The 108,930-nt window shown below is 70.1% G+C and carries 114 protein-coding genes and 1 tRNA gene (1 of these 115 only partly in view); 76 read left to right on the top strand and 39 right to left on the bottom strand.

What is annotated here, in order from left to right; translation table 11 throughout:
- The 5 genes from ACFFJC_RS18220 to ACFFJC_RS18200 all read right to left on the bottom strand — a co-directional run.
- Positions 1–582: the beginning of an ATP-binding protein gene (locus tag ACFFJC_RS18220; protein ID WP_379488814.1), read on the bottom strand. The gene continues 840 nt to the left of window position 1, outside the view; 582 of the gene's 1,422 nt are visible here — the first part of the coding sequence; it begins with the start codon at positions 580–582; its stop codon lies beyond the left edge, outside the window.
- Positions 582–1,328: a response regulator gene (locus ACFFJC_RS18215; protein WP_379488813.1), complete on the bottom strand. Its 747-nt coding sequence runs from the start codon at positions 1,326–1,328 to the stop codon at positions 582–584. The genes ACFFJC_RS18220 and ACFFJC_RS18215 overlap by 1 nt, the downstream gene beginning before the upstream one ends.
- A 30-nt stretch (positions 1,329–1,358) precedes the next feature.
- Complete coding sequence (locus ACFFJC_RS18210; RefSeq protein ID WP_379488812.1) at positions 1,359–1,979, bottom strand: EF-hand domain-containing protein; 621 nt, start codon at positions 1,977–1,979, stop codon at positions 1,359–1,361.
- Between the two features lie 204 nt (positions 1,980–2,183).
- Positions 2,184–2,585: a cupin domain-containing protein gene (locus ACFFJC_RS18205; RefSeq protein ID WP_379488811.1), complete on the bottom strand. Its 402-nt coding sequence runs from the start codon at positions 2,583–2,585 to the stop codon at positions 2,184–2,186.
- A 45-nt stretch (positions 2,586–2,630) separates the two neighbouring features.
- On the bottom strand, positions 2,631–4,451 hold the full coding sequence (locus tag ACFFJC_RS18200; RefSeq protein ID WP_379488810.1) for an aminopeptidase P family protein: 1,821 nt from the start codon (positions 4,449–4,451) through the stop codon (positions 2,631–2,633).
- A 164-nt stretch (positions 4,452–4,615) separates the two neighbouring features.
- Between ACFFJC_RS18200 and ACFFJC_RS18195 the strand changes: the two genes are divergently transcribed.
- Both ACFFJC_RS18195 and ACFFJC_RS18190 read left to right on the top strand, forming a co-directional pair.
- Complete coding sequence (locus tag ACFFJC_RS18195; protein WP_379488809.1) at positions 4,616–6,712, top strand: S9 family peptidase; 2,097 nt, start codon at positions 4,616–4,618, stop codon at positions 6,710–6,712.
- A gap of 75 nt (positions 6,713–6,787) precedes the next feature.
- Positions 6,788–7,180, top strand: a complete 393-nt coding sequence (locus tag ACFFJC_RS18190; protein WP_379488808.1) for an acyl-CoA thioesterase — start codon at positions 6,788–6,790, stop codon at positions 7,178–7,180.
- A gap of 81 nt (positions 7,181–7,261) precedes the next feature.
- On the opposite strand, the gene ACFFJC_RS18185 is transcribed toward ACFFJC_RS18190, so the two are convergent.
- From ACFFJC_RS18185 to ACFFJC_RS18165, 5 genes are all read right to left on the bottom strand, one after another.
- On the bottom strand, positions 7,262–7,549 hold the full coding sequence (locus ACFFJC_RS18185; protein ID WP_379488807.1) for a hypothetical protein: 288 nt from the start codon (positions 7,547–7,549) through the stop codon (positions 7,262–7,264).
- Between the two features lie 164 nt (positions 7,550–7,713).
- Positions 7,714–8,829: an alanine dehydrogenase gene (ald, locus tag ACFFJC_RS18180; RefSeq protein ID WP_379488806.1), complete on the bottom strand. Its 1,116-nt coding sequence runs from the start codon at positions 8,827–8,829 to the stop codon at positions 7,714–7,716.
- 115 nt (positions 8,830–8,944) lie between these two features.
- Positions 8,945–10,705, bottom strand: coding sequence for a cation:proton antiporter domain-containing protein (locus ACFFJC_RS18175; protein ID WP_379488805.1), 1,761 nt, complete (start codon positions 10,703–10,705; stop codon positions 8,945–8,947).
- Between the two features lie 285 nt (positions 10,706–10,990).
- Positions 10,991–13,399: a DNA translocase FtsK gene (locus ACFFJC_RS18170; protein ID WP_379488804.1), complete on the bottom strand. Its 2,409-nt coding sequence runs from the start codon at positions 13,397–13,399 to the stop codon at positions 10,991–10,993.
- A gap of 29 nt (positions 13,400–13,428) precedes the next feature.
- On the bottom strand, positions 13,429–14,049 hold the full coding sequence (locus ACFFJC_RS18165) for a thiamine phosphate synthase (protein WP_379488803.1): 621 nt from the start codon (positions 14,047–14,049) through the stop codon (positions 13,429–13,431).
- Here ACFFJC_RS18165 and ACFFJC_RS18160 point away from each other — a divergent pair.
- Positions 14,048–14,710 carry a YggS family pyridoxal phosphate-dependent enzyme gene (locus ACFFJC_RS18160; protein ID WP_379488802.1) on the top strand — a complete coding sequence of 221 codons (663 nt, stop codon included), beginning with the start codon at positions 14,048–14,050 and terminating at the stop codon, positions 14,708–14,710. The two genes, ACFFJC_RS18165 and ACFFJC_RS18160, sit on opposite strands and share 2 nt — an antisense overlap.
- A gap of 13 nt (positions 14,711–14,723) precedes the next feature.
- Complete coding sequence (locus ACFFJC_RS18155; protein ID WP_379488801.1) at positions 14,724–15,269, top strand: sugar O-acetyltransferase; 546 nt, start codon at positions 14,724–14,726, stop codon at positions 15,267–15,269.
- Positions 15,270–15,384: 115 nt separating this feature from the next.
- On the opposite strand, the gene pyk is transcribed toward ACFFJC_RS18155, so the two are convergent.
- Positions 15,385–16,872 (bottom strand): pyruvate kinase, encoded by a 1,488-nt coding sequence (pyk, locus tag ACFFJC_RS18150; RefSeq protein WP_379488818.1) that lies wholly within the window; start codon positions 16,870–16,872, stop codon positions 15,385–15,387.
- A gap of 97 nt (positions 16,873–16,969) precedes the next feature.
- On the opposite strand from pyk, the gene ACFFJC_RS18145 reads away from it, so the two are divergent.
- Positions 16,970–17,272, top strand: a complete 303-nt coding sequence (locus ACFFJC_RS18145) for a DUF1244 domain-containing protein (RefSeq protein WP_379488800.1) — start codon at positions 16,970–16,972, stop codon at positions 17,270–17,272.
- A 179-nt stretch (positions 17,273–17,451) separates the two neighbouring features.
- Positions 17,452–17,688: a DUF2312 domain-containing protein gene (locus ACFFJC_RS18140; RefSeq protein WP_086492369.1), complete on the top strand. Its 237-nt coding sequence runs from the start codon at positions 17,452–17,454 to the stop codon at positions 17,686–17,688.
- A gap of 50 nt (positions 17,689–17,738) precedes the next feature.
- Here ACFFJC_RS18140 and ACFFJC_RS18135 read toward each other — a convergent pair whose 3' ends face one another.
- On the bottom strand, positions 17,739–18,458 hold the full coding sequence (locus ACFFJC_RS18135) for a CPBP family glutamic-type intramembrane protease (RefSeq protein ID WP_379488799.1): 720 nt from the start codon (positions 18,456–18,458) through the stop codon (positions 17,739–17,741).
- A 202-nt stretch (positions 18,459–18,660) separates the two neighbouring features.
- On the opposite strand from ACFFJC_RS18135, the gene ACFFJC_RS18130 reads away from it, so the two are divergent.
- The gene (locus tag ACFFJC_RS18130; protein WP_379488798.1) at positions 18,661–19,404 is read left to right on the top strand and encodes a YebC/PmpR family DNA-binding transcriptional regulator; all 744 of its coding nucleotides are present in this window, start codon (positions 18,661–18,663) and stop codon (positions 19,402–19,404) included.
- A gap of 52 nt (positions 19,405–19,456) precedes the next feature.
- A complete protein-coding gene (gene ruvC, locus ACFFJC_RS18125) occupies positions 19,457–19,933 on the top strand; it encodes a crossover junction endodeoxyribonuclease RuvC (protein WP_379488797.1) in 477 nt (158 codons plus the stop codon).
- A gap of 51 nt (positions 19,934–19,984) precedes the next feature.
- On the opposite strand, the gene ACFFJC_RS18120 is transcribed toward ruvC, so the two are convergent.
- Positions 19,985–20,371, bottom strand: coding sequence for a VOC family protein (locus tag ACFFJC_RS18120; RefSeq protein WP_379488796.1), 387 nt, complete (start codon positions 20,369–20,371; stop codon positions 19,985–19,987).
- A gap of 177 nt (positions 20,372–20,548) precedes the next feature.
- Here ACFFJC_RS18120 and ACFFJC_RS18115 point away from each other — a divergent pair, with 177 nt between their 5' ends.
- From ACFFJC_RS18115 to dut, 10 genes are all read left to right on the top strand, one after another.
- Positions 20,549–21,220, top strand: a complete 672-nt coding sequence (locus ACFFJC_RS18115; protein WP_379488795.1) for a glutathione S-transferase family protein — start codon at positions 20,549–20,551, stop codon at positions 21,218–21,220.
- A gap of 187 nt (positions 21,221–21,407) precedes the next feature.
- Positions 21,408–22,457: a ribonucleotide-diphosphate reductase subunit beta gene (locus ACFFJC_RS18110; protein WP_379488794.1), complete on the top strand. Its 1,050-nt coding sequence runs from the start codon at positions 21,408–21,410 to the stop codon at positions 22,455–22,457.
- A gap of 548 nt (positions 22,458–23,005) precedes the next feature.
- A complete protein-coding gene (locus ACFFJC_RS18105; RefSeq protein WP_379488793.1) occupies positions 23,006–23,401 on the top strand; it encodes a hypothetical protein in 396 nt (131 codons plus the stop codon).
- A gap of 67 nt (positions 23,402–23,468) precedes the next feature.
- Positions 23,469–23,897 (top strand): MAPEG family protein, encoded by a 429-nt coding sequence (locus ACFFJC_RS18100; RefSeq protein ID WP_379488792.1) that lies wholly within the window; start codon positions 23,469–23,471, stop codon positions 23,895–23,897.
- A complete protein-coding gene (locus tag ACFFJC_RS18095; RefSeq protein WP_379488791.1) occupies positions 23,894–24,133 on the top strand; it encodes a DUF1294 domain-containing protein in 240 nt (79 codons plus the stop codon). The genes ACFFJC_RS18100 and ACFFJC_RS18095 overlap by 4 nt, the downstream gene beginning before the upstream one ends.
- 108 nt (positions 24,134–24,241) lie before the next feature.
- On the top strand, positions 24,242–24,973 hold the full coding sequence (locus tag ACFFJC_RS18090; protein WP_379488790.1) for a class I SAM-dependent methyltransferase: 732 nt from the start codon (positions 24,242–24,244) through the stop codon (positions 24,971–24,973).
- Positions 24,974–24,980: 7 nt separating this feature from the next.
- Complete coding sequence (ubiB, locus tag ACFFJC_RS18085; protein WP_379488789.1) at positions 24,981–26,558, top strand: 2-polyprenylphenol 6-hydroxylase; 1,578 nt, start codon at positions 24,981–24,983, stop codon at positions 26,556–26,558.
- Positions 26,525–27,739, top strand: a complete 1,215-nt coding sequence (locus ACFFJC_RS18080; protein WP_379488788.1) for a hypothetical protein — start codon at positions 26,525–26,527, stop codon at positions 27,737–27,739. Before ubiB ends, ACFFJC_RS18080 begins: the two co-directional genes overlap by 34 nt.
- Before the next feature lie 36 nt (positions 27,740–27,775).
- On the top strand, positions 27,776–29,014 hold the full coding sequence (gene coaBC / locus ACFFJC_RS18075; RefSeq protein WP_379488787.1) for a bifunctional phosphopantothenoylcysteine decarboxylase/phosphopantothenate--cysteine ligase CoaBC: 1,239 nt from the start codon (positions 27,776–27,778) through the stop codon (positions 29,012–29,014).
- The gene (gene dut, locus ACFFJC_RS18070; protein WP_379488786.1) at positions 28,998–29,468 is read left to right on the top strand and encodes a dUTP diphosphatase; all 471 of its coding nucleotides are present in this window, start codon (positions 28,998–29,000) and stop codon (positions 29,466–29,468) included. Before coaBC ends, dut begins: the two co-directional genes overlap by 17 nt.
- Positions 29,469–29,497: 29 nt before the next feature.
- On the opposite strand, the gene ACFFJC_RS18065 is transcribed toward dut, so the two are convergent.
- Positions 29,498–29,695, bottom strand: a complete 198-nt coding sequence (locus ACFFJC_RS18065; RefSeq protein WP_379488785.1) for a hypothetical protein — start codon at positions 29,693–29,695, stop codon at positions 29,498–29,500.
- Between the two features lie 152 nt (positions 29,696–29,847).
- The gene (locus ACFFJC_RS18060) at positions 29,848–30,489 is read right to left on the bottom strand and encodes a DUF4136 domain-containing protein (protein ID WP_379488784.1); all 642 of its coding nucleotides are present in this window, start codon (positions 30,487–30,489) and stop codon (positions 29,848–29,850) included.
- A gap of 248 nt (positions 30,490–30,737) precedes the next feature.
- On the opposite strand from ACFFJC_RS18060, the gene ACFFJC_RS18055 reads away from it, so the two are divergent.
- Entirely contained in the window at positions 30,738–31,394 is a 657-nt protein-coding gene (locus ACFFJC_RS18055) for an MOSC domain-containing protein (protein WP_379488783.1), read from the top strand.
- A gap of 54 nt (positions 31,395–31,448) precedes the next feature.
- Here the strand turns inward: ACFFJC_RS18055 and trpS are convergent, their stop codons facing one another.
- The 3 genes from trpS to secB form a co-directional block, all read right to left on the bottom strand.
- A complete protein-coding gene (trpS, locus tag ACFFJC_RS18050) occupies positions 31,449–32,468 on the bottom strand; it encodes a tryptophan--tRNA ligase (RefSeq protein ID WP_379488782.1) in 1,020 nt (339 codons plus the stop codon).
- Positions 32,469–32,677: 209 nt separating this feature from the next.
- Positions 32,678–34,246: a murein biosynthesis integral membrane protein MurJ gene (murJ, locus tag ACFFJC_RS18045; protein ID WP_379488781.1), complete on the bottom strand. Its 1,569-nt coding sequence runs from the start codon at positions 34,244–34,246 to the stop codon at positions 32,678–32,680.
- A gap of 142 nt (positions 34,247–34,388) precedes the next feature.
- Positions 34,389–34,898: a protein-export chaperone SecB gene (gene secB / locus ACFFJC_RS18040; protein WP_379488780.1), complete on the bottom strand. Its 510-nt coding sequence runs from the start codon at positions 34,896–34,898 to the stop codon at positions 34,389–34,391.
- A 359-nt stretch (positions 34,899–35,257) separates the two neighbouring features.
- Between secB and ACFFJC_RS18035 the strand changes: the two genes are divergently transcribed.
- From ACFFJC_RS18035 to ACFFJC_RS18020, 4 genes are all read left to right on the top strand, one after another.
- Complete coding sequence (locus ACFFJC_RS18035; RefSeq protein WP_379488779.1) at positions 35,258–35,944, top strand: Tim44/TimA family putative adaptor protein; 687 nt, start codon at positions 35,258–35,260, stop codon at positions 35,942–35,944.
- 170 nt (positions 35,945–36,114) lie between these two features.
- Positions 36,115–37,320, top strand: coding sequence for a murein transglycosylase A (gene mltA / locus ACFFJC_RS18030; RefSeq protein ID WP_379488817.1), 1,206 nt, complete (start codon positions 36,115–36,117; stop codon positions 37,318–37,320).
- Positions 37,317–37,919, top strand: a complete 603-nt coding sequence (locus ACFFJC_RS18025) for a Smr/MutS family protein (RefSeq protein WP_379488778.1) — start codon at positions 37,317–37,319, stop codon at positions 37,917–37,919. Before mltA ends, ACFFJC_RS18025 begins: the two co-directional genes overlap by 4 nt.
- 109 nt (positions 37,920–38,028) lie before the next feature.
- Positions 38,029–38,631: a hypothetical protein gene (locus ACFFJC_RS18020; RefSeq protein ID WP_379488777.1), complete on the top strand. Its 603-nt coding sequence runs from the start codon at positions 38,029–38,031 to the stop codon at positions 38,629–38,631.
- A gap of 46 nt (positions 38,632–38,677) precedes the next feature.
- Here ACFFJC_RS18020 and ACFFJC_RS18015 read toward each other — a convergent pair whose 3' ends face one another.
- The 4 genes from ACFFJC_RS18015 to otsB form a co-directional block, all read right to left on the bottom strand.
- Entirely contained in the window at positions 38,678–38,920 is a 243-nt protein-coding gene (locus tag ACFFJC_RS18015) for a hypothetical protein (protein ID WP_379488776.1), read from the bottom strand.
- Positions 38,921–39,114: 194 nt separating this feature from the next.
- Positions 39,115–40,530, bottom strand: a complete 1,416-nt coding sequence (gene otsA, locus ACFFJC_RS18010; RefSeq protein ID WP_379488775.1) for an alpha,alpha-trehalose-phosphate synthase (UDP-forming) — start codon at positions 40,528–40,530, stop codon at positions 39,115–39,117.
- Positions 40,531–40,615: 85 nt separating this feature from the next.
- Positions 40,616–42,433, bottom strand: a complete 1,818-nt coding sequence (locus tag ACFFJC_RS18005) for a glycoside hydrolase family 15 protein (protein ID WP_379488774.1) — start codon at positions 42,431–42,433, stop codon at positions 40,616–40,618.
- Complete coding sequence (gene otsB / locus ACFFJC_RS18000) at positions 42,430–43,269, bottom strand: trehalose-phosphatase (RefSeq protein WP_379488773.1); 840 nt, start codon at positions 43,267–43,269, stop codon at positions 42,430–42,432. The genes ACFFJC_RS18005 and otsB overlap by 4 nt, the downstream gene beginning before the upstream one ends.
- Positions 43,270–43,597: 328 nt before the next feature.
- Between otsB and ACFFJC_RS17995 the strand changes: the two genes are divergently transcribed.
- From ACFFJC_RS17995 to ACFFJC_RS17975, 5 genes are all read left to right on the top strand, one after another.
- Positions 43,598–44,350 (top strand): HAD-IIB family hydrolase, encoded by a 753-nt coding sequence (locus ACFFJC_RS17995; protein ID WP_379488772.1) that lies wholly within the window; start codon positions 43,598–43,600, stop codon positions 44,348–44,350.
- Between the two features lie 25 nt (positions 44,351–44,375).
- Entirely contained in the window at positions 44,376–44,933 is a 558-nt protein-coding gene (locus ACFFJC_RS17990) for a hypothetical protein (RefSeq protein WP_379488771.1), read from the top strand.
- Between the two features lie 85 nt (positions 44,934–45,018).
- Positions 45,019–45,477 (top strand): Dps family protein, encoded by a 459-nt coding sequence (locus ACFFJC_RS17985; protein WP_379488770.1) that lies wholly within the window; start codon positions 45,019–45,021, stop codon positions 45,475–45,477.
- Between the two features lie 40 nt (positions 45,478–45,517).
- Positions 45,518–46,147 carry a 6-phosphogluconolactonase gene (locus tag ACFFJC_RS17980; protein ID WP_379488769.1) on the top strand — a complete coding sequence of 210 codons (630 nt, stop codon included), beginning with the start codon at positions 45,518–45,520 and terminating at the stop codon, positions 46,145–46,147.
- Between the two features lie 38 nt (positions 46,148–46,185).
- The gene (locus ACFFJC_RS17975) at positions 46,186–46,608 is read left to right on the top strand and encodes an NUDIX domain-containing protein (protein WP_379488768.1); all 423 of its coding nucleotides are present in this window, start codon (positions 46,186–46,188) and stop codon (positions 46,606–46,608) included.
- A gap of 33 nt (positions 46,609–46,641) precedes the next feature.
- Here the strand turns inward: ACFFJC_RS17975 and ACFFJC_RS17970 are convergent, their stop codons facing one another.
- The 5 genes from ACFFJC_RS17970 to ACFFJC_RS17950 all read right to left on the bottom strand — a co-directional run bounded on the left by ACFFJC_RS17970 (position 46,642) and on the right by ACFFJC_RS17950 (position 51,339).
- Positions 46,642–46,854, bottom strand: coding sequence for a hypervirulence associated TUDOR domain-containing protein (locus ACFFJC_RS17970; RefSeq protein WP_379488767.1), 213 nt, complete (start codon positions 46,852–46,854; stop codon positions 46,642–46,644).
- A 138-nt stretch (positions 46,855–46,992) separates the two neighbouring features.
- Complete coding sequence (locus ACFFJC_RS17965) at positions 46,993–48,228, bottom strand: DUF1214 domain-containing protein (RefSeq protein ID WP_379488766.1); 1,236 nt, start codon at positions 48,226–48,228, stop codon at positions 46,993–46,995.
- 2 nt (positions 48,229–48,230) lie between these two features.
- On the bottom strand, positions 48,231–49,043 hold the full coding sequence (locus ACFFJC_RS17960) for a sugar phosphate isomerase/epimerase family protein (RefSeq protein ID WP_379488765.1): 813 nt from the start codon (positions 49,041–49,043) through the stop codon (positions 48,231–48,233).
- Positions 49,044–49,047: 4 nt separating this feature from the next.
- Positions 49,048–50,217, bottom strand: coding sequence for a sulfotransferase family protein (locus tag ACFFJC_RS17955; protein ID WP_379488764.1), 1,170 nt, complete (start codon positions 50,215–50,217; stop codon positions 49,048–49,050).
- 3 nt (positions 50,218–50,220) lie between these two features.
- Entirely contained in the window at positions 50,221–51,339 is a 1,119-nt protein-coding gene (locus tag ACFFJC_RS17950) for an LLM class flavin-dependent oxidoreductase (RefSeq protein WP_379488763.1), read from the bottom strand.
- Positions 51,340–51,455: 116 nt separating this feature from the next.
- Between ACFFJC_RS17950 and ACFFJC_RS17945 the strand changes: the two genes are divergently transcribed.
- The 3 genes from ACFFJC_RS17945 (at position 51,456) to ACFFJC_RS17935 (ending at position 54,310) form a co-directional block, all read left to right on the top strand.
- Complete coding sequence (locus ACFFJC_RS17945) at positions 51,456–52,565, top strand: helix-turn-helix transcriptional regulator (protein ID WP_379488762.1); 1,110 nt, start codon at positions 51,456–51,458, stop codon at positions 52,563–52,565.
- A 154-nt stretch (positions 52,566–52,719) separates the two neighbouring features.
- The gene (locus ACFFJC_RS17940; protein WP_379488761.1) at positions 52,720–53,472 is read left to right on the top strand and encodes an SDR family oxidoreductase; all 753 of its coding nucleotides are present in this window, start codon (positions 52,720–52,722) and stop codon (positions 53,470–53,472) included.
- 28 nt (positions 53,473–53,500) lie between these two features.
- A complete protein-coding gene (locus tag ACFFJC_RS17935) occupies positions 53,501–54,310 on the top strand; it encodes an SDR family NAD(P)-dependent oxidoreductase (RefSeq protein WP_379488760.1) in 810 nt (269 codons plus the stop codon).
- A 24-nt stretch (positions 54,311–54,334) separates the two neighbouring features.
- Here ACFFJC_RS17935 and ACFFJC_RS17930 read toward each other — a convergent pair whose 3' ends face one another.
- Entirely contained in the window at positions 54,335–54,871 is a 537-nt protein-coding gene (locus ACFFJC_RS17930) for a hypothetical protein (protein ID WP_379488759.1), read from the bottom strand.
- 196 nt (positions 54,872–55,067) lie between these two features.
- Between ACFFJC_RS17930 and ACFFJC_RS17925 the strand changes: the two genes are divergently transcribed.
- Both ACFFJC_RS17925 and ACFFJC_RS17920 read left to right on the top strand, forming a co-directional pair.
- Positions 55,068–55,862, top strand: a complete 795-nt coding sequence (locus tag ACFFJC_RS17925; RefSeq protein WP_379488758.1) for an SDR family NAD(P)-dependent oxidoreductase — start codon at positions 55,068–55,070, stop codon at positions 55,860–55,862.
- Positions 55,859–56,290: a nuclear transport factor 2 family protein gene (locus tag ACFFJC_RS17920; RefSeq protein ID WP_379488757.1), complete on the top strand. Its 432-nt coding sequence runs from the start codon at positions 55,859–55,861 to the stop codon at positions 56,288–56,290. Before ACFFJC_RS17925 ends, ACFFJC_RS17920 begins: the two co-directional genes overlap by 4 nt.
- Before the next feature lie 542 nt (positions 56,291–56,832).
- Here the strand turns inward: ACFFJC_RS17920 and ACFFJC_RS17915 are convergent.
- Together ACFFJC_RS17915 and ACFFJC_RS17910 are read right to left on the bottom strand one after the other, a co-directional pair.
- Positions 56,833–57,723 (bottom strand): fumarylacetoacetate hydrolase family protein, encoded by an 891-nt coding sequence (locus ACFFJC_RS17915; RefSeq protein ID WP_379488756.1) that lies wholly within the window; start codon positions 57,721–57,723, stop codon positions 56,833–56,835.
- A 116-nt stretch (positions 57,724–57,839) separates the two neighbouring features.
- Positions 57,840–59,291, bottom strand: a complete 1,452-nt coding sequence (locus ACFFJC_RS17910; RefSeq protein WP_379488755.1) for an NAD-dependent succinate-semialdehyde dehydrogenase — start codon at positions 59,289–59,291, stop codon at positions 57,840–57,842.
- A gap of 227 nt (positions 59,292–59,518) precedes the next feature.
- On the opposite strand from ACFFJC_RS17910, the gene ACFFJC_RS17905 reads away from it, so the two are divergent.
- The 6 genes from ACFFJC_RS17905 to ACFFJC_RS17880 all read left to right on the top strand — a co-directional run bounded on the left by ACFFJC_RS17905 (position 59,519) and on the right by ACFFJC_RS17880 (position 68,864).
- Positions 59,519–60,976 (top strand): aldehyde dehydrogenase family protein, encoded by a 1,458-nt coding sequence (locus ACFFJC_RS17905; RefSeq protein WP_379488754.1) that lies wholly within the window; start codon positions 59,519–59,521, stop codon positions 60,974–60,976.
- 64 nt (positions 60,977–61,040) lie between these two features.
- The gene (locus ACFFJC_RS17900; RefSeq protein WP_379488753.1) at positions 61,041–61,856 is read left to right on the top strand and encodes an SDR family NAD(P)-dependent oxidoreductase; all 816 of its coding nucleotides are present in this window, start codon (positions 61,041–61,043) and stop codon (positions 61,854–61,856) included.
- Positions 61,857–61,858: 2 nt separating this feature from the next.
- A complete protein-coding gene (locus tag ACFFJC_RS17895; protein ID WP_379488752.1) occupies positions 61,859–63,178 on the top strand; it encodes a cytochrome P450 in 1,320 nt (439 codons plus the stop codon).
- Positions 63,179–63,186: 8 nt separating this feature from the next.
- Positions 63,187–64,212 (top strand): NADP-dependent oxidoreductase, encoded by a 1,026-nt coding sequence (locus tag ACFFJC_RS17890; RefSeq protein WP_379488751.1) that lies wholly within the window; start codon positions 63,187–63,189, stop codon positions 64,210–64,212.
- Between the two features lie 32 nt (positions 64,213–64,244).
- Positions 64,245–65,264, top strand: coding sequence for a DUF2889 domain-containing protein (locus ACFFJC_RS17885; RefSeq protein WP_379488750.1), 1,020 nt, complete (start codon positions 64,245–64,247; stop codon positions 65,262–65,264).
- Positions 65,265–65,393: 129 nt separating this feature from the next.
- Positions 65,394–68,864, top strand: a complete 3,471-nt coding sequence (locus ACFFJC_RS17880; RefSeq protein ID WP_379488749.1) for an indolepyruvate ferredoxin oxidoreductase family protein — start codon at positions 65,394–65,396, stop codon at positions 68,862–68,864.
- Here ACFFJC_RS17880 and ACFFJC_RS17875 read toward each other — a convergent pair.
- Positions 68,777–69,301 (bottom strand): GbsR/MarR family transcriptional regulator, encoded by a 525-nt coding sequence (locus ACFFJC_RS17875; protein ID WP_379488748.1) that lies wholly within the window; start codon positions 69,299–69,301, stop codon positions 68,777–68,779. The genes ACFFJC_RS17880 and ACFFJC_RS17875 overlap by 88 nt on opposite strands.
- Positions 69,302–69,372: 71 nt before the next feature.
- Between ACFFJC_RS17875 and ACFFJC_RS17870 the strand changes: the two genes are divergently transcribed.
- The 4 genes from ACFFJC_RS17870 to ACFFJC_RS17855 are packed head-to-tail and all read left to right on the top strand — an operon-like array spanning position 69,373 to position 72,731.
- Positions 69,373–70,182 carry an SDR family NAD(P)-dependent oxidoreductase gene (locus ACFFJC_RS17870; RefSeq protein ID WP_379488747.1) on the top strand — a complete coding sequence of 270 codons (810 nt, stop codon included), beginning with the start codon at positions 69,373–69,375 and terminating at the stop codon, positions 70,180–70,182.
- A 4-nt stretch (positions 70,183–70,186) separates the two neighbouring features.
- Positions 70,187–70,696 carry a nuclear transport factor 2 family protein gene (locus ACFFJC_RS17865; protein WP_379488746.1) on the top strand — a complete coding sequence of 170 codons (510 nt, stop codon included), beginning with the start codon at positions 70,187–70,189 and terminating at the stop codon, positions 70,694–70,696.
- 2 nt (positions 70,697–70,698) lie between these two features.
- Entirely contained in the window at positions 70,699–71,700 is a 1,002-nt protein-coding gene (locus tag ACFFJC_RS17860; RefSeq protein WP_379488745.1) for an LLM class flavin-dependent oxidoreductase, read from the top strand.
- Positions 71,637–72,731: a zinc-binding dehydrogenase gene (locus tag ACFFJC_RS17855; RefSeq protein ID WP_379488744.1), complete on the top strand. Its 1,095-nt coding sequence runs from the start codon at positions 71,637–71,639 to the stop codon at positions 72,729–72,731. The genes ACFFJC_RS17860 and ACFFJC_RS17855 overlap by 64 nt, the downstream gene beginning before the upstream one ends.
- A 29-nt stretch (positions 72,732–72,760) precedes the next feature.
- On the opposite strand, the gene ACFFJC_RS17850 is transcribed toward ACFFJC_RS17855, so the two are convergent.
- Entirely contained in the window at positions 72,761–73,633 is an 873-nt protein-coding gene (locus tag ACFFJC_RS17850) for a LysR family transcriptional regulator (RefSeq protein ID WP_379488743.1), read from the bottom strand.
- Between the two features lie 120 nt (positions 73,634–73,753).
- Here ACFFJC_RS17850 and ACFFJC_RS17845 point away from each other — a divergent pair, with 120 nt between their 5' ends.
- The 4 genes from ACFFJC_RS17845 to ACFFJC_RS17830 are packed head-to-tail and all read left to right on the top strand — an operon-like array spanning position 73,754 to position 78,127.
- Positions 73,754–75,355 (top strand): carboxyl transferase domain-containing protein, encoded by a 1,602-nt coding sequence (locus tag ACFFJC_RS17845; protein WP_379488742.1) that lies wholly within the window; start codon positions 73,754–73,756, stop codon positions 75,353–75,355.
- Positions 75,355–75,840, top strand: coding sequence for an endonuclease domain-containing protein (locus tag ACFFJC_RS17840; RefSeq protein ID WP_379488741.1), 486 nt, complete (start codon positions 75,355–75,357; stop codon positions 75,838–75,840). The genes ACFFJC_RS17845 and ACFFJC_RS17840 overlap by 1 nt, the downstream gene beginning before the upstream one ends.
- Positions 75,837–77,678: an acetyl/propionyl/methylcrotonyl-CoA carboxylase subunit alpha gene (locus ACFFJC_RS17835; RefSeq protein ID WP_379488740.1), complete on the top strand. Its 1,842-nt coding sequence runs from the start codon at positions 75,837–75,839 to the stop codon at positions 77,676–77,678. The genes ACFFJC_RS17840 and ACFFJC_RS17835 overlap by 4 nt, the downstream gene beginning before the upstream one ends.
- Positions 77,678–78,127, top strand: coding sequence for a MaoC family dehydratase (locus ACFFJC_RS17830; protein ID WP_379488739.1), 450 nt, complete (start codon positions 77,678–77,680; stop codon positions 78,125–78,127). Before ACFFJC_RS17835 ends, ACFFJC_RS17830 begins: the two co-directional genes overlap by 1 nt.
- Positions 78,128–78,139: 12 nt before the next feature.
- On the opposite strand, the gene ACFFJC_RS17825 is transcribed toward ACFFJC_RS17830, so the two are convergent.
- The gene (locus tag ACFFJC_RS17825; RefSeq protein ID WP_379488738.1) at positions 78,140–78,925 is read right to left on the bottom strand and encodes an IclR family transcriptional regulator; all 786 of its coding nucleotides are present in this window, start codon (positions 78,923–78,925) and stop codon (positions 78,140–78,142) included.
- Between the two features lie 113 nt (positions 78,926–79,038).
- Here ACFFJC_RS17825 and ACFFJC_RS17820 point away from each other — a divergent pair, with 113 nt between their 5' ends.
- Genes ACFFJC_RS17820 through ACFFJC_RS17805 form a run of 4 tightly spaced genes read left to right on the top strand, consistent with a single transcriptional unit; the run spans position 79,039 to position 84,034 of the window.
- Positions 79,039–80,625, top strand: coding sequence for an acetate--CoA ligase (locus ACFFJC_RS17820; RefSeq protein WP_379488737.1), 1,587 nt, complete (start codon positions 79,039–79,041; stop codon positions 80,623–80,625).
- 29 nt (positions 80,626–80,654) lie between these two features.
- Positions 80,655–81,797 carry an FAS1-like dehydratase domain-containing protein gene (locus ACFFJC_RS17815; protein ID WP_379488736.1) on the top strand — a complete coding sequence of 381 codons (1,143 nt, stop codon included), beginning with the start codon at positions 80,655–80,657 and terminating at the stop codon, positions 81,795–81,797.
- Between the two features lie 55 nt (positions 81,798–81,852).
- Positions 81,853–83,055, top strand: coding sequence for a CaiB/BaiF CoA transferase family protein (locus ACFFJC_RS17810; RefSeq protein WP_379488735.1), 1,203 nt, complete (start codon positions 81,853–81,855; stop codon positions 83,053–83,055).
- A gap of 58 nt (positions 83,056–83,113) precedes the next feature.
- Positions 83,114–84,034 carry an SDR family NAD(P)-dependent oxidoreductase gene (locus ACFFJC_RS17805; RefSeq protein WP_379488734.1) on the top strand — a complete coding sequence of 307 codons (921 nt, stop codon included), beginning with the start codon at positions 83,114–83,116 and terminating at the stop codon, positions 84,032–84,034.
- A gap of 345 nt (positions 84,035–84,379) precedes the next feature.
- Here ACFFJC_RS17805 and ACFFJC_RS17800 read toward each other — a convergent pair.
- Positions 84,380–84,453, bottom strand: a tRNA-Gly gene (locus ACFFJC_RS17800).
- A gap of 64 nt (positions 84,454–84,517) precedes the next feature.
- Positions 84,518–85,330 (bottom strand): enoyl-CoA hydratase-related protein, encoded by an 813-nt coding sequence (locus ACFFJC_RS17795; protein WP_379488733.1) that lies wholly within the window; start codon positions 85,328–85,330, stop codon positions 84,518–84,520.
- A 74-nt stretch (positions 85,331–85,404) separates the two neighbouring features.
- Here ACFFJC_RS17795 and ACFFJC_RS17790 point away from each other — a divergent pair, with 74 nt between their 5' ends.
- The 5 genes from ACFFJC_RS17790 (at position 85,405) to ACFFJC_RS17770 (ending at position 88,805) form a co-directional block, all read left to right on the top strand.
- Positions 85,405–85,821, top strand: a complete 417-nt coding sequence (locus ACFFJC_RS17790) for a secondary thiamine-phosphate synthase enzyme YjbQ (RefSeq protein WP_379488732.1) — start codon at positions 85,405–85,407, stop codon at positions 85,819–85,821.
- Positions 85,822–85,837: 16 nt separating this feature from the next.
- The gene (locus ACFFJC_RS17785) at positions 85,838–86,446 is read left to right on the top strand and encodes a carboxymuconolactone decarboxylase family protein (protein ID WP_379488731.1); all 609 of its coding nucleotides are present in this window, start codon (positions 85,838–85,840) and stop codon (positions 86,444–86,446) included.
- Positions 86,443–87,291, top strand: coding sequence for a cytochrome b/b6 domain-containing protein (locus ACFFJC_RS17780; protein ID WP_379488730.1), 849 nt, complete (start codon positions 86,443–86,445; stop codon positions 87,289–87,291). Before ACFFJC_RS17785 ends, ACFFJC_RS17780 begins: the two co-directional genes overlap by 4 nt.
- Complete coding sequence (locus tag ACFFJC_RS17775) at positions 87,288–88,049, top strand: molybdopterin-dependent oxidoreductase (RefSeq protein WP_379488729.1); 762 nt, start codon at positions 87,288–87,290, stop codon at positions 88,047–88,049. The genes ACFFJC_RS17780 and ACFFJC_RS17775 overlap by 4 nt, the downstream gene beginning before the upstream one ends.
- Before the next feature lie 81 nt (positions 88,050–88,130).
- Positions 88,131–88,805: a CDP-alcohol phosphatidyltransferase family protein gene (locus ACFFJC_RS17770; RefSeq protein WP_379488728.1), complete on the top strand. Its 675-nt coding sequence runs from the start codon at positions 88,131–88,133 to the stop codon at positions 88,803–88,805.
- Between the two features lie 242 nt (positions 88,806–89,047).
- Here the strand turns inward: ACFFJC_RS17770 and ACFFJC_RS17765 are convergent, their stop codons facing one another.
- Positions 89,048–90,556 (bottom strand): YifB family Mg chelatase-like AAA ATPase, encoded by a 1,509-nt coding sequence (locus ACFFJC_RS17765; protein WP_379488727.1) that lies wholly within the window; start codon positions 90,554–90,556, stop codon positions 89,048–89,050.
- Between the two features lie 174 nt (positions 90,557–90,730).
- On the opposite strand from ACFFJC_RS17765, the gene ACFFJC_RS17760 reads away from it, so the two are divergent.
- The 8 genes from ACFFJC_RS17760 (at position 90,731) to ACFFJC_RS17725 (ending at position 97,435) form a co-directional block, all read left to right on the top strand.
- On the top strand, positions 90,731–91,546 hold the full coding sequence (locus ACFFJC_RS17760) for an alpha/beta hydrolase (RefSeq protein WP_379488726.1): 816 nt from the start codon (positions 90,731–90,733) through the stop codon (positions 91,544–91,546).
- Positions 91,547–91,632: 86 nt separating this feature from the next.
- Positions 91,633–91,767: a 50S ribosomal protein L34 gene (gene rpmH, locus ACFFJC_RS17755; protein ID WP_007012267.1), complete on the top strand. Its 135-nt coding sequence runs from the start codon at positions 91,633–91,635 to the stop codon at positions 91,765–91,767.
- Positions 91,768–91,942: 175 nt separating this feature from the next.
- The gene (gene rnpA / locus ACFFJC_RS17750; RefSeq protein WP_379488816.1) at positions 91,943–92,326 is read left to right on the top strand and encodes a ribonuclease P protein component; all 384 of its coding nucleotides are present in this window, start codon (positions 91,943–91,945) and stop codon (positions 92,324–92,326) included.
- Positions 92,323–92,568, top strand: coding sequence for a membrane protein insertion efficiency factor YidD (gene yidD / locus ACFFJC_RS17745; RefSeq protein ID WP_379488725.1), 246 nt, complete (start codon positions 92,323–92,325; stop codon positions 92,566–92,568). Before rnpA ends, yidD begins: the two co-directional genes overlap by 4 nt.
- Before the next feature lie 71 nt (positions 92,569–92,639).
- Complete coding sequence (gene yidC, locus ACFFJC_RS17740) at positions 92,640–94,451, top strand: membrane protein insertase YidC (RefSeq protein ID WP_379488724.1); 1,812 nt, start codon at positions 92,640–92,642, stop codon at positions 94,449–94,451.
- A 1-nt stretch (position 94,452) separates the two neighbouring features.
- Positions 94,453–95,109, top strand: a complete 657-nt coding sequence (gene yihA / locus ACFFJC_RS17735; protein ID WP_379488723.1) for a ribosome biogenesis GTP-binding protein YihA/YsxC — start codon at positions 94,453–94,455, stop codon at positions 95,107–95,109.
- Between the two features lie 168 nt (positions 95,110–95,277).
- On the top strand, positions 95,278–96,411 hold the full coding sequence (locus ACFFJC_RS17730) for a DUF47 family protein (protein ID WP_379488722.1): 1,134 nt from the start codon (positions 95,278–95,280) through the stop codon (positions 96,409–96,411).
- A gap of 22 nt (positions 96,412–96,433) precedes the next feature.
- Positions 96,434–97,435: an inorganic phosphate transporter gene (locus ACFFJC_RS17725; protein ID WP_379488721.1), complete on the top strand. Its 1,002-nt coding sequence runs from the start codon at positions 96,434–96,436 to the stop codon at positions 97,433–97,435.
- Between the two features lie 243 nt (positions 97,436–97,678).
- Here the strand turns inward: ACFFJC_RS17725 and ACFFJC_RS17720 are convergent, their stop codons facing one another.
- On the bottom strand, positions 97,679–98,074 hold the full coding sequence (locus ACFFJC_RS17720; protein ID WP_379488720.1) for a hypothetical protein: 396 nt from the start codon (positions 98,072–98,074) through the stop codon (positions 97,679–97,681).
- A gap of 226 nt (positions 98,075–98,300) precedes the next feature.
- On the bottom strand, positions 98,301–98,726 hold the full coding sequence (locus ACFFJC_RS17715) for a DUF2141 domain-containing protein (protein ID WP_379488719.1): 426 nt from the start codon (positions 98,724–98,726) through the stop codon (positions 98,301–98,303).
- Between the two features lie 118 nt (positions 98,727–98,844).
- On the opposite strand from ACFFJC_RS17715, the gene ACFFJC_RS17710 reads away from it, so the two are divergent.
- The 3 genes from ACFFJC_RS17710 to ACFFJC_RS17700 are packed head-to-tail and all read left to right on the top strand — an operon-like array spanning position 98,845 to position 101,280.
- Entirely contained in the window at positions 98,845–99,510 is a 666-nt protein-coding gene (locus tag ACFFJC_RS17710; protein ID WP_379488718.1) for a glutathione S-transferase family protein, read from the top strand.
- A complete protein-coding gene (locus ACFFJC_RS17705) occupies positions 99,510–100,355 on the top strand; it encodes a S1/P1 nuclease (RefSeq protein WP_379488717.1) in 846 nt (281 codons plus the stop codon). The genes ACFFJC_RS17710 and ACFFJC_RS17705 overlap by 1 nt, the downstream gene beginning before the upstream one ends.
- A gap of 4 nt (positions 100,356–100,359) precedes the next feature.
- Positions 100,360–101,280: a DMT family transporter gene (locus ACFFJC_RS17700; RefSeq protein WP_379488716.1), complete on the top strand. Its 921-nt coding sequence runs from the start codon at positions 100,360–100,362 to the stop codon at positions 101,278–101,280.
- On the opposite strand, the gene ACFFJC_RS17695 is transcribed toward ACFFJC_RS17700, so the two are convergent.
- Positions 101,273–102,610, bottom strand: coding sequence for a NupC/NupG family nucleoside CNT transporter (locus ACFFJC_RS17695; protein ID WP_379488715.1), 1,338 nt, complete (start codon positions 102,608–102,610; stop codon positions 101,273–101,275). The two genes, ACFFJC_RS17700 and ACFFJC_RS17695, sit on opposite strands and share 8 nt — an antisense overlap.
- A 346-nt stretch (positions 102,611–102,956) precedes the next feature.
- Here ACFFJC_RS17695 and ACFFJC_RS17690 point away from each other — a divergent pair, with 346 nt between their 5' ends.
- The 9 genes from ACFFJC_RS17690 to ACFFJC_RS17650 all read left to right on the top strand — a co-directional run bounded on the left by ACFFJC_RS17690 (position 102,957) and on the right by ACFFJC_RS17650 (position 108,844).
- Positions 102,957–103,613 carry a queuosine precursor transporter gene (locus ACFFJC_RS17690; RefSeq protein ID WP_379488714.1) on the top strand — a complete coding sequence of 219 codons (657 nt, stop codon included), beginning with the start codon at positions 102,957–102,959 and terminating at the stop codon, positions 103,611–103,613.
- A gap of 82 nt (positions 103,614–103,695) precedes the next feature.
- Entirely contained in the window at positions 103,696–104,595 is a 900-nt protein-coding gene (gene argB / locus ACFFJC_RS17685; protein WP_379488713.1) for an acetylglutamate kinase, read from the top strand.
- 47 nt (positions 104,596–104,642) lie between these two features.
- The gene (locus ACFFJC_RS17680) at positions 104,643–105,215 is read left to right on the top strand and encodes a hypothetical protein (RefSeq protein WP_379488712.1); all 573 of its coding nucleotides are present in this window, start codon (positions 104,643–104,645) and stop codon (positions 105,213–105,215) included.
- Positions 105,216–105,476: 261 nt separating this feature from the next.
- Positions 105,477–105,785: a GIY-YIG nuclease family protein gene (locus tag ACFFJC_RS17675; RefSeq protein ID WP_379488711.1), complete on the top strand. Its 309-nt coding sequence runs from the start codon at positions 105,477–105,479 to the stop codon at positions 105,783–105,785.
- Between the two features lie 180 nt (positions 105,786–105,965).
- Complete coding sequence (locus tag ACFFJC_RS17670; RefSeq protein WP_379488710.1) at positions 105,966–106,259, top strand: YggT family protein; 294 nt, start codon at positions 105,966–105,968, stop codon at positions 106,257–106,259.
- Complete coding sequence (folD, locus tag ACFFJC_RS17665) at positions 106,256–107,155, top strand: bifunctional methylenetetrahydrofolate dehydrogenase/methenyltetrahydrofolate cyclohydrolase FolD (RefSeq protein ID WP_379488709.1); 900 nt, start codon at positions 106,256–106,258, stop codon at positions 107,153–107,155. Before ACFFJC_RS17670 ends, folD begins: the two co-directional genes overlap by 4 nt.
- Complete coding sequence (locus ACFFJC_RS17660) at positions 107,152–107,880, top strand: hypothetical protein (protein WP_379488708.1); 729 nt, start codon at positions 107,152–107,154, stop codon at positions 107,878–107,880. The genes folD and ACFFJC_RS17660 overlap by 4 nt, the downstream gene beginning before the upstream one ends.
- 2 nt (positions 107,881–107,882) lie before the next feature.
- Positions 107,883–108,518 (top strand): MarC family protein, encoded by a 636-nt coding sequence (locus ACFFJC_RS17655; RefSeq protein ID WP_379488707.1) that lies wholly within the window; start codon positions 107,883–107,885, stop codon positions 108,516–108,518.
- Positions 108,518–108,844 carry a YnfA family protein gene (locus ACFFJC_RS17650; RefSeq protein WP_379488815.1) on the top strand — a complete coding sequence of 109 codons (327 nt, stop codon included), beginning with the start codon at positions 108,518–108,520 and terminating at the stop codon, positions 108,842–108,844. Before ACFFJC_RS17655 ends, ACFFJC_RS17650 begins: the two co-directional genes overlap by 1 nt.
- Positions 108,845–108,930 lie beyond the last annotated feature (86 nt).

The raw sequence follows: 108,930 nt of genomic DNA, 5'->3' as shown, positions 1-108,930 counted from the left end.
CACCGTCTGCACCAGCAGCGGCTGGAGCAACTTGTTGGCGGCGCGAGGCGAGCGCACGCGTGCGACCATCCAGTTGCCGTCGCCGTCTCGCCGCACTCCGACGACGAGCAGGTGGTCGTTGAGCGCGTCGGCCAGTTCCTGCCGGTCCATGCGGCGGTGTGCCGCGCGCTGGCGCACGTGCGCGCGAGCGAAGGCGTCGGCATGGACGGTGCGGTGGACGACCACCACGTCGGAGGCCTGGAAATCTTGCTCCTCGAGCACCCGGCGCAGCCGCGCCTCCGCCCGCGTGTCGCGCGCCTCGTCGACGGCCGCGGGGGTGCCGGTGCTGAACTCGAGCGGGAAGCCGCGCGGCGGCGGGCCGCTGAACGGCGTCCGGTCGTTGCGGAGCATGCGCCCGAGCGCGTCGCGGCCACGCGTCTCGACGAGGAGCCGGAACGCGACGGCATTGACCATGCCGGCCTCGTACCCCTCGCGCTGGGCGCGATAGACGAGGAGCGCGCCGATCCCCTGCACGAGAAGCAGCGCCGCCGCCACCGCCAGCAGCATCTGGCCCATCAGGCTGCGGGGCTGGGGCAGCCGCATCAGGCGTCGAGCGGCACGCGGCGCACGTCGGCCGCCAGCATGTAGCCGCCGCCCCACACCGTCTGGATGAGTTGCGGATTGCGGCTGTCGACCTCGATCTTGCGGCGCAGGCGGCTGACCTGGTTGTCCACCGCGCGGTCGAAGAGGTGCGCCTCGCGGCCCTGGACCATGTCGAGTAGGCGATCGCGGTTGAGCACCTGGCGCGGGTGCTCGAGGAAGGCCATCAGCAGCCGGAACTCGACCGAGGAGATCGCCACCACCGCACCTTCGGCATCCATCAGCCGGCGCTTGAGCGGGTCGAGCGTCCAGCCCTCGAACACGAAGGCTTCGTTCTCGGTCGAAGCGGGAAGGGCGACCCGCGCGGCGCGGCGCAGCACACTGCGGATGCGGGCCACCAGCTCGCGCGGCTCGAACGGCTTCACCACGTAGTCGTCCGCGCCGATTTCGAGGCCGACGATGCGATCGGTCGCTTCGCCGCGCGCGGTCAGGAAGATGACGGGCACGTCCTGCGCCTCCACCAGGTGGCGGCACAGCGACAGGCCGTCCTCGCCCGGCATCATGATGTCGAGCAGCACCAGGTCGAAGCGCCCGTCACCCTGGCTGTCGCGCAGGCGGGTGCGGGCCTCTGCCGCGCTCGACGCCTGCACCACGGCGAACCCCTGCCGCGAGAGGTACTCGCCCAGGGGTTCGCGCAAGGAGGCCTCGTCGTCGACGAGCAGCAGCTTGGGAGGCGCGGTGTCGTTCATCAATCGGTCCTGTGGCACCGCGCCTTCCTGTCAGTTCGCCGGCTTCTTGTCAGCCTTCGCCTTCCACTCGGCCTTCATGGCCTCGCGCGCGGCCTGGCGCTCTTCCTTGGTGACCTGGCCGTCATGGTTGGCGTCCTGCGCATCGAAGCGCTTCATGGCGCCGGCGACGAACTCGGCCTGGCTGATCGCGCCGTCCTTGTCGGCGTCGGCCTGGTGCATCATGCCGCCGCCGCGCGGGCCGCCGAAGCCGTGGTGACGACCGCCGAAGCCCTTGCCCGGGCCGCGATGGCCATCCTTGCCCATGCGGTCGCCCGGTCGGCCTTCGCCGGGTTCACGGCCCGGCCCCTTTTCGGCCGCGAACTCGGCCTTCGAGATCGAGCCGTCGGCATTGGCGTCGAGCTTGGCGAACATCTTGTCGCGCATCTGCTGGCGGCCGAGCTCGTGGTCGGCCTTGTCCAGCTTGCCGTCCTTGTTGACGTCCAGCCGGGCGAACATCTGCGTCGCGGAGGCCTGGGCCTCGGCGCGGGTGATGACGCCGTTGCCGTCGGCATCCTTCTTGGCGTGGGGAGCGGGCGCCTGGGCGCAGGCGACACCGCCGATGGCGAGCGCGGCGGCCGAGAGGCCGAGCGTCAAAGTCTTCATCTTGGTCATCATAGCGTTTCTCTTTGTCCCGAACAGAATTGGCTGAGAGCCGCGATGCCGGAAGGGAGGGGGAAGATTCGGGCCCCGCGGCTCTCTGCTGCCAGTTATAGAAACGCATTGTCGCTCATGTGTGCCGCATCGCGTGTTTGTTGTCGTCAATTGTCACAGGTGCGCCACCCCGTTCATGGGTGCGCAAACTGGATGAACCGCCATTCAGCGCGGACGGTCCTGCGTACCTTCCCCGGCGGTGATGAACAGCGCGGTCGCGGCCTGCGGCACGTTGGCGGTATGCCACACGCCCGCAGGGTTGATCAGGTACTGACCCGGGCCAATCGTCTCGGAGTGGAGGCTGCCGTCACGGCCCTCCTGGATCAGCGTGATCTCGCCCGCCAGGCACACGACGACTTCGTCTCCCTGCGGGTGCATTTCCCAGGTGTCCCAGTCCGAGGTGAAGTCGTAGAGGCTGACGAGCCGCCCCTCCGCGCCGTCGGCGGCATTGCGGCGGGCGTAATCCGCGTACCACTCCATGCCGGTGAACGCGGGCTGTGCCGACGCCCGTGCCCCGAGCCCGAGATGGACGGGGAACATCCGCATGTCGCGCGCCTGCGTCGTCATGCCGGGCTCACCAGGGGGCTCACCAGGGGGCTCACCAGGGGACGCTTAAAAGGGCGCACACTGCGCCGTGAGCCAGGCCTGCGCCTCGCCTTCCAGCTGCGGGCCGACGATCTCCAGCACGCGGGCATGGTAGGCGTTCCACCATTGCACCTCCGCCCGCGTGAGCAGCGCGGTGTCGACCAGCTGCCGCTCGATCGGGACGTGGGTCAGCGTCTCGAACCCGTAGTATTCGCCTTCCCCGCCGGCGATCTCGCGCGTCTCGACCAGCACCAGGTTCTCGATGCGGATGCCGTAAGCGCCGGTCTTGTAGTACCCGGGCTCGTTCGACAGGAACATGCCGGGCAGCAGGACCTGGTCGGTGCCCGCCTGCCCCCCGGCCGACTTGGCGATGCGCTGCGGGCCTTCGTGGACCGACAGGAAGCTGCCGACGCCGTGGCCGGTGCCATGCGCGTAGTCGAGCCCTGCCTGCCACAGCGCCGCGCGTGCCAGGGTGTCGAGCTGGCTCCCGACGGTCCCCTTGGGGAAGACCGCGGTGGCGAGCGCGATGTGCCCCTTGAGCACGCGGGTGAAGCGGTCCTTCACTTCCGCCGGGGGCGCACCGGGGCCGACCCAGACGGTGCGGGTGATGTCGGTGGTGCCGTCCGGGTACTGCCCGCCCGAATCGACGAGGTAGACCGAGTTGGGCTCCAGCGTCCGGTTGGTCTCTTCCGACACGCGGTAGTGGACCACCGCGCCGTTCGGCCCTGCGCCCGAGATCGTGTCGAACGACAGGTCCCGCAGGTCGCCACCCGCCTTGCGGCAGGCGTGGAGCCGGTCGGCCGCGGAGATCTCGGTGACGCCGCCTTGGGGCGCCTCGATGGACAGCCAGTGCAGGAAGCGCGACACTGCGGCGCCGTCGCGCGCCTGCGCGGCGCGGTGGCCGGCCTGCTCGACGGGGTTCTTGATCGCCTTGGGCAGCACCGTCGGGTCCCGCGCCTCCACCAAGGTAGCGCCGGCGCCGCGCAGTTCCGCGAAGATGGCGCTGACCGCGCGCTCGGGATCGACCGCGACGCGCTTGCCGGCCAGCTGGCGCAGCCCTTCGACGAAGGCGTCGCGCTCGCGGATGGCGACGGCATTGCCCAGGTGACGGCGCAAGTCGTCGGTCACCTTCTCGGCAGCGATGAACAGGTCGGCCGTGCCATCGGCGCGGGCAATCACGTAGGAGAGCGCGACCGGGGTGCGCTCCACATCGGAGCCGCGGATGTTGAGCAGCCACGCGATCGAATCCAGGGCAGTGACGACGGTCGCGTCGAGGCCCCGGGCGGTCAGCCATTCCGAGACCGCGGCGCGCTTGGCCTCGCTGGACTGGCCGGCCAGCGCGTCGGGATGGACGAGGGCGGGAGCGGGCGAGGGGGCCGGCCGGTCGTCCCATACCGCGTCGACGGGGTTGCTCTCCACCGCGACCAGAGTGCCGCCCTTGCGCGCCAGCACCGCCTCCACCGCTTGCGCCCATCCCGATCCGTGCAGCCACGCGTCGTAGCCGATCCGTGCGCCCTGCGGCGCATGGTCGGCGAGCCAGACCGCGACGCTGGTGGAGGGCACGTTCTCGTAGGCGTAGAACCGGCCGTCCACCTGATCGCGCACCTGCAGCGTGTAGCGGCCGTCGACCAGCATGGCGGCCGCGGGGCTGCGCCGCGCATCGGTCAGCACGACGGCGGTCCCGGCCGATCCGCCGAAGCCGGTCAGCCAGGCGAGGCGCTGGGCATAGGCGCCCACGTATTCGCTCATGTGCTCGTCCGAGATCGGGATCACGAAGCCGTCCAGGCCGCGCGCCTTCAGTTCCCGGCGCAAGGCTTCGAGGCGGGCTTCATGGGTATTCAGCAACATGGCAGGCATCCGGATCGCAGGGGCAGTTCGCGCCGAACATAGGCTCTCCGGCGCCCGAGGGGAAGCCGCAGCCACCCCGGCGCGAGGCAGGGGCGCCGGCGTCCCGGGCAGGGATTTTTCCCGAACGGCTTCAACTCGGCCAGGACAAACTCTAGATGGTGGCCATGGCAGAACCCACCCAGACCCTCATCGGGCCACCGCAGGCGGCGAAGACGTCGCATTCCACCACCCACCATGGCGTCACTGTCACCGACGACTATGCCTGGCTGCGCGATCCCGGCTACCCGGAGGTCAAGGACAAGGCGGTGCTGGACCATCTGGAAGCGGAGAACCGCTGGTTCGAGGCGCGCATGGCGCCGCACCAGGGCCGCATCGACGCGCTGTTCAAGGAAATGCGTGCGCGCATCAAGGAAGCCGACCGCTCGGTGCCGCAGAAGGACGGCGACTGGCTCTACTGGATCGAGTTCGAGGAAGGCGCCGAGTACAAGAAGTGGTGGCGTCGTCCGGTGGGCGTCAGCGACGACGGTTCGGCCGACGAGCTGATCCTCGACGAAGTGGCGCTGGCCGCGGGCAAGGACTACTTCCGCCTGGGCGCGATCTCCACCAGCGCCAACGGCAAGCTCCTGGCCTACGCCTACGACGACAACGGCTCCGAGCGCTTCACGGCGCGCATCAAGGACCTCGAGACGGGCGAGCTGCTGCCCGACGAGATTCCCGGCACCCTCTCGGCGCTGGTCTGGGTGGCGCAGGACAAGGGCCTCGTCTATTCGCTCGCGAACGAGCAGTGGCGCACCGACAACGCCCGGCTGCACTGGCTGGGCGAGCCGACCGAGAAGGACGTCGAGCTCTACCACGAGGACGACGAGGGCTTCCGCGTCGGCTCCTCGCTGTCCGCGAACGAGAAGTGGCTGCTGATCGGCTCGAGCGACCACGAGACCAGCGAATGCCGCATGGTGTCCGCCGACGATCCGCTGGGCGCGCAGATCCTGGTGAAGCCCCGCAGCAAGGGCGTGGAATACGACGTGGATGAGCGCGAGGGCGTGCTCTACATCCACACCAACGACACGCACGAGAACTTCCGCCTGGCCACCGCGCCGCTGGAGAACCCGGGCGAATGGACCACGCTGATCGAGGGCAGCGACGCGTTCTATCTCACCGGGGTGGACCTATTCCGCGACTTCTACGTGATCGAGGGGCGCCGCGCCGGCCTCGATCAGATCGAAGTGCGCTACTACGGGGATCGTGCGCGCGTGGAGCCGATCGTGTTCCCCGAGGCGAGCTATTCGGCGGGGCTGTCCAACAATCCCGAGTGGCACATGACGACGTTGCGGCTCAGCTACGAATCGATGGTCGCGCCGTCCTCGGTGCTCGACTACGACGTGGCGAGCCGCACGCTGGAGACGCTCAAGGTCCAGGAAATCCCCTCGGGCTACGACGCCTCGCTCTACGCCACCGAGCGGCTGGAGATCACCGCGCGCGACGGCACGGCAATTCCCGTCTCGATCGTCTATCGCAAGGACCGCACCGGGGCAGGCCCGCTCCACCTCTACGGCTATGGCGCCTACGGCATCTCGATCGATCCCGGCTTCTCGACCGCGCGCCTCAGCCTCGTCGACCGCGGCTTCGCTTATGCCATCGCGCATATCCGCGGCGGCGACGACATGGGCCGCGCGTGGTACAAGGCCGGTAAGCTGGAGCGGCGCACCAATACCTTCAACGACTTCGTCGACGTGGCGAAGGGCCTGATCGAGCGCGGCTTCACCGCAGCGGGCAAGATCAGCATCTCGGGCGGCTCGGCCGGCGGCGAGCTGATGGGCGCGGTCATCAATTCCGACCCCGAGCTGTTCGGCGCGGTGGTGGCCCACGTGCCCTTCGTCGACGTGCTCAACACGATGCTCGATGCCAGCCTGCCGCTCACCCCCGGCGAGTGGCCGGAATGGGGCAACCCGATCGAGGACAAGGCCGCCTTCGACTTGATCCGGAGCTACAGCCCCTACGACCAGGTGAAGCGCCAGGCCTATCCCCCGCTGATGGTCACCGCCGGCCTCAACGACCCGCGCGTGACCTACTGGGAACCCGCCAAGTGGGTGGCCCGGCTGCGCGAGCTGAAGACCGACGGCAACGAGCTGATCCTCAAGACCAACATGGGCGCAGGGCACGGTGGCAAGTCCGGCCGTTTCGAGAGCCTGAAGGAAACCGCGGAGGAGTTCGCGTTCATCCTGTGGCAGCTGGGCGTCGACCCGGCGCCAAGCGCAAGGTGAGCGGGGGGACGCGGTGACCGACCCGAACCCGCTCGCGCTCGGCCCGTCGAAGCCCCGTCGCGAGCAGACCCCGTCATGACCTTCACCCGCACCTTCACCGCCTTGCCCGAGCACATCGACGTGATGGGCCATGTCAACAACGCGGTGTGGGTGCAGTGGATGGAGGCGATAGCCACGGCGCACTGGGAAGCCGTCGCCCCGGCCGAGCACCAGGCGAAGTACGCCTGGCTCGTCACGCGCCACGAGATCGACTACCGCGGCAACATTCGCGAGGGTGAGAGCGTGACGGGCGAGACCTTCATCCCCGAAGGCCCTTCCGGAGCCCGCTTCGACCGGCGCGTGGACTTCCGCAATGCCGCGGGCAAGGTCATCGTCTCGGCCCGGACGACCTGGGCGATGATCGACCTCGCCACGGGCCGCCTGGTGCGCGTCTCCCCCGAGGTCGCCGCGCCTTTCGTGGGCGACTAGGCGGCCGGCAACCGCGCGCCGCGCCTCTGGGCCTTCGACAGGCTCAGGCTGAGCGGGTTCGGAAGGTCTGACTTTTGGTGGTCAGCAGTCGTCTACGCCTTTCGAAAGCTGTAACAAGACGCGCTCGTACTCGCGCAACGCCGCCAATTTCCGAATGCGATGATAGCGAAATAGTACGCCGAGTAGGACCAATGGCGACTCTGCAAGCAGGAAAAGCAGCCAGACTGATGGCACTTCCGTCGTTTCAACCAAACCACGGAAATCGGCCCAGATCAGATACGCTAGCGACCCAACCGCGACAAAACCACCCATTGCAAAACAAAGCAGTTCGGACGCACAGGGCGGCACTAACGGGCGCACAAAGTTCATGCCCGAACTATAATCTGGACACCCGCGCTGACAATGCTGAAGCGCAGCACGAAATTACCATTACGACCGCAATAGGGCGATAGCGCTCAAGCCAGCCGCACGGGATCGCAACCACACCCGTTGCTGGTGTGGCGCGCTGCTGGAGCCTTGCGTCCTCGGATTGCTCAGCCCAGCACGTCTGCCACGGGCACGTAGTCGTAACCCAGTTCGCGGGCGACGGCTTCGTAGGTGATCCGGCCGGCGTGGACGTTCAGCCCGTTGGCAAGGTGAGGGTCGGCCTTCAGCGCCGCCTGCCAGCCGTTGTTGGCGATCTCCAGCGCGTGCGGCAGCGTCACGTTGTTGAGTGCGTAAGTGCTGGTGCGGGCGACGGCGCCCGGCATGTTCGCCACGCAGTAGTGGACGATGCCGTCGACGGTGAAGGTGGGTTCCTCGTGTGTGGTCGGGCGGCTCGTCTCGAAGCAGCCGCCCTGGTCGATCGCGACGTCGACCAGCACCGCGCCAGGCTTCATGCACGAGAGCATCTCGCGGGTGACGAGCTTGGGTGCGGCGGCGCCGGGGACCAGCACCGCGCCAATCACCAGTTCGGCCTCGCACAGCATCTGGCGGATGTTGCTGGAGTTGGCGAAGCGCGTCTTGGCGCGGCTCTCGAAGTGGATGCCGAGGCGTTCGAGCACTTCGGGGCTGCGGTCGAGGATGGTGACGTCGGCGCCGAGGCCCACCGCCATCTGCGCCGCGTTGAAGCCGACGACGCCGCCGCCGAGCACCATCACGCGGCCGGGCAGCACGCCGGGAACGCCGCCCAGCAGCACGCCGCGCCCGCCGTGCGCCTTCTCCAGCGCGGTCGCGCCCGCCTGGATCGACATCCGCCCCGCCACCTGGCTCATCGGCTTGAGCAGCGGCAACGAGCCGCCCGGCCCGGTGACGGTCTCGTAGGCGATGGCAGTGACGCCGGATTTCACGAGGTCGGCGGTCTGCTCGGGATCGGGCGCCAGGTGGAGGTAGGTGTAGAGGATCTGGCCTTCGCGCAGCATCGCGCGCTCGGCGGCCTGCGGCTCCTTGACCTTCACAACCATCTCGCAGCCCGCGAAGACCTCGGCGGCGGTCTCGACCAGCCTTGCGCCGGCGCGCGCATAGTCCTCGTCCGAAGCGCCGATGCCGAGCCCGGCGCCCGCCTCGACCCACACGTTGTGGCCGTGGGCGACGAGCTCGCGGGCACTCTCGGGCGTCAGGCCGACGCGGTATTCGTGGTTCTTGATTTCCTTGACGGTGCCGACGCGCATCTTGCCTCTCCCTTGGCCTGACGGGCCCAAGATGGAGATACGGCCGAGCCTCCGCAATGTTTCAGGGCGGGTCTGCCGTCAGCAGCCTCCGCGATGTTTCAGGGCGGCTCCGCCGTCAGGTTTCGCGCCGGCCCCGGGGGCGCTGCGTGATGATGCGGTCGCGCGCGGTCTTGAGGTCGCCGGATTCGTACTGGAGTGAAAGGCGCTCCTTGTCGCGGCCGCGGTAGTGGCTCTCCGCCCGGTCGATGTCGGACAGCGAAACGCCAAGGCCCTTGAGTGCCCGGCGGGCCAGCACCACGGCCGATTCCATCACCTCGCGCGCCATCGAGCTGACCGGCGCGTCCTTGAGCCGCAGCAGCGCGCGGCGGTCGAACACCCGCGCGTGGACGGTCGCGTCCGGGAAGGCGGTATGCACCGCTTCCAGGAAGGGGACGGTGAGCTGGTCCCCGTCGATGCAGAAGACGATCAGCTCCGCCTCTGCCGCCCCCGCCTGCCGCAGCAGGTCGATGCGGGTGCCGTCGCCGAAGTAGACCTTGGCGCCGAAGTCCCCGGCGATATCGATCATCTCGATGTCGGTGTCGATCAGCGTCACCTCGATGTCGGCCGCGATCAGCATCTGCGCGACCGTCTGGCCGAAGCGGCCGTAGCCCACGATGATCGCGTTGGCACCGTCGTCCTGCGGCGCGTCGCGCTCCTCCTGCCGGGCGGGGCGCTCGCGGATGCCGCGCGTCGCCATCATCAGGAACGGCGTCGTCACCATCGAGAGCGTGACGATGGCGCTGAACAGGCTGGCCGCCTCGGTGCTGACGAGCATCGCATTGCTCGCCTGCGCGAAGAGCACGAAGGCGAACTCGCCGCCCTGGCTCAGCAGCAGCCCCAGCGCCAGCGCGCTGCGCCATTCCATGCGGAAGGCAAGGCCGAGGAGGAAGATGATGCCGGACTTCACCGCGATCAGGGCCAGCGCCATCGCGATCACGAACAGCGGGCGCTCGGCAATGGCGGAGAGGTCGAGCAGCATGCCCACCGACATGAAGAACAGGCCGAGCAGCACGGCACGGAACGGCTCGACATCGGCTTCCAGTTCGTGGCGGTAGGGGCTGTCCGCCAGCATGACGCCGGCGATGAAGGCGCCGAGCGCGGTGGAGAGGCCGAGCGCCTGCATCAGCGCACCGGAAGCCATCACCGTGAACAGCGCGGCGAAGACGAACATCTCGCGCTCGCCCAGGTTGCCGATCAGGCGGAACAGCGGACGAATGGCGAAGCGCCCCGCCAGGATGAGCCCGACGATGGCGGCGACCGTCTCCAGGCCGAGGATCCAGCCCGGCGGTCCGGAGGGCACCGCAGGATTGCGGTTCATGGCGGCGATGATGGTGATCAGCGGGATGATCGAGAGATCCTGGAACAGCAGGACGGCGAACGACCGCTCGCCGAAGGGCGTGTGCAGGCGCCCGGCGCTCTGGAGCATCGGCAGCACCTGCGCGGTCGAGGAGAGGCCCAGCGGCAGCCCCAGCGCGAGCGAGGCCTCCAGGCTGAAGCCGGTGAACAGGTAGATCACCGCGGTGACCGCAAGGCCGCACAGCGTCACCTGCAACAGGCCCAGCCCGAAGATCTCGTGACGCATCCGCCACAGCCGCGTGGGCGCAAGCTCCAGCCCGACGATGAACAGCAGCAGCGTGATCCCCAGCTCGGCGATGCCCATCTTGCTCTCGGGATCGCCGACGAGGTCGAGCGCGAACGGACCGAGGACCGCTCCGGTCAGGATGAACCCAAGGGTGGCGCCCAGGCCCAGGCGCCGGAACAGCAGCACGAAGCCCAGGGCCGTGCCCAGCAACAGGAATCCGTCGCGCAGCAGGAAGGCTTGGGCATGTTCTTCCATCGGTACCTTCCGGAAAAGAGGCAATCGGTAGCGGCTCAAGGCGCTTCTTAGAGGCGCTGACCGCGTTGACCAACCTTCATTGGCTCTCGCGCGGGCGGTGAAGCCTCAGTCGCAGCGCGGCAGGACCCCGCGGCAGACATAGGGCAGGATCTTGCCGTCCTTGGTCTCCGAGGCGACGCGCGAAATCGCGCCGGCGGCCGCGGGTGGTCGCCAGCGTGTCCGGTCCCGCCGCGGCGGGAGCGACCAAGTAGACAGCCAGCGCACCGAGGCACGCCGCGCGCCGCGTCACAGCGGGTTGCCGTTCTCGTCGCGGTAGATGTCGCGGCGGCCGACGTGGTTGGCGGGGCCGACGAAGCCGTCCTGCTCCATGCGCTCCACCCACTTGGCCGCCGTGTTGTAGCCCACGCCCATCTGGCGCTGCAGCCACGAGACCGAGACCTTCTGGTTCTCGAACACCAGCTGGCACACCTGCCGGTACTTGCGCTCGTCCGGGGCGTCGGACGCGGTGGCGTCGAGGTCGTCGAAGCCGAAGCTGCCTTCCTCGGGCTCGTTGGTGACGGCATCGACGTAGTCGGGCTTGCCCTGCGAGCGCCAGTAGGTGGCGACGTGCTCCACCTCCTCGTCCGAGACGAAGGGGCCGTGGACGCGCTTGATCGGGTCGGAACTGGGCTTGTAGAGCATGTCGCCCTTGCCCAGCAGCTGCTCGGCGCCCTGTTCGCCCAGGATCGTGCGGCTGTCGATGCGGCTGGTCACGGCAAAGGACACGCGCGTCGGCAGGTTGGCCTTGATGACGCCGGTGATGACGTCGACCGAAGGGCGCTGCGTCGCCATGATGAGGTGGATGCCCGCCGCGCGGCTCTTCTGCGAGAGGCGCTGGATGAGCACCTCGATCTCCTTGCCGACGGTGACCATGAGGTCGGCCAGCTCGTCGACGATGAGGACGATCTGGGGCAGCACCTCGTAGTCGAGCTGACGGTCCTCGTAGAGTTCCTCGCCGGTGTCGGGATCGAAGCCGATCTGGATGCGGCGGCCCAGCGGCTTGCCCTTGGCGGCGGCGGTGCGCACCTTCTCGTTGAAGCTGGCGAGGTTGCGGACGGAGATCTCGCTCATCTGGCGATAGCGACGCTCCATCTCCTCGACCGCCCACTTGAGGGCGCGAATCGCCTTGGGGGGTTCGGTGACCACCGGCGAGAGCAGGTGCGGGATGTCGTCGTAGCTCTTGAGTTCCAGCACCTTGGGATCGACGAGGATCAGGCGGCACTGCGCCGGCGTCAGGCGATAGAGCAGCGACAGCAGGATCGCGTTGAGGCCCACCGACTTGCCCGAGCCCGTCGTACCCGCGACCAGCAGGTGCGGCATGGTCGCGAGGTCGGCGACCACGGGTTCGCCCGCGATGTCCTTGCCCAGGATGATCGGCAGCATGCCCTTGTGGTGCGCGAAGGCCTCGGACGCGACCATCTCCTTGAAGGAGACCATCTGCCGGTCGGCGTTGGGCAGTTCGATGCCCATCACCGTGCGGCCGGGGATCGAGGACACGCGCGCCGAGATCGCGCTCATGTTGCGGGCGATGTCGTCGGCGAGGCCGATCACGCGGCTGGCCTTGATGCCGGGCGCGGGTTCCAATTCGTACATGGTGACCACCGGCCCGGTCCGCACCGCGGTAATCTCGCCCTTGACGTTGAAATCGTCGAGCACGGTTTCCAGCAGGCGCGCGTTGCGCTCCAGGCTGAGCTTGTCGATCTTGGGCTGCGAGTTGGGCGGCGGATCGGCGAGAAGGTCGAGCGAAGGCAGTTCGTACTTGTCGAACATGTCCTTCTGCCGGCTGCCGGTGCCGAACTGGGCGGGCGTGGGGGCCGCCTTCGGGTCCACGATCTCGGGCGCCTTGCGCGGCTGCGCGGCGGTGGGGGCGGCCGGGGCTTCGGCGATGCGCGGCGGCGCCTTCGCCTCCGGCGCGTCGCCGTTCCGTTCGGGAGCCCTGTCGGCGCCCTTGCCCTTGCCGAGCGTGAAGGGAAGGTCCGCCGGCGCCGGCAGGGCGGCGGGCAGCCGGCCGATGCGTCCCGGCAGCGTGAGCAGGCGCGCCCAGTCCAGCGCGAAGACGCGGCCGGCGAGCACCACCCCTGCGCCAAGGCAGACGAGGGCGAGGGCCAGCGTGATCCAGTTCCGGACCGGCTCGGGCGAGAGGCCCGCCAGCCCCGTCACCGCCTTCGCCCCGAGGAGACCGGAGATCCCGCCCATCGAGGCCGGCAGGGTCCCGCCCGGCTTGGTGAACCACAGCGAGAGCACGGTCGCGATCAGCAGCATCGCCAGCGCCAGCACCCCGAACGGCGTCCACCAGCGCTGCCGCGAATGCTCCACCTCGCTGTCCTCCTCTTCGGCGAGGAGCCACATCTTGCGGCCGAGGACATAGAGCAGCGGCACGAACAGCGCGGAGACCGGTCCGAACATCACGAGAGCGCTGTCCGCCACCCAGGCGCCGAGCGGGCCCATCCAGTTCCGCACGTCGCCACCCGCCGCGGTAGAGGCGGAGGGGTCGGTCTGGTGATAGCTCACCAGCGCGAGGGCGAGGAACACCATGGCCCCGAACAGCACGACGGCGCCGGACAGTTCGCCGGCGCGGCGCAGCGAGCGCTTGAGGACGGCGCGCCAGTCCGGCTTGGCGATTCGCCTGCCGGGCGCGAGGGGGCGGGTGGCCATTGCGAGAATTCCCTTGGGTGTGGCCCCGATTATGCGGCGGGGCGGGAGTCCGCGTCAAGAATGGACCGGGAACATGGCTGTGGAGGTCGCGACTTCGGGGACAGCCCGTCAATCGCCGCCCACCGGGGGAAGCCGCGCGCACGCCGCGCCGTCATTCCGCCCAGGGCAATGGCCGGCACCTGCGCGCGCTGCGCCAGCAGCCGCCAGCGGACGGGCCCGAGACCCTCCGCCCCGGGGTGCGAGGCGGTGGCGAAGACCGGCGAGACCAGCACGGCGTCCGCCCGAGACCGATGGGCCCGGCCCAGCTCGCGCAGCGAGTGGACGGTCGCCAGTCGCAGCATGCGGGGCCCTCGCGCCAGCGTCTCGGCGGCGCCGTAGCACCCCTGCGCCTGCCAGCGCCGCGCCTGCCGGGCATCGCCGGACAGCACGACCCGGTGCCCGTATCGCCGGGCCACAGGCAGCAGCGCCCGCAGGCGCGCGCGGCGGGCCCCGGGCGCAAGGTGATAGTGCCGGTAGATCAGACCCGAGCCGCGCGGCAGCCGTGCCAGCACGGTCTCCAGCACCGCGTCGTTGCGGGCATCGCTGACGAGCCACAGGCGGGGCAGGCACGGCTGGCGGTTCTTCACCGGGACGCTATAGCAGCGCCCCATGGATCAGCCAGCCTCTCCCCTCGACACCATCCGCGGCCGCATCGCGCAGGCCGCCCGCATCGCGGGCCGCGCGCCCGAGGCGGTCGAACTCGTCGCCATTTCCAAGACGCACCCCGCCGAAGCGATCGCGCCGCTGCTGGCGGCCGGGCACCGCGTCTTCGGCGAGAACCGCGTGCAGGAAGCCCAGTCCAAGTGGCCCGCGTTGCGCGAGGCCTATCCCGAGGTGCAGCTCCACCTGGTGGGTCAGTTGCAGTCGAACAAGGCGCAGGAGGCCGTCGCCACGTTCGACTGCATCCATTCGCTCGACCGCCCCTCGCTGGTGACGGCGCTGGGCGCGGCGATGGAGAAGGCGGGGCGCCGGGTTCCCTGCTTCGTCCAGGTCAACATCGGCGAGGAGGAGCAGAAGGGTGGCTGCAGCCTGGCCGAGCTTCCCGCCCTGCTGGCGGCGGCCGCCGATGCGGGCATCCCGGTCATCGGGCTGATGTGCGTGCCGCCCGCGGGCATCGAGGCCGCACCGTTCTTCGCCCTTCTTGCCAAGCTGGCCGCCGATCACGGCCTCCATCGGTTGAGCATGGGCATGAGCGAGGATTTCGAGACGGCCGTGATGCTGGGGGCGACGCACGTGCGGGTCGGCAGCGCGCTGTTCGGCGCCCGGGGCTGAGGGCGAGACCGCGATGAGCGGCGGCGGCCAGAAGGCGCGGATGCTGGCGGGCGAGTCCTACTTCGCCTCCGATCCCGAGATCGTCGCCGACCAGCGCGCCGCGGCCGAATGGATGGCGCGCTACAACCGCACGCTCGACCCCGCCGAGCGCGAGCCTCTGCTGCGCGAGCGCTTCGCGGCGGTGGGTGACGGAGCCACGATCCGGCCGCCGTTCCACTGCGACTACGGCTTCAACATCCGCCTCGGCCGCGGCGTCTTCCTGAACTTCAACTGCGTCGTGCTCGACGTGGTGGAAGTGGTGATCGGGGATGGCACGCAGATCGGCTCGGGCGTGCAGATCCTGACCGCCGACCACCCGCGAGACCCTCTCGAGCGGGCCAGCGGCCTGGAATGGGGACGTCCGATCCGCATCGGCCGCAATGCCTGGATCGGGGCCGGCGCGCTGGTCATGCCCGGCATCAGCATCGGCGACGACGCCATCGTCGGGGCCGGCAGCGTGGTGACGCGCGACGTGCCGGCCGGGGCGACCGTGATGGGCAATCCGGCGCGGGTGCGCTGAGGCCGGCAGTGGCCGATCGCAGGGTCGGCCGCAGCGGCGGACGGCGGCGGGGATGGCGGAAGGGACGGCGCCCTGCCCGCGCCAGGCAGGTCGGGGCGCTCTCCAGGCCGGCCGGTTACTTCGGCGTGTCGAGTTCGTTGCCGGTCAGGGTGACGATGTGCAGCAGGTTGGTCGAGCCCGGCACCCCGAACGGCACGCCGGCCAGCGTCACCAGGCGCGATCCTGCGGCGCCGAACCCGTGGCGCAGGGCCATGCGCTTGCCCTTGCCGATCATCTCCTCGAAGCTGCCGATGTCCTTGGTGGTGACGCAATGGGTGCCCCACAGCAACGCCAGGCGGCGCGCGGTCATCTGCGAGGGGGTGAGCACCAGCATCGGCGCCGCCGGTCGCTCGCGCGCGACGCGCCGCGCCGAGATGCCCGATCCGGTGAAGACGATGATGCCCTCGATCGTCAGCGTGTCGGCGATCGTGGCGCAGGACGCGGAGAGCGCGTCGGCGCTGGTGGCATCCGGCGGAGTGTGGGCGATGTGGATGCGCTCGCGATAGGTCGAATCGGTTTCGACCCGGACGGCGATGCGGTCCATGATCGTCACCGCCTCGACCGGCCACTGCCCCGCCGCCGTCTCGGCCGAGAGCATCACCGCGTCGGCGCCGTCGTAGACCGCGTTGGCGACGTCGGACACTTCCGCGCGCGTGGGCGAGGGGCTGGTAATCATCGATTCCAGCATCTGCGTCGCCACCACCACCGGCTTGCCCAGGCGACGCGTCTTTTCGACGATGTGCTTCTGGATCGGCGGCACTTCCTCGGGCAGCAGTTCCACCCCCAGGTCGCCGCGGGCGACCATGATGCCGTCGGAAAGCTCGATGATCTCGTCCAGGCTCTCCACGGCCGCCGGCTTCTCGATCTTGGCCATGATCGCGCCGTGGCCGCCGGTCAGCCGCCGCGCCTCGGCGACATCCTCGGGACGCTGCACGAAGGACAGGCCGATCCAGTCTGCCTTCTGCTCCACCGCGAAGGCCAGGTCGCGGCGGTCCTTGTCGGTCAGCGCGGGCACGGGGACGATGGCATCGGGGATGTTCACGCCCTTGCGGTCCGAGATCGGGCCGCCGACTTCGGCGCTGCACAGGATGGAATCGAGGTCGGCGCGGATCACCACCAGGCGCAGCTTGCCGTCGTCGATCAGCAGGCGCTGGCCCTTCTGGAGGATGCCGAAGAGCTCGGGATGAGGCAGGCAGACGCGCTCGTCGCTGCCGGGCGCGGGATCGCGGTCCAGCGTGAAATGGGCGCCGTGACGGATGAAGGCCTTGCCCCCCTCGAAGGTGCCGACGCGCAGCTTGGGGCCCTGCAGGTCGCACAGGATCGCCACCGGCCGCTCCAGGTCCTTCTCCACCGCGCGGATGTTGGCGATGGTTTCGCGGTGGGTGTCGTGGTCGCCATGGCTCATGTTGACGCGGAAGGCATCGGCGCCGGCCTTGAGCAGCTTGGCGATCGTGTCCCGGTCACGGCTGGCCGGCCCGAGCGTCGCCAGGATCTTGACCTTGCGCTGTCGCTTGATCCCGCGATGATGGGGCGAGCGGCGGTAGGGCGTCGTGCCCGTGGGAATGGTGCTGACCAAGATTGTGGAGCCTCTTTCGGAAACGGGGCCCCATATGGCAAAGGCCGTCTGACAAACCAAGGACGATTGGCAGATTATGAGCGAGATGGACCCTCTCGATGCGCTGGACGACACGGTGGCGGCGGCGGCTTTCCGCCGGCTGGTGCGTCACCTGCAGCACCGTTCCGATGCCGAGAACATCGAATTGATGGGGCTTGCGGGCTTCTGCCGCAACTGCCTGGCCGACTGGATCCGAGATGCCGGCTTCGCGGGCGACAAGGCGCAGGCGCGCGCGGTGATACACGGGATGCCGTTCGAGGAGTGGAAGGCCAAGTACCAGGCGGAGGCCACGCCCGAGCAGCTCGCGCGCATGGAAGCGAGCCTGAAGAAGAACGCTCCCGGGCACTGATCGCGCGTGCCCGGGGCGGCGGCACCGGAGCGGCAGGGGAGCGGCAGGAATGAGGGAGGGCAGTGGCCTGCGGCAACCCTCGACGATTTCCACAGGCTTGCGCTTTGCCCGAATCCGTGGCGCCCGCTATCAGCCGCCGCCAACCTGATTCACAGCATTTGACCGGAGCACCTGACCCCATGGCCGAAACCACCGACGATCGCCTGCGCCTGCTGATCGAGCGCGTCGAGCGCCTCGAGGAGGAGAAGAAGGGCATCTCGGACGACATCCGCGATGTCTACAACGAGGCCAAGGCCGTGGGCTACGACGTCAAGATCATGCGCCAGATCGTCCGCATCCGGAAGATGAAGCCTGATGACCGGCGCGAGATGGACATGCTGCTCGACACCTACAAGACAGCGCTCGGCATCGACTGACCGACGCCCCGGGGCGGCCCCGTTGCTTCCGCTGCGGAGCGGATGGGGCGTCAGCCGCCCGCCATCGCCAGGGCCATGCTCACGCAGTTGGCCACGGCGTGCTGCAGCATCGCGGCGGGCAGCCCCAGGCGCTGGCGGGTGAAGCCGAGCAGCAGCCCCGCCCACAGCTGCGGCAGCACCATCGGCAGCGACAGCAGCGAAGTGCTCGGATAGTTCAGCAGATGCACCGCGGCGAAGAGCAGCGCCGCCGCCCAGAACAGCGCCGGATAGGTGCGGGCAAAGACGGGCGAGGGCGCGCGGCGCTTTCGCAGCCACAGCCAGCCTGCCAGCGCTGCGATCGCCAGCCCCAGCAGCAATCCCAGGAGCGCCACCGGCGCCACGGCCTTCGCCTGCCACGCCAGGACCAGGAACGCGGCGAAGCAGGCGAGCAGCCACAAGGCGCGCGGCCGCCCGCTCTGCCAGCCGCGGAAGATCACCTCCTCCAGCACCGGCGCGGCGACCAGCGTGACCGGCAGGAGCCAGCCCGCGGGCAGCTTGCCGAATGCGTCGGGCAGCGGCAGCGCGAACAGCGTCTGCCAGAAGGCGATGAGCGGCAGGATCACCAGCAGCATCGCGCCGACATGGAGCGCGGTGATGACAGCCAGCGCGCTCCAGCCTCCCGGTCGGCGCAGGCCCGCGGGACGGAGCACGGCCGGCCGCCGCAGAAACGAGGACAGGTCCCGAAGTATGGTCCTGGAGGCGGGCGGGGGCAGGTATTCCTGGGTCGGCATGCGTGCCTGCTAGACTGCACCGCTTGCCAATTCGTTGTCCAGCGGCCGCGGTGAGGAGACGCGGCCTTGCCCGCCATGAGCCGGAGCCGGGCCGCAGAGGTTGCCCTCGGGCGGGGGGCTGTTGTAAGGGCCCGCCACCTCATTCATCGGACCCGCCCCGTTCCCCAGCCGGAACCGGCGACGGGCAGGCAGCGAGCGCATCATGGCAGGCCATTCCAAATTCAAGAACATCATGCATCGCAAGGGCGCGCAGGATAAGAAGCGCTCGGCGATGTTCTCCAAGCTCAGCCGCGAAATCACCGTCGCAGCCAAGATGGGCATGCCCGATCCGGACATGAACCCGCGCCTGCGCGCCGCCGTCAACGCGGCCAAGGCGCAGTCGATGCCCAAGGACAACATCCAGCGCGCCATCGACAAGGCCAGCAAGGGCGACGCCGAGAACTACGAGGAAGTGCGGTACGAGGGCTACGGCCCGGGGGGCGTCGCGATCATCGTCGAGGCGCTGACCGACAACCGCAACCGCACCGCCACCAACGTGCGCACCGCCTTCGCCAAGAACGGCGGCAACCTGGGCGCCTCGGGCGCGGTCTCCCACGGGTTCGAGCGGCTGGGCCTCATCGAGTACCCGGGCAAGGTCGGTGACGAGGACAAGGTCCTCGAAGCCGCCATCGAGGCCGGCGCCGACGACGTCGAGAGCGACGAGGACAGCCACTCGGTGTGGACCTCGGTAGAGAACCTCCACGAAGTCGCGCGCGAGCTGGAGAAGGTCCTGGGCGAGGCCGAGGGCGTGAAGCTGGCCTGGAAGCCCAGCCTCAAGGTCGATGTCGATGCCGACACCGCCAGCACGCTGCTCAAGCTGGTCGACACGCTCGACGACGACGACGACGTGCAGACCGTCTGGGGAAACTACGAGATCTCGGACGAGGTCATGGAGAAGCTCTCCTGATCCTCTCCGTCCCGGGGGCGGGGTCCGATACCCGCCCGGCGGGGTGGACGGCGTGATCATCATCGGCCTCGACCCCGGCCTGACCTGCACCGGCTGGGGCGTGGTCGCCAAGAGCGGCAGCCGGCTCAGCCACGTCGCCAACGGGCAGATCCGCACCGACGCCAAGGCCGGCATGGCCGAGCGGCTGGTGGAGCTCGATGCCGCGCTGACCGACGTGATCCTCCACCACCGGCCGGACAGCGGCGCGGTGGAAGAGGTCTTCGTCAACGTGAACCCGCAGTCCACGCTCAAGCTGGGTCAGGCGCGCGGTGTCGCCATGCTCAGCCTGGCACGGGCGGGGATGCCGGTGGCCGAGTATTCGACCAAGGTGGTGAAGAAGGCGGTGGTCGGAACCGGCGGGGCGGCGAAGGCGCAGGTCCAGGCCATGCTCCAGGTGCTGCTGCCGGGCGTGCGGCTCGCCGGCGAGGATGCGGCCGACGCGCTGGCGGTGGCGATCACCCATGCCAACATGCTCGGAAGCCACCGCTAGCACGCCCTTAGCGCGGCGTTAGCGCGCCCCTAACGCGACGGTAGCGCCGCGTCAGCCCATGGCAAGGCCGTGGTAGACGGCAATCTTGTTGCCGTCGGGATCGCGCAAGTAGGCCCCATAGGCACCCCGGGCCTGGGGCTTGGGCTCCGGATCGCCCTCGCTCGAGCCCCCGTTGGCCAGCCCCGCTGCATGCCAGGCGTCGACCGCATCCTGGCTGGACGCCTCGAAGATGATGGTCCCCCCGTTCGCGTGCGTCGTCGGCTGCCCGTCGCGTGCGGGGCCGAGCAGGAACTTCACCCCGCCCAGGTCCCACATCACGATCGGATAGCCCTCCGGCGTCGTGCTGCCCGCGACACCCAGCGTACCGAAGGTGGCGTCGTAGAAGGCGCGGGTCCGTGCAAGGTCGTTCGACCCCAGGCGGATGGACTTGAGCAGCATGGTTTCCTCTCCCTCTTCCCTTTGCGGCGGCAGACTGTCGAGGCGGGCGGGGAGGGTCAATCACCAGAGGCGCGCAGCCGCGATATGTGCGCGGACGGACAGGGTGCCGACTTATCCACGCGAATCCCGCGGCGGCGAAATGGACGCTGCCCCGCGGCTTTGGCATGCGGATTGCCCATGTGGCACATCTACCAGTTCCCGCTCTGCCCCTTCAGCCGCAAGGTCCGGCTGCTCATGGCCGAGAAGGGCATCGCCTATGAACTGCAGACCGCCCGCCCGTGGGAAGGGGAGGATCGCCTCTTCGCGATGAACCCGGCGGGGCGCACCCCGGTCATCCGCGAAACCGAAAAGGGCGTCGTGCTGTCCGACAGCCGTGCCATTTGCGAGTTCCTCGAAGAGACGGTGGACCGCAATCCGCTGATCAGCGGCACCGCCCAGCAGCGCGCCGAGATCCGCCGCCTGATCGCGATGTTCGACGAGAACTTCTTCCACGACGTCTCCGGCCCGCTGCTGCTGGAGCGCATGAAGAAGCGGCTGGTGCTGCGCCAGTCGCCCGACGCCAAGGCGCTGCGCGAATCGATGAAGCTGGCGCACGACTATCTCGACTACATCGACTACCTGATCGACAACCGGCCGTGGTTGGCCGGTGCGACGATGACGCTGGCCGACCTTGCCGCCGCCGCGCAGCTTTCGGTGGCGGACTACCTCGGCGGGCTCGACTGGTCGACGCACGAGCAGGCGCGCGCCTGGTACCTGGTGATGAAGTCGCGCCCTTCGTTCCGGCCGCTGCTGAGCGAGCGGATGGAGGTGATCCAGCCGCCCAGCCACTACGCCGAGGTGGACGCCTGAGTCGCCGGCGCGACACCACCGCTTGGGGCTGCGCATTTCGCTTGCCCCTATATGTACCTGTGCAAAGTTTGATTCTCGCCCTCGATTCAGACGCCGTCTTCACTATCTCTGGTGTCTCCGCCTGAGCGCGCGCCAGTGATGGAGGCGCCGGCGACACCCGATTCAGCTGTGCACCGGAGCCGCCCCCATGCCCCTTCTCGAAGCCCGCAAGACCTACAAGCCCTTCGAATATCCCTGGGCCTACGACTTCTGGAAGACGCAGCAGCAGATCCACTGGCTGCCCGAGGAAGTGCCGCTGGGCGAGGACTGCCGCGACTGGGCGCAGAACATCTCGGAGCATGAGCGCAACCTGCTCACCCAGATCTTCCGCTTCTTCACCCAGGCCGACGTGGAAGTGCAGGACTGCTACCACGAGAAGTACGCGCGCGTCTTCAAGCCGACCGAGATCAAGATGATGCTCACCGCCTTCTCCAACATGGAGACGGTGCACATCGCGGCCTACTCGCACCTGCTCGACACCATCGGCATGCCGGAAAGCGAATACGGCATGTTCCTCGAGTACGAGGAACTGAAGGCCAAGCACGACTACCTGCAGAAGTTCGGCGTCGACAACGACGAGGACATCGCGCGCACGCTCGCCATGTTCGGCGGCTTCACCGAGGGTGTGCAGCTCTTCGCCAGCTTCGCGATGCTGATGAATTTCCCGCGCTTCAACAAGATGAAGGGCATGGGCCAGATCGTCAGCTGGTCGGTGCGCGACGAATCGCTTCACTGCGAAGGCATCACCCGCCTGTTCCACGCCTTCGTGCACGAGCGCGGCTGCCTCACGAAGGCGGTGAAGGACGACATCGCCGACCAGTGCCAGACCACGGTCCGCCTGGAAGACGCCTTCATCGACCTCGCCTTCGAGATGGGGCCGGTCCCCGGCATGACGGCCAAGGACATCAAGCGCTACATCCGCTACATCGCCGACTGGCGCCTGGGCCAGCTCGGCCTCAAGCCGATCTACCTCATCGAGGACCACCCGCTGCCGTGGCTCCAGCCGCTGCTCAACGGCGTGGAGCATGCCAACTTCTTCGAGACCCGCGCCACCGAGTACTCCAAGGGCGCGACCCGCGGCGACTGGAACACCGTCTGGGCCAACTTCGACGCGCGCCGCAAGGTCAAGGCCAACGACGAGGGCGTCACCGACGACGGCAGCGAGCCGGGGCTGTTCGGGGATGTCGCCGCGGAGTAAGCATTTCGGTGCTGAGTTGATCTTTTCGGATCTGCCGTCTGAAGAGGGCATTCTCCTGTCGAACATCAAGCCGAGTATCATAGCTAAGATCGAGGACGGCGTTCTATGCGACCCAAGGGATATGCTGGCTCCTGGTTTGCCGATTGGAACGGTGAGCGCCTTCCGTGCATCCACCGTCACGCTCTCGATGGCCGACACTATTTAGACCCTAAGGTGGACGATCGTGGCAAATGGCCTAAGTTCATCGCAGCAATTCAGGATGGCAAGAAGGTCATTGAGACGACTAGCCATCCAAAGTTGCCAGGCAGTGATTTTCGACGGAGGAGCGGATATTGCGCAGTGTGGCGAGTGGAGAATGTTACGGTAGCGGAAGGTCGGCTAGAGTTTGATTTGGCGGAAATGCTTCACTCGTTTACCAGTGAATAGCCCGCTTATGATCTTTCGCGTCTGATTGAAGTTCGCGAGCCAGTTCGCAACTCGCTGTTTGACATGAAACCGCATGCTCGCACGCGCATTTCTCCAGCATTGCCGCTTCCGGAGAACAGGCCATGCCTCGCACGCGCATCCTCCTGACCCTTGCCACCGTCGCATTCGCCACGCCCGCCTTCGCGCAGGAGACCGCATCCGCGCCCGTCGCTGCGGACAGCACGGCGGGCAAGCGCGCGCTGCTGGAGGAAGACGTCGTCACGGTGCGCAACGTCACCCGGCCCGAACTCGTCTACGGAATCGCCATCGTCGATGATGACGGAAAGCCGGTCGGCACGGTGGAGCGGCTTGCGGGCAACGACGTGATCGTCGGCGACGGCACCTCCGAGTACCGCATCCCGTTCACCCAGATCTACGCCTTCAGCAAGGACGGCGCCGATCACTACGCCAGCCGCTTGCCCAAGGCGAAGCTCAAGCCCATGCGCCCGCGCAAGAAGAAGGCGCGCACGGGGTACTGAGGCGGACGGCTTGCCCGGCGCGCACCGCCCGGGCATGGTCGTGTCCGATTGATAGGGGAGAGCCACGATGTCCACCAACCCGACCTTGATCTTCCTGCCGATGCTGGCCGTGGTCGCGCTGACCTTCGTCGCCTTCCTGCGGATGGCGGCGGCGCGCGGCGCGGCGGTGAAGGCCGGGCACGACCCCGCCTACTACCGCGCGCACCTGGGGGAGCCCGAGCCCGAAGGCGCCCGCGCGGCGGTGCGGCACTACGACAACCTGTTCGAGCTGCCGACGCTGTTCTACGCTGCCTGCATCACGGCCTTCTCGCTGGCGGCGGTCGGCCGCTGGACGCTGATCTTCGCGTGGGGGTACGTGGCGGCGCGGGTGGTGCAGAGCCTCGTCCACATGACCTACAACAACCCCGCGCACCGCGGCGGCGCCTTCGTGCTCGGCATCGTCTTCATGCTGGCGCTGTGGCTCAACCTCGCCATCTCGATCTTCGCACGGGTGTGAGCCCCGCCACCGGCGGGCTGCTGGCGCTGGCGTCCGTCAACCTGGTCGCCTTCGCCGCATTCGGCATCGACAAGGCACGCGCCCGAAGCCGCGGCGCGCGCATCGCCGAGTCGCGCCTGCTGCTGCTGGCGCTGGCTGGCGGCACCGCGGGTGCCTATGCCGGGCGGAGAGCCTTCCGGCACAAGACGCGCAAGCAGCCCTTCGCGGCGCGGCTGCACGCCATCGCAGCGGTGTAGGCGGCGGCAATCGCCGGCGTGGCCTGGCTTCTGCGCTGAGGTCCGCGCCGGGGCGCCGGGCAAAACTTCGGTGGCGCGCCCGCCCGCGGGCGGTTAGAGGACTGGGCCATGAGCGATACCGTTTCCTTCGGCTACGAGGACGTGGCCCCCGAGGAGAAGGAGGGCCGCGTCGGCGCCGTCTTCTCGTCCGTCGCGCGCAAGTACGACATCATGAACGACGCCATGTCCGGCGGCATGCATCGGCTGTGGAAGGACAAGTTCGTGCGTCGGGTGAAGCCGCGCGAGGGCGAGCAGATCCTCGACATGGCCGGCGGCACGGGGGACATCGCCTTCCGCATGGAGCGCGCCGGCGCCCGCATTACCGTCTCGGACATCAACCAGGACATGCTCGACGTCGGGATCGAGCGCGCGATGGAACGCGGCATCGACACCCTCGTCTGGTCGCGCCAGAATGCCGAGGAGCTGACCTTCCCCGATCGCTTCTTCGATGCCTACACCATCGCCTTCGGCATCCGCAACGTGACGCATATCGACAAGGCGCTTGCCGAGGCGCACCGCGTGCTCAAGTACGGCGGCCGCTTCTACTGCCTGGAATTCTCCACCACCGAATGGCCGGGCTTCAAGGACATCTACGACGCCTATTCACACAAGCTCGTCCCGAAGATCGGCTCGATGATTGCCGGGGACGCGGAGTCGTACCGCTATCTCGTCGAATCGATCCGTCGCTTCCCGCCGATGCCGGAGTTCGAGGCGATGATCCGCACGGCCGGGTTCCGGCACACCCGGGTCGAGCCGATCATGGGTGGGCTGGTGGCGATCCACTCGGGCTGGAAGGTCTGACGCCAAGGTGACGTCGACCGCCACGCACATCGCGCGCCTGCTCAAGTGGGGCCGCGTCCTCGCGCGCCACGGAGCCCTGCGCGGGATCGAGAGCGACCGCAACGCCCCGGCACCGGTCAAGCGCCTGTGCCGCATCGCCCGTTTCGGCGCGCGCCAGCCAGCCGAGCCGGACTACGCAGGGGCCTTCCAGGAGATCGGTCCGGCCGCCATCAAGCTGGGCCAGGCGCTCGCCACGCGCCCGGATCTCGTGGGCGAAGGCCCCGCGCGCAATCTCCTGACGCTGCAGGACAGCCTGCCGCCGGTGCCCTTCGCGCAGATCCGCACGTTCATCGAGGACAGCTTCGGCCGCCCGGTGGAGGCGTTGTTCGCCTCGATCGAGGAGGAGCCGGTCGGCGCGGCTTCGATCGCGCAGGTCCACCGGGCGGTCACCCAGGATGGGCGCACCGTGGCGGTCAAGGTGCTGCGCCCCGGCATCCGCGAACAGTTCAACCGCGACGTCGAGACTTACGAGTGGGCCGCCGCGCATCTGGAAGCCCTGGGCGGGGAGGCGACGCGCCTGCGCCCGCGGGCGGTGATCGCCAACCTCAAGCGCTGGACCGTGCGCGAGTTCGACCTGCGGCGCGAAGCGGCCTCCGCCTCCGAGCTCGCCGATGCCATGAAGGGGGTCGACGACTACCGCGTCCCCGACATCGACTGGGACCGCACCAGCGGCTCGGTGCTCACCGTCGAGTGGATCGACGGCATCAAGATGAGCAATCTGGCGGCCTTGCGCGAAGCCGGGCACGACCTGCCGGCGCTGGCGCGACGGCTGGTGCTGACGTTCCTCACCCAAGCGATCTCCTGCGGCTTCTTCCATGCCGACATGCACCAGGGCAACCTGTTCGTGCAGGGCGGGCCGGGGCGCGAGAGCACCATCGTTGCCATCGACTTCGGCATCATGGGCCGCATCAACCGGCAGGCGCGGCTGTGGCTGGCGGAGATCCTCTACGGGCTCACCACCGGCAATTACCGCCGGGTGGCCGAGATCCACTTCGAAGCGCAGTACGTCCCCAGCTATCACACGGTGGAGGAGTTCGCCACGGCGCTGCGCGCGGTGGGCGAGCCGATGCGCGGCAAGCCGGTGTCCGAACTCTCGGTCGGGCAGATGCTCGACGGCCTGTTCGCGATCACGCGCGACTTCGACATGGCGGTGCAGCCGCACCTGCTGCTGCTGCAGAAGACCATGGTCATGGTCGAGGGGCTGGCGACCGCACTCGACCCGCAGATCAACATGTGGGACGTCTCCGCCCCGTTCGTGAGGGGCTGGATCCGCGACGAGCTGGGGCCCGAGGCGGTCATCGTCGATCGCGTGCGGCAGGACGTGGACACGCTGCTGCGCCTGCCGGCGCTGGTGCGCCGGATCGAGGAGCGCTTCCCGCCCAAGGGCGGCGCGCCCGAGCAGGCGCCGCTCCCCGAAGTGGAGCTGGTATGGGCGCGCCGGCGCGCGCGTAAACGCCGCGGTAACCCGTGGGGGGGCTATGTGGCCGCCGCGATCCTCGGGGGTGCTGCGGCGTGGGCCTTGACCTACTGGACGATCCTGGGCTGAGCGGGCCCGCCCGAGCGACGGCGTCGAGCGCCCGCGGCGACGGGCGCTTCGCCCGCTGGTCGCCCTGGCGCGCGCGCCTGGTGCTGGGGATGCTGGCGGCGCTGCTCGTCGCCGCCATGATCGTGCCGACCGGCAAGCCCGGGAGCCGCTCGCCCTGGTCTGGTGCGGTGGAGGGGCCGGTCGACGCCGCCGGCCGCGCCGTCGCCGCCCCGGGCCAGCCGCATGACGAGGACATCGCGCTCTACGAGGCGGCGATCGCGCGCATCGCCCGGGGCGAGCACTACTACGACTTCATCGTCGCCGAGCAGCGGGCGAGCGACTACCCGGTGAACCCCGGGATCGCGGTGCGCCTGCCGACCCTGGCCTGGATCGACGCCCGGCTGGGCGAGACGGGGCAGCTCGTCGCCGCCATCGCGCTCATGCTGGCGATCATCGCCACCTGGTGGCAGCGGCTGGGCGAATGGCCGGAAGACCGCGGCCGGCTCCGGCGCGTCGGGACGGCGCTGGTCTTCGTCGGCGCCTCGCTGGGGCTCAACCGGCACTACTTCCCGCTCCACGAACTCTGGGCCGGGGGGCTGATCGCCTGGTCCTTCGGCCTCCATCGCATCGGGCAGGACGGGCACGGCGGCCGCTGGCGGGCGTCCTTCCTGGTGGCAGCGCTGGCGCTGGCGATCCGCGAGCTCGCGCTGCCCTACGTGCTGCTGATGGCCACCTTCGCGCTGTGGCACCGCAACCGGCGCGAGGCCGCGGCGTGGCTCGTGCTGGCGGTGCTGTTCGCCGCCGGCCTCGGCTGGCACCTCGCGCTGATCGCGCGCGACGTGCTGCCCGGCGATCCGCACGGGCCCCCCTGGCTGGTCCTGCGGGGGATGGCCGGCTGGCTGGCCAACGTCGTCCAGTCGAGCAACCTGCGCTGGCTGCCGCACTTCCTGGCCGGTCCTGCCGTGGTGCTGATGACCTTCGGCTGGCTCGGCTGGCGGAGCCGCTCGGGCCTGTTCGGGTTCCTGCTCTGCGCCGGCTACGGCGTGGCATTCATGATCGCGGGGCGTTGGGACAACTTCTACTGGGGCGCGATGATCGCGCCGGCCCTGTTCCCCGGGATCGTCTTCGCCCCGCGTGCGGTGGGGCAGCTGGTGGCCGCGGCGCGCATCCCGGGAGTGGCCGGCGCGCGCCCTGCAAACTGATTGCGCCCGCCTCCGCGCTGTTGCACAAGCCCGGTCATGAACGGACCCCGGATCCTGCTGGTCGTGGGCGGCGGCATCGCCGCGTACAAGTCCTGCGAACTCGTCCGCACCATCCGCAAGGAGGGCGGCTCGGTCACTTGCGTGCTGACCGAGGGTGGGGCGCGCTTCGTGACGCCGATGACCCTGGCCGCGCTCTCGGAGAACCCGGTCCACACCACGCTGTGGGACCTCAGGAACGAGGCCGAGATGGGCCACATCCAGCTGAGCCGCGAGGCGGACCTCGTGGTCGTCTGCCCCGCGACCGCGGACCTGCTGGCGAAGATGGCGGCGGGCATGGCGGACGATCTGGCCACCACGCTGCTGCTGGCGACCGACAAGCCGGTGCTCGCGGTCCCGGCGATGAACGTGCGCATGTGGCAGCACGCCGCCACCGGGCGCAACGTCCGGCTGCTGCGGGACTCCGGCATCGACGTGCTGGAACCCGACGAGGGCCCGATGGCCTGCGGCGAGTACGGCCCCGGCCGCTTGCCCGAACCCGCGGCGATCTGGCGCCACATCGCCGCCAAGCTCGGCCACCCGCCGCATGCCGTCAAGCCCGACACGGGGGCTGGTTCCGGCATGCCCCCGGCGGGCTCGCTTCGCGGCCGCCATGTGCTGGTGACCGCCGGGCCGACCCACGAGCCGATCGACCCGGTTCGCTACATCGCCAATCGCTCGTCCGGCAAGCAGGGCTTCGCGATCGCGGCGGCGGCGGCCCAGGCGGGCGCCCGCGTGACCCTCGTGGCCGGTCCGGTCCACCTTGCCACCCCCGCGGGCGTCGAGCGCGTCGACGTCGAGACGGCGCGCGAGATGGCCGCGGCGGTGGAGGCCGCCTTGCCTGCCGACATCGCGGTGATGGTCGCGGCCGTCGCCGACTGGCGCGTGGCGGACGCGGCCGGCCAGAAGCTCAAGAAGCAGGGCGGCGGCGTGCCCGCGCTGGCGCTGGCGGAGAACCCCGACATCCTGGCGGGGCTCGCCTCGGGCCCGCGTCGCCCCCAGCTGGTGGTCGGCTTCGCCGCGGAGACGCAGGACGTGATCCGCTACGCCCAGGAAAAGCGCCTGCGCAAGCATGCCGACTGGATCGTGGCGAACGACGTCTCCGGCGACGTCATGGGGGGCGACCTCAACGCCGTCCACATCGTGCGTGCCGACGACGTGATCTCCCTCCCCGAAATGCCCAAGGAGGACGTCGCGCGCGCCCTCGTCGAAAGGTTCGCCGATGCATTCCCCCGCTGAAGTACCCGTCCTGGTCAAGATCCTGCCGCACGGGGAAGGGCTGGATCTGCCGGCCTATGCCACGGACGGCGCTGCGGGCATGGATGCGGTCTCCGCCGAGGACGTGACGCTTGCGCCCGGTGCGCGCCAGGCGGTGGCGACGGGGCTTGCCGTCGCCATCCCCCCGGGCTTCGAGATTCAGGTCCGCCCGCGTTCGGGCCTCGCGCTCAAGCACGGCATCACGGTGCCGAACACGCCGGGCACGATCGATTCGGACTATCGGGGAGAGCTGAAGGTGATCCTCATCAACCACGGCGCCGAGCCCTTCGCCATTCGCCGCGGCGACCGCATCGCGCAGCTGGTGCTGGCGCCGGTGACGCGCGCGACCTGGCTGAAGGTGGAAGAGCTGGAGGCCACCGCGCGCGGAGAGGGCGGGTTCGGCTCTACCGGCGGGGTCGTCGCGCTGGGGAACTGAGCGCAACGCGGCTTGCGGCCGCGCCCGCGTCATTCCGGATCGTCGGCCTCGATGCGGCGTCGGCTGCGGTCCCGGCGCCCGCGATGCCACTTGAGCCCGTACCAGCCCGCCCCGCCGAGCCCCCCGATCATCGCCGCACCCTTGGCCAGCGTCCCGAAGGCGGTGCTCAGCGCGCCCACGGTCACGCCCCAGAAGAGCTGCGACATGATGGCCATGAAGGTGTTCATCGTTCCGCAGCTCCCCTCAGGGTTCCGGCGACCATCGCGGCCGACCCAAGGGACGTCCCGGAGGCAAATGAAGCGGGCCCGCAATGTTTCAGCGGACCCGCTCCTCGGTGTCTCCCACTCTATGCAGGGGGGAGTCCGTCAATAACCTGTGGTCACTTCTTCTCCGGCGCGACAGTAATGCGCACCGTCTCGCCCGAGTTCCCCGGGAAATCGGTGAACAGGGCTTCCACGAGGTTGGGCACCAGGTACTGCAGGCGGTTGGAGCTGGAGACGGCTTCGGCCTTGCCTTCGAACAGGCGCTGGCCGTCGGCCGCACGGTCGATCTTCAGGCTGACGCCGCTGGTGTAGACGGTGTACGACTGAACGCCGTTGTCGAAGAACGGGTCGTACCAGCCATAGCGCCAGGGGCCGCCCCAACCACCGAACCGGCTGCGGCCGTAGAAGCCATAGGGACCGTACCACGGGCCCCAATAGCCGGCGCCGCCGACGCCGACACCGGTGCTGCGCACGCGCTCGCGGCCGCCGTCGACGCCGTAGTCGAAGCGCACGATCAGGGTCGCGCGGGCCGGGTCCTCCACCGGGGCATAGCCGACGCGGGCCATGCGATCACGCACGATCGTCGCATACTGCGCGAACTCGAGGCCGCCAGAGAGCTTGGGATCATCCGCGACGATGGCGAACGACTGACCCGAGGGCGCCGGCAGCTGGGACTGGAAGCGCGAGACGTCGGCCTTGAAAGGCGCCGCGCAGGCCGCGAGCGCCATGAGCAGCAAGGCAGCGGCGGCGAGCCGCATCCTGCCGAGCTGAGATCCGGAAGGGTGTTTCATCATCATTTTGCTCCACGAACCCGAAAGGCCCATGTCGCCCATTCCGGCGCGGCCCTCGAACCTCTGTGATCCTGCCGTAGAATCAATGCCATGAATAGCGGTTGAATGGGGCCTGTACGAGGCAGGGCGTGCCGCGTGTTCAGGATCCATCCACCCGCCAGGCGTTTTCGTCGCGACTTGATCGTATGCTCCACATGTAGGAAGGGATCGCCCCAATGACGAGTCCGGTTCCCCTCCTTTCACTTCTGTGCGGCAAAGTCGCGCCTTTCCGCGGCCCCGCAGAGCCGAGCGCGATCGACAAGCGCCCGGTCCTCGGCGAAGTGCGCGTTCGTCGCTCCGGCCTCGAAGGCGATACGCAGGCCGATCTGACGGTCCACGGCGGTCCCGACAAGGCCATCCATCACTATCCGCACGACCACTACGCCTGGTGGCGCGAGGCGATCGGTGACCATCCGCTGCTCGCCGGCAATGGCGCCTTCGGGGAGAACGTCTCCACCCGGGGCGTCGTCGAGGACATGGTCTGCATCGGCGACCGCTGGCGACTCGGGACGGCGGTGGTAGAGGTCAGCCAGGGGCGCCAACCGTGCTGGAAGCTCGATCACCGGTTCGGCGGCGCGCGGGTGAACGCGCTGTGCGTCCGCTCGCGCCGGTCCGGCTGGTACTATCGCGTCATCCAGGAGGGCGTGGCCCAGTCGGGAGAGGTCATGGAGCTGCTCGACCGGCCGTTCCCGTCATGGACCGTGCTCCGCGTCTTCGGCCTGCTCATCGCGGGCGACCACAAGAGCGATCGCGCCAGCCTGGAAGCGTTGGGCGAAGTCACGCCGCTGGCAGAATCGTGGGCGCGGCGCCGGGCCAAGCTGCTCGCCGGCTGACGCGGGACCCGCGCCCGGCCGGAGCAGGCTCCGGCCGGCGCCTGTCCGGCCCCGTCAGTTCCGGACGAGGCCGAGCGCCTCGTAGGTCTTCTCCAGCGTCGGGATCGCCAGTGCGCGTGCCTTCTCCGCGCCCTGTCGCAGGATCGCGTCGAGCGCGGCGCGGTCCTCGCGCAGCTCCAGGAAGCGCGCGTTGATGGGGGCGAGCTTCTCCACCAGCAGTTCGCCCAGCGCCGGCTTGAACTTGCCGAAGCCCTCGCCGCCGAAGGTGCCCAGCACGGCCTCGACGGTGGTGCCCGCCATCACCGCGTAGATCGCCACCAGGTTCTTGGCCTCGGGCCGGCCCTCCAGGCCGTCCTTGTCCGAAGGCAGGGGCTCCGGGTCGGTCTTGGCCTTCTTGACCTTCTGCATGATGGTGTCGGCCGTGTCGGTCATGTTGATGCGGCTCATGTCGGAGGGGTCCGACTTGCTCATCTTCGCCGAGCCGTCGCGCAGGCTCATGATGCGCGCCGCCTCGGGCGGGATGAACGGCGCGGGCAGGGTGAACAGCGGCACCTCTTCGCCGCAGAAATCGTTGTTGAACTTCTGCGCGATGTCGCGGGCGAGCTCCAGGTGCTGCTTCTGGTCCTCGCCCACGGGCACGTGGGTGGCCTGGTAGAGCAGCACGTCGGCGGCCTGGAGCACCGGGTAGGTGAACAGCGCGACGCTGGCGCCCTCGCGGTTCTTGCCGGCCTTGTCCTTCCACTGCGTCATGCGGTTGAGCCAGCCCATGCGCGCGGTGCCGTTGAGCAGCCACTGCAGCTCCGCGTGCTGGGGCACCTGGGCCTGGTTGAACAGGATCGAGCGGTCGGGGTCGATGCCGCAGGCCACCAGCGCCGCCACCATCTCGCGCGTGTTGGCGCCGAGGTCGGCCGGGGTGTGCGGCATCGAGATCGCGTGGAGGTCGGCGAGGAAGTAGAGGCACTCGCCCCCTTGCGCCGAGACCTGGTCCTGCATCGCCACCCAGTTGCGGATCGCGCCCAGATAGTTGCCGAGGTGCAGGTTGCCGGTGGGCTGGATGCCGGAGACGATACGCATGGCCGCGTCCTTATCGAGTTGTGGAGTGCAGGAGAGGAGCGCCGGTGGCGCTAATGCAGGAGGTCAGCGCGCGGGGAGCGCGGAAGTCCGCCATCGCCAGCTGCGGCGGGGAAGGAAGGACATCTCCTGCATCGCGCCGGCTCATAGCATGTTCGCGGGGGGATGGAAGGCCTTGGCGCCACGGACCGGGCCGGTCGGGGGCGGGCGCATTAGGCCTTGCGCCGGCGCCGCAGCAGCGCGAGGTCGGCGCGGGTGAAGGCGCCGGATGCGAGCGTGGCGGCCCCGTAGACGGCGCATCCGGCCGCCACGAGCACCGCCAGCGCGAGCCCCCGTAGCAGCCAGGTAGCGTGGACATATGGCGCCATCAGGCCTTGCCCGAACCACAGCGCCACCCCCATCGCCACCGCGGCGATGGCCAGCCGCGGCGCGCGCCGCTTCAGCCGCGCATCGACCGTGAAGTGCCCTCTGCGGACCAGCGTGCGGTAGAGGAGCGCCACGTTGAGGGTGGATGCGAGGGCCGTCGCCAGCGGCGGGCCCATGTGCTGCAGCGGCACGATCAGCACGAGGTTGCCGACGAGGTTCGCCGCCATCGAGATCATCGCGTAGCGCACCGGCGTCCTGGTGTCCTGCCGCGCGTAGAACCCGGGCGTCAGCACCTTGACCAGGATGTAGCTGGGCAGCCCGATCGAGAAGGCGGCGAGCGCCTCGGCGGTGCGGGCGACGTCGTTCGCGTCGAATTTGCCGTAGCCGAACAGCGCCGCCGCGATCGGCTGCCCGCAGACCACCAGCGCCACGGCGGCGGGAAGGGTGAGCAGCAGCGCCAGTTCCAGCCCGCGGTTCTGCGTCTCCATCGCCTCCGCATGCTGGCCGGCGCCGAGCTGGCGCGAGATCGTGGGCAGCAGCACGGTGCCCAGCCCGATGCCGATGAGGCCGAGCGGAAGCTGGTTCAGCCGGTCCGCCATGTAGATGTAGGTCACCGAGCCGTGGGCCAGCAGCGAGGCGGCCAGCGCGGTCGAGATCACCAGGTTGATCTGCACCGCCCCGGCGCCGGCGGCGGCCGGCAGGATCAGCTTGAGGAGCTGGCGCACGTCGGCGTTCCACACGGGCATGCGCAGCCGCATCGACACGCCGTTGGCGCGGCAGGCCCAGACCAGCCACGCCAGCTGCAGCGCGCCCGAGACCGAGACGCCGATCGCCTGGTTGCGGGCGGTCACCAGCGGATCGTCCGAGTGGAACCCCAGCAGCGCGACGATCAGGGTCAGGTTGAGCAGGATCGGCGCCGCGGCATTGACCCAGAACTTGCCCAGCGAATTGAGGATGCCGCCCAGCAGCGAGACCAGGCTGATGAGCGCCAGGTAGGGGATGGTCATCCGGCTCAGCGACACGGCGTAGGCGAACTGCGCGTCGGTGACGCCGTTGAACTCGCCGGACAGCAGGAAGGTCACCGGCCAGGCGAACACTTCCAGCACCAGCGTCATGACGATGAGCACCGGCAGCAGCACCGAGAGCGCCTGCTCCGCGAAGACCAGCCCCGCGGCGAGGCCGGCGCCGTCCTTGTCGCCGACCTTCTTGTTGAACATCGGGATGAAGGCCGAAGCGAAGGCGCCTTCCGCGAAGAGCGCGCGGAACATGTTGGGCAGGCGGAAGGCCACCAGGAAGGCGTCGGACGCGAAGCCGGCCCCCACGAAGCGCGCGAAGAGGCTGTCGCGCACGAGCCCCAGGACCCGGCTGGCGAGCGTCAGGCCGCCGACGCTGGCGAGGGCTCTCGCGAGGTTCATCGGATGCGTCCCCGCGGTGTCGCGCCGGGGGAGGCGGGGGTGGCGGCGGAGGAGGCGGGGCGAACCTGGCGGTTCGAAGTCCTCACCCGCTCATGCCGAGCTTGTCGCAGCACCCGCGCGGAGCCCCCCGGCGCCCGGTCGCTCAGGCGTGGCCCGCGGGCTCGCCGATGCCGGCCTCGGCCTGCTGCGCCTGGAGCTGCTGGACGTAGAGGCCGTTGAAGTCGATCGGCTCCAGCATCAGCGGCGCGAAGCCGGCGTCGCGCACCGCGTCCGACACCACCCGGCGGGCGAACGGGAACAGGATGCGCGGGGCCTCGGCGAAGAGGAAGGCGTGCGCCTGCTGGTCTTCGAGGTTCCGCATGCCGACCAGCGCGCAATAGCTGAGCTCGACGACGAAGGCGGTGCCTTCGCTGGTCTTGGAGGAGCAGGTGATCTTCAGCTCGACTTCGTGGACCTCGCCCTCGATCGCGCGCGCGCCGATGTTGAACTGCACGTCGATCTGCGGCGCTTCCTGCCAGGCGAAGCTCTGCGGCGCGTTCGGGTTCTCGACCGAGAGATCCTTCACGTACTGCGAGATGATCCCGGCCGCCGGAGCGGTGTCCTCGCCGTTGTCGAGGTTGAGGTCGGAGATGATGTTGCCTTCGTCGGCCATCGGCTGTGTGTCCCGCAATGAAGTCTGGAAGTTCAGCCGCGGCGCGTAAAACATTTTGCCGCTGCGTGGAACACCCGAGCGTCCGGAAAATTGTAGGGAGTGTGTCCCGAAGGTGCGCAGCGGCGCGCGAAAGGTCGGGCAGGGCCGGTCGATCCGGCTAAAAAATGCCCCGGACGACCTCCTCACGCGTTGTTCATTTGTAATGCCTACCTATCTGGGGCTATGTTGGAGCGCTAAGCCGACCGCGCTTTGAGTCTCGGGCCGCACCGGCCGGAGCATGCCGCGCCTGCCAGTCGCCACGCCCTTCCGCGGGCGCCGCAGACCACCGGGCCCGTGCACAGAAGGATGGATTTAGGGACGTGACACCGGAAATAGTGATCCTGGCCATGATCGCAGCCTTCCTGGGCCTGCGGCTCTATTCCGTGCTCGGTCGCCGTGCCGAGCATGAGGAAGAGCCGATCCAGGGGCGCTTCGAGGGGCGCCAGGGCCAGCCCGGCGCGCCGCGCGTTCAAGCACCTCCGCGGGCCGACCAGCGCGGTGACGAGCGCGCACGGGCCGAACAGCCGCGCCCGCGCACCGTTCCGCTCGCCCCCCCCGCGGTCGAGCGGGGCCTGGCCGAGATCGCGCAGGTCGATCGCCGCTTCGATCCCGCCGCCTTCGTCGAAGGCGCCCGCGGTGCCTACCGCATGATCCTCGAGGCGTTCTGGCGCGGCGACAAGGCCGAGCTGCGCAGCTTGTGCGACGACGATGTCTACGAAGGCTTCGCCCAGGCCATCGACGCCCGCGCCGCCGCCGGCGAGACGCTCGACAACCGCCTCGTGCGGATCGAGGAGGTCGCCTTCGCGTCGGCCGGGATCGAGAACGGGTTCGCCCGCATCACCCTGCGCTTCCGCTCGGACATCGCCGCGGTGACGCGCGATGCCCAGGGACAGGTCGTCGCCGGCTCGCTCGACGACGCGATCGAGGCGGTGGATGTGTGGACCTTCGGTCGCGCCGTCAACTCGGCTGATCCCGACTGGCTTCTCGAAGAGACCGACGAAGGTTGATCCGCGCCTGCGGGCTGTTATCCGCTAAGGCCTGACCCGCCCCGCGCCCGTCCGCGCGGGGCTTGCGCGTTCGAGGGAGGGGCCGTTTGCATCGAGGGGGACTGACGCAGCGGCTCGTGCGCCGCTGCGGAGGCGGCGGCCGCGGCGTGCACGGCGTGCGCGGCGTGCTCATGGCGGCCGTGCTTTCGGCCCTGGCCGCCTGCGGCGGTCTCGTGCCCTCCGGCGGTCCGCAGCCGACGCGTCCCCCTGCCGCGACGCCGCCGCCCGCCATCCCGCCTGCCCCGACGCTGCCGCCGCCGCAGAACGCTCTCGCGGCGGGCGTGCGCGCCGGGCCGGCCTTGTCCTCGCTGCCCATGACCGCCGCCGATGCGGCAGGGGCGCTGGCCTCGTTCCGCGAGAGCTGCCCACGCCTCACCGCGCGGGCGGACGCCAGCGGCCTCACCCGTCCGGAGGACTGGCGCCAGGCCTGCACCGCCGCCGCCCGCTGGGCCGGCGGCTCGCCGACGCTGTTCTTCGCCAGCTATTTCGAGGCGGCCCGGGTGGGGGACGGCGCGGCCTACGCCACCGGGTACTACGAGCCCGAGATCGCCGGTTCGCGCCGGCCGCTGCCGGGATACGCGGTGCCGGTCTATGGCCTGCCTGCCGATCTCGTGCGCGCGCGGCCCGGCGATGCCCCGCCGCTGCAGGACGGGCGCATGCCGCTGGGCCGCTATGCCCCCGACGGCACCTTCACCGCGTACTACGATCGCGCGCAGATCGAGGCCGGCGCGCTCGCCAACCGGGGGCTGGAGATCGCCTGGGCCGCGGACCCGATCGAGTTCTTCTTCCTCCAGGTCCAAGGCTCGGGCCGCCTGGTCGCGCCCGACGGGACGGTGACGCGGATCGGCTACGCCGGGCAGAACGGGCATGCCTATACCGGGATCGGCAGCGTGATGCGCGCGCAGGGGCTGATCGGGACCGGGCCGGGGCAGTATCCGGGCTCGATGCAGGGCATCATGCAGTACATTCGCGAGCATCCCGTGGAAGGTCGCGCGCTGATGCAGGCCAATCGCTCGTGGGTGTTCTTCAAGGTCCTCGGCGGCGGCGACGGGCCGCTCGGCGCGTTCAACGTGCCGGTGCGCGCCGGCAGTTCGGCGGCGGCCGATCCGCGCTACGTCCCGCTGGGCGCGCCCGTGTGGCTCCAGCTCGACCGGCGGGAAGCCACCGGCCTGTGGATCGCGCAGGATACCGGCGGTGCCATCAAGGGCGCCAACCGCTTCGACACCTTCTGGGGTGCGGGCACGCAGGCGCGCGCCACCGCAGGGGGCATGAGCGGGCGGGGCACGGCGCTGCTGCTGCTGCCCAAGGGCACGCTGGCGCGGCTCGGCGTGCGATGAGGCGACCGGGCCGCAGGCTCTCGGCCGAGGAGAAGGCGATCTGGGCGCAGGTGGCCCGGACGGTGACGCCGCTCGAGCCGTCGCGCCCGCGGCCGGACGCCAAGGCGGTGGACGACGCGCCCGTCCCTGCCGCTCCCGCTCCGGAGCCCGTGCGGAAGGTGAAGGGCCGCGTGCTGCCGCCCCTCGCCGCGCCGCGCCCCGCATCGCCGCTGCACCAGACGCCGCCGGCGCCGCCGCCGCTCGGGCAAGAGCGGCTGCACCTCGACGGCTCCTGGGAGCGGCGGATCGCCAAGGGCACGCTGGCGCCGGACTTCAGCCTGGACCTGCACGGCGCCAACCTCGACCAGGCCTATGCGCGCCTCATGCACGGGCTGACGCAGGCCAAGTCGATGGGGGCGCGGGTGGTGCTGGTGGTCACCGGCAAGCCGCGCCCGGTCGATGCGGCCGATCGCGGCACCGCGCGCGGTGCCATCCGCGCCAAGATCGCGGACTGGCTGGCCGCCAGCGAGCACGCGTCCGACATCGTCGCCGTGCGGGGCGCCCATCGCCGGCACGGCGGGCAGGGCGCGGTCTACCTGGTGCTCCGGAAGCGCCGCTGAGCCTCGCGGCGTGCGCGCGGGCCTGGGCGCGTGGACAAATTCAGACAGTCCGGTCACGCCCAAAAGCGGACGCTTGTGACAAAGCCTAGTGTGGTGCAGCAAGGCAGCTATGATGAAAGCCGTTACCTTGACCATCGGGACAGCAGCAGCGCTATGGGCCGTTGCAGGCGCATTTGCTGAAACGACACATCAAAGTGTTGCTGGGCACCAGTTTGATGTTCCGAAGGATTACTTGTTCGACGCGAAGATTGCGTGGCTTCCTGCTCCTGAAAGTGAGAGCTTCACCTTCCTTTTTGAACCAAACCGCAATCCGGGACAGATTCCCGAACATAGGGTGTTGGTTGAATCATTGGCAGATCGATGTGTTAATCAGCCTTCTGAGTTGATGCGCGTCGCCTGCGGTTCAGAACGCCAATTGATAGTCGCGAACCCGGAATACGAACGGCGATCGAATGAACTCGGCTCATGGTCATCAGACTTATTTATAGTTCAACGCAATGCCCGGAACGGAGCCAGTCTAAGCCAAAAGGTTGCATACTGTCAGCTATTTGAGCCCAATCCGGTACAACCTGAACCTCATAACCTTTGCACAACTGTCTGGGGGTACAAAGGGATGCTGCTTCAGTTCAGTTTCAATGAAAGTGAAGTCAATCGGCTGCAGGGAATGAAAGCACAGGCGATGGCAATGTTAGATCTTTGGACGGTCCGGTAACCACCCGTTGCTGCTATTTAGCAGACGTCGAATTTGTTCACGCCGCCTAGGTGTTGAAGTGCTGGAGGATGCGGGCGTCGAGGGGTTCCTTGAAGCGTACCGAGACCTCACGCGCCTGGCGGTGCGTCGCCGTCGCCGCAAAGGGCCCGACAGCGCCGATCCAGAGTGAGAAGTCGGCGTCGAAGACCGCCGCCGGGGCGTCGGTCTCCAGCGCGCAGCCCTCGTTCGCGAGGTCGCGGATCCGCACGCGCGCCGACTCGGCCGGGCCAACGCATTCACCGTAGATCATTGTGCTCAAATCCGTTCAACAACCAGGTCCCGGCGCCTTTGCCCCGATGTGACGGGGCCAGGGGCATCCGGTGCGAGGCAGGGCGCCGCGTCCATGCCGGCATAATCGCAGCTAAGGTCACTATGGTTGCAGGGGCACCGAAAATGTGACGAGAGGCCGGAACGCTGCGACGGAACGGGACCGGGCTCCTGCCGTCAGGCCGTCGCCTCGTGCGAGGCGTTCGCGCCCTCGCGATCCTTGCCGGCCAGCGCCTTCACGAACTGCTCGCGCCAGTGGATCACGTCCTCGTCGCGGATCGAGGCGAGGAGCCGGGCGTGGCGCCGCTTGCGCTCGGCCAGCGGCATGTCGATGGCGCGCTTGATGGTCTCGGCCACGTGCTCGATCGAATGGGGGTTGACCAGCAGCGCGTCCTTGAGCTGCAGCGCGGCGCCGGCGAACTGCGACAGGATCAGCACGCCGGGATCCTCCGGATCCTGCGCCGCGACGTATTCCTTGGCGACCAGGTTCATGCCGTCGCGCAGCGGCGTCACCAGCCCGACTTCGGCGGCGCGGTAGAACCCGGCGAGCTGGGCGCGCGGATAGCCGCGGTTGACGTAGCGGATGGGCACGAAGTCCACTTCGGCATGGGCGCCGTTGATGTGGCCGGTCTTGCGTTCCAGGTCCTCGCGGATCTGCTGGTAGCTGGCGACGTCGCCCCGGCTCGGCGGCGCGATCTGCAGGAGCACGGCCTTGCCCGCCATGTCGGGATGGTCGGCCAGGAACCGGCTGAAGCTCTCGAAGCGCTCGCCGAGACCCTTCGAGTAATCGAGGCGATCGACGCCGATCAGGATCTTGCGGCCGCGCACGCTGGACTTGAGCCGGTGGTGCGCCTCGCTGGCCTCGCTGCTGGCGGCCGCCTCGCTGAACTCGGCGTAGTCGATGCCGATGGGGAAGGCGCGGGCGATCACGCGGCGGCCCTTGTAGTCGATCGAGTTGTCGAGGTTGACCTTGAGGCCCATCTCCTTCTGCACGTAGTGCAGGAAGCTCTCCAGCCATTCGGTGGTCTGGAACCCGAGCACGTCGTATTCCAGCATCGAGGCCACCAGCCGCTCGTGGAAGGGCAGCGAGGCGAGCAGCCGGGTGGGCGGCCAGGGCGTGTGCAGGAACAGGCCCATGCGGTTCTTCACGCCCTTGCCGCGCAGGATCGAGCCGAGCGGCAGCAGGTGGTAGTCGTGGACCCAGACGAGGTCCTCCGGCTCGATCAGCGGCAGCACCGAATCGGCGAAGCGCTCGTTCACCCGCTCGTAGCCCTCGCCGAAGTTGCGGTCATACTCGGTCAGGTCGATGCGGTAGTGGAACAAGGGCCACAGCGTGCGATTGGCGTAGCCGTTGTAGTATTCCTCGATGTCCTGGGGCTCGAGGTCGATCGTCGCGGTCGTCACGCCGTCGTTGCGCTGCATGTCGAGGTGGCCGGTGAACTCCGCCGTCTCCTGCCCCGACCAGCCGAACCAGATGCCGCGATGCTCCCGCAGCGCCGAGTTGAGCGCCACCGCAAGGCCGCCCTGCGCCCCGGCGGCGCCGGCGGCGTTGGGAACGCTCACCCGGTTGGAGATGACGATCAATCGGCTCATGACAGTTCCTTCGTCGCGCCCAGGCGGGCGGAGGCTGGTTAGGCGCGGCATGCAGCACGCGCGAAAGGGCGGACCGACCGGCGCGCTAGCGCCAGTCCCGCCACGACCGGGACAGCTGCCCGGCACAGTTGATGATACCCACAAGCGAATAGGTCTGCGGGAAGTTCCCCCAGAGTTCCCCAGTTTCGAAATCCATGTCCTCCGACAGCAGGCCCGAGCGGGTGCGGTGTGAGAGCATCGCGTCGAACAGGCGGCGCGCCTCCTCGTCCTCGCCGCTGCGGTGGAGCGCCTCGATCAGCCAGAAGGTGCAGATGTTGAAGGCGGTCTCGGGCAGGCCGAAATCGTCCTCGCTGTCGTAGCGCAGCATGTGCTCGCCGCGGCGCAGCGCCTTCTGCACCGCCTTCAGGGTGGCGCGGAAGCGCGGGTCGTCCGGCTGCACGAAGCGCAGCTCCACCATCTGCAGCAGGCTGGCATCGAGCTGGCTGCCGCCGAAGCTCGCCGCGTAGTGCCCGCCCGCATCGTGCCCGTCGACCGCGTGCCAGGCGCCGCCGTCGATGTTGGCGCGCACGGTGTCGGCCCGCTCGCGCCAGAACGCCGCGCGATCGGGCAGGCCGAGGTGCTCGGCGGCGTTGGCCAGGCGGTCGCAGGCGGCCCAGCTCATCACGCTGGAATAGGTGTGGACCGCGGTGCGTGTGCGCAGCTCCCACAGGCCCGCGTCGGGCTTGTCGTGGGTCTTCCAGGCCATCTCGCCCACCTGCTCGAGGCTGCGGAAGTCCTCCTCGTCGGCGATGCGCAGCAGGCGCTGGTCGGAGAAGGCCTGGATCGAGGGCAGGACGATCTGGCCGTAGCAGTCGTTCTGGACCTGGTAATAGGCGGCGTTGCCCACGCGCACCGGCCCCATCCCGCGATAGCCCGCCAGATCGGGCGCATCCCACTCGATGATCTCCTTGGCCCCGCTCACCGCATAGAGCGGCTGGACGACGCCGTCGGGGGCATCCGCGACGATGTTGCGCAAGTAGGCGAGGTACTTCTCCAGCACGTCCAGCGCGCCGAGGTGGTTGAGCGCCTGCACGGTGTAGTAGGCGTCGCGGATCCAGCAGTAGCGGTAGTCCCAGTTGCGCTGGCTGCCGGGCGCCTCGGGGATGGAGGTGGTGAGCGCGGCGACGATCGCGCCGGTCTCCTCGTGCTGGCACAGCTTGAGCGTGATCGCGGCGCGGATCACCGCGTCCTGCCAGTCGAGCGGCGTGGCCAGCCCGCGCACCCACAGCCGCCAGTAGTCGCCCGTGCGCTGCAGCATGGTCTCGATGTCGTGCTCGACGTTGCCGGCGAAAGGCTCGTCGGGACCCAGGAAGAAGTGCAGCGCCTTCTCCAGCCGGAAGTATCTTTCGTCGAGCACGTAGCCGACCGGCGCGTCGGTGGTGAGGCGCAGGGCGTTGCGCTCGACCAGGTAGCGGATATGGTTGGACCCCTGGGTGGTGGGCGCCAGCTGCGCGCCGTAGCCGCTCATCGGGGTGAGGATGGTGCGGATCCGCGGCGCTCCCGCCACCGGGCGCACGATCCGGGCGAAGGCGACCGGGCGGTACATGCGGCCCGAGCGCTCGAACCGCGGGCAGAAGTCGTAGACTTCCACCGCGCCGCCCGCCTCGTCCTCCAGTCGGGTGACCAGGATCGGAGTGTTGCGCAAGTAGTGCTGCTGGGCGGAGACCTGGTTTTCCAGCTCGAAGCGCCAGGTGCCCGCGTCCTGCCCGCCGCCGCGCAGCAGGGCGCAGAAGGTCGGGTCGCCATCGACGCGGGGCACGCAGCCCCAGACGATCGCCCCCGCCTGGTCGATCAGCGCGCTCACCTGGCAGTTGCCGATCGGCCAGAGCTCGAGGCTGGAGGGCTGGGGCTGCAACGAGGTCATGCGCGGTTCTCCCTATCGGTTTCGGCCGGTGCGGCCATGGCGCCCAGCCCTTCTTCGAGCCACGCGTGGACGGCGGCGACATCCGGCAGGCGGAAGGCGGCGGCGGTCGGCCGCATGGCGCCGACGAGCACGCCGTGGCCCCCCGCGGCTCGCACCGCATGGAACGCGTCTTCGTCGGTGACGTCGTCTCCCAGGAACACGGGCGTGGCGCCCGCGAAGGCCGGAAGCGTCAGGAACCGGGCCACGGCGCTGCCCTTGTCGGACCCGGGCATCGTCAGCTCGATCACCTGCTTGCCGTGCTTGAGGCCGAGGCCCTTCGCCGAGGCCAGGCCCTGCGTGCAGGTCAGCAGCGCTTCCAGCACCTCGGGGCGGCCGCGATAGTGGATCGCGGCGCTGAACGGCTTGGGCTCGACCAGCAGGCCGCCGTGCGCCGCCGCGAAGTCCTGGAGCGCCGCCACCACATCCAGGGGGAGGGGTGCGGCGAGCGCTTCGATCCCGGCATGCGCCGCGGGCCGGAACTCGCCGCCATGCGATCCCGCCACCGCCACCTCGACGCGGCCGAGCAGCCCCTCCAGCGCCGCGATCGAGCGTCCGGTGACGAGCGCCATGCGGCCTTGAAGCCGGCGGGAGAGGGCGGTCAGCAATTCGGGCAAGTGCGGGGCGACGACGACCGCGTCGGGATGCTCGGCAATCTCCACCAGGGTCCCGTCGAAGTCGAGGAACAGCGCCGCCTGCCCGCGCACGTTAAGCGGCGGGGGCGGCGGAAGGTGGTCGGGCCCGTCCGGCGGGGCCATGGCGCGTCCCGCGGAGCCGAGGCTGGTGTGGGTATCTGTCATCGTCGTGTCTGTCCCGCCCCCGGATCGCAAAGAGACGCCGCGCGAAGGCGCACAGCAAGAGGGCCCGGGGCGCTTCGTCCCGCCATCCGGGCCAAGACCCGAACAATCGGCGGCGCGGCTTGTTCCCTCCTGCCGCGCTGCAACACCGGTGCCATCAAGCGCGCGCATCCCTCCCGGAGAGGAACCGTTTTTGCATCTGCGAGATAAATCGCACGAAGCTCGACCCCCTTTCGGTTTTGCCTCTTGCCTGCGGGCGTGCGGCGCGCTTTTGATGCCGCGCGACCAGCAGCGAGGGGCGCTTGGCCGGAACTATCGCGAAAGGCATGGAATGAAGAAAATCGTGGCGTTCGATCTCGACGGGACCCTGGCGCTCAGCAAGCAGCCGCTGACGGACGAGATGGCCGAGCTCATGGCGCAGCTCCTGACCGTGGCGCAAGTGGCGGTGATCTCGGGCGGCGACTGGCCGCAGTTCGACAAGCAGGTCGCCAGCCGCCTGCCCGCCCATGCCGACACCTCGCGCCTGTGGATGATGCCGACCAGCGGCGCCAAGCTCTACCGCCACGACGGCAGCGCGTGGCAGGCGATCTACGCCGAGCTGTTCACCGACGAGCAGAAGCGCGAGATCCTGGAGGCGTTCGACGCCTCGCTCGCCGCCACCGGCTTCACCCCCGAGGAGACCTGGGGCGAGCGGATCGAGGATCGCGGCAGCCAGATCACCTTCTCGGCGCTGGGCCAGCAGGCCCCGCTGGAAGCGAAGGAGGTCTGGGACCCGGACTTCGCCAAGCGCAAGGTGATCCAGGCCGACCTCATCCAGCGCCTGCCGGGCGTCTCGATCAACCTCGGCGGCGCCACCTCGGTCGACGTGACGCAGCCCGGGGTCGACAAGGCCTGGGGCCTCAAGCGCCTGGCCGAGCACAGCGGCATCGCCGAGGCCGACATGCTGTTCATCGGCGACGCCATCTTCCCGGGCGGCAACGACTACCCGGCCAAGGCCATGGGACTCGATACCGTCTGCGTGCGCGATCCGGCCGACACCGCGAACGTCATCACCGCCATCGTCGCCTGCCAGAAGGGCGCCTGAGCCCCGCCGGACGCCACGGCGCGCGGTGCCCGCCTTCTATCTCACCTTGCTCGCGGTGGTGCTGGCCGGGCTCGGCGCGCGCGACCAGGCGACGGTGGCCGCGCTGGCGCGGCGGCAGGGCCGGCGCCCCGCGGTGCTGATCGTCGCGCTCGCGACCTCCGCGGCGACCGCGGCGCTGGCCGCCTACGCGGCGGCGCTGATGCTGCGCGAGCTGCCGCCCCCGGCGCGCGGGGTGTTCGCAGGCATCGCGTTGGGGCTCGCGGGGCTGGAATCGCTGGTCCTGGCCCCGCGCCGCGAGCTGCGCGAGCCGACGAACTCGCTCGGCGCCCTGGCGCTGGTGCTGCTGGCGCAGCAGGTCGCCGACGGTGCGCGCTTCCTGGTCTTCGCGATGGCGGTCGGGCTGGCGGCGCCGCTGGCCGCCGGGGCGGCGGGCGTGCTGGGCGGCGCGGTGCTGGCGACGTTCGCCTGGGCCCGCCCCGAGCTGCCGGGCACAAGCGCCTTGCGCGCGATGCGGCGGGGAACGGGAACGCTGCTGCTCCTGGCGGGGCTGGTAGTGTTCCTGCGGCGTTTCGGGGTACTCTGATCGGGATTTGCGTTCGAACCCACCCTTTTCAACCGCGTTGCCAATTTCTAGAACCGTTCACAAGGAACCGCAAAGAGGACAGATCATGACTTCCAAGGACAACTCCAAGGCCGCGCTGATCGACAGCCTCAACGGGCTGCTGGCCGATACCTTCGCGCTCTACATCAAGACCAAGAACTTCCACTGGCACGTCCGCGGGCCGCAGTTCCACGACCTGCACCTGCTGTTCGACACCCACGCCACCGAGATCTTCGGCATCACCGACCTGATCGCCGAGCGCGTGCGCAAGCTGGGCGGCACCACGCTGACCTCGATCGGCGCGATCGCCGCGAAGTCCTCGATCAAGAACCAGGACGACACCAGCCTCGACGCCATGGCCATGGTCAAGGAGCTGTTCGAGGACAACTCGGCCTTTGTGGAATCGCTCAAGGCGACCAAGGAGCTGGCGGACGAAGCCGGCGACAACGCCACCGACGGCATCATCGACGACTGGACCGACCAGGCCGAGCAGCGCGCCTGGTTCCTGCGCGAGATCATCGCCTGAGGCGTTCCGGAACGGGCAGGGAGGTGCTAGGAACCTCCCCATGCCTGCTTCCGCCCCCGCATTCGACCTGATCGAGGACGCCGGCGACGATCGCGTCGCGCAATGGCTTGCCGGCCGGCTTCGGGCCGCGCTGGCGGTCTCGGCCGAGATCGCGGTGACCGTTCCCGGCGGCTCCACCCCCTTCCCGATCTTCGATCGCCTGGCCGGTGAGGACATCGCCTGGGCACGCGTGGCGGTCTGGCCGGGCGACGACCGCCTGGTTCCGGAGGATCACCCCGCCAGCAACGTGGGAAAGATCCGCGCGCGGCTGGAGCCTGCCGGCGCCCGCATCGTCCCGCTCACCGAGGACGCGCAGCCACCGCACTTCGCCGTCGCCTGGCTCGGCATGGGAGCCGACGGCCACGTCGCGTCGCTGTTTCCCAACACCGATCCGCGCGCCGACGATCCGCGCCCGGTCCGGCGCCTCACGCCCGATCCGCTGCCGCCGGAGGCGCCGTTCGACCGGCTCAGCCTGACCATCCCGGCGCTGGTGGACAGCGACGAGATCGTCTTCGTGATCCGCGGCGCCGACAAGCGCAAGCTGTTCGAAGCCGCCGCCAGGGGCGAGACCGACCTGCCGGTGGCGCGGCTGCTGCGCGCGGCGCACCGCAAGGTCACCTGCTTCTGCTGAGGCTGCTTCCGGCCGCGCTCCACCGGGCGCTCTACCGCGTGGCGCACGCGGCGCGGGTCCTGGTCTGGCGGTGGTGGAAGCCGCGCCACCATGGTGTGCGCGTGGTGGCGCTCGACGCGCAGGGTCGGCTGCTGCTGCTCCGGCATTCCTACGGCTCCCCCAAGTGGATGCCGCCCGGGGGCGGCATGCGCCGCGGCGAGGATCCGCTGGATGCGGGTGTGCGCGAGCTGCAGGAGGAGACCGGCTGCGCCCTGGCCGACGCCCGCCTGCTCGCGGTCTGCGAGGAGGCGCTGCACGGCAGCGCGAACATCGTCAGCGTCGTGCGCGGCAGGGCCGAGGGGCCGCTCCGGATCGACCGGCGGGAGATCGTGGAAGCCGGCTTCTTCCCGCTCGACGCGCTGCCCGAGCCGATGCCCGCCGGGTTCCCCGAGCGCCTGCGGGCCTGGGCGGCCGCGGACTGAGGCCACCGGGTGCCGGGCTGCCGCTCGCCCGGCTCAGGACCGCTTGTGCAGCGCCTCGGGCTTGTGCGCGGCCTCCTTGCCCGACTTCTCGCTTTTGACGATGTACTGCGGGTCGTCCTTGGTGGCGGCGACCTTGTGGCCCTTGATGTGCGTCTGCGAGGTCTGCTTACGCTCGATGGTGCCCTGGGTCTTGCCCTGGCTGGTGTCCCATTCGACCTTGTCGCCCTTGTGGAACTGCTGCGTCATGGATCGGCCTCTCCTGCGTATAGGACAGGTCAACACGAGCCGAAGGCGCGGCGTTCCCGACGCCGGGCAGGCGCGCGATCAAGTGATGCGGGAGGTGCTCCGGGGCGAAGTCGCCGCGCGCCGACCGCTGCGGCCGGGTTACAGGCCGTAGCGGCGCTTCACCGCGCGGTAGCGCTCGAGGCGCATCGCCGTGCGCTGCTCCGGCGTCACGGTGGCGGTGCCGGCGGGCAGGTGGTCCATCAGCGCCGCGCGCGGGACCAGCCGGGTGCGGAACGTCGCCGGGTCCTGCGTCAGCAGGTTGCGATAGGTCAGGTTGCCGTCGCTGAAGCCCTGGGTGTCGAGCCAGTTGTGCAGCCCTGGATCGTCGTGGGAGAGGACGAGCCGGACCACGCCGTCCGGGTCCACCGCGGTGCGGGCGGGGGTGTAGCTGACCGGGCGGTAGAGGAAGTCCATCGAGCCGACGAAGGCCCCGCCCATGCCGAAGATCCAGAAGCCGGGGTGCATGTCCATCTCGACGATCAGCGCCTCGTCGGGTGCCAGCCGCCAGACCATGTGCGCGGCCATGCGCCCCCGCCGGGCGTCGGCCGCGTCGTTGGCGGTCTTGTCGGCAGGGAAGGCGTTGCGCGCCTGCGGGTCGCAGACCCCGCGCGAGGTGGCCCAGGAATGCTCCGGCCAGTCGCGCATTAGCCCGGCGACGAAGTCCCCGGCCCAGGCCATCGCCTCGATCATGCGGTCGGGCGTGGGCAGCGGGCGCGGGGCGTCCATGCCGATCCGCTCGATGGTAAGCGTGGTCGGCGTCTCGTCCCAGCCGTCGAAGGCCTCGCGGATGAACAGCTTGCGGCTGCCGGGCGTGGTCGGGAGCCAGTTGCGCGCGCGCGGCTCGCCGCCCACGAACAGCTCGAAGGTGCCGTCGGGCGCGGCCTCGATCTGGCTGCCGAGGATGTTGCACTCCGGGATATCGCCGAAGGGCTCGTGCAGCGAGGGCCAGTCGGTGCCCGGGATCGTCTCGGGCCGGGGTCCCTGCACGGTGACGTTGAGCCAGCGCGCGGTGCCCTTGCGGCCGCTGATGCGGTAGGCGTGGGCGCCGTCGATCCAGGCCTGGCGATAGGTGAAGTCCGCCACGTCGCCGCCCAGCTTCATCGTCGGCGTGGTGAAGGCGTGGATCTGCGGGAAGGCGGGATCCTTCGTCTCCAGCGCCAGCTCGAACGCCTGGCCCAGGTTCTGCGTCAGGAACCGGAAGGCGTCGGCGCGCTGGAGCGGGTTGGCGGGGCTGGCCTCCTTGAAGGCCTGGGCGCCCGCGCTCCGCAGCCGGTCGCAGAAGGCGTCCCAGGCCGCGCGCAGGGCAGGATCTTCGGGGGCATCACCATAGGCCATCGTCAGGCTCCCAGTCGGTCGAGCATGTCGGAGAGAACGCGGGCGGCGCGCGTGCAGGCGGCGCGGGGGCCTTCGTCGGCAATGCGCGGGCCGACCAGCTCGAGGTCGAACAGGCCGGTGTAGCCGAGGTCGAGCACGTCGCGCAGGATCGCCTCGAGCGGGATGGCGCCGTCGCCCGGCACCGCGCGGCAGGGGCTGGTGCGGTCGCCGAGCACGTAGTCGCTGACCTGCACCAGCCCGGCCAGCGGCATGGCGTCGGCCAGGTTGTCGCGCAGCCCCGCCTCGGTCCAGCAGGCGTGGAGCTCGATGCACACCCCGGTGCCGGCGATCCGGGCCAGGCGCGTGGCGTCGGGCAGGGTGTGGGCGATGTGGATGTCGGCGTTGAGCGGCGATGCGTTCTCCACCAGCAGCGCCACGCCGGCCTCGGTCGCCGCCGCGCGGCAGGGCGCCAGGAGGTGCGCGAAGCGCTCCGCCGCCGCGTCCCACGAGAGCCCGCCGCGCCCGCCGGTCAGCAGGTAGATCGCGGGCGCGCCGAGCCGCCCCGCCATGGCGATCGCCCGGAGCAGCCCCTCGGCGGCCTGCCCGCGGTCGCGCTCCAGGTCGGGATGCAGCGCGAAGGGATGGTTGATGCAGCCGACCGCGAGCCGCCCGGCCTCCACCGCCGCGCAGGCCGCCGCCAGCTCTCCCTCGTCGCGCAGGAGGCGCGGGGTGGCGAGCGTGCAGTGGCGCAGCCCGAGTTCGGCGCAGAAGGCCGCGAAGTCCCCGGTGGGCGCGTCGATCAGGGCGACCTGGTGGAGGCTGACCCGGGGGTGCATCGGCTTACCCGCGCACCTCGATCGGCACCCCGAAACGCGCGCGGAACGGCGCGAACTCGGCGTTCAGCGCGTCGATGTCGTAGCCCGCGTCGACGAGCACCTGGGTCGAATAATGGAACTTGCCGTGGCGGTCGCCCTTGTTGTTGGCCAGGTAGTCGCGCATCGCCGCCTCCTGCCGCGGGCCGAACGCGCGGCCGGCGAACGCGTAGTAGCCCCGGATCGTGGCGATCGGGTTGGCCACGAAGTCGCGGTACAGAACGTGGTGGATGCGCGGGTCGTCGACCAGCGGGTTCGACATCGTGTTGCCGATCGACCCACGCACACGTTCGAGGTGCATCCGCGCTTCCTTCACGAGGTCGATCGGGCCGACGATCCCCTCCATGATGTCCGCCATCATCATCGTCGAGCTGGCCGCCACCATCACCGGGTCGCGGTGCAGCCAGACCAGCGTGGCGTCGGGATAGGTGTCGAAGAACGCCTCCAGGCGCGTGGTGTGGAAGCCCTTCAGCACCCAGTACTTCGGTTCGCGGCCGTACTGGAACGCCTGGAGCATCGCCTTGTGGATGCGGTACTGCGCGGGCGGGTCGGTGGGCAGGCCCATCGACAGGTTCTGCATCGGCACCCGCCACCAGGCGGTGGGCGTCATCACCCGGAAGTCGAAGGCCCAGGTGCGCTCGTCCTCGGGCAGGCCGTCGCCCAGCATGTCGTTGTAGGGGTGGCAGTGCAGCCACTTCGCCATCTTGGTGTTGATCTCGCGCCACTCGGCGTCGGCGCGCGCCTGGCGCGGGTCCGGCCCGGTCACAGAGCCGGGTGGCGGGGAGGGGTGCATCACCTCCCAGAACCGCAGTGCCCGCGCATCGGGATCGACCGACATCAGCGCATGCATCAGCGTGGTCCCCGAGCGCGGCTCGCCGCTCGCGAACATGGGGCGCGCGATCACCTCGTCGGCCAGGGGGAAGTGCTTGCGGTCCTGGAAGAAGCGCAGCCGGTCGGTGAGCAGCCAGTGGATGTTGTCTGCCGCCGCCTGCCGCCCGGCGGTGTCCATGGCGATCGTGTTGACATGGGCGACGGCCAGCGCGAACCGCTCCGGGAAGGAGTCGTCGGCCCAGTCGGAGAGGCCGGTCTCGGCGGTCGCGCGCGCGAGCAGCGCCTGAGGATCGAGGTCGTGGGCCATGGCTCAGCCCTCCACCAGCTTCTGGATCTCGTCCTCGGTCTCGCGCACCTTGGCGGCCGAGGTGGCGGAGAACTTCATGCCGCCCATGCCGCCGTATTCCATCAGCTTGTACACGCGCATGCCGGCATCGGCGAAGCCCTTGATCTTCGCCGCGACCTCGCGGGGGGTGCCGACCGGGAAGATGTCGCGGATCGCCTGGGGGTCCATTTCGGCGCAGAAGCGCAGCATCGCCTCGCGGCTGAGCTTGACCGGATCGAAGTCCATGATGCCGCGCCAGTCGGGGCCCATAGGGTGCTGGTAGCCGAACTGCGCGAGGTCCTTCGCGGTGAGCATGAGGATGATCGACTTCACCATCGGCGCGTCCAGCATCTCGTCGATCTCGCCCGGCTCGCCGATCAGGCAGATCTGCGTGAGCGCGGGGGTGAAGTGGCTCATGTCGCGGCCCGCCGCATCGCCGGCGTCGAGGATTACCTTGAGCTTCGCGGCATAGTCCTCGGGCGTGTAGGAGCCGGCCGGCCACCAGCCGTCCGCCTCGCGCCCGGTGATCCCCAGCATGCGCGGGCCCGCCGCGCCCAGCCAGATCGGCGGCGCCTTGCCGGCGTAGAACTCGGTGTCCATGCGCGCATGCTCGAGGCGGAAGAAGGCGCCTTCGAAGTCGATCGGGCCGTCCGCGTGCCACAGCAGCTTGATGACCTTGATCGCCTCCTCCAGCCGGCCGACCGGCTTGGCGAAGTCGAAGCCGTAGGGGACGGTGTTCTCCAGCTCGCCCGAACCGAGGCCGAGGATGAAGCGCCCCTTCGACAGGTGGCTGATGGTCAGCGCGCTCTGCGCCAGCAGCGAGGGGTGGCGGCGCACGGTGTCCACCACCGTGGTGGCGAGCGGGGTGTTCTTCGTCAGCACCGCGGCCGCCGCGCTCACCGCCATGCCGTCGAGGTGGCGGTGCGGGCTGGGCGAGGCCCTGGCGAGATCGGTGAACTCGGGCGTCCAGATCGAATCGGGCCAGAAGCTGACCATGTGGTCGGGCAGCCAGATCGAATGGTAGCGGCCCGAATCGTACTCGCCCACCATGTCGATGCCGAGCGGCAGGGTGGTGCGCAGGAAGGCGGCGGGCTGCACGGTCATCGGGTCATCCTCTTGCGGGCGCCGGTGCATCGCCGGGGTGATGCGCGCCTCGTTGTCCAGGCCATTCTGGTGGTCTAGGCACCCGTCCAAGCAAATTCCCATCTGGGGATCAGAACATGACGGGAGAGAACCTGGCCGCGCTCGTCGCGCCGCTGATCGAAGGCCTGGTGGAGGATCCGCCCTGGGGCCGCTTCCTCGACGCGCTGCGCACGGCGGTCGCCGCCGACTACGCCAGCCTGGTGTTCCGCCCGCTGCCGCTGGGCACGCCCGAGGCGCGGGTGATCCACCTCTATTCCGGCCAGCCCTCGCCGCCGCCGGTCACGCGCCACTACCGCGAGAACCTCTACTTGCGCGATCCAATGCCCTACCACGACATGGCGGAGGGGCGGTCCTACCGGCTGGACGAGCTGCTGCAGTTCGGCGAACCCGCGCACGACGCCTACCTTGCACAGCTGCTGGTCCCCTCGGGCATGAACCACCTGCGGATGATCCGGCTGGCCGAGAAGGGGGGGCTCAGCGGCTGGATCACGGTGACCCGCACCGAAGGCGAGTTCGCGCCCGCGGTCGATGGCCTGCTCGAAGCGATCGCCCCTTACGCGCGCGCGGCGCTGGGCAGCTTCGTGGCGCTGGAGCGGGAGCGGATGACCGCCGCGGTCGCGCGCGAGGCGGTGCGGCGGCTGAACTTCGGCTGGCTCACGCTCGACGGCGAGGGGCGGGTGCTCGACGCCGATCCGCTGGGCGCGCAGATGCTGGCCTCGGCCGGGCCGATCGCGCGGGCCAAGGACGGGCGGCTCACCGCGCGCGACCCGGCGCTGCGCCGGCAGCTCGTCGCCGCGATCCGCGAGCTCGCGATCGACCCGCAGGCGCGGCCGCGCGCGCTCGTGCTCGGCCGCGAGCCCTGGCTCGACCTGCTGCTGGTCCCGTCCGGGCAGCGCATGGGCACGACGCAGGCGGCCCCGGCGATCGTCGGCTACTTGCACGCCGACAACTGGTCCTCGGCGGACCGCTGCGACCAGCTCGCCCAGCTGTTCGACCTCGCCCCCAGCGAGGCGCGGCTGGCGCTGGCGCTCAGCCGCGGCATGTCGATCAGCGAGGCGGCGCCCGAACTGGGGCTGACGGTGGAATCGGCGCGCACGTATTCCAAGCGCATCTACGCCAAGACCGGCGCGCGCGGGCAGGCCGACCTGGTCCGCTTCATTCATCGCAGCGTGCTGGTGATCGCGTGAGGCGACCCGCTGATCGGATACAATCCGCATTGCGCCCGAGCGATTTAGAACAGGTGTTCAGCATTTCCGGTTGACGATGCGCGGCGCGCGGGCCAGCCAATGCATACGATCGGCTCGTCTGGGCCACGCACGAACAACCGGGAGAATGCCGCCGATGTCCAAGCCCCTCGAAGGAAAAGTCGCGCTCGTCACCGGAGCCTCCTCGGGCATCGGCGAGGCTGCGGCGCTGTGCCTGGCCGAGGCCGGGGCGAAGGTCGCCATGTCCGCCCGCCGGGCCGAGCGGCTCGCGGGACTGGTCGCGCGGATCGAGGCGGAGGGCGGCACCGCGCTTGCCATCCCGGGCGACATGACGGTGGAGGACGACGCCCGCCGCGCCGTCGCCGAGACGGTGGAGCGGCTCGGCCGCATCGACATCCTCATCAACTCCGCCGGGATCATGGAAGCGGGCGGGATCGAGAACTGCGACACCGCGATCTACCGCCGCGTCATCGACATCAACCTGATGGGCACGGTCTACACCTGCGCGGCGGCGGTGCCGCACATGCTGGAGCAGGGGGAGGGCGACATCATCACCATCTCCTCGCTCGCGGGGCGCAAGGGCGGCCCGATGACCAGCGCCTATTCGGCCAGCAAGCACGCGGTCAACTTCATGACCGACGGCATGCGCCAGGAGCTGGGCGGCCGCAACGTGCGCGTCACCACGCTGATGCCTGGCGCCACCGAGACCGAGGTGGGCGACAACATCTCCGACCCCAACTGGCGCGCGGCGATCCAGGCCCACGTCGCCAAGGAGGGCGCGGTCAAGCCGCGCGACATCGGCGAGGCCATCGTCTTCATCCTGGCGATGCCGCGGCGCACCAACATCTCGGAGATTTCAATCCGGCCGACCATCGACACTTCGGCGTGATGCGGGACTGACAAGGGAGAAGAAGACGATGGCCGGAAGGCTTCAGGACAAGGTCTGCATCATCACCGGCGCGGGCTCCGGCATGGGCCGGGCCATGGCGCAGCTGTTCCATGCGCAAGGCGCCAAGCTGGTGCTCGCCGACATCTCGGGCCAGCAGGACGAGGTGGCGGCGGCGCTCGATGCCGACGTTGTCACCGTCCACTGCGACGTCTCGGACGAGGCGCAGGTGCAGGCGCTGATCGCGCGGGCGGAGGACAGCTTCGGCCGGCTCGACGTGCTGTGCAACAACGCCGGCTTCGGCGGCGGCATGGCGCCGCTGCACGAACAGTCGAGCGCGCTGTGGGACAAGGTCCACGCCACCAACATCCGCGGCGTGTTCCTGGGCATGAAGTACGGGATCGCATCCATGCTCAAGACCGGCGGCGGCGCGATCGTCAACACCAGCTCCGCCTCGGCGGTGGTCGGGTGGAAGCACCACGGCGTCTACAGCTCGGCCAAGGCGGGCGTCCACCAGCTGACCAAGGTGGCCGCGCTCGACTATTCGGACCGCAACATCCGCGTCAACGCGGTGGCGCCGGGGACGATGTGGACCGGGCTGGTCGAGGCTTCGAAGACGCACGACGCTCCGCCCGAGGGCTTCCCCACGCTGGCCGGCATCCCGATGGGCCGCTGGGGCCGGGCCGAGGACATCGCCACCGCCGCGCTGTTCCTCGCCAGCGACGAGGCCGCCTACATCACCGGCGTGATCCTGCCCGTGGACGGCGGCTACTCGATCGGCTTCTCCGGCATGGGGGCGGAACGCCCCGGCATCGTCAGCGTCAACGCCGACGGCACCTGAGGCGCGCGCCCCGCGCGTTCGGGATCAGCTCCGCGGCGGGCCGAGCCAGGGCGCCGCGGCGATCCCCGCCAGCGAGGGGTCGGCCCAGAGGTACTCGGTGACGTGTCCCAGCCGCGCCCGCGTGTCCACGTAGCAGAAGCACAGCTTGGTTCCGGGCGAGGGGGCGGCCGGGAACAGCAGCGCCAGCGGGTCGCCGCTCGCACGCACGTCCGCCAGCAGCGCCTCCCAGGCGGCGTAAGGGCCGGGCACGGCGATGCCGACGTGGTGGAAGGCGAGAAGCGCATCGCGGCTCGCGGTGCCTTCGTAGACCTCGATCGCGCCCGCCACCGGCGCGATGATCTCGAACTGGCGCACCGCACCGGGCGTGCCGAGGTTGGCAATCGCGGCCTCTACCGCCAAGCGGCGCGGCACGCCGTAGGACAGGACCTCCACCTCCGGCCGGCTGCGCACGAAGCCGGTGATGCCGAGCTGGGTCTCGGCATGGGCGATGGCCGCGTCCATGTCGCGGGTGACGTAGCTCATCTGCACGAGCGCGCCGTAGCGCGGGCCGAGGTGAGTCATGGTTGCGGCCCCGACCGGTCGCGCCCTGCTGCGAAGACGCCTTCGACAATCATGCCTGCCGCTCCCTCGTCCCGTCGTTATCGTCACGGCGGTGATGGGCAGGGGCGCAGGCGATTGCAAGATAGTGGGCGCTGCTTCAATCTTCGCGCCAAGGCGCGGCCGGACCGCCGCGCCACGGGAGAGGAGCGCACAAACCATGGACTTGGGCGAAGCGAAGCATGCCTTCGTGACCGGCGGCGCAAGCGGGATCGGGCTGGGTATCGTCGATGCGATGGCCGCCCGCGGCATCGCCGTCACCATCGCCGACATCGACGCGGCGACGCTGGAGCAGGTGGTGGGGGAGCGCGGCGGCGCCGCTGCGACGGTGCGCGGCGTCGTGCTCGACACCCGCGACCGCGCCGGCTGGGCCCGCGCCAAGGCCGAGGCGGAGGCCGCGCTCGGCCCGGTCGACGTGCTTGTCAACAATGCCGGGATCGCCCCTAATGGCCGCGCGTTCGCCGACATGGACCCGGAGAGCTTCGACCGCATCCTCGCGATCAATCTCACCGGCGTCGCCAACGGCGTCTTCGCCTTCGCCGCGGACATGCGCGGCCGCGGGCGCGGGCACATCGTCAACACCTCGTCGCAGGCGGGGCTGGTGGCGAGCGTGCCGGGCGTGGGCGCCTATGCCGTGGCCAAGTTCGGCGTCACCGCGCTGACCGAGGCGCTGCGGCAGGAGCTGGCGCCGCACGGCGTCGGCGTCTCGCTGCTGTGCCCCGGCTACGTCGCCACCAACCTGGCCGAGAACACGCGCAAGGTCGGCGGCGAGATCCGCGACCATGCCGGCGCCATGCCGCCCTCCGCGGTGAGCGCGGCGGACGTCGGTGCGATGGTGCTGGCGGGAATCGCGGCGGACGAGCCGGTGATCGTCACCCACGCCGGCGCCTGGCGCAGCGTCGAACCTCGCTTCGCCACGATCCGCGCCGCCTGCGAGCGGCGCGACGCCGCATGAGCGAGGCTCTGGCGGCGCGGCTGGACCGCATCGAGGCGCGCACGGCGATCGCCGACCTCGTCCACGGCTATGCCCGCGCGGTTCGGAGCGAGGCCTACGAGGCGATCGCCGCGCTGTTCGTGCCCGAAGGCACGTTCGAGGTGCGCTCCGGCCGGCCGGACGGGGCCGATTCGACGCTCCGGCAGCGCTTCGACAGCCCCGCCGCGCTCGTCGCCTTCCTGCTCCAGGGCAAGGGCGGGCCGCATCCGGTGCCGCTCATCCACAACCTCATGGTCACCGTCGACGGCGAGACGGCGCAGGCCGAAGCGCTCATGACGGCGACGATCACCGGCACCGACCGCACGGTGGCCGGCGCGTACCAGGACAGCTTCGAGCGACGGGACGGCCGCTGGCTGTTCCGCGCACGCGTCTACACGGTATTCGGGTGAGGGCGCGTTTGCGGCTCCCGCCTCCACCCCCCGCTGCGCGGGCGATCCTCCCTGTCGCGAAGCGATGGGGAGGTGGCAGCGCGTCAGCGCTGACGGAGGGGTCCCTTGCGGGCACGGCCCGTCGTCCGCTGGCGAGNGGGTAACGCCTGGGGAAAGTCGCTGGCGAACATCGGGCCGGCGTCGGGGCGTCCCTGCAGGCGCGCGGGGACGGTGCGACGGTCGCGTCGCGAACGACCGGGTAGCCATCGCCGCAGCCCGGTTCGGCCCTGGCGGAAACGGTCCGGACCGGCGCTGCGGGCTCGCAGACAGGGGCCGGTCCTCTCCCGCGGCGTGGACCTGGACGACGAGCGCCAGCGACCGGTGCGCGGGAGCGGGGGTGGAGGGGGCCGCAAGCCGCCCCGTCCGTGAACCGCTTCCGGGAGGACGCTCGTGGCGTGGTCCACGGCTTTCAACCCGCGCACGGCCCACGACGCCGACCCGATACACCCGCACGAGGTTGTACACCGCTCGCTCGAGATGCTGCGGCGTATAACCCATCTGGTTCAAGATGTCAAGGCGGCCGGCTCCATGCCGTCAAGCGGCGTCTTGCGGCCGGGGCCGGCGACGACCTGGACGCGCATCGCGCCGAGCCCTTCCATCCACGCATCCATGACGTCGCCCGGCACCACCGGCCCGACCGAGCGCGGCGGCGTGCCGGAGAAGATCACGTCGCCCGGGTGCAGCGTCATGACCGAGGCGGCGTGCTCGACCAGGTCCGCGATGCCGAGGACGAGGCGGCGGGTGCTGTCGACCTGCCGGTCCTCGCCGTTGACGGCGAGGCGGAAGGCGAGGGCGTCCGGATCGGCGATCTCGTCGCGCGTGGTGAGCCACGGGCCCATCACGCCGTAGCTGTCGAAGCTCTTGCCGAAGCTCGGAAACTCCGGCCCCTGCATGGTCATGTCGAGCCCGATGCAGTAACCCGCCACATGGTCCAGCGCGCACGCCGCGGGGATCTCCGTGCCGGTCCTGCCGATCACGATGGCGATCTCCATCTCGTGGAAGGTGGTGCGCTCGGGCCAGCGCAGCGTCACGCCGTCGGACGAGCCGGCGGCGGCACTGGTCATCTTGAACAGCAGGCCGAGCCGGCGCGGATGGCCGCCGGCGGCGAGGACCTCCTCGAAGTTGCCGGCGCCGCAGACGAACTTGCCGGGGTTGGCGACGGGGTTCGCCAGCAGCACCGCGCCGAGGGGAAGGCCCGGCGTGCGGTCGGCGAGGTCCTCCATCAGCGGCCGCAGCCGGTCGAGGTGGGCGATGAACTGGTCGCCCGGCGGGTAGGGCCACCGCACGTCGGGCAGCGTGTCGGTGACGGCGGTGACGTCATGGACGTGCTCGCCGCGCACCAGCCCCACGCGCACGGGCTCCCCGGCCCCGGTCCGGTAGCGGCAGATCTTCATGGCGGCTCCTCTCCCTCGTCGTCGGGAGAGGCTAGGCGCGGCGGCTCCGGCCGGGCAAGCACCGCGAGTCCAGCGCGCTTGTCCGGCCGTCCACGGCGCGGCGCGGGGCTGTCGCCTCAGGCCGGCTTGATGCCCATGCAGAGGTACTTCACCTCCATGTAGTCATCGAGGCCGTAGTGCGAGCCTTCGCGGCCGAGGCCCGACTGCTTGACGCCGCCGAAGGGCGCGACTTCGGTGGAGATGAGGCCGGTGTTGATGCCGACCATTCCCGCCTCCAGCCCCTCGGCCACGCGCCACACGCGCGAGATGTCGCGGGCGTAGAAGTAGCTGGCGAGGCCGAACTCGGTGTCGTTGGCCATGCGGATCGCCTCGGCCTCGTCGGTGAAGCGGATCACGCCGGCCAGCGGGCCGAAGGTCTCCTCGCGCGCGAGCTTCATGTCGGGCTTCACCCCGGCAATGACGGTGGGGTTGAAGAAGCTGCCGCCGCGCGCGTTGCGCTGGCCGCCGGCCAGCACCCGGGCGCCGCCGTCGACCGCGTCCTTGAGGTGCTCCTCCACCTTCTCGACCGCCTTTTCGTCGATCAGCGGGCCGACCTCGGTGCCCTCGTCGAGGCCGTAGCCGACCTTCATGGCGGAGACGCGCGCCGCCAGCTTCTCGACGAACTCGTCGTAGACGCCGTCCTGGACGTAGAAGCGGTTGGTGCACACGCAGGTCTGGCCGCCGTTGCGGAACTTGGAGATCATCGCGCCCTCGATCGCGGCGTCGACGTCGGCGTCGTCGAAGACCAGGAACGGCGCGTTGCCGCCCAGCTCCATCGAGCACTTCTTGATCGTGTCGGCGCACTCGCGCAGCAGGTCGCGGCCGATCTCGGTCGAGCCGGTGAAGGTCAGCTTGGCGACCTTGGGGCTGGTGGTGAGTGCCGAGCCGATCTGGCCCGCGCTGCCGGTGACGACGTTGACGACGCCCTTGGGAATGCCCGCCATCTCGCACAGCCGCGCGATCGCCAGCGCCGAATAGGGGGTGGCCGAGGCCGGCTTGATGACGATGGTGCAGCCCGCTGCCAGTGCCGGGCCGAGCTTGCGGGTGATCATCGCATTGGGGAAGTTCCACGGCGTGATCGCGGCGACGACGCCGACGCCCTGCTTGATGACGACGATCCGGCGGTCCGCGGCGTGGCCGGGGATCACGTCGCCGTAGGCGCGCTTGCCCTCCTCGGCGAACCACTCGATGAAGCCGGCGCCATAGGCGATCTCGCCCCGTCCCTCGGCCAGCGGCTTGCCCTGCTCGCGGCTGAGCAGCTCGCCCAGGTCGGCCTGGTGCTCCATCATCAGGTCGTAGAGGCGGCGCATCAGCTTCGCCCGCTCGCCCGCGGTCTTCGCGCGCCAGGCGGGAAGCGCGGCCTCGGCCGCGTCGATCGCGCGGGCGGTTTCGCCGGCGCCCATCTTCGGCACCGTGCCGATCACCGCGCCCGAGCCGGGGTCGGTGACCTCGAACGTCGCGCCCGAATCCGCGTCGACCCACGCGCCGTCGATGTAGCACTGCTGCTTCAGGAAGTCGGTGTAGGCCATTTCGCGCGGTTCCTCATGTGCTTTGCCGAGAGCGGCGTCTCCCGAAGGAGCGCCCGCGGGTTTCGGGCATGGTCTAGGCATCCGCCCTAGACGTGACAAGGCGCCGCGGCCCCCTCGCACAATCGAGAGTTGGGCCGGCGCGGGGCTGATTGACGCCCCGAAGGTCGTCGGCTAGTCTTGCTGACGAATAATAATTCACAAATACGAACAGATCGGGAGAGGCCGGCTTGGACTACGCAGGGTACATCGGCGGCGCCTTCGTCAAGGGGGAGGGCGAGCGCTTCACGGTGCAGAACCCGTCCGACGAATCGACCGTGGCAGAGGTGGTCGGCGTCTCCGCCGCGCAGGCCGACGCGGCGATCGGCGCGGCGCGGCAGGCGTTCGATTCCGGCGCCTGGTCCGGTCTCTCGATGAAGGCCCGCGCCGCCGCGATGACGCGCTTCGGCGAGGCGATGCGCAAGCGGGCCGACTGGCTCCGCGAATGCGCGGTGAACGAGGCCGGCTGCCCGGTCTCCTCCACCGTGATGGGCGCGCAGGTTCATGCCCCGCTGCGCATGACCGACGAGATCATCGACCTGTTCCTGCGCCTGCCCGAGCACGAGGAGAACCCGCTCCCGATCCACGAGCGGGTGAATCCCTACTTCACCGTGCAGAGCCTCAAGCGCTGGTCGCCGCTGGGCGTGGTCTCGGCGATCTCGGCTTACAACGTGCCGTTCTACACCGCCTTCTGGAAGGTGGTCCCCGCGCTGATGGCGGGCGACACGGTGATCCTGCGGCCCAACCCGCTGACCCCGATCTCCGCGATGATCTTCGCCGAGGCGGCGCAGGAGGCGGGGCTGCCGCCCGGGGTGATGAACGTCATCGCCGAGCCGGGGCTGGAGGGCGGCCTGGCGATGACCACCGACCCGCGCGTCGACATGGTCTCGTTCACCGGATCCTGCACCGTCGGCGCCAAGGTGGCCGAGCAGGCCGCGCCCACGCTGAAGCGGCTGGTGCTCGAGCTGGGCGGCAAGTCGGCGCAGATCTACCTGCCCGACGCGGTGGGCCGGGCGGCCTCCGCCGCCCACTCGGTCTGCACCTCGCACGCGGGGCAGGGCTGCGTGCTGGGCACCCGCGTCTTCGTGCCGGAGGAGAGCAAGGCCGAAGTGCTGGACGGCATGGCCAAGGCGTTGGCGGCGGTGAAGATCGGCCCGGCGAGCGACCCCGCCACCCAGCTCGGCCCCGTCATCAGCGCCGCCCAGCGCGATCGCTGCGAGCATTTCACGCAGGCGGCGGTGGCGGCGGGCGGCCGCGTGGTCTGCGGCGGCAAGCGGCCCGAAGGCTTCGACAAGGGGTTCTACTGGGAGCCGACGGTGCTCGACCTGCCGGACAATGCCAATCCGGCGGCGCAGGAGGAGATCTTCGGCCCGGTGGTGGGCGTCATCGGCTACCGCGACCTCGACCACGCAGTCGAGATGGCCAACGATTCGCGCTTCGGCCTCTCGGGCTGGGTCCACGGGGCGGACAAGGTGAAGGCGCTCGAGGTGGGGCTGCGGATCCGCAGCGGCGCGGTCAACGTCAACGGCGCGGTGATGTCGAGCTACGCCAGCGGCGGCGGCATCAAGATGAGCGGCCTCGGCCGCGAGCGCGGGGTCGAGGGCCTGCGCGAGTTCCAGATGATGACGACGTTCAACATCGGAGGGTGAGGGGACCCGGAACGATCCTGGCCGGCAGGGCCGGACCCGGGAAAGCACGAGAGGAGAGGGACGGATGGACGGACTGGTTCAAGGCAAGGTGGCGCTCATCACCGGCGCCGGCTCGGGCGTGGGGCGCGCGGCGGTGCTGCTGTTCTGCGAGCATGGCGCCAAGGTCGTCGCCGCCGACATCAACGGCGCCAATGCCGAGGAGACCGCCGCCATGGCCAGGGCGGCCGGCGGCGAGGCGGTGGCGGTCACCTGCAACGTCGCCGATCCGGCCAGCGTCGATGCCGCGGTGGCGCAGGCGGTGGAGAGCTTCGGGCGGCTCGACGTGATCTACAACAACGCCGGCATCACCATCAGCCCCGTCCCCGGCAAGGGCCTGCGCAGCCTGGTCGAGTGCGATCCCGAGGAGATGAAGCGGGTCGAGGACGTCAACATCAACGGCGTCGTCTACGGCTGCCAGGCGGCGATCCGGCAGTTCGAGGCGCAGGCCCGGAACGGACAGGGCGGAGGCGGCGCCATCGTCTCCACCGCCTCGGTAGCGGGGCTGATGGGCTATGGCGGCGTCCTCTACGGCACCACCAAGGGCGCCGTCGTCCAGCTCACCCGCGCGCTGGCGATCGAGGTGGCCGACAAGGGCATCCGCGTCAACGCGGTGTGCCCGGCGGGCATGCTCACCCACTACGCCGGCATGGACCCCGACAGCGAGCACCGCGACCGCATCCTGGAGGGCATGGGCAAGGCGCACCCGCTGGGCCAGGCCATCGACCCGCGCGACACCGCCTCGGCGGCGATGTTCCTGTGCTCGGACCTGGCGCGCAACATCACCGGCGTGAACCTGCCGGTCGACGGCGGGCTCTACGCCGGCCGCAAGGTGGGAGGCTGACCATGGCGACCTGTCCCATGCGCGGCGGCAACTCGGCCGCGCTCGCCTCGCTGATGAGCGACAATCCGCGCTACGCCGAGATGTTCGACGTCAACAAGGAAAGCGCCAACGCCGGCGTCGACGGCAACCGCGACTACACCGACGACATGAACGCGCTGCGCGAGGCGGGGCCGGTCCACAAGGGCAGCTTGCGCGAACTGCTCGGCGTGCCGGAGATGGCGCACGCGATGGGGCCGCCGCGCGAGGCGATGACGTTCTTCTCGTGGCGCGCCTGCGAGATCGGCTTCCGCGAGAACCTGCTGTTCTCCTCCGAGGGCTACAACGAGAGCCCCGGCGTGCGCACCATCGGGCCGACGATCCTGTCGATGGTGGGCAAGCCGCACAAGCGCCTGCGCTCCGCCGCGCAGCCGCTGTTCAAGCGGCCCAAGGTGATCGACTGGTGGAACCGCCGCTGGATCGAGGAGACGGTGGACGCCCTGCTCGACCGGCTGCTGGACGAGGAGACCACCGACCTCAACACGCAGCTCTGCGCCCGCCTGCCGATGGCCACCGTCACCCGCGCCATCGGGCTGGAGGGCGAGGACGTGATCGAGTTCCGATACCAGCTCAACCGCGCCACCTTCGGGGCGGCCAAGCTGAGCCCGGAGGAGGCGGCCGCCTCGCGCGCGTGGGTCGACCAGACGCTGCGCGATCTCATCGCCGAGAACACCCGCAACCCCGGCGACAACCTCATCACCGGCCTCATCGCCAGCGAGATCGTCGACGAGGAGGACGGCTTCAAGCGCAAGCTGACGGAGGACGAGATCTTCGGCTACTGCAAGCTGGCGATCTTCGCCGGCGGCGGCACCACCTGGCGGCAGCTGGGCATCACCATCGACGCGCTGATGACCCACCGCCACTTCTGGGAGGCCTGCCGCGACGACCGCGCGCTGGTCGAGCTGGCGGTGGAGGAATCGCTGCGCTGGCGCTGCACCGACCCGATGATGCCGCGCCTGTGCATGGAGGACACCGAGGTGGAAGGCGTGGCCGTGCCGGCCGGCACCCGCGTCTTCCTGTGCTTCGGCGCCGCGAACCACGATCCCGCCGTGTTCGAGAACCCGCTCGAATACGACATCTTCCGCAAGAAGCAGGCCAACATGGGCTTTGGCTACGGCCCGCACCGCTGCCTGGGAATCGAGGTGGCGCGCCAGGAGATGATCGTCGCCGTCAACGGGCTGCTCGACCGCTTCCCGAACATGGCGCTCGACCCCGCCAAGCCGAAGCCGGAGTATCGCGGGCTCGAGCACCGCGGCATGACGGCGGTGCCGGTGAGACTGAAGTGAGCGCGGCGATGAAGCAGGTCGTGCTTGCCGCCTATGCCCGGGGCAACCCGCAGGCCTCCGACTTCCGCATCGAGGAGGTGCCGGTGCCCCGGCCCGGCGCGCGCGAGATCCTGCTGCGCACGCTCTACCTCGCGGTCGATCCGCTGCTGCGCTTCTCGGTCGACGAGACGACGCTGACCGGCGCGAGCCGCATGGAACTCGGCACCGTCATGGTCGGCCCCGCGGTGAGCGAGGTCGTCGCATCCAACCACCCGGACTACGCGCCCGGCGACGTGGTCGAGGGCCGCTCGGGCTGGCAGGAGTACTGCGTGCTCGCGCCCGACCGCAGCGATTATCGCGGGCCGCCGCGCAAGCTCGACCCGGCGCTGGCGCCGGTCTCGACGGCGCTCGGCACACTCGGCGGGCCGGGGCAGACCGCCTACGAAGGCATCGTCAAGGTCGGCCGCGTCCAGGCGGGCGAGACGGTGGTGATCTCCGCTGCGGGCGGGGCGGTGGGCTCGATCGCCGGGCAGATCGTCAAGGTGCTGGGCGGCCGCGCCGTCGGCATCGCCGGCGGCGCGGCCAAGTGCGCGGCGTTGCTCGAGCTCGGCTTCGATGCGGTGGCGGACTACAAGGCGCCCGACTTCGCCGCGCAGCTCGCCGCGGCGCTGCCGCAGGGCGCGGAGGTCTACCTCGACAACGTCGGCGGTGACGTGACCATGGCGGTGCTGCCGCACCTCAAGCGCAACGCGCGCATGCCGATGTGCGGCTTCATCGCCTACTACGGCGTGGGCATGGAGGGCCCGGGGCCCGATCGCCTGCCCGGCTTCTACCGCCAGATCATGAACAAGGCGCTCGAGATCAAGGGATTCGCCGGGATCTTCGCCGGGCAGAAGGGGCTGGAGGACATCGCCGGGTGGATGAAGGCCGGCCAGATCCGCTTCGCCGAATCCTTCGTGGAGGGCATCGAAGCCGCGCCGGAGGCCTTTTCCAGCGTGTTTTCGGGCCATGACCACGTCGGCAAGCTGCTGGTGCGCGTCGCGGCCGAGGCTTGATCCGCGGCCGTGTGCGGTTCAGCGTGGCGCACATGGACAGCATGACCCTTCCGCCCCCGCCGCGCAGCACCGCCAATCCGGCGCCCGTCCGGGTCGCCGGCTCGGTGCGTCGGACCAGCAGCATCGACGTCTCTTGGCCGGATGGCGTCGAGGGACAGCGCCTCTTCGTGGGGGCTGCGCGCGACCTGTGGACCCCGGCCGCCGGCGCGGAGGGCCTGACCCTCGCGCAGGGGCGCTTCGAGGCGCGCATGACGGAGGACAAGACGATCACCGCGATCGCCGCCGATCCCGCCCCGGCGGGGATCGAGCAGCTGGTCGGGGCGCGCGCCGGCGGCCATTTGCGCATGCTGCTGCGCGAGGCGCTGCCCGACCTGGTGGCGCGGGCCGACCCGCTCTACCTCGTGCTCGACGATCTCTCGGGCACCGCGCTGGTCAGCGCCTTCGCCTGGTCGCAGTGGTACCCCGACTGGGCCGAGCGTCTGCGCCAGCGGCTCGGCGAGGAGCAGCACGCCGCGCTCATGGCGCAGCGCGTCAACGTGTGCTGGGGTCTCCAGGAGGGCAACAGCGGCGTGCGACCCGGCGGCGTGCCCGAAGACGTCGCCAGCGCCGACGCGGGCGACGTGCGCAACCCGTCCGACCCGCAGGGCTGGCACGCGCTCTCCGACCACGCGGGCGCCGGATTTCGCCGCGTGCGCCGCATCGACGTGACCTGCGACGCCGCGGCCGGCGTGATCCGTATCGACTCGGCGTTCCAGGACAGCGCCGCCAAGGTTGACGGCGGCCGCGTCGCGATCCACGAATACCTCCTGCGCGCCACCGCGGACATCGCCACGCTCGAAGTGCTCTCGATCGTCCCGGAGGCGCGGATCCTGCCGTTCTCCGAATGCCCCGGCGCGGTCGCCAACACCCAGCGCCTCGTCGGCCGAAAGCTTGGCGCGATCCGCGAGGAGGTGCTGGCCCAGCTGCGCGGGCCGGAAGGCTGCACCCACCTCAACGACGCCCTGCGCGCGCTGGCCGACGTGCCGGCGCTGGTGCGCCAGATCGGGGGATAGGCCGGCATCCTTCCGGCCGACCTTCACCGCAACCGCGCTTGACCGCCGCGGCGCAATGCCTGCGCCTCGCTTGCGCGCTTTCGCGCCATCTGGAAGGCCGGGCCATCAACCATGACCCCGGGGACCCGAGTGACCAAGTCGGTCGTCACGCTCGATGACAAGTACGTGCAAGGCGAAGGGCAGGTCATGCTCTCGGCGCTGCAGGGGGTGGTGCGCCTGCTGCTCGACCAGGCGCGGCGGGACAAGGCCGCGGGGCTGAACACCGCCGGATACGTCACCGGCTACCGCGGCTCGCCGATCACCACGCTCGACGCCCAGCTCTGGGCCAGCGAGAAGTTGCTGACCGCGCACGACATCCGCTTCGAGCCGGGCCTCAACGAGGAGCTCGCCGCCACTTCGGTGCGCGGCACCCAGCAGCTCGGCTGGTACGGCCGCCCCCGCGTCGATGGCGTCTTCGCGCTGTGGTACGCCAAGGGCGTCGGCGTCGAGCGCGCGGGCGAGGCGATCAAGGCGGCGAACTTCGAGGGCACCCACGCCAAGGGCGGAGCCCTGCTGCTCTGCGGCGACGACCATGCCGCCAAGTCCTCGCTCACCGCGCACCAGAGCGAGCACGTGCTGGTCACCGCGATGGCGCCGGTGCTCTATCCCGCGACCACCGACGAGATCCTGACGATGGGCCAGCTCGGCTGGGCGCTCTCGCGCGCGAGCGGGCTCTACGTCGGGCTGAAGGCGGTGACCGACACGCTCGACCTCACCACCACCGTCACGCTGCCGGGGCACACCTTCCCCATCCTTATGCCCGAGGTCACCGGCTCGCCCCACCTGCGCCTGGCGATGTCGGCGCTGGAGCAGGAAGCGGCGGTGATCGAGCAGCGCCTGCCGATCGTCCCGCGCTTCGCCGCGCTCAACGCGCTCGACCGGGTGAGCCACGAGGCGCCTTCGCGCCGTCTGACCGTGGTGAGCGCGGGCAAGGCCTGGCTCGACGTGTGCCAGGCGCTCGCCGACCTCGGCCTCGCCAACGAACGCCGCCGCGCGCTGGGGCTCAGGGTGGTGAAGCTGGGCCTCGTCTGGCCGATGGACGCCGCCTTCGCGCGCGCCGCCTGCGGCGGCAGCGCCGAAGTGCTGGTGGTGGAGGAGAAGCGCGCCTTCATCGAGGAGCAGCTCGCCCGCGTGTTCTACGGCCGCGCCGACGCGCCCGTGCTCACCGGCAAGACCCTGCCGGACGGCACGCCGCTCCTGCGCGAGACCGGCGTGCTCGATCCCGCCACCGTCCGCCGCGCTCTGGTCGCTCGGCTGGAGGCGCTCGGCATGCTGGACGAGGAGACCCGCGCCCGGGACGCGGCCCTGCGCGCGATCGAGGATGGCGCGCTGCGGCTCCAGGGCACGGCGATCCGGCCCGCCTACTTCTGCTCGGGCTGCCCGCACAACACCTCCACGCTGGTGCCCGGAGGCAGCGCGGCGATGGGGGCGACGGGGTGCCACGGCCTGGCGCACTACATGCCCGAGCGCAACACGATGCAGACGGTGTCGATGGGGCAGGAGGGCATGCCCTGGGTCGGCGCGCAGAGCTACGTCGACACGCCGCACATGTTCCAGAACCTGGGCGACGGCACCTACACGCACTCCGGCCTGCTGACGATCCGCGCGGCGGTGGCTGCCAAGAGCCGGGTGACGTTCAAGATCCTCTACAACGATGCCGTCGCGATGACCGGGGGCCAGCCGGCCGAAGGCGCGCTGACGCCCGAGCAGATCGTGCGCGAACTCGTCACCGAAGGCGTCGCGCCGGTGGTGCTGGTGAGCGAGGATCCGGCGCGGTTCAAGGCTGCGGACCTGCCGCCCGGCACGCGGGTCCTGCACCGCGACCACCTCGATGCGGTGCAGCGCGAGCTGCGGGAGACGACCGGCACCTCCGCCATCGTCTACGAGCAGACCTGCGCCAACGAGAAGCGCCGCCGCCGCAAGAAGGGCGGCTATCCCGACCCCGACAAGCGGCTGTGGATCAACCCGGCGGTGTGCGAAGCCTGCGGCGACTGCTCGGTGCAGTCCAACTGCCTCTCGGTGGTGCCGATCGAGACCGATCTCGGCCGCAAGCGCGCCATCGACCAGTCGACCTGCAACAAGGACTATTCCTGCATCAAGGGCTTCTGCCCCAGCTTCGTCGAGGTGTCCGGCGCCGCGCTGGCGAAGCGCGGCATGGACGATGCGGCGCTGGCGGCGAAAGTCGCGCTGCTGCCGGTCCCGCCGGTACTGGATGCGGAGAGCTGCGCGCTGGCGGTCGCCGGCATCGGCGGCACCGGCGTGCTTACGGTCGGCGCGATCCTCGCCATGGCCGCGCACCTGGAAGGCAAGGCCGCCAAGGTGCTGGACCAGACCGGCATGGCGCAGAAGGGCGGCGCCGTCACCAGCCACATCCGCATCGGCGCCGACGTCGACGCGATACCCTCGGCGCGGCTGGGGGCGGGGCAGGCGGACGTGCTGATCGCCTGCGACCTTGTCGTCGCCTCGGGCCCGGAGGTGCTGGCGCTGGCCCGCCCCGACACCTGCGTGCTGGCGAACGAGGACGTCGTTCCCACCGGCGAGTTCCAGCGCAACCGCAACCTCGACCTCGCCGCCAGCCGGTTCCTTTCCGCCATCGGCCGGCGCGTCGATCCCGCGAACATCGCCTCGCTGCGCGCTGGCGCCCTGGCGAGCCGCTTGCTGGGCGACACGATCTTCACCAACCTGATGATGGTGGGCTTCGCCGCGCAGAAGGGGCTGCTGCCGGTCGCGCTCGCCTCGATCGAGGAGGCGGTGCGGCTGAACGGCGTCGCGGTGCGCGCGAACCTCGCCGCGCTGGCGCTCGGCAGGCTGGCGGCCGCGGGGGCGGACGATCTCTTCGCCCTTGCCGACACCGGCGCCGGGCCGGCCCCCGCGCTGCAGGGCTACACCGCGCTCGTCGAGCACCGTTCCCGGCTGCTGGCCGACTACCAGGACGCGGGCTATGCTGCGCAGTATCGCAGCTTTCTGGACGCGGTGGAGGCGAAGCTGGACGCGCGCGGGATCGCCGGCCGTGACGCGTTCATGACGCAGGTCGCGCGCGGGCTGGCCAAGCTCATGGCCTACAAGGACGAGTACGAGGTTGCCCGCCTCTATTCCGCGCCGGCGTTCCGGGCGGGCCTCGCGGATACCTTCGCGGGCAAGCCGAAGCTCAAGCTCCACCTCGCCCCGCCGCTGCTCGCCTTCCGCAAGGACGCGCGCACCGGCCGGCCGCGCAAGATCGCGTTCGGCGGCTGGATCTTCCCGGTCTTTTCGGTGCTGGCGAAACTCAAGGGCCTGCGCGGCACCGCCTTCGACCCCTTCGGCCACACGGCCGAGCGGCGCATGGAGCGCGCGCTGGTGGGCGAGTACCGCGCGCTGATCGAGGCTGTCGCCGCCCGGGTCACCCCGGCGACGCTCGATCTGGCGGCGGAGCTGGCCGCATCGGCCGAGCTCGCGACCGGGTACGGGCCGGTCAAGGAAGCGGGGGTGACCGCCTACCGGGCGCGGGTGGCGGAGCTGCTCGCCCGCATCGACTCCGGCTCCGCCCCGGTCGCCGCCGCGCGGGTCGCCGAGCCCGCCTGATCGGCGATCACGCCCTCGATCGCCCCGCGCATGGCGGTGTAGAAGGCGGAGATCCGGTCCAGGCGATCGGCCACCAGGCCGGGGATGTCCCGCTCGCGCTGGCCGGCGAACAGCCGCACCTGGCGCTCCAGCAGCTCCGCCTTGGCCGCGAAGGGCCCGCTGAAGTCGTCCGGCACCGAGTAGTAGATGCGCCGACTGCCCGGCTCGCCCTGCCTGCGGGCGTTGCCGCAGTGCTCCAGGGTACGCGCGGCGACGCTGGCATTGCTCTTGCTCATGCCCAGCGCGGCGGCGATCTCGTCCAGCGTGGCGGGTTGCGCGCGCAGCAGGAGGTAGGCGTAGATGCGCCCCACCGGCCGCGGCCAGCCCCACGGGGCCATCAACATCGCCATGGCGTCGAGGAAAGCCTCGTCCTGCTCGGAAAGCTTGATATTCGGCATATTCTGGATTTAATGAATTTGCTTGCGGGATGCCAGTGCAAATGGCGCCGCCGGTCGGGAGAGCCAGGACCATGGACGAGCAGGAGTTCCAGCGCCGCTACGGCCCCTGGGCCCTCGTGGCGGGCGCCTCGGAAGGGACCGGCGCGTCCTTCGCGCGCCAGCTCGCCGCCCAGGGGCTGAACCTGCTGCTGGTCGCCCGGCGCGAGGCGCCCCTGACGGCGCTGGCGCAGGACCTTCACGCCGCGCACGGGATCGCCTGCACGACCGCCACGATCGACCTGGCGCAGGACGATGCTGCGCAGCAATTGCTCACCCTGGCGCAAGGCCGGGAGGTGGGCCTGCTGATCCTCAACGCCGGCGCCGACCCTAACGGGGCGCTGTTCCTCGACGGGGCGCTGGCGGACTGGGACACGCTCGCCGCGCGCAACGTGATGACCACCATGCGCGCGCTGCACCTGTTCGGCGCGGCGATGAAGGCGCGCGGGCGCGGCGGCATGATGGTGGTCGGCTCGGGCGCCTGCTACGGCGGCCTGCCGGGCATCGGCGTCTATGCCGCGAGCAAGGCCTTCGACCTCGTGCTGTGCGAGGCGCTGTGGGCCGAGCTGGCGCCGTACGGCGTCGATGTCCTCAGCTACGTCATCGGCCGCACCGACACGCCCGCGCACCGCGACCTGATGGCGGCGCGGGGCATGCCGCTGCCGGAGGGGCTGGCGGATCCCGACGACGTGGCGCGCCTGGGTCTGGAGCGGCTGCCCTTCGGTCCCGTGTGCAACTGGGGCGAGGCCGACGACGAGGCGGCGATGTCCGCCACCTCGGCCGCGCAGCGCCGCGCCCGCGTGCAGCAGTTTGCCGCCCTTTCCGCCGCCTATGCCAAGGGATGACCCGATGACGGACGCGCCGAACGATGTCCTCGCCCAGCTGGCCGACAAGCAGGCCATCACCGAGCAGATCCACCGCTACTGCCGCAGTGTCGACCGGCTCGACGTGCCGCTCGGCCACGCGGTGTTCCACGAGGATGCGACCGCCGACTATGGCCCCACCGGCTACCGCGGCACCGGGCGCGGCGCCATCGACTGGATCTGCGAAGCGCACCGCGGCCTCCTGGCCCATTCGCACCAGGTCACCAACGTCAACATCGTGCTCGACGCAGACCGCGCCGGGAGCGAGGCCTACGTCACCGCCACCCTGCGCATGGAGCGCGCGGGCGCGCTGATGCACATGGAGATCTGGGCGCGCTACTGCGACCGCTGGTCCCGCCGCGAGGGTGCCTGGCGGATCGACCATCGCGACACCGTGATCGACTACGATTCCATCCGCGAGGTCACGCCCATGCACCGCCACCAGTGGGCCCGGCGCGATCGCGAGGACCCGTCCTACAAAGCCCTGGGAGCCTAACCGTGAAGGACTTCAAGATTTCCGTCTCGTTCGACATGCGCTCGCCCGAATGGGCGACGCCGACGCCCGAGCTCTACCGCGCCGCGATCGAGATGGCGGCCTTCGTCGACCGGATCGGCGCCGACCAGATCGGCCTCATGCAGCACCACGGCTCGGACGACGGCTACCTGCCCCAGCCGTTCGCGCTGGCGGGCGGCATGGCAGCGGTCACCAGCCGCATCCGCTTCCTGCTGGGCGCGGTGATCCTGCCGCTGCACGATCCGCTGGAATTGGCCGAGCAGATCGCGGTGGTCGACAACATGTCGAACGGCCGCCTCGGCGTGATCTTCGGCGCGGGCTACGTGCCGCTGGAATTCGCGATGTTCCGCAAGTCGCTCAAGGACCGGGCGAAGCTCATGGACGAAGGGCTCGACATCATCCTGCGCGCGCTGCGGGGCGAGCGGTTCGAGGCCGATGGCCGGCCGATCTTCGTCCGCCCGCTGCCGGTGCAGGAGCCCGAGGACATCGTGCTCGTCGGCGGCGGGGTGCCGGCCTCGGCCAAGCGGGCGGCGAAGTTCGGCGTCGGCTTCGGGCCGATGAAGGGGGACCTCGTCGACATCTACCTGGCCGAATGCGAGCGCCTCGGCCATCGTCCCCGCACCCACTTCCGCCCGCGCCCGGGCATGCCGCTGGCGGTCCACCTTTGCGAGGATCCGAACCAGGGCTGGGAGGCCATCGCCCCCCACGCCGTCCACGTCATCACCGAATACGCCAAGTGGGCCGAGCAGGAGGGAGATGGCTCCAATTCGCCGTTCAAGGGGCTGACCGACCCGGCGGTGCTGCGCCACGCCGGCATGTTCGCGGCCTGGACGCCGCAGATGCTGCTCGACAAGGTGCAGGCGTTGGAGGGCGGCAACATCGGGTTCCAGCCCCTGCTGGGCGGCCTTTCGCCCGAGGAGGGATGGAAGAGCCTCCGCCTGCTGGAAGCGACGATGCCGGCACTGCGCGCGGCGATCGCGGGGTGAAGGCCGCCTGCATCGAGAACGGGCAGGTCCTCGTGCGCGAGCTGCCCGATCCGGAGCCGGGCCCGGGCCAGGCGCTGGTGCGGACGCATTCCTGCGGGCTCTGCGCGTCGGACGCGCATTTCCTTTCGGGCGGGCAGAACATCATCGACCTCTCGCGCCGGATGGGCGGGCCCTATGCCGCGCTCGACTATGCCCGCGCCTTCGTTCCCGGGCACGAGTTCGTCGGCGAGGTGCTGGACTACGGCCGGGGCAGCCGCCGGACGGTCGCGCCCGGCCGCCGCGTCACCTCGGTGCCGATCATGCGGCAGGGCGGGAGCCACGCCGTGGTCGGCTTCAGCCACGCCTGCCCGGGCGGCTGCGGCGAGTTGATGCTGCTCGACGAGGACTTCCTGCTCGAGATCCCCGACGGGCTGCCCGACGATCACGCCGCGATGATCGAGCCGCTCGCGGTCGGGCTCGAGCACGCGCGGCGCGGGCGGCCGGGAAGCGGCGACGTGGCGCTGGTGCTCGGCTGCGGCGCGATCGGGCTCGGCGTCGTGGCGGGGCTGGCGCTGGCAGGGGTGGCGCCGATCATTGCCGCCGACTTCCACGCGGAGCGGCGCGAACTGGCGCTGCGCCTGGGCGCCCACCTCGCCATCGACCCGCGCGACACCGACCCCTACGGCCCGCATGCGCAGCTTGGCGGCCGGCGCGTCAACCTGGTCTACGAGAACGTCGGCGTGCCCGGCATGCTGCAGCGGATCGTCGAGGGCATTCCCTTCGACGGCCGGATCGTCGTCGGCGGCTACTGCATGGAGCCCGAGCCGCTCTACGTCTTCGCGGCCCAGAACAAGCGGCTCAACATCCAGTTCGCCGGCGGCGAGGAGCCGCAGGACATGGACCTGGCGCTGCGCAGCATCGCCGAGGGCCGGATCGACGTTGCGCCCTGGCTGGGCGGGCGGATCGGCCTGGGCGGCGTGGCCGGCGCCATCGCCGGGCTCTCGGGACCGGAGGCGCCGGTCCGCACGGTGGTCGATCCCCGCCTCGCGTGAGGGCGCGGCCGCGTGCTTGGGCCGCGCGCTCAGGCCGCCCGGTAGTGCGCGCGCACCAGGCCGGCGAAGGGACTGGCGCGGCCCTGCGCCAGCTGCGGCTCGCCGGCATGGAGCAGCCCCACCTCGCGCACCAGTTCGAAGTCGCGCACCGGCACGAAGCGCTCGGGACCGGCGGCGAAGCATTCGGGCATCATGCCGATGCCCGCGCCGCTGCGGATCACCGCCAGGACCCGCTCGTCGCTCGTGGTCTTGAGCACGAAGCGTGGGCGCACGCCGCGGTCCACGAAGAAGCGGTTGATCTCGGGCAGCGCCTCGCAGTGGCGGCGCAGCGCCATGCGATCGCGTGCGAGCTGCTCGGCGTGGACCTCGCTCTCGCTGGCGAGCGGATGATCGGGAGGCAGCACCATCATGTAGCGCTCGCGCGCGAGGATTTCGGGCGCGAAGCGCGCATGGTGCGGGCGCACCACGGTGAGCGCCATGTCGATCCGCCCGCGCTCCAGCCGTTCGGCGATGTCGCGCTCGCTGCCGTCGAGGATCTCAAGCGCCTCGCCCGAGCCGAGCGCGCGGTGGCGCTCCAGCCAGACTTCGACCAGCCGCGTGGGGATGGTGTTGAGCACGCCCACCCGCAGCAGCGTGGGGTCGGTCACCTCGCCCAGCTCGACCAGCGCGTGCTCGTACTCCGCCGCGATCCGCCGCGCACGCACCAGGAAGCGGCTGCCCGCGGGCGTCAGCGCCACCCCCTGCCGGTCGCGGTCGAACAGCCGCGCCCCCAGCTCGCGCTCCAGCTTGGCGATGCCGGCGGAGAGCGTGGGCTGCGTGACGCTTACCCGCTTGGCGGCGCGGCTGAAGTTGCCGGTCTCGGCCACGGCGAGGAAGTAGCGCAGGAGATACTGGTCGATCATAGATGCCGTCTATGGCGAAGTGCGGAAACTTTCAATTTCCGCTGTCGTTCGGGGTTGTCTACATAGACACCGCAAATCGAGGCCGGCCACAAGCGCTGCCCGACAGACGAAGGAAGAGGGATGAGCGCGCCGGTCCTGCAGAGCAACGTCAACCTCGACAGCCCGGAGGCAAAGGCGCGCGATGCCCACAACCGCGCGCTCGCCGCAGAGCTGCGCGAGCGGGTGGCCAAGGCGGCTCTCGGCGGCGACGCGCGGTCGCGCGAGCGGCACCTCGCGCGCGGCAAGCTGCTCCCCCGCGACCGCGTGGAGCGGTTGCTCGACGCGGGCTCGCCGTTCCTCGAGATCGGCCAGCTCGCCGCCAACGGCCTCTATGGCGACGAGGTCCCCGGCGCGGGCCTGATCGCGGGCATCGGCCGCGTCGCCGGCCGCCAGTGCATGGTCTTCGCCAACGATGCGACGGTCAAGGGCGGGACCTACTTCCCGATGACCGTGAAGAAGCACATCCGCGCGCAGGAGATCGCCGAGGCCAACCGCCTGCCTTGCGTCTACCTCGTCGACAGCGGCGGCGCCAACCTGCCCAACCAGGCCGAGGTCTTCCCGGACCGGGACCACTTCGGCCGGTTCTTCTACAACCAGGCCCAGATGAGCGCCAAGGGCATCCCCCAGATCGCCAGCGTCATGGGCAGCTGCACCGCCGGCGGCGCCTACGTGCCGGCGATGAGCGACGAAAGCGTCATCGTGAAGGAGCAGGGCACGATCTTCCTCGCCGGACCTCCGCTGGTGCAGGCCGCCACCGGAGAGGTCATCAGCGCCGAGGACCTGGGCGGCGGCGACCTGCACAGCCGCAAGTCCGGCGTCACCGACCACCTCGCCGAGGACGACGAGCACGCTCTGACGATCGTGCGCGACATCGTCAGCCACCTCGGCCCGGCGCACCGGCACGACCTGACGCTGCGCGAGCCCCGGCCGCCGAGATACGCCGCGGAGGAGCTCTACGCCATCGTCCCGGAGGACGTGCGCGCCCCCTACGACGTCCACGAGGTGATCGCGCGCATCGTCGATGGCAGCGAGTTCCACGAGTTCAAGGCGCTCTACGGCACCACGCTCGTCTGCGGCTTCGCGCATATCCACGGGATGCCGGTGGCGATCCTCGCCAACAACGGGGTGCTGTTCTCGGAAAGCGCGCAGAAGGGCGCGCACTTCATCGAACTGGCGTGCCAGCGCCGCATTCCGCTGCTGTTCCTGCAGAACATCTCCGGCTTCATGGTCGGCGGCAAGTACGAGGCGGAGGGCATCGCCAAGCACGGCGCCAAGCTGGTCACCGCGGTCGCCACCGCGCAAGTGCCCAAGCTGACGGTGCTGATCGGCGGCTCGTTCGGCGCCGGCAACTACGGCATGTGCGGGCGCGCCTACGACCCGCGCTTCCTGTTCACCTGGCCCAACGCGCGGATCTCGGTGATGGGCGGCGAGCAGGCGGCCTCGGTGCTGGCGACGGTCCACCGCGACGCCGCCAAGTGGTCCCCCGAGGAGGCCGAGGCGTTCAAGGCGCCGATCCGCCAGAAGTACGAGGACGAGGGCAACCCCTACTACGCCACCGCGCGGCTGTGGGACGACGGCGTGATCGACCCGGTCCAGACGCGCGACGTGCTCGGCCTGGCGCTCCAGGCCTGCCTCGAAGCGCCGATCGCGGAGGCGCCCCGCTTCGGGGTGTTCCGGATGTGATGGGGGTGACACCAGGTTCTCCCCGGAACGGGGAGGGGGACCGTCCGGAAGACGGTGGAGGGGGCCCACCTCTCCTCCAACAACCGATCAAGCAGGTCAAACACGCCCGCGCCCTGCGGAAGAAGCTGAGCCTTCCCGAAGGCCTGCTCTGGCGCGAGTTGCAGACGCGTCCAGGTGGCTACCGCTTTCGCAAACAGTTTCCGCAGGCGCCCTACACGATTGACTTCGCCTGTCTCTCCGCCCGGCTCGCGATCGAGGTCGATGGCGAGGCACACAACCGCGGCGACCGGCCGGCGAAGGACATCGTCCGCGACACAATCATGGCCGAGCGCGGCTTTCGCACACTGCGCCTGCCCGCCTACGAGGTGCTCAAGAACATGGACTCGTGTATCACTGCCATTGTCGAGGCCTGTCGAGAGGCGGGGCCCCCTCCACCATCGCTTCGCGACGGTCCCCCTCCCCGTTCCGGGGAGGAACTCGCATGATCACATCGCTCCTCATTGCCAACCGCGGCGAGATCGCCTGCCGGGTGATCCGTACCGCGCGCCGGCTCGGCATCCGCACCATCGCGGTCTACTCCGACGCCGACGCCGATGCCCTCCACGTGCGCGAGGCGGACGAGGCGGTCCACATCGGCCCGAGCCCCACGCGCGAGAGCTACCTCGTGGGCGAGAAGATCCTCGCCGCGGCGCGGGCGACGGGGGCCGAGGCAATCCACCCGGGCTACGGCTTCCTGTCCGAGAACGCCGCGTTCGCGCAGGCGGTGATGGATGCCGGGATCGTCTGGGTCGGCCCGAATCCCTCGTCGATCACCGCGATGGGGCTGAAGGACGCGGCCAAGGCGCTCATGGCCGAAGCCGGGGTGCCGGTGACGCCGGGCTACATGGGCGCGGACCAGGACCCCGCCTTGCTGGCCGCCGAGGCCGCGAAGGTCGGCTACCCGGTGCTCATCAAGGCGGTCGCAGGCGGCGGCGGCAAGGGCATGCGGCTGGTGGAGAGCCCCGGGGCCTTCGCCGACGCGCTCGCCTCGTGCAAGCGCGAGGCGGCCGGCTCGTTCGGCAACGACCACGTGCTGATCGAGAAGTACATCGCCTCGCCCCGCCACATCGAAGTGCAGGTGTTCGGCGACAAGCACGGCAACGTCGTCCACCTGTTCGAGCGCGACTGCTCGCTCCAGCGCCGCCACCAGAAGGTGATCGAGGAAGCCCCCGCGCCGGGCATGGACGCTGCCACGCGCGAGGCGCTCTGCGCCGCGGCGGTGCGCGCCGCCCAGGCGGTGGACTACGTCGGCGCGGGCACGATCGAGTTCATCGCCGACGGCTCGGGCGCGCTCAGTGCCGAGCGGATCTGGTTCATGGAGATGAACACCCGCCTGCAGGTCGAGCACCCGGTCACCGAGGAGATCACCGGCGTCGACCTCGTCGAGTGGCAGTTGCGGGTGGCCAGCGGCGAACCGCTGCCGCTGTCGCAGGACGACCTGACGATCGACGGCTGGGCGATGGAAGCGCGCCTCTATGCCGAGGATCCGGCCAAGGGCTTCCTCCCCAGCATCGGGCGGCTGGAACTGCTGCAGTTCGGCGAGGCAGAGGGCGGGCGGATCGACACCGGCGTCTACCAGGGGGCCGAAGTCTCGCCGTTCTACGACCCGATGATCGCCAAGGTCATCGCCTGGGGCGAGGATCGCGACGAGGCGCGCGAACGGCTCGGCGCGATGCTGGAGGACAGCGCCGTCTGGCCGGTGCGCACCAATGCCTCGTTCCTGGTCAAGGCGCTGGAGCACCCGGACTTCGCGGCGGGCCGGGTCGATACCGGCCTGATCGGCCGCGACGGCGAGACGATGGCGGAGCCGCCGGTTCCCTCCAGTGAAGCGCTGGAGGCGGCGGCGCAGGCCCTCGCCCCGGCGACGCTGGCATCGGGCCTGCGGCTGAACGCCGCCCCGGCGCGCAAGGCGTGGTTCCTGCTGGACGGCGAGACGGTGGAGATCGCGCTGACCGGCGAGGGGAGCGCGGAGCCGGCCCCCGGCGTCCTCGTCACCGAGCAGGGACAGGCCTGGCTTCTCGAGACGTGGCGCCGCGACGGGGCGCACGGCGCGGCGGGCGGCTCGGGCGCGATCCTGGCGCCGATGCCCGGCAAGGTGATCGCGGTCGAGGTAACCGCCGGGCAGGCGGTGACCAAGGGCCAGAAGCTGCTCACGCTCGAAGCGATGAAGATGGAGCACACGCTGACCGCGCCGTTCGACGGCGTGGTGGCGGAACTGAATGCCACCGCCGGCCAGCAGGTCCAGGTCGAGGCCCTGCTGGCGAAGATCGAGGAGACTGCCTGATGCCCGGACGCTTCTTCGACGAATGGCAGGTGGGCGATCGCATCACCCACCAGCCGAGCCGCACCGTGACCGAGACCGACAACCTGCTGTTCTCGGCCATGACGCACAACATGCAGCCGCTGCACCTCGACGCCGAAGCCGCGAAGGCGAGCGAGTTCGGCCAGATCCTCGTCAATTCCACCTTCACCTTCAGTCTCGCGGTGGGCCTCTCGATCGCGGACACGACAGTCGGCACGCTGGTCGCCAACCTCGGCTTCGACAAGGTGGTGACGCCCAAGCCCACCTTCATCGGCGATACGCTGACCTGCGCGACTGAGGTCGTGGAGATGCGCGAGAGCAAGTCGCGCCCGGGGCAGGGCATCGTGGTGTTCAAGCACGAGCTGACGAACGAGCGGGGCGAGGTCGCGCTGTCGATGCTGCGCACGGTGCTGCTGAAGACGAAGGGCTGAGGAGCCCTTCCTTCATCCCGCCAGCTGATCGCCCAGCGATCGCGCCGCGCTTTTCAGCGCGTCCTGGATGCGCGGCAGTTCGCTGCGCATGGCCGCGCCGATGCCGATCGCGACGAGCGCATGGCTCGGCGCGCGCGCGGCAATGCGCCCGCCCTTCCAGACCGGCGCGGCGATCACGGTGACCCCCGCGATGTAGTGCCCGGCGTCCAGCGCGATCCCGGTCGCGCGCGCCTCCGCGACTTGCGCCAGCCACTCCTCCCAGCTCGGGGCTTCGTCCCAGCGCAGGGCGTCGAACCGGGGCCTGAGGTCGTGTTCGGAGTAGTTGCCGAAGGCGGCGATGCAGCGCCCCGTTGCCGAAACCAGCGCCGGGAAGCGGCTGCCCACCTGCGTCGAGAGCTGGAAGTTCTGCCCCGACTGCGACATCGCGGTGACGATGATGCGCTGCAGCCCGAAGAGCTGGACCCCCAGCGTGGTGATCCCGAACTCGCGCGCCAGGCGGTCGAGCGCGGGCTGCGCCAGGTCGTTGAACTGGTCCCGGCGCAGCCAGGCCCGGGCCAGCGTGAGCACGCCGGCATCGAGGCTGTAGCGCTTGGTGTCCGGGTCGAAAGCCACCAGTTCCTCGGCCACGAGCGCGCGCAGCACGTAGAGGCAGGTGCTGGGAACGAGGCCGAGTTCGCGGGCGATCGCCTGCACCCCCATCGGTGCCGTGCTGCGGCCGAGCAGCCGCAGCACGGCCGCGGCGCGGGCGATGGCCGGGGCCTTGCTGGCCTTCACAGGATCGTCGGGGCTGCTTGTCATTCAATATGGAGAATAGCGTTCAATATTTACAAAAGCAACGCGTCCGTGGCAGACTGTGCTGAACACAAGGACAAGAGCTTGCCGATGCGATTCGGCGGGCGAGGATGAGGTTGATGGCGAAGGTGATCGCGGGGCTTACCGACTACACGCGCTATGCCGATGCGCAGGCGCATGCCTCTTCCGCGGCGCTGTGGGAGTTGTTCGACGGCGACCGTGACTACTTCAACATCGCGCACGAATGCGTGACCCGCCACGCCGATGGCTCAGGCCGCGCGGCGGTCCGCATCGCCCATGCCGACGGCAGCGACGAAGTGCTGAGCTTCGACACCATCGCCGCGGGGGCGGCGCAGTTCGCCCACTGGCTCGATGCCGAGGGGGTGCAGCCGGGCGAGCGTATCGCCTTCATGCTCGAACCCTCGCTGCCCTTCTACGTCTGCCTGTTCGGCGCGATGCAGACCGGCGCCATCTCGGTGCCGCTGTTCACGCTGTTCGGTCCCGATGCGCTGCGCCTGCGGGTGGGCGACTGCGAGCCTTCGATCCTCGTCACCAATGCCGAGAAGGCGGAGCTCGCGCGGTCGGTGGCGGTGGACGGCAAGCCGCGCGTGATCGTCGCGGACGAGGCGTTCCTGGCCTCGCTCTCGGGGCTTCCCACCAGCTACACGCCGAAGACCCGCGCCAACGACATGGCCGTGTTCCAGTACACCAGCGGCACCACGCGCGAGCTGCCGGAGGCGGTGAAGCACTCGCATCGTACCCTGGTGACGCTGATGTTCGCCGCGCTCTACGGGACCGGCATCCGTCCGGGCGACGAGTTCTTCTGTCCTTCCAGCCCGGCGTGGGGGCACGGCCTGTGGCACGGCACCCTCGCGCCGCTGGCGATGGGGGTGACGACGGGGACCTTCGCGGGCCGCTTCGACCCGGTGCGGCTGATGAAGGCGCTGGACGACTTCGGCATCACCAACATGTCGGCGGCGGCCACGCACTACCGCATGATGAAGAACAGCGGGAGGGCGGCGGACTTCACGTTCCACTTCGACAAGCTCTCCTTCACCGGAGAGCCGATCGACCCGGCGACGCTGGAATGGATCGACACCTGGTTCAAGGTGCCCGCCTGCTCGATGTACGGCACCACCGAGATCGGCGTGGTGCTGGTGAACTATCCGGGCGCCGACGACTTCACGGTGAAGCCGGGCTCGCTCGGCAAGGCGGTGCCAGGGCAGAAGCTGGAGGTCCATCGCGCGGACGGCACCGTCTGCGATCCGGGCGAGATCGGCGAGCTGATGTTGTGGCGAGGCGGCGGCTGGATGACCACCAAGGACCGCGCCAGGACCGACGAGGACGGCTACTTCTATCACTGCGGCCGCGCCGACGACGTCATCATCTCGGCAGGGTGGACGATGTCCGCGGTCGAGATCGAGAACACCATGCTGCGCCACGACGCCGTGCTGGAGTGCGGCGTGATCGGCGTGTCGGACGAAAAGCGCGGGCAGGTGGTGAAGGCCTTCGTGGTCACCAACCGCGAAGGCTCGGAAGCGCTGGTCCGCGAGCTTCAGGAGTTCACCCGCGAGCGGCTCGCCCAGCACGAATTCCCCCGCATCGTCGAGTTCGTCGACGAACTGCCCAAGAACCCCGCCGGCAAGGTCCACCGCAAGATGCTGCGCGACCGCGAGGCGGCGAAGGCGGCGGAAGCCGTCGCCTGAACACGATTCCAAGGATTGAGGAGTACGAAATGGCCACCACAGCAGAACCGAAGAACAAGTTCCCCAAGATCACCGAGGAAGGCCTCGACGACCTGCGCAAGCGCATCGGCGTCAAGATCGAGAACACGGTCGAGCCCTGGAACTACGAGGCGACCCGCGACGCGATCCGCCACTACGCGCACGGCATCGGCGACGACAACCCGCTCTGGTGCGATCCCGAGTACGCGGCCGGCACCAAGTACGGCACGATCGTGGCGCTGCCTTCGTTCCTGTTCACCACCAGCCGCATCGTCTCGGGCTACTGCGGTGGCCTGTCGGGCGTCCACGCAATGTGGGCGGGCGCCGACTGGACCTGGCACAAGCCGGTCCTGCGCAACGACACCATCACCTCGGTGCCCTACCTGAAGGACCTGGTCGAGCACCAGACCAAGTTCGCGGGCCGCTCGTTCCAGCAGATCTACCACGTCGACTTCTACAACCAGCACGGCGACCACGTCGCCGGCGCGGACAGCTGGGTGTTCCGCACCGACCGTGACGAGGCGCGCGAGCGCGGCACCAAGTACACCGAGGCGCGCGGCCGCGTGGAGCCCTTCACCCAGGAGCAGCTCGACGAGTTCTACGACATCTACGACCGCGAGGAGATCCGCGGCGCCACCCCGCGCTACTTCGAGGACGTGAACGTCGGCGACAAGCTGCCGCCGATGATGAAGGGCCCGATGACGGTCACCGGCTTCATCTGCTACGCGCAAGGGTGGGGCGGCCTCTACATCCGCGCCAACAAGCTCGCCTACAAGATGCAGAAGGCGCACCCGGGCCTGGGTATCCGCAACCGCTTCAACGTGCCGGACTGCCCCGAGCGCGTCCACTGGGACGAGGCCTTCGCGCTCGAGGTCGGCGCCCCGGGCGCCTACGACTACGGCCCGGAGCGCTGCTCGTGGCTGACGCACCACATGACGAACTGGATCGGCGACGACGGCTTCCTGCACAAGTCGAACTGCCAGATCCGCCGCCACAACCCGGACGGCGACGCGATGATCCTCACCGGCGAGGTGACCCGCAAGTTCGAGGAGAACGGCAAGAAGTACGTCGAGGTCGCGCAGAAGGCGACGACCCACCGCGGCGAGCTTTCGGCCTTCGGTACCTCGGTCGCCGAACTGCCGAGCCGGGCCTGAGGAAAGGAACGGGGCGGGAGGCCAGGCCTCTCGCCCCGGCACGAGGAAGGCACGCATGACATCGACCTGGGCCGGACCGCTCGCCGGCGTGCGCGTGATCGACTTCACGCGCGTGCTCGCCGGCCCCGCCGCCAGCCTGGCGCTGGCCGACATGGGCGCGGAGGTCTTCAAGATCGAGCCGCCCGGCACGGGCGACGAGACCCGCACCTTCCCGCCCACCCGCGACGGCGAGAGCCACTATTACCTCGCGGTCAACCGGGGCAAGAAGTCGATCGTGGTCGACCTGAAGAGCCCCGAGGGGCTCGCTTTGGTCAAGGACCTGGTCGCGCGCTGCGACGTCCTGGTGGAGAACTACCGCCCTGGGGTGATGGAGCGGCTGGGCCTCGGCTGGGAGGACCTGCACGCGATCAACCCGCGGCTGATCTACTGCTCGATCTCCGGCTACGGCCAGACCGGGCCGCTCAAGGACCGGCCGAGCTTCGACATCGTGCTCCAGGCGATGTCCGGCGCGCTTTCGATGAACGGCGAGTGCGACGGGCTGCCGATGAAGCTGGGCATTCCCCTCGGCGACCTGGTCGGCGGCATAAACGGACCGATCGGCATCCTCTCCGCCCTCTACGAGCGCGAGCGCACGGGGGTTGGGCGGCACATCGACGTCAGCCTGATGGACGGGCTGATGGGCATGCTCGGCTACATCGCGCAGCTCGCCTTCTTCACCGGAGCGGACCCGCAGCGGGTCGGCTCGCAGCACCCCAACCTGGTGCCCTACGGCATCTTCCCGGCGCGCGACGGCTCGATCGTGGTGGCGTGCCTGACGCCCGGCTTCTGGGATCGCATCTGCCGCTCGATCGGTCGCGGCGAGCTGTGCCATGATCCGCGCTTCGACACGCTGGAGAAGCGGCGCGACGCGCGCGAGGCGGTGAACGCGATCGTCTCCGCCTTTACCGAGGCGCACACGGTGGACGAGCTGGTCGCGATCTTCACCGCGCATGAAGTTCCGCACGCGCCCATCCTGGGCGTGACCGAGGCGCTGTCGCAGCCGCAGGCGGTGGCGCGCGGCATGGTGGTGGAGACGCAGCACGCGACGCTCGGGGCGATTCCCATCGTCAACCGGCCGATCCGCTTCACCGATGCCGAGCAGCCCATCCCGGACGCGCCGCCCGTCCTGGGCCAGCACACCGATGCCGTGCTCGCCGACGTGCTCGATCTATCGCCCGAGCGGATCGCGCAGCTGCGCGCCGCCGGCGTCGTTGCCTGAGCGCGCCCGGGCGGTAAGGTCCGGCCGACAAGGACAAGCACCGCGAGAGGATCCTGCCATGCCCGAACTGCGTTTCGACGACCGCGTGGCGGTGATTACCGGGGGCGGGCGGGGGCTGGGCCGGGCCCATGCGCTGCTGCTGGCGAGCCGGGGCTGCCGCATCGTCGTCAACGATCCCGGCGTCTCGATGGCGGGCGACACCACCGACGAAGGACCAGCCGAGGCGCTGGCGGCCGAGATCCGCGCGCTGGGCGGCGAGGCGGTCGCCAGCACCGACAGCGTGGCGACGCCGGAAGGCGGCAAGGCGATCATCGGCGCCGCGCTCGACACCTGGGGGCGCATCGACATCCTCATCCACTCGGCCGGCAACGTGCGGCGGGGCTCGCTCTCGACGCTGGCCTACGAGGATTTCTCGGCCGTGCTCGACGTCCACCTGCGCGGCGCCTACCACGTCGTGCGCGAGGCGTTCCCGCACATGATGGCGCGCCAGTTCGGCCGCATCGTGCTGACCAGCTCGATCAACGGCCTCTACGGCAAGGCGGACAACGTCACCTACTCGCTGTGCAAGGCCGGGTTCATGGGCCTGTCCAACACCGCCGCGATCGAGGGACAGCACGCCAACGTGAAGTCCAACCTGATCGTCCCGGCGGCGGTGACCCGCATGTCGGAAGGGATCGACACCAGCAAGTTCCCGCCGATGGAGCCCGAGCAGGTCGCGCCGATGGTCGCCTACTTGTGCCACGCGGACTGCGCGGCGACCGGGGAAATGTACGTCGCGATGGGCGGCCGCCTCGGCCGTGCCTGGATCGCGGAGAACGCCGGGCTGTACCGGGCGGACTGGACGCTCGAGGACGTGGCCGCGCAGATCGATGCGATCCGCAGCGGGGGGGAGACGCTCGCCTTCCCGCCGGTGCCCGACGGCCAGCTCGAGCACCTGCTCCACGGCTTCGGCATGATCCGCGCCGGCTCACCGGCCTGAGCCGCCGGCTCACCGGGCAGACCGCGAGTCCCGGCGCGAAGACGCGTTCATGAATCCGAGATGAAGACAGGGAACCTCCGGGCGGCAGGACGGTTCAAATATACGAGAGGTTGCTGAAGCGACGCTGAGAGACACGGGTCCGCACATGATTGACGCGAAGAAGTTCAGTATCGAAGTTCCCAGGTTCGACCTTCCGCTCATCCTTGCCTTCAATGCGGTGCTCTGGGCGCTGATCATCGCATTGGCGCTGACGATCTTCTGAGCGGCGCCGGCAGGCTCCGCCTGTTCGCGCCGCAAGTCAGTGCATCGCGCGGTCCGCGACTTTCGTTCTTTGCGATGGAGGGCTGGAGCGGGTGAGGGGAATCGAACCCCCGTATTCAGCTTGGGAAGCTGCTGCTCTACCATTGAGCTACACCCGCATCGGGACGCGGCGAATGCCATGCAGGCAGGCGCGCGTCAATCGCCTTTGCTGGCCCCGGGCGGCTAGTCCGCTTTCCGCGGCGGGTCGGCCCAGACCGGCGCGCGCTTCTCAAACAGGGCCTTGCCGCCTTCGCGCGCATCCGCGCCGGTGAGCATCGCGCGCACTTCCGGCAGGTCGAACATCTCCCGGTTAGACGCTTCCATCCCGCGGTCGTAATAAGACTGCATGATCGCCTTGGTCGCGATGATCGAGGCCGGCGAGCAGGCGGTGATCGCATCCGCCCAGCGGCGCGCGCAGGCGAGCAGGTCGGCATCGGGCACCACTTCGGCGACGAGGCCACAGGCCTGCGCCTCGGCCGCGGTGATCCGGCGGGCGGTGAGCAGGAGCGCGTGGGCGCGCTTGGGGCCGAGTTCCTGGACGAGGCGCTGGATCCCGCCGCCGAGCGCCGCCAGCCCCACCTTGGGCTCGGTCAGGCCGAAGCTCGCGCTGTCGGCCGCGACGATCACGTCGCAGGCGAGCGCGGCTTCGAAGCCTCCGCCCAGCGCCAGGCCGTTCACCGCGGCGATCACCGGCTTGCGGCGGGCGAACCGCCAGGTGAGCCCGGCGAAGCCCGTCGACGGCACCGGCATGCCCCGATGCGCACGCGGATCGTCCTTGTCGAAGGGCGTGCGCAAGTCGGCACCGGCGGAGAAAGCCTTGTCTCCTGCCCCGGTCAGGATCGCGACCCAGAGCGAGGGATCGGCCTCGAACCGGTCGAACACGTCGCCAAGCTCGAAGTGGGCGTCGCCGTGCAGCGCGTTGCGCAGCTCGGGGCGGTCGATCGTGACGGTCATGACGTGCCCGTCTACCGCGACCTGGCAGAACCGTGTGTCCATTGGCGGCAAATTCCTCTCCTCGTGTCCGCGCCGCGGTTGAAAGCGGCGGCGCTTGTCGTCAGGATCGTGGCGCAATGAGACAGGCATCGGCCATCCTTTCCTTCGATACCCCGGGCCGCGGCTTCACCGATATCACGCGCGCGATGGCGGAGTGGCAGCGCGGGACCGGAATCGCCGAGGGGCTGCTGACGCTGCTTTGCCGGCACACCTCCGCCTCGCTGCTGATCCAGGAGAATGCCGCGCGCGAGGTGCGCACCGACCTCGCCGCCTGGCTCGACCGCATCGCGCCCGAAGGCCCGCACTATGCGCATGACGACGAAGGCGCGGACGACATGCCGGCGCACCTCAGGGCGACGCTCACCGGCGTGAACCTGCAGGTGCCGGTCCTCGCCGGCCGCATGGCGCTGGGAACCTGGCAGGCGATCTACCTTGCCGAGCACCGCCGGATGCCGCACCGTCGCGAGATCGCCGTCCACCTGATCGGCGCATGACGGGAGGAGGGGGCGCATGGACACATTCGACATAGCCGCGCGCGAGGCGCACGTGGTGGGCGAGGGCCCGCGGATCGCGGCGCTGCCCGAAGAGGAGATCGACGAGGCCTCGCGCCGGCTGATCCTGGAGGTCCGCGCGGGAGCCGGCGCGCCGCCGATGGTGGAAGTGCCCGAATACATGCGCACGGTGGTGAAGCATCCCGAGATCTTCCGCTGCCAGATGGAGATGGGCGCAGTGCTGTTTCGCGGGCGCATCGCCCCGCGCGAGCGCGAGCTGGCGGTGCTGCGGGTGGCCTGGCTGTGCCGCGCGCCCTACGAGTGGGGCCAGCACGTCGCCATCGCCCGGCGCGCAGGGCTGGCTGCCGATGAGATCGCGCGCGTGCGTGCCGGCTCCGCCGCTCCGGGCTGGAGCGTACTCGACGCGGCGATCCTGCGCGGAGTGGAGGAACTGATCGAGGATCGCGCGCTCTCCGACGCGACCTGGGACGCCCTGGCCCAGTGCTGGGACGAAGCGCAGCTGATCGAGTTTCCCATGATGGTCGGCCAGTATGTCGCCACCGCCTATCTCCAGAACAGCCTGCGCATCCCGCTCGAGCCGGGAAACCGGGGGCTGGCGCAGGCGTGAGCCCGGGGGCGGGCCCTACGGCCCCGGCCGGCGGCGACCTGGTGCGGCGGCACCGGCTCTCGACACGGCTGTGGCATGCGGTCAACGCGGTGGCGCTGCTGGTCCTGCTGATGAGCGGGCTGATGATCTTCAACGCCCATCCGCGCCTCTACTGGGGTGAGTACGGCGCCAACTTCGACCACGCCTGGCTGCGCGTCGGCTCGGCGCGGACCGGCGGCGTGGAGCAGGGCTACCTCGAGATCGCGGGGCATCGCTGGGACACCACCGGCACGCTCGGCCTGTGGACGGACGATGCCGGGCACGTGCAGCGGCGCGCGGTGCCCGGGTGGGCGACGATCCCCTCGCGCTACAGCCTGGCGATGGGACGCACCTGGCATCTCGCCTTCGCCTGGGTGCTCGCGCTCGGGCTGCTCGCCTATCTGCTCCGCTCGCTGGTGAACGGGCACTTGCGGCGCGACATCCACATCGCGCCGGCCGAGTGGCGGCCCGCCCGCGTCTGGCGCGACATTCGCGATCATGCGCGGCTGCGCTTCCCCGCCGGCGCGGCGGCGCTGCGCTACTCGGTGCTCCAGAAGATGGCCTATGCGGCGGTGCTGTTCGTCTTCCTTCCCGCGATGATCCTGACCGGCCTAGCGATGTCGCCAGGGACCGACGCCTGGCTGCCACTGGCGAGCGAGATCTTCGGCGGGCGGCAGTCGGCGCGCTCGGTCCACTTCCTGTGCGCCGCGGCGCTTCTGCTGTTCGTGCTTGTCCACGTCCTGATGGTCATCCTGTCCGGCCCGGCGAACGCGCTGCGCGGGATCGTCACCGGCCGGTTCCGCCTGCCGCGGAAGCGGGCACGATGAGGCTCCTTGCCACCCGCCGCCGGCTGATCGGGCTGGGCGCGGCCGGGACCGGGAGCCTGCTGCTGCCCGGCTGCGACCGCCTGAGCGAGAGTCCCTCGGTGGTCGGCGCGCTGGAAGGCGCGGAGGACCTCAACCGCTGGACCCAGCGTGCGTTCGGCCGCAAGGCGCTCGCGCGTGAGTACCGGGAGGCCGACATGTCGCCCGTCTTCCGCGCCAACGGCAGCCGCACGGTCGATGATCCCGCCTACCGCCGGCACGCGGCGGAGGGCTTCGCGAACTGGTCGCTGCGGCTCGACGGGCTGGTCGAGCGGCCGCTCCAGGTGCCGCTCCACGGCTTGCGGGCGATGCCGCAGCGACCGCAGATCACCCGGCACGACTGCGTGGAGGGCTGGAGCGCCATCGGCCGCTGGCAGGGCCCGCGCCTCTCGCTCCTGCTCGACCTCGCGCGCCTGCGGCCGGAGGCGCGCTACATCGTGTTCCACTGCGCCGACCGCTACCGCGGCCGGTCGTATTACGAGTCGATCGACCTCGTCGACGCCTTCCATCCGCAGACCATCCTCGCCTGGGCGCTGAACGGCGCCCCCCTCGACGCGGCGCACGGCGCACCGCTGCGTCTCAGGGTGGAGCGGCAGCTGGGCTACAAGCACGCCAAGTTCGTGTCGCGGATCGAGGCCGTGGCCTCGCTGGAGGGCATCCACGGCGGGCGGGGCGGTTACTGGGAGGATACCGAGCGCTACGCCTGGTACGCCGGGATCTGAGATCCCCCGCCGCGCGACGGAACGGCACGGGCTTTCGCCGGTTTGCCTTGCCAAGTAATCAACATGTCACAATAAAGCGCAATGCACGAGAATCGGATTAATCCCCCCGCCCGAATCCAGCGCAACGTCCTGGCCATCGGTGAGCGGCGGCTGCTGAACTGGCTCTGCGCCCACATGCCCGCCTGGGTGAAGCCCGACCAGCTGACCGCGCTGGGCATGGTGGGAGCCGCGCTCATCTTCGCCGGATACGCCACCAGCCTGCTCGACGAGGACTGGCTGTGGCTCTGCATCCCCGGGTACCTCCTGCACTGGTTCGGCGATTCGATGGACGGCAGCCTGGCGCGCTACCGGCACATCGAGCGCCCGCGCTACGGGTATTTCCTCGACCACAGCTGCGACGGCATCGCCACCTTCCTGATCCTGCTCGGCATCGGCCTGAGCCCCTATGTCCGGCTCGAAGTGGCCCTCATCGCGATGATCGGCTACCTCCTGCTCTGCATGCACGCCTTCCTGGCCGTGCGCGTGCTGGGCGAGATGCGGCTCTCGTACCTCAACGCCGGGCCCACCGAGCTGCGGCTGGTCCTCATCACGCTGACCTTCGCGATGCTGGTGCTGGGCGACAAGCAGCGCGACATGGAGGCGATGACCGGATTCGACTGGTTCGTCGGCGGCGTCGGCCTGGTGCTGATCGCGCTGTTCCTGGTGCAGACCGCCCGCTCGGTGCGCAAGCTGGCGCGGATCGAACCGGGCTTCTGAGAGGCCCACGCGCCCTGCGCTCATGCTGCCGGGGTATCGAAGCCTCGTGCCCCGCCTCGGGGCCTTCGACAGGCTAAGGCTGAGCGGTTCCGGGGAGTCCGCCGGGGGTAGGGCACGGGCCCGCCCACTCCCGCTCATGCTGAGCGTGTCGAAGCATGCTGGCCTCGCGCCTTCCCTCGGGGCCTGCGACAAGCCCGGGCTGGGCGGTTCGAAGGGCGAGCCGTCCGTCGCTCCGCGCCCCTTCAGTTGCGGGGAGGACGGCGCCGGTAGCTGAGCGCTTCGGCTACGTGGATGCGCGATACCTGCGGGGCCCCTGCCAGGTCGGCTATGGTGCGGCTGGTCCTGAGGATGCGGGTGTAGCCGCGGGCGGAGAGGTGCATCGCCTCGGCGGCCTGGAGCAGCAGCCGGCGGCCCGCCTCGTCCGGCGTGGCATGGGCTTCGAGCAGGTCGCCGTCGAGCTCCGCATTGGTGCGTGCGGGGGTGCCGCGGAGCCGGGCGGACTGGACCTGCCGCGCCCGCGCCACCCGCGCCGCGACTTCGGCGCTGCCTTCCCCCGGCGGAGGCAGCGCGAGATCGGCGGCGCGCACCGGGTCGACTTCGACGTGGAGGTCGATCCTGTCGAGCAGCGGACCCGAGACCTTGCTCTGGTAGTCGGCGGCGCAGCGCGGCGCGCGCGAGCAGGCGAGCGCGGCATCGCCCAGGTGCCCGCAGCGGCAGGGGTTCATCGCGGCGACCAGCTGGACCCGTGCGGGGTAGGTCAGGTGCGCGTTGGCCCGTGCCACGGTCACTTCGCCGGTCTCCAGCGGCTGGCGCAGCGAATCGAGCACGGCGCGCTGGAACTCGGGCAGCTCGTCGAGGAACAGCACGCCCATGTGCGCCATCGAGACCTCGCCCGGCCGCACCTTCAGCCCGCCGCCGGTCAGCGCCGCGATCGAGGCCGAGTGGTGCGGCGCGCGGAACGGGCGGGCGCGGCTGATGCGCCCGCCTTCGAGCGTGCCCGCGACCGAGGCGACCATCGACACTTCGAGCGCCTCGGCCGGGGCCAGCTCGGGCAGGATGCCGGGCAGGCACGAGGCGAGCAGCGACTTGCCGGCGCCGGGCGGGCCGACCATCAGCAGGTTGTGCGCGCCGGCCGCGGCGATCTCCAGCGCGCGGCGGGCGGTCTCCTGCCCCTTGACCTGCCGCAGGTCCGCTCCGCGCGCGGGCGGCTCCACTTCGCCCGGCGGGGGCGGCTGCAGCACCTGGATTCCGCGCAAGTGGTTGAGCAGGCTGATGAGGTTGGGGGCGGCCACCACCGGCACCCCGCTGGCCCAGCGCGCTTCCGAGCCTTGCGCCGCGGGGCAGATCAGGCCGCGCTCGCCCTCGCTGGCATGGAGGGCGGCGAGCAGCACCCCGGGCGAGGGGATCACGCGCCCGTCGAGCGCCAGTTCGCCCACGGCCACGAAGTCGGCCAGCTGCTCGGCGTCGATCACGCCCATCGCCGCGAGCAGCGCCAGCGCCACCGGCAGGTCGTAGTGCGAGCCTTCCTTGGGCAGGTCCGCGGGCGAGAGGTTGACGATGATCCGCTTGGGCGGCAGCGCCAGCCCCATCGCGGTGAGCGCGGCGCTGACCCGCTGGCGGCTTTCGCCCACGGCCTTGTCGGGCAAGCCGACGAGCGTGAAGCCGGGCATGCCCGGCGCGATCTGGCACTGCACCTCCACGGCGCGCGCCTCCAGCCCGAGGTACGCCACGGTCGAGACGAGTGCGACCACGAGGAGCCTTCCCTGATGCGAGTGGGGGCGGCGGCCCGCCCGGTCGGCCAGCGTGTACCGCAGACGCGCCGGCGGCCAGCGTTCAACTTTATGCCTTAAAGGCTTTTAACCGGCCTCGTGAGGGCGCGGGTAAGGCTTTGCGCGGCAGTCTCGGCGCATGCGCTCGCTTCCCGCATGCCTCGTCCTGCATGCCTCGTCCTGGCCAGCCTGCTCGCCGCATCCCCCCTGTCGGCGCAGGTGATCGCATACGAGGCCGTCGAGGTGGATGCCGACCCCTTCGTCACGGGTGGCGAGCGCAGCCTCCCGCCGGCGCCCGCGGTCATGCCAGCGGGGCCAGCGCTCGTGCCCGCAGGGCCGGTGGCGCTTCCCGCCTACGGACCGTTCCGCGTCCTCGATCCGCGCCGGGCCGCGCTCGTCGACGTGACCGACGGCCGCAGCCCGGAGGCCTTCGCCGCCATGCTGCGCGACCACCCCGGCATCGCCACGATCGAGATGCTCGAGTGCCCCGGGACCGAGGACGACCTCGCCAACCTGCGCCTCGGCCGCATGATCCGCGCGCACGGCATGGCCACCCACGTCCCGGCGGGCGGCTCGGTGCGCTCGGGCGGGGTGGAACTGTTCCTGGCCGGTGCGCGCCGCTCTGCCGATCCGGGCGCCGAGTTCGCGGTCCATTCGTGGATGGACGACACCGGGCTGGAACCCGACGACTATGCCGCCGCCGCGCCTGAGAATCGGCGCTACCTCGACTACTATCGCCAGATGGGCATGAGCCTGGTCGAGGCCGAGGCGTTCTATGCGATGACCAACTCGGTCCCGTTCGCCTCCGCCCGCTGGTTCGACGCCGCCGAGATGGCGCGGTGGGTGCGGCTGGACGCCGCGCAGCCGGCCGAAGCAAGCCCGAGCACGCCCCCTGCGACGATGACTGTGATTGCTCCCGCGCCTTCGCCCGTGATCGCGCTCGTCCTTGACTCTCCCGCCACGCTCCAGTAACGGCGCCCGACAGTTTACGTGGTCGTCCGTCCGGGCGGCCCTTTTTGTTCGGTCCTTCGGGGCCATTGGAATTTTCGAGGACCGACATGAAGCGCACTTTCCAGCCCAGCCGCCTTGTCCGCGCCCGCCGTCACGGCTTCCGCGCCCGCATGGCGACCGTCGGCGGTCGCAAGGTGCTTCGCGCTCGCCGCGCTCGCGGCCGCAAGAAGCTCTCGGCCTGATTCGCCGCCAGCGGCAGGGGCGTGAGCCCTTGCCCGACGGCGCCAGCCCAAGCCCTCGCCCGGTGGCGGAGGCTTGGGCTGGCGCCGTTTTGCTTTGGGGCGATTCGCCGCCCTCGGGCCGGCCGCGCCGGTGCGGGGCTTCGCTCCCGATGCAGGATGCCCTAGCGTGACCGCCATGGCCGACGCCTACACGATCCTGACCCGGCGGGCCGACTTCCTTGCCGCCAACCGCGGCCTGCGAGTCGCGCGGCCCGGGTTCGTGCTGCTCGCCAACCGCAACGCAGGGCTGGGCCGGCGGGCCGGGATCACCGTCACCAAGAAGATCGGCAACGCCGTGGTGCGCAACCGCATGAAGCGGCGCTTCCGCGCCCTCCTGCGCGAACTGCTCCCCGAACATGGCCTCGCCGATACCGATCATGTGCTGATCGGGCGGGAGAACGGCATCGAGCGCGACTTCGCGCTGCTGCGCGCCGAACTGGTGGCGGCGCTCGGCCGGGCGCGCGAGGGCAAGGGCGATTCGCCCCGCCCGCAGGGGCGCCGGCGCGGGCCGCGCAAGTGAGGCGGGCGCTGGCCTTCCTCGCCGCCCTGCCGGGGCTGCTGCTGATCGGCATCGCCCGCGCCTGGCAGCTGGGCCCCTCGGCGATCATGCCCCCGACCTGCCGCTACACCCCCTCCTGCTCGCAATACGCGATCGAGGCGGTCCGCAGGCACGGTGCGATTAAGGGTGGATGGCTGGCGCTGTGGCGTATATTGCGCTGCCAGCCGTGGGGCGGGCACGGTCACGATCCCGTACCGGACTGAGCACATATCGATGAGGGGCGGGGCCGTTCGATGCCGCCGCCGACCGGAATACGAGCAGGAAACAAGCCTTCGTGGAAAACCAGCGCAACATCATCCTGGCGGTCCTGCTGACCGCGCTCGTGCTTTTCGGCTGGGAGGCCGGGGTCGGCTACTTCTACCCGCAGGCCAAGACGCCGACGCAGACCGTCGCCGCGGGCGGCGCCGAGAAGGCGACCAGCCCCACCAAGCCGACGCGCGAGGGCGGGCTGCGCGATGCGGCCGAGGTGGCGCTGGAGCAGCAGGACCTGAAGTCCGCGCTGGCGGCCGGCGGGCGCGTGCCGGTGGCGGCGCCGGGCCTCTCGGGCTCGATCAACCTGACCGGCGCGATCGTCGACGACCTCGTGCTCAATCGTCACCGCGAGACGGTGGAGAAGGACTCCGGACCGGTCCGCATCTTCTCCCCCGCCGGCACCCCGGCGCAGCAGTTCGCGCAAGTCGGCTGGGTGGGCGAGGGCGTGGCCGCGCCCACCCCGCAGACGGTCTGGACGGCGCCTGGCAACGCGCGCCTCACTCCTTCCACCCCGGTCACGCTGACCTGGAGCAATCCCACCGGGCAGCGTTTCGCGATCACCTATGCGATTGACAAGGACTACATGATCACGGCCGTCCAGACGGTCGAGAACGCGGGCGGCGGCGCCGTCACGGTCAAGCCCTTCGCGCTGGTCAACCGCACCGCCAAGACCGCCAGCCTCGACACCTGGAACGTCCACTCTGGCCCGATCGGCGCCTTCGACCAGTCGGTCGACTTCGAGGTGAGCTACACCTGCGGCGGCGGCATCTTCACGATCTTCTCCTCGTGCGTGGACCTGGCGCAGCGCAAGGCCGTGACCAGCCCCGGCAAGGCGGACTGGATCGGCTTCACCGACGTGTACTGGATGTCGGCCCTGATCCCGGTCGGCGCGAAGGCCGAGGGCACCTTCCGCGCGCTGGGCAACGACGTGTTCCGCGCCGACGTGCTCTACGACCCGCAGGTCGTCCAGCCGCGCCAGCGCCTGTCGGTCACCACCAAGCTCTTCGCCGGCGCCAAGGAGCACACCGTGCTCGACGCCTACGAGGCGCAGGGCATCGCCAACTTCGGCCTCGCCATCGACTGGGGCTGGTTCCGCTGGTTCGAGAAGCCGATCTTCTGGCTGCTCACCGCGCTGTTCGACCTGGTGAAGAACTTCGGCGTCGCGATCATCCTGCTGACGCTGATCGTGCGCGGCATGATGTTCCCGATCGCCCAGCGCCAGTTCGCCTCGATGGCCGCGATGCGCGCCATCCAGCCCAAGATGAAGGCGATCCAGGAGCGCTACAAGGACGACAAGCAGAAGCAGCAGCAGGAGATCATGGCCCTCTACAAGCAGGAGAAGGTCAACCCGCTGGCGGGCTGCCTGCCGATGTTCCTGCAGATCCCGGTGTTCTTCGCGCTCTACAAGACGCTGATCCTGGCCATCGAGATGCGCCACCAGCCCTTCGTGCTGTGGATCAAGGATCTCTCCGCACCCGACCCGCTGCACATCCTCAACCTGTTCGGCCTGCTGCCGTTCGAGCCGCCGGCGTTCCTGGCGATCGGCCTGCTGGCGCTGCTGCTGGGCGTGACGATGTTCCTGCAGTTCAAGCTGAACCCCGCGCAGATGGACCCCGCGCAGCAGCAGGTCTTCATGATCATGCCCTGGTTCATGATGTTCGTGATGGCGCCCTTCGCCTCGGGCCTGCTGGTCTACTGGATCACCTCGAACATCCTGACCATCGCGCAGCAGAAGTTCCTCTACAGCCGCCACCCGCAGCTCAAGGCGCAGGGCGACAAGGAGGCTCAGGACAAGGCCCGGGCCCGCGAACGCGGCAAGGGCGCGAAGGCCTGACGTGGAGGAACGCGAAGACGACCTCGCCCGCAGCGAGCTGACGGAGCGCGCGCGCAGGCTGTTCTCGGGGCCGGTGACGTTCCTCAAGAGCGCGCCCGCGCTCAAGTTCCTGCCCGATCCGGACGTGCCCGAGATCGCCTTCGCCGGGCGCTCGAACGTGGGCAAGTCCTCGCTGTTGAATGCGCTGGTCGGCCGCAAGGCGATCGCGCGCACCTCGGTGACGCCGGGGCGGACGCAGGAGCTCAACTTCTTCGAGGTGGGCGAGCCGCTGCTGTTCCGCCTCGTCGACATGCCCGGCTACGGTTTCGCCAAGGCCCCGCCCAAGGTGGTGGAGACCTGGCGGCGGCTGGTGCGCGACTACCTGCGCGGCCGGGTGGTGCTCAAGCGCACGCTCGTCCTCATCGATTCGCGCCATGGCGTGAAGCCGGTGGACGCCGAGATGATGGAGATGCTCGACCAGGCGGCGGTGGGCTACCGCCTCGTCCTCACCAAGGCGGACAAGATCAAGGCCAGCGAGTTGGAGGCGGTCCACGCCGCCACGCTGGCGGAAGCGCGCAAGCACTCCGCCGCCTATCCCGAAGTGCTCGTCACCAGCTCCGAGAAGGGCATGGGCATCGACGAGCTTCGCGCGGCGGTGCTGTCCGACAGCCTGCTCTGAGCGGCTGGCGCGCCACATATCCAAGGATTCGATGGCGCGCGGAAACTCGCGCCGCTTGCGGGGCGTAGAGGCTGGGAAGGGCGCCGTCGAAATGTGACGATTGCGTGACGATGCCGGCTCGCCTAAGGGCGACAGCTTCGCGGCCCGGGACGAAAGGAGATCTCGCCGATGCGCCAGATTGCCGTTCTTCCCTACCGCACCGTGGGTGCGCAGATCGATGCGCCGATCGAGATCCTGCTCATCACGTCGCGCCAGAGCCGGCGCTGGGTCATTCCCAAGGGCGGGCTGATGAAGGGCCTGGCCCCGCACGTCGCCGCCTCGCGCGAGGCGGAGGAGGAGGCGGGCGTGCTCGGCGCCACCTGCCCGGTGCCACTGGGCTCGTACCGCTACCGCAAGCAGCGCAACTCGGGCGCGTCGATCTGGGCCGATGTCGACGTCTATCCCTTCGCCGTAACCGAGGAGCTGGACACCTGGGACGAGCAGCACCAGCGCGAACGCCGCTGGTTCTCGCTCGCGGATGCGGCTAGTGCGGTGGACGAAGAGGACCTTCGTGCCCTCATCCGTTCGTTCGGCGCGCTGGAGTTTCGCGCCGCCGCCAGTCCCGCGCGCCTGATCGGCGCGGTCGCGGACACGGTGGCCACCAAGACAGGGGTCAATGCCATGTTCGCCTGGTTCCAGAAGCTGCTGCCCGAGCAGGGCAACTTCTTCGACCTGTTCGAGAAGCAGGCCGCGACGCTGGTCGCCGGCGCCGACGCGCTCGCCCGGCTGGCGCAGGGCGGGGCCGGGCGCGCCCAGCACATCCGCGAGATCGCCGAGCGCGAGCACGACGCCGACGAGATCACCCGCGAAGTGCTGCAGACCGTGCGTCGCAGCTTCCTGACGCCGTTCGACCGCTCGGCGATCACCAGCCTCATCAACACGATGGACGATGCCATCGACGAGATGCAGCAGACCGCCAACGCCTCGGACCTCTACGAGGTGGTCGACTTCGAGCCCGAGATGATCGACATGGCGGCGATCATCGTCGATGCCGCGCGGCTGACGGCCGAGGCGATCCCGCTGCTGCGGCGGATCGGCGACAACGGCCATCGCCTCCACGAGCTGACCGAGCGCCTGGTGCGCATGGAAGGCCACGCCGACGAGATCCACGCCGCCGGCCTCAAGCGCCTGTTCAAGGCGGACCTCAAGGAGCCGATGCACTTCTTCGTGCGCCAGGAGATGTTCAAGCGGCTCGAGCGCGTGGTCGACCGCTTCGAGGACCTCGCCAACGAGATCGACGGCCTGGTCATCGACCACTCCTGACACCCAGAGCGCCAGGCACGCCATGGACCACAGCCTTGCCCTGCCGCTGCTGATCGGCCTCGTCGCCCTGGCGCTGGCGTTCGACTTCCTCAACGGGCTGCACGATGCCGCCAACGCCATCGCCACCGTGGTGGCGACGCGGCTGCTTTCGCCGGTGGTGGCGGTGCTCTTCGCCGCCGGCGGCAATTTCCTCGCCTACTTCTTCGTCGGCCTGCACGTCGCCGAGACGGTCGGGCGCGGCATCATCGACAAGGACGCGGTCACCCCGGCGGTGGTGTTCGGCGCCCTGGTGGGCGCGATGTTCTGGAACGTGCTCACCTGGCTCAAGGGCATCCCCTCCAGCTCCAGCCACGCGCTGATCGGCGGCCTGCTGGGCGCGGGCATCGCTCACGGCGGGTTCGCGGTGGTGGAGAGCGCGGGCACGCTGACCACCATCGCCGCGATCTTCATCTCGCCGCTGCTGGGCTTCGCCATCGCCATGCTGCTGATGCTCGTCACCAGCTGGCTGTTCCGCGGCTCCAGCCCGCGCCGGTCGAACAGCGCGTTCAAGGGGCTGCACCTGCTGTCGAGCGCGGCCTATTCGATCAGCCACGGCGGCAACGACGCGCAGAAGACGATGGGGATCATCGCCGTCCTGCTCTATTCCACCGGGCACATGCGCGGGGGCTTCCACGTGCCGCACTGGGTGGTGCTCTCGTGCTACCTGGCGATCTCGCTCGGCACGCTGTCGGGCGGGTGGAAGATCATCAAGACGATGGGCTCCAAGCTGACCAAGCTGAACCACCACTCGGGCTTCTGCGCCTCCGCCGCGGGCTCGGTGGTGGTGTTCGGGGCCAGCGCGCTGGGCATCCCGGTCTCCACCACCCACGCGATCACCGGCTCCATCGTCGGCACCGGCGCCGCCCGCCGTTCGAGCGCGGTGCGCTGGTCGGTGGCGAGCCGGGTCATCGTCGCCTGGTTCATCACCATTCCCGCCAGCGCGGGCGTGGGCGCGCTGTTCTACTACCTCACCCGCCTGTTCTAGGCCTTGCGCTCGTAGAAGCAGCGTGGCGGATTTCGCCCCATCCTCCCCTTGGGGGAGGGGAACCATGCGAAGCATGGTGGAGGGGCACGAGCGGTTTGCGTGACCTTGATCGGCAGGAGGTTCTGCTGTGGGCCAACGCGATGGCACGCAAACCGAGGGTACCCCTCCACCACCCTGCGGGTGGTCCCCCTCCCCGTTCCGGGGAGGATGGCTACGACGGCTTCCGCCCCAAAGCTGCCGTAGCTAGTTTCGTGGCCAGTCTCTTCTTGGCTCACGGAGTGCGAGGGCTAGCGTGTTGCTGTCACCTCTGGCGATGTCGATAACGTGACGCGGTTGGAACGGAAGTTCGATGCCGCTCCAGAATTCGTCGTTCTCGCCAATGCTGCTTGGGTCGTTATCAAGAAGTCCGAAGAAGCCAGTAGGCTGCCGCTCCCGGACCAGCACCCACATTCGCTCAATAGCTACGGGCTCATCAGGATTATCGACGCTGATTTGGAAAATTAGCTTCACCAGATCACCCGGTTGCAAATTTTCCCGGTCCTTCAGTTCAGGTATCCAGAATGTGGTAGGCGCATTTGCATGATATGCCTCGCCATCTTCGAGGCACCATCCGTCGATCTGCAAATCTGGTTCACGCATACCGTCCGTTTTAGAGCGCAACGGAAACGGCAGCAATCCACCCCACCTCAGCCGTCCTCGACCCGCTCAGCCTGAGCTTGTCGAAGGCCCCGCATCACGCGAGGTTTCCTTGCTTTGACAAGGTCAGCATGAGCGGTGTGAGTGGACTGCAGGGCAACTCCCCATCCATCCGGCCATCCACCTCCGCACCGCGAACGGCGTCCCAGAGTCGAGATCGGCCGAAAGCTCAGGGAATCTTGCGCACCGGGAAGGCGATGCGCGTGGGGCCGGTGCCGTGCTGGAAGGCAGCGGCGGCGAACTTGGGGCGCGACATCTTGACCCGTACGTCGTTGGAGAAGCCGACCAGTTCCAGCGGCATGCCGATCATGTTGCGGTCCGCCTTGCCGTTGCCGTTGGCGTCCCAGTAGGCCTGCGCGGCGTAGCGGCCGGGGGGGACGCCGGTGACCGTCACCACCGTCGTTCCCGCCCGCGCGGTGGCTGCGGCGGACCAGGGGCAGCCCTCGCGCGTGAAGCGGGCCTCGGGGCAGATGTCGACATGGACGCGGCCCTTGGCGGCGGCGATGCCCGACACCGAGACTTCCACCGGGGCGCCACCGGCCCCCGTCAGCAGCGGCAGGGCGAGGAGCAGGGCGGCGGGAAGGATCGTGCGCATGCGCCTCTTGTGATCCACCGGGGATCGCAAGTCCAGGTGCCTTGCACGCCGTTCATCCTCGACACGGCACGCCCCAGCCACTAGGTCCCGGGTTCGCGCTACGAGGATTCCCCCGCCCGTGAAGCTGATCATCGGCAACAAGAACTATTCGAGCTGGTCGCTGCGGGGCTGGCTCGCCTGCAAGCAGTCAGGGCTCGGCTTCGACGAGATCACCGTGCCGCTCTACGGCGACGACTGGGAGCACCGCAAGAAGAGCTCCGACGAGCTCGCCCCCAGCCAGGGCAAGGTGCCGATCCTGTGGGACGGGGACGCCGTGGTGTGGGACAGCCTCGCCATCGTCGACTACCTGGCCGACAAGGTGGGCCGCGACCGCTTCTGGCCCAAGGCCGACGACGCGCGCGCGATGGCGCGCTCGATGGTGGCGGAGATGCACTCCAGCTACATCGCCTTGCGCCGCAATTGCCCGATGAACATCCGCGGCCGCGCGCAGGGGGTGACGCTCGACGAGGAGACGCGCGGCGACATCGTGCGCATCCTCACCCTCTGGGCCGAGGCGCGCGCGCGCTTCGGCAAGGGCGGGCCGTTCCTTTTCGGCACCTTCGGCGCGGCCGACGTGTTCTACGCCCCGGTCGTCAGCCGCTTCCTGACCTATGGCATCGGCGTCCCCGGCTTCGCGCAGGCCTACATGCAGGCGGTGTGGGAGCACGAGTGGATGCAGGCCTGGATCGCCGCGGCGGAGACCGAGGAATGGGTGATCGAGCAATACGACGCGCCGGTGGCCTGATGCGCAAGCTCCTGCTGATCGTGGCGGCGCTGTGCGCGCTGGCGTCCGGTCCCGCCCTGGCCTGGGGCGGCCTCGGCCACCGCACCGTCGGCGCCATCGCCATGGCCAACGTGAAGCCCGCCACGCGCGCCGCGATCCGCCGGCTGCTGGCGCACGAGCGCGAACTGGACACGCCCGCCTGCTCGCTGCGCACGATCGAGGACGCCGCCACCTGGCCCGACTGCATCAAGGGCGAGCGCTGGCGCTGGGCCTACCAGAACGCCTGGCACTACCACGACCAGCCGATCTGCGGGACCTTCGACCTCAAGCAGCTCTGCCGCGACGGCATGTGCGCGACCGCGCAGATCGCGCGGGACGAGCGCCTGCTGGCGAACCGCAAGCTGGCCCCGGTGCTGCGGCTGGAGGCGCTGGCCTTCCTCGTCCACTTCGTCGGCGACATCCACCAGCCGCTCCACGTCGGCGAGAACGAGGACCAGGGCGGCAACGCGGTCAAGGCGGACTACGGCATGGCGCCCGGCCGCAACCTCCACTCGATCTGGGACGGGGTGCTTGCCGAGCGGGCGATCACTTCGGCCCGCCCGCCGCTGGTGCGCGTCTACACCGCCGCCGAGAAGGCGCGGCTCGCCACCGGCGGTACCGAGGACTGGGCGCGCGAGAGCTACGAGATCAGCCGCGACTTCCTCTACCCGCTGGCGTTCGGCGGCAAGCTGCCCTGCGACGTCAAGGAACCGCAGAAGGTGGTCTGGACCAATGCCGCCATCGAGCAGGCCATCCCCGTGGTCGACGAGCGCATCCAACGTGCCGGCCTCAGGCTTGCCGAGGTGCTCGACCGGGCCCTGGGCTGATCCCTTGGGCGAGGGCAGGCCGCAGGGCGGCTCCAACGCGCGCGCCTTCCTGCTGCTCGGGCTGGTGATGCTGTTCTGGGCCGGCAACTCGATCACCGGCCGGGCTGTCCGCGACGACATCCCGCCCTTCACGCTTGCCTTCGGGCGCTGGCTCGTCGCGGTGCTCGTGGTCGCGCCGTTCGCCGCGCGGCGGCTGTGGGAGGAGCGCGCCGTGGCGCGGGCCGGATGGCGCTGGATCGTGGCGCTCGGTTTCCTCGGCATCGTCTGCTTCAACGCCTTCATCTACTCCGGCCTGCACCACACCAGCGCCGCCAACGCGCTGCTGCTGCAGGCCTCCATCCCGGCGCTGGTGCTGGTGCTCGACCGGGCGATCTTCGGCACCCGCGCGAGCGGGCTGCACAAAGCGGGCGTGCTGGCCTCGACGCTGGGCGTGGTCGCCATCGTGTTCCGCGGCGATGCGGCGGCGCTGACCACGCTGCGCCTCGGCGCCGGGGACGCGCTGGTGCTGTGCGGCGTGGTGGTCTGGGCGCTCTACACCGTGCTCCTGCGCAAGCGGCCGGCGATCTCCGCCTCCAGCTTCCTGCTGCTGGTGTTCGTGCTGGGGGCTGCCGCGATGGCGCCGCTCGCCGCCTGGGAGCACGCGCAGGGGCTGGGCTTCGCCTGGAGCCCCCGCGTGCTCGCCGCCTTCGCCTACGTCGGCATCTTCCCCTCGGTGCTCGCCTATTTCATCTACAACGCCGCGACGGCCCGGCTCGGCGCCGCGCGCTCTGGCCAGGCGATCACGCTGATGCCGCTGTTCGGTGCCTTGCTCTCGGCGCTGCTGCTGGGGGAGCGGCTGGAGGGCTATCACGTCGCCGGCATGGCGCTGATCCTGGCCGGCATCGTCCTCTCGGCGGTCGACCTCGTGCGGCCGCGCGTCAGCTAGAGGCGAGGAACAGCCCGGCCAGCGCCGCGCTCATCAGGTTGGAGAGGCTGCCCGCCGCCAGCGCGCGGATGCCGAGCCGCGCGATGACCGGGCGCTGGTTGGGCGCAAGGCCGCCGGTCACCGCCATCTGGATCGCGATCGAGGAGAAGTTGGCGAAGCCGCACAGCGCGAAGGTCACCACCGCCACCGTGCGCGGGGAGAGCACGCCGTCCTTGCCCAGCTCGATGAACGAGACGAACTCGTTGAGCACGATCTTGGTGCCGAACAGGCCGCCGGCGTGCATCGCCTCGGTCCAGTCGGGCACCGCGAGGAGATAGAAGATCGGCGCGAAGACGTAGCCCAGCAGCGACTGGAAGGTGACGCCCGCGAAGCCGAACAGCCCCGCCACCCAGCCGACGAAGCCGTTGGCCAGCGCGATCAGCGCCACGAAGGCGAGCACCATCGCGCCCACCGCCACCGCCAGCTTGACGCCGGTCTGCGCCCCTTGCGAGGCGGCCATGATGATGTTGGCGGGCTTCTCCTCCTCGTGCTCGAGCGCCTCGGGCTCGTCGACGTGGACGCCGGGAAGGTGGGTCACGTCGGCCCGGTTGAGCGCTGCGGCGGCGGCGCCGGCGGGCGGGATCATGCTCTCGTGGACCGCGTGCTCCGCCAAGGCATCGGCAGCCGGGACGGCGCGCGGGTCGGGCATGATCATCTTGGCCATGAAGATGCCGCCCGGCGCCGACATGAAGGCGGCGGCGACGAGGTAGTCGATGCGGATGCCCATCGAGGCGTAGGCCGCCAGGATCGTGCCGGCAACGCCCGCGAGGCCCACCGTCATCACGCAGAACAGCTGCGAGGGCGTCAGCCCGGCAAGGTAGGGACGGATCACCAAGGGCGCCTCGCTCTGCCCGACGAAGATGTTGGAGGCCGCGCACAGGCTCTCCACCTTGCTGATCCCGGTCACCTTCTCCAGCCCGCCGCCGATCCAGCGCACCACTAGCGGCATGATCCGCAGGTAGTAGAGGATCGAGATCAGCGAGGCGAAGAAGATGATCACCGGCAGCGCCGCGATGGCGAAGCTGGTGCCGCCGATCTCTGGCGAGGCGAGCGGGCCGAACAGGAAGTCCACCCCGGCGTGCGCGTAGCCGAGCAGGCTCTCCACGCCCGAGGCGGCGCCGCGCAGCATGCGGTTGCCCCAGGGCACGTAGAGCACCAGCGCCGCCAGCCCCGCCTGCAACGCGAACGCCGCGCCGACGATACGCGGGCGGATCGCCTTGCGGTCGGTGGAGAGCAGGAAGGCTGCCGCCATGATGAGTACGATGCCGATCAGGCTATAGGCGACATGCATCGAGGCGCGCGGCTCCGGAAGATACGGTGAGAACAGCCCCCGACCCTACTGGCGCGCGCGCGGCAGGGCTAGAGCTTATTCGGAGCGGGGGGGCGGGAAAGGGCGCGGCCGGTGATGCTGAAGGGGGCGTGGCATCGGACCCTTGCGCCCTGCCTTCCGGGCCTTCGACAAGCTCAGGCTGAGCGGATTCGGGAGCAAGTTTGCGGGGGCAGGCCACGAACTCCCCCACGCACTCCGCTCATGCTGAGCTTGTCGAAGCATCGAAGCTTCGCCCCAACCGCTCCCCCGCGGGCGGAATTCGCCGGCCCACCTAGTGCAATCGCGCTTTGCCCGTTACAGGACGGGGATGAATCAACCCGCGCGCGCTCCCGTCATCACCCGTTCGCTGTTCGTGTTCGCCCTGCTCTACGGCGGGCTGGTGGTGCTGGCCGGGGTGCTGGGGACCAAGCTCGCGTCGCTCGGGCACTGGCCGGTCTTGGGGGACCTGGCGGTCGAGTCGGGGATCTTCGCGTTCCTGCTGCTGGTGGTGCTGTCGAGCGCGGTGGCGGAACTGCACGGGACCGACACGGCCAACCGGCTGGTGCGCTTCGGGTTCATCCCGCTGATCGTCTCGATGCTGCTGCTGACCTTCGTGATCCGCGTGGTGCCGCCGGCGCCGTTCTGGCCGGACCAGGAGGCCTACGCGCGGCTGCTCGGGCAGGGCGCGCGCATGCAGTTCGCCGGGCTGATCTCCTACGGCGTGTCGCAGACGCTCAACGTCTACCTGTTCTCGCGCCTGTCGCAGGGCGGCGGGCGGCTGCTGATGGTGCGCGCCTGGATCGCCAGCATGCTCTCGCAGACGCTCGACACGGTGCTGTTCATCACCATCTCGTTCGTCGGCACCGGCCTGCCGCTGCTGTCGATCATGGAGGGCCAGATCATCTCCAAGCTGGTGCTCTCCACGATCATGGTGCCGCCGTTCATCTGGTTCTTCGTCAAGCTCGGCCGCAGGCTGGACGCCTGAGCCGGCAGGCGCCGCGCAGGCCCGGAAAAAATCACCGGAAGGCGGGTTCAAAATCGCGCGTCGCGGCTTATTAGCGGACGTCATGTCGAATCCCCACCAGCCCGCTCTCCTCGCCAAGGCCGAAACCCTCGTCGACGCGCTGCCCTACATGCAGCGCTACGCCGGGTGCACCTTCGTGGTGAAGTACGGCGGCCACGCCATGGGCGACCCGGAGAAGGCGCGCGACTTCGCCGAGGACGTGGTGCTGCTGAAGGCGGTGGGGATCAACGTGGTGGTGGTCCACGGCGGCGGACCGCAGATCGGCGCCATGCTCAAGACCATGGGCGTCGAAAGCCGCTTCGTCGATGGCCTGCGCGTCACCGACAAGGCGACCGCGGATGTCGCCGAGATGGTGCTCTCGGGCGCCATCAACAAGGAGATCGTGAGCTGGATCGCCCGCGCCGGCGGCAAGGCCATGGGCATCTCGGGCAAGGACGGGGGCATGGTCACCGCGCGCAAGGTCCAGCGCACCGCCAAGGATCCCGACAGCCGGATCGAGCAGGTGGTGGACCTCGGCTACGTCGGCGAGCCGGCCAGCATCGACACCTCGGTGATCGAGACCATCTCGGCCGCCGGGATGATCCCGGTGATCGCGCCGATCGCGCCGGGCGAGGACGGCGAGACCTACAACGTCAACGCCGACACCATGGCCGGCGCCATCGCCGCGGCGCTCGGCGCCTCGCGGCTGTTCCTGCTCACCGACGTCGCCGGCGTGCTCGACAAGCAGGGCAACCTCTTGACCGACCTCACCCCCGCGCTGATCGAGGGGCTGAAGGCGGACGGCACGATCTCGGGCGGCATGATCCCGAAGCTGGAGACCTGCATCCACGCGGTCGAGGCCGGGTGCGAGGCCGCCGTGGTGCTTGACGGCCGGGTTTCGCATGCCATGTTGCTGGAAATATTCACGCAGGAGGGTGCAGGCACGCTGATCCGGGCGGCCTGACGTCCTCGCAGGGGGGAACTCACGAGCTGAAAGGCACTTCTGACCACATGCGTACCACAGCCCTCCTCGCCGTCCTCCTGTCGGGAACCGCGCTCATGCTCGCCGCATGCGGCGAAGCGGGCGAGGATCCGGCCGTGCTCGAAAGCGTCGGGCCGAGCGGCGGCGCGAGCGAGGACGCGGTGGTCGATGCCGGGACGGACGCCGCCACCGGCGCCGCCGAGCAGGGCGCGAGCCCCGCGCCCGACGCCGCCGGCCTCGATACCGCCGCGCTGACCGAGCGGCGGGACCCGGAGCGCCTGCTGCGCTACTACGCCAGTGCCCTGCGCACCGGCGACTATGCCGCCGCCGCCCGCGCCTGGAGCCTCGATGCGCAGATGACGCCGGCCAAGCTCGAGGCGCAGCTCGGCGGCCGCGCCGGCCCCCGGCTCGCCATCGGCAAGGGCGACATGGAAGGCGCCGCCGGCTCGCTCTACTACGAGGCCCCGGTGGTGGTGGACTTCGGCGACGGCCGCGCCTCCAAGCGCGGCACCATCGTGCTGCGCCGGGTGAACGACGTCCCCGGCGCCAGCGACGAGCAGCTCAACTGGCGCATCGAGCGGACCTCCACGCTGACGCAGTGAAGGCGAAGCGGCCGGCCGGGCCTTCGACAAGCTCAGGCTGAGCGGGCTGAGGGGGAGGCAGGCTTGTGTTGCGGAATTCCGTTCCACCCAACCCGCTCATGCTGAGCTTGTCGAAGCATGGAAACCTCGCGTCCAGCCTCGGGCCCGCCACAGTGCAGCGGAGGGTCTCGGAGACACGTGTTATCCCATCTTGCCGAAGGCTAACCCTCGCCCGCTCAGGCTGAGCTTGTCGAAGCCCGGGCGCCCCGCCAGACCCCAGCCATGGCGTTCCACACCTACATCCTGCGCTGCGGCGACGGATCGTACTACGTGGGCCATACCGATGACCTGGACCGCCGCATCGCCCAGCACCGAACCGGCGCACTCGGCGGCTATACCGCCCGGCAGCGGCCAGTGACCCTCCTCTGGGCCCAGGAATTCCAGACCCGCGACGAGGCCTTCGCGGCCGAACGCAAGCTCAAGGGCTGGAGCCGGGCCAAGAAGGAAGCGATGATGGCCGGAGACTGGGCGCTGGTCCGCCAACTGGCCCGCAGCGCCCCGCATGACGGGCCTTCGACAAGCTCAGGCTGAGCGGTTCCGAGGGTGAGGCGGTCTTGGCTACGGACCACCCACTCCGCCCGTGCCGAGCCCGTCGAAGCATGGAAACCCCTCGTTCCATCACCAAGCCTTCGCGGACGCACCCTTGCCCCGGTGCCGCCGGCTCGGCTATCAGCGCGGCTTGAACGCACCCACGCAGCAAAGGAGCAGGCGTTGCTGTTCTTCACCCTCTACCAGATCCTCGACTACCTGATTAACATCATCGTCTTCGTAGTGATCGTGCAGTTCGTGCTCAGCCTGTTGATCGCCTTCAACGTGGTCAACATGCACAACCAGTTCGTCTCGGCGGTCTACACCGCGCTGAACGCGATCCTCGAGCCGATGCTGCGGCCGATCCGGCGGATCATGCCCAACACCGGCGCGATCGACTTCTCGCCGATGGTGCTCATCATCGGGCTGACGATCCTGCAGATCATCTTCGCCAACCTCGCCAGGGCCTACGGATGAGCGCGGAGGCCGAACGGATCGACGGCAAGGCCTTCGCGGAGGGGCTGCGCGACCGCGTCGCCGAGGCGGCGGCGGCGTTCACGGCGCGGGCCGGGCGCCAGCCGGGCCTGGCGGTGGTGCTCGTGGGCGAGGACCCGGCAAGCCAGGTCTACGTGCGCAACAAGGGGCGCCAGACGGTGGCCTGCGGCATGGCGAGCTTCGAGCACAGGCTGCCCGCCGACGCCGCCGAGGCGGACCTGCTCGCCCTCGTGGAGACGCTGAACGGCGATCCCGCGGTGGACGGCATCCTGGTCCAGCTGCCGCTGCCGCCGCAGATGGACGAGGCCAAGGTCATCGCCGCGATCAACCCGGACAAGGACGTCGACGGCTTCCACGTCGTCAACGTCGGCCGGCTCGCCACCGGACTTCCCGGCTTCGTGCCCTGCACGCCGCTGGGCTGCGTCATGCTGCTGCGCGACCGCCTGGGCTCGCTGTCCGGGCTCGACGCGGTGGTGATCGGGCGCTCCAACATCGTCGGCAAGCCGATGGCGCAGCTGCTCCTGGCCGAAAGCTGCACGGTCACCGTCGCCCACAGCCGCACCCGGGACCTGCCCGAGGTGGTGCGCCGCGCCGACATCGTGGTCGCCGCGGTCGGGCGCCCGGAGATGGTGAAGGGCGACTGGCTCAAGCCGGGCGCGACCGTGATCGACGTCGGCATCAACCGCGTTCCGGCCGCCGAGGCGGGCAAGACCCGGCTGGTGGGCGACGTCGACTATGCCTCGGCCGCCGCCGTCGCGGGCGCGATCACGCCGGTGCCGGGCGGGGTCGGGCCGATGACCATCGCCGTCCTGCTGCGCAACACCATCGTCGCCGCGCACCGCAACGAAGGGCTCGACTTCGACGAGAGTACGCTTTGACGCGCGCGCGGGCGGCGGCCCTGGCGGCTCCAGCGCTGGCGACGGTGCTGCTGGCCGGACTGGTGGGGTTGGCCGCTCCCGCCCAGGCCGAGCGGCGCCGTCCGCCCCCGGGGGCCGGGACGGCCAATCCCAGCGCGCTGGTGGCCGCCGAGATCGCCTTTGCCCGCATGGCGCGCGAGAAGGGGCAGTGGACCGCCTTTCGCGAATATGCCGATGACGATGGCGTGCTGTTCGTGCCTGAGGCCGTGCGCGCGAAGGACTGGCTGCGCGGCCGCAAGGACCCGCCGGCCGCGGTGCAGTGGCAGCCGCACCAGGTCTGGATGAGCTGCGACGGCTCGCTGGGCATCACCAAGGGCGCATGGCAGCGGCCCGACGGTTCGGTGGGCTACTTCACGACGATCTGGAAGCGCCGCAAGAAGGGCGACTACCGCTGGGTGCTCGACCAGGGCGACACGCTGGCGCAGCCGCTGGAGGCGCCCGAGATGCTCTCCGCCACGGTGGCGGACTGCCCGCAGCGCCGCCCCGGCCCGCCGCCGGGGGTCGTGCAGGAGAGCGCCGGCGACGTTCCGGTGGGACCGCGCGGCTCCGGACTGTCGGACGACGGCACGCTCGCCTGGTCCTATGCCGTCGCGCCCGACAAGGGCCGCACGCTGGTGGTCTCGCTGCGCAAGGGCGGCACAATGCGCGAGGTGCTCTCGCTCGCCGTCGCCGGCGAGGCGCCGTAGCGATGTACGAGCTGTTCCTTAGCGCCTTCGTCACGCTCTTCGTGGTGATCGACCCGCCGGGCTGCGCGCCGATCTATGCCGGGCTCTCGGCCGACGCCAATCACCGGCAGGCGGTCTCGATGGCGGCGCGCGCCTGCCTGATCGCGGCCTGTATCCTGGTGGTCTTCGCGCTGTTCGGCAAGTCGCTGCTGGGCGCGCTGCACATCGAGCTCGACGCCTTCCGCATCGCCGGTGGCATCATGCTGTTCATGATCGCCATCGACATGGTCTTCGAGAAGCGCACCCAGCGGCGCGAGGAGCGGGCCGAGCGGATCATCGCCCACAACGCCGTGACGCCCGAGGTGGAGGACGTGTCGGTGTTCCCGATGGCCATGCCGATGCTGGCGGGCCCGGGCTCGATCGCCACCATGATGCTGCTCACCAGCCGTGCCCACGGCAGCCAGCAGACGCTCACGATCCTGGCGGCGATGGTGGCGGTCATGCTGCTGGCCTTCGCCGCGCTCGCCGCCGCCGGGCCGCTGATGCGCGTGCTGGGGGACAAGGTGGAGGCGGTCATCACGCGCCTGCTCGGCGTGCTCCTGGCGGCGCTCGCGGCGCAGTACGTGATCGACGGGGTGAAGGCGACGCTGCTCGGGTGATCCGGGCCGCGGTCCTCTACGGCCTGGCCGCGCTGACGGAGATCGCCGGCTGCTTCGCGTTCTGGGGCTGGCTGCGGCTGGGCAAGCCCGCCTGGTGGCTGGTTCCGGGTTGCGCCGCGCTGGTGCTGTTCGCCAGCCTGCTGACGCTGGTCGACACCGCGCAGGCGGGGCGGGCCTATGCGGCCTATGGCGGCATCTACATCGTCTCGGCGCTGGCGTGGCTGTGGCTGGCCGAAGGGGTGCGTCCCGACCGCTGGGACCTGCTCGGCGCGGCGACATGCCTGGTCGGGGCAGGGGTGATCCTGCTGGCTCCCCACCGCGCCTGAGCGTGGCTCCCGGCGTAGCGCCTGCCGCTGACCCCACGCTGACCGCACGCTAGAGCGTGATCATCTTAGGCTGAAGCATAGCCGCT

This window comes from Novosphingobium soli, from assembly GCF_042432915.1.
GTDB lineage: Bacteria > Pseudomonadota > Alphaproteobacteria > Sphingomonadales > Sphingomonadaceae > Novosphingobium > Novosphingobium soli.
The sequence above is the reverse complement of the archived record's forward strand: the minus strand, read 5'-3'. Positions and strand labels throughout refer to the sequence as shown.

Excerpts from the sequence above, each read along its gene's own strand:
- ACFFJC_RS17980 (WP_379488769.1), top strand. The coding sequence starts at position 45,518 with ATGCCTGCTTCCGCCCCCGCATTCGACCTGATCGAGGACGCCGGCGAC.
- ACFFJC_RS18005 (WP_379488774.1), bottom strand. The coding sequence starts at position 42,433 with ATGACCTCGTTGCAGCCCCAGCCCTCCAGCCTCGAGCTCTGGCCGATC.
- ACFFJC_RS18065 (WP_379488785.1), bottom strand. The coding sequence starts at position 29,695 with ATGAACACCTTCATGGCCATCATGTCGCAGCTCTTCTGGGGCGTGACC.
- trpS (WP_379488782.1), bottom strand. The coding sequence starts at position 32,468 with ATGCGTATCGTCTCCGGCATCCAGCCCACCGGCAACCTGCACCTCGGC.
- ACFFJC_RS17840 (WP_379488741.1), top strand. The coding sequence starts at position 75,355 with ATGGGGGTGACACCAGGTTCTCCCCGGAACGGGGAGGGGGACCGTCCG.
- ACFFJC_RS17865 (WP_379488746.1), top strand. The coding sequence starts at position 70,187 with ATGACGGACGCGCCGAACGATGTCCTCGCCCAGCTGGCCGACAAGCAG.
- ACFFJC_RS17730 (WP_379488722.1), top strand. The coding sequence starts at position 95,278 with ATGCGCCAGATTGCCGTTCTTCCCTACCGCACCGTGGGTGCGCAGATC.
- ACFFJC_RS17940 (WP_379488761.1), top strand. The coding sequence starts at position 52,720 with ATGTCCAAGCCCCTCGAAGGAAAAGTCGCGCTCGTCACCGGAGCCTCC.
- ACFFJC_RS18200 (WP_379488810.1), bottom strand. The coding sequence starts at position 4,451 with ATGTTGCTGAATACCCATGAAGCCCGCCTCGAAGCCTTGCGCCGGGAA.
- ACFFJC_RS17760 (WP_379488726.1), top strand. The coding sequence starts at position 90,731 with ATGCCTCGTCCTGCATGCCTCGTCCTGGCCAGCCTGCTCGCCGCATCC.
- ACFFJC_RS17725 (WP_379488721.1), top strand. The coding sequence starts at position 96,434 with ATGGACCACAGCCTTGCCCTGCCGCTGCTGATCGGCCTCGTCGCCCTG.
- ACFFJC_RS18135 (WP_379488799.1), bottom strand. The coding sequence starts at position 18,458 with ATGCCGACCCAGGAATACCTGCCCCCGCCCGCCTCCAGGACCATACTT.
- murJ (WP_379488781.1), bottom strand. The coding sequence starts at position 34,246 with ATGAACCTCGCGAGAGCCCTCGCCAGCGTCGGCGGCCTGACGCTCGCC.
- ACFFJC_RS17680 (WP_379488712.1), top strand. The coding sequence starts at position 104,643 with ATGCGTACCACAGCCCTCCTCGCCGTCCTCCTGTCGGGAACCGCGCTC.
- folD (WP_379488709.1), top strand. The coding sequence starts at position 106,256 with ATGAGCGCGGAGGCCGAACGGATCGACGGCAAGGCCTTCGCGGAGGGG.
- ACFFJC_RS17945 (WP_379488762.1), top strand. The coding sequence starts at position 51,456 with ATGACGGGAGAGAACCTGGCCGCGCTCGTCGCGCCGCTGATCGAAGGC.
- ACFFJC_RS18140 (WP_086492369.1), top strand. The coding sequence starts at position 17,452 with ATGGCCGAAACCACCGACGATCGCCTGCGCCTGCTGATCGAGCGCGTC.
- ACFFJC_RS17960 (WP_379488765.1), bottom strand. The coding sequence starts at position 49,043 with ATGCACCCCCGGGTCAGCCTCCACCAGGTCGCCCTGATCGACGCGCCC.
- ACFFJC_RS17715 (WP_379488719.1), bottom strand. The coding sequence starts at position 98,726 with ATGCGCACGATCCTTCCCGCCGCCCTGCTCCTCGCCCTGCCGCTGCTG.
- ACFFJC_RS18130 (WP_379488798.1), top strand. The coding sequence starts at position 18,661 with ATGGCAGGCCATTCCAAATTCAAGAACATCATGCATCGCAAGGGCGCG.
- ACFFJC_RS17985 (WP_379488770.1), top strand. The coding sequence starts at position 45,019 with ATGACTTCCAAGGACAACTCCAAGGCCGCGCTGATCGACAGCCTCAAC.
- ACFFJC_RS18015 (WP_379488776.1), bottom strand. The coding sequence starts at position 38,920 with ATGATCTACGGTGAATGCGTTGGCCCGGCCGAGTCGGCGCGCGTGCGG.
- ACFFJC_RS17925 (WP_379488758.1), top strand. The coding sequence starts at position 55,068 with ATGGACTTGGGCGAAGCGAAGCATGCCTTCGTGACCGGCGGCGCAAGC.
- ACFFJC_RS18155 (WP_379488801.1), top strand. The coding sequence starts at position 14,724 with ATGAGCGGCGGCGGCCAGAAGGCGCGGATGCTGGCGGGCGAGTCCTAC.
- rnpA (WP_379488816.1), top strand. The coding sequence starts at position 91,943 with ATGGCCGACGCCTACACGATCCTGACCCGGCGGGCCGACTTCCTTGCC.
- ACFFJC_RS17915 (WP_379488756.1), bottom strand. The coding sequence starts at position 57,723 with ATGAAGATCTGCCGCTACCGGACCGGGGCCGGGGAGCCCGTGCGCGTG.
- ACFFJC_RS18170 (WP_379488804.1), bottom strand. The coding sequence starts at position 13,399 with ATGGCCACCCGCCCCCTCGCGCCCGGCAGGCGAATCGCCAAGCCGGAC.
- ACFFJC_RS17845 (WP_379488742.1), top strand. The coding sequence starts at position 73,754 with ATGAGCGCGCCGGTCCTGCAGAGCAACGTCAACCTCGACAGCCCGGAG.
- ACFFJC_RS17820 (WP_379488737.1), top strand. The coding sequence starts at position 79,039 with ATGGCGAAGGTGATCGCGGGGCTTACCGACTACACGCGCTATGCCGAT.
- ACFFJC_RS18025 (WP_379488778.1), top strand. The coding sequence starts at position 37,317 with ATGAGGCGACCGGGCCGCAGGCTCTCGGCCGAGGAGAAGGCGATCTGG.
- ACFFJC_RS18165 (WP_379488803.1), bottom strand. The coding sequence starts at position 14,049 with ATGGGGCGCTGCTATAGCGTCCCGGTGAAGAACCGCCAGCCGTGCCTG.
- ACFFJC_RS17930 (WP_379488759.1), bottom strand. The coding sequence starts at position 54,871 with ATGACTCACCTCGGCCCGCGCTACGGCGCGCTCGTGCAGATGAGCTAC.
- otsB (WP_379488773.1), bottom strand. The coding sequence starts at position 43,269 with ATGACAGATACCCACACCAGCCTCGGCTCCGCGGGACGCGCCATGGCC.
- ACFFJC_RS18105 (WP_379488793.1), top strand. The coding sequence starts at position 23,006 with ATGCCTCGCACGCGCATCCTCCTGACCCTTGCCACCGTCGCATTCGCC.
- ACFFJC_RS17655 (WP_379488707.1), top strand. The coding sequence starts at position 107,883 with ATGTACGAGCTGTTCCTTAGCGCCTTCGTCACGCTCTTCGTGGTGATC.
- ACFFJC_RS17830 (WP_379488739.1), top strand. The coding sequence starts at position 77,678 with ATGCCCGGACGCTTCTTCGACGAATGGCAGGTGGGCGATCGCATCACC.
- ACFFJC_RS17895 (WP_379488752.1), top strand. The coding sequence starts at position 61,859 with ATGGCGACCTGTCCCATGCGCGGCGGCAACTCGGCCGCGCTCGCCTCG.
- ACFFJC_RS18120 (WP_379488796.1), bottom strand. The coding sequence starts at position 20,371 with ATGCTGCTCAAGTCCATCCGCCTGGGGTCGAACGACCTTGCACGGACC.
- ACFFJC_RS17955 (WP_379488764.1), bottom strand. The coding sequence starts at position 50,217 with ATGGCCCACGACCTCGATCCTCAGGCGCTGCTCGCGCGCGCGACCGCC.
- ACFFJC_RS18020 (WP_379488777.1), top strand. The coding sequence starts at position 38,029 with ATGATGAAAGCCGTTACCTTGACCATCGGGACAGCAGCAGCGCTATGG.
- ACFFJC_RS17720 (WP_379488720.1), bottom strand. The coding sequence starts at position 98,074 with ATGCGTGAACCAGATTTGCAGATCGACGGATGGTGCCTCGAAGATGGC.
- ACFFJC_RS17890 (WP_379488751.1), top strand. The coding sequence starts at position 63,187 with ATGAAGCAGGTCGTGCTTGCCGCCTATGCCCGGGGCAACCCGCAGGCC.
- argB (WP_379488713.1), top strand. The coding sequence starts at position 103,696 with ATGTCGAATCCCCACCAGCCCGCTCTCCTCGCCAAGGCCGAAACCCTC.
- ACFFJC_RS17695 (WP_379488715.1), bottom strand. The coding sequence starts at position 102,610 with ATGCATGTCGCCTATAGCCTGATCGGCATCGTACTCATCATGGCGGCA.
- mltA (WP_379488817.1), top strand. The coding sequence starts at position 36,115 with ATGGCGGCCGTGCTTTCGGCCCTGGCCGCCTGCGGCGGTCTCGTGCCC.
- ACFFJC_RS17870 (WP_379488747.1), top strand. The coding sequence starts at position 69,373 with ATGGACGAGCAGGAGTTCCAGCGCCGCTACGGCCCCTGGGCCCTCGTG.
- ACFFJC_RS18100 (WP_379488792.1), top strand. The coding sequence starts at position 23,469 with ATGTCCACCAACCCGACCTTGATCTTCCTGCCGATGCTGGCCGTGGTC.
- dut (WP_379488786.1), top strand. The coding sequence starts at position 28,998 with ATGCATTCCCCCGCTGAAGTACCCGTCCTGGTCAAGATCCTGCCGCAC.
- ACFFJC_RS18205 (WP_379488811.1), bottom strand. The coding sequence starts at position 2,585 with ATGACGACGCAGGCGCGCGACATGCGGATGTTCCCCGTCCATCTCGGG.
- ACFFJC_RS17920 (WP_379488757.1), top strand. The coding sequence starts at position 55,859 with ATGAGCGAGGCTCTGGCGGCGCGGCTGGACCGCATCGAGGCGCGCACG.
- ACFFJC_RS17995 (WP_379488772.1), top strand. The coding sequence starts at position 43,598 with ATGAAGAAAATCGTGGCGTTCGATCTCGACGGGACCCTGGCGCTCAGC.
- ACFFJC_RS17970 (WP_379488767.1), bottom strand. The coding sequence starts at position 46,854 with ATGACGCAGCAGTTCCACAAGGGCGACAAGGTCGAATGGGACACCAGC.
- ACFFJC_RS18190 (WP_379488808.1), top strand. The coding sequence starts at position 6,788 with ATGACCTTCACCCGCACCTTCACCGCCTTGCCCGAGCACATCGACGTG.
- ACFFJC_RS17810 (WP_379488735.1), top strand. The coding sequence starts at position 81,853 with ATGACATCGACCTGGGCCGGACCGCTCGCCGGCGTGCGCGTGATCGAC.
- ACFFJC_RS17850 (WP_379488743.1), bottom strand. The coding sequence starts at position 73,633 with ATGATCGACCAGTATCTCCTGCGCTACTTCCTCGCCGTGGCCGAGACC.
- ACFFJC_RS18055 (WP_379488783.1), top strand. The coding sequence starts at position 30,738 with ATGACGAGTCCGGTTCCCCTCCTTTCACTTCTGTGCGGCAAAGTCGCG.
- ACFFJC_RS17950 (WP_379488763.1), bottom strand. The coding sequence starts at position 51,339 with ATGACCGTGCAGCCCGCCGCCTTCCTGCGCACCACCCTGCCGCTCGGC.
- ACFFJC_RS18160 (WP_379488802.1), top strand. The coding sequence starts at position 14,048 with ATGGATCAGCCAGCCTCTCCCCTCGACACCATCCGCGGCCGCATCGCG.
- coaBC (WP_379488787.1), top strand. The coding sequence starts at position 27,776 with ATGAACGGACCCCGGATCCTGCTGGTCGTGGGCGGCGGCATCGCCGCG.
- ald (WP_379488806.1), bottom strand. The coding sequence starts at position 8,829 with ATGCGCGTCGGCACCGTCAAGGAAATCAAGAACCACGAATACCGCGTC.
- ACFFJC_RS18210 (WP_379488812.1), bottom strand. The coding sequence starts at position 1,979 with ATGACCAAGATGAAGACTTTGACGCTCGGCCTCTCGGCCGCCGCGCTC.
- ACFFJC_RS17900 (WP_379488753.1), top strand. The coding sequence starts at position 61,041 with ATGGACGGACTGGTTCAAGGCAAGGTGGCGCTCATCACCGGCGCCGGC.
- ACFFJC_RS18175 (WP_379488805.1), bottom strand. The coding sequence starts at position 10,705 with ATGGAAGAACATGCCCAAGCCTTCCTGCTGCGCGACGGATTCCTGTTG.
- ACFFJC_RS17775 (WP_379488729.1), top strand. The coding sequence starts at position 87,288 with ATGAGGCTCCTTGCCACCCGCCGCCGGCTGATCGGGCTGGGCGCGGCC.
- ACFFJC_RS17690 (WP_379488714.1), top strand. The coding sequence starts at position 102,957 with ATGAATCAACCCGCGCGCGCTCCCGTCATCACCCGTTCGCTGTTCGTG.
- otsA (WP_379488775.1), bottom strand. The coding sequence starts at position 40,530 with ATGAGCCGATTGATCGTCATCTCCAACCGGGTGAGCGTTCCCAACGCC.
- ACFFJC_RS18145 (WP_379488800.1), top strand. The coding sequence starts at position 16,970 with ATGGACCCTCTCGATGCGCTGGACGACACGGTGGCGGCGGCGGCTTTC.
- ACFFJC_RS17835 (WP_379488740.1), top strand. The coding sequence starts at position 75,837 with ATGATCACATCGCTCCTCATTGCCAACCGCGGCGAGATCGCCTGCCGG.
- ACFFJC_RS17795 (WP_379488733.1), bottom strand. The coding sequence starts at position 85,330 with ATGGACACACGGTTCTGCCAGGTCGCGGTAGACGGGCACGTCATGACC.
- ACFFJC_RS18090 (WP_379488790.1), top strand. The coding sequence starts at position 24,242 with ATGAGCGATACCGTTTCCTTCGGCTACGAGGACGTGGCCCCCGAGGAG.
- ACFFJC_RS18185 (WP_379488807.1), bottom strand. The coding sequence starts at position 7,549 with ATGAACTTTGTGCGCCCGTTAGTGCCGCCCTGTGCGTCCGAACTGCTT.
- ACFFJC_RS17885 (WP_379488750.1), top strand. The coding sequence starts at position 64,245 with ATGGACAGCATGACCCTTCCGCCCCCGCCGCGCAGCACCGCCAATCCG.
- ACFFJC_RS17815 (WP_379488736.1), top strand. The coding sequence starts at position 80,655 with ATGGCCACCACAGCAGAACCGAAGAACAAGTTCCCCAAGATCACCGAG.
- ACFFJC_RS18110 (WP_379488794.1), top strand. The coding sequence starts at position 21,408 with ATGCCCCTTCTCGAAGCCCGCAAGACCTACAAGCCCTTCGAATATCCC.
- secB (WP_379488780.1), bottom strand. The coding sequence starts at position 34,898 with ATGGCCGACGAAGGCAACATCATCTCCGACCTCAACCTCGACAACGGC.
- ACFFJC_RS17910 (WP_379488755.1), bottom strand. The coding sequence starts at position 59,291 with ATGGCCTACACCGACTTCCTGAAGCAGCAGTGCTACATCGACGGCGCG.
- ACFFJC_RS18215 (WP_379488813.1), bottom strand. The coding sequence starts at position 1,328 with ATGAACGACACCGCGCCTCCCAAGCTGCTGCTCGTCGACGACGAGGCC.
- ACFFJC_RS17705 (WP_379488717.1), top strand. The coding sequence starts at position 99,510 with ATGCGCAAGCTCCTGCTGATCGTGGCGGCGCTGTGCGCGCTGGCGTCC.
- ACFFJC_RS17770 (WP_379488728.1), top strand. The coding sequence starts at position 88,131 with ATGCACGAGAATCGGATTAATCCCCCCGCCCGAATCCAGCGCAACGTC.
- ACFFJC_RS18060 (WP_379488784.1), bottom strand. The coding sequence starts at position 30,489 with ATGCGGCTCGCCGCCGCTGCCTTGCTGCTCATGGCGCTCGCGGCCTGC.
- ACFFJC_RS18195 (WP_379488809.1), top strand. The coding sequence starts at position 4,616 with ATGGCAGAACCCACCCAGACCCTCATCGGGCCACCGCAGGCGGCGAAG.
- ACFFJC_RS17785 (WP_379488731.1), top strand. The coding sequence starts at position 85,838 with ATGGACACATTCGACATAGCCGCGCGCGAGGCGCACGTGGTGGGCGAG.
- ACFFJC_RS17965 (WP_379488766.1), bottom strand. The coding sequence starts at position 48,228 with ATGGCCTATGGTGATGCCCCCGAAGATCCTGCCCTGCGCGCGGCCTGG.
- ACFFJC_RS18115 (WP_379488795.1), top strand. The coding sequence starts at position 20,549 with ATGTGGCACATCTACCAGTTCCCGCTCTGCCCCTTCAGCCGCAAGGTC.
- ACFFJC_RS17825 (WP_379488738.1), bottom strand. The coding sequence starts at position 78,925 with ATGACAAGCAGCCCCGACGATCCTGTGAAGGCCAGCAAGGCCCCGGCC.
- ACFFJC_RS17935 (WP_379488760.1), top strand. The coding sequence starts at position 53,501 with ATGGCCGGAAGGCTTCAGGACAAGGTCTGCATCATCACCGGCGCGGGC.
- ACFFJC_RS17855 (WP_379488744.1), top strand. The coding sequence starts at position 71,637 with ATGGAAGAGCCTCCGCCTGCTGGAAGCGACGATGCCGGCACTGCGCGC.
- rpmH (WP_007012267.1), top strand. The coding sequence starts at position 91,633 with ATGAAGCGCACTTTCCAGCCCAGCCGCCTTGTCCGCGCCCGCCGTCAC.
- ACFFJC_RS17790 (WP_379488732.1), top strand. The coding sequence starts at position 85,405 with ATGAGACAGGCATCGGCCATCCTTTCCTTCGATACCCCGGGCCGCGGC.
- ACFFJC_RS17875 (WP_379488748.1), bottom strand. The coding sequence starts at position 69,301 with ATGCCGAATATCAAGCTTTCCGAGCAGGACGAGGCTTTCCTCGACGCC.
- ACFFJC_RS17675 (WP_379488711.1), top strand. The coding sequence starts at position 105,477 with ATGGCGTTCCACACCTACATCCTGCGCTGCGGCGACGGATCGTACTAC.
- ACFFJC_RS17805 (WP_379488734.1), top strand. The coding sequence starts at position 83,114 with ATGCCCGAACTGCGTTTCGACGACCGCGTGGCGGTGATTACCGGGGGC.